The organism is Streptomyces sp. NPDC014870 (assembly GCF_043081505.1).
Lineage (GTDB): Bacteria > Actinomycetota > Actinomycetes > Streptomycetales > Streptomycetaceae > Streptomyces.
The window spans coordinates 1-111,167 of the sequence record NZ_JBIBWQ010000008.1 but is presented as its reverse complement, the minus strand read 5'-3'; the positions used below and the strand labels follow the sequence as shown (position 1 = coordinate 111,167).

Genomic DNA, 111,167 nt, shown 5'->3' with positions numbered 1-111,167 from the left:
TTGCGTTGTCTACCCGCCCCCCGGGCGCCGAGTGCCGCGCGGGGTGGGCTTTTTTCTCCCGGCCTCCCCCCCGGGGGGGGGGGGCGCCCCCCCCCCGCCCCCCCCGCCACCGGTTCATCCGCTTACGTTCTTCCCGCTGCGGGTCGCCGGACGGAGGCGGCCGCCGGGCAAGCGAGATCGGGGGTGTCCTCATGCGGATCGGACTGCTTACGGAGGGTGGCTACCCGTACGCCACGGGTGAGTCCAGGCTCTGGTGCGACCGGCTCGTGCGCGGGCTCACGCCGCACGAGTTCGACGTGTACGCCCTCAGCCGCAGCGCCCGCCAGGAGGAGGCCGGCTGGGTCGACCTGCCCCCGCAGGTCCGCTGCGTCCGCACCGCCCAGCTCTGGGCCCCCGAGGACGACGGCCACACCTACGGCCGCCGCGAACGGCGCCGCTTCGCCGAGCACTTCGGCGCGCTGGTGACCGGCGTCTGCGCCGAGGACGACACGACCGGCGCCGCCTCCTCCTTCGCCGAGGGGCTCTACGGCCTCGCCGAACTCGCCGCCGAGCGCGGCGGCCTCTACGCCGCCCTGCGCTCCGAACTCGCCGTCCGCACCCTGGAGTCCGCCTGCCGCACGCCCGGCGCACGCCGGGGCGTGGCCGCCGCCACCGTCCCCGACTACCTCGACGTCGTCGACCAGTTGGAGCGCGCGCTGCGCCCGCTGTCACTCGACTGGTACGGCGAGCACGCGCTCGGCGCGGCCGACCTCTGCCACGCGGCCTCCGGCGGCTCCGCGGCGCTGCCCGGGCTTCTGGCCAAACGCTTCTTCGGCACCCCCCTCCTGGTCACCGAGTACGGCGTACAGCTCCGCGCGCACTACCTCTCCACGGTTGAAGGGCCCCGCCCCGCCCCCGTGCGCGCGCTGCTCGCCGCCTTCCAGGGACGGCTCGCAGGCGAGGTCTACCGGCAGGCCGCGCTCCTCACCCCCGGCAACACGCACGCCAGGCGCTGGCAGGAGAAGTGCGGCGCCGACCGGGCCAAGCTGCGCACGGTCTACCCCGGCATGGCCTCCGAGCGGTTCACCGAGGTCGGCGAGGACGAGGAGAGCGGCGACCCGGCGACGCTCGTCTGGGTCGGCCGGGTGGAGCCCGCCAAGGACCTGATCGCGCTGCTCCACGCCTTCGCGGACGTCCGCAGGGCGCAGCCCGACGTACGGCTCAGGATCATCGCCGCGCCGGTGCGCGAGCCGGGCGCGGACGCGTACGTCGCGCACTGCCGGGCGCTCGCGGCCCAGCTCTTCCCCGACGAGGCGCCGGGGGCGCACGCCGTCGGCGAGAACCCGGTCTCCTTCGAGGAGATCGGCGGACCGGAGGCGCCGACGCTCGCCGAGGCGTACGCGGCGGGCGCCGTCGTCGTCCTCTCCAGCGTCGTGGAGGGCTTCCCGATCAGCCTGGTCGAGGCGATGTTCTGCGCACGGGCCACGGTCTCGACGGACGTCGGCGCGGTCGTCGAGGTCATCGGCGGCACCGGACTCGTCGTACCCCCGCGCAATCCGAGGGCGCTCGCGGACGCGTGCCTCGCGCTCCTGCGCGACCCCGAGCGCCGATACCGGCTGGGGGCGGCGGCGCGGGCGCGCGCGCTCGAACTGTTCACCGTCGAGCAGAACCTGGCCGCCTTCCGCGGCATCTACCTCGAACTTCTCTCCCGCTCCCCGGTGCGCCGCCGTGCCGCGGAGGGCGTCCCCTTCGCCCACCCGGCGGAGGCGTACGTCCCCGGCAGCTGGGCGGACCAGCCGGTGAGCGCCGCCGGCGGAACGGGAGCCCCCGATGCCTGAAGGAGGCACCCCCATGCGCGGCTCCGCCGCCCCGACGACCCCAGGCCCCTGGGCCTCCCACTCGGAGACGCTGCTCGAGAAGACGGCCCTGACGGTGGCCGTCACGGTCTCCGTGACGACGGACGGCCAGGCCACGGGACCGGTACCGCCCGTGCCCGCGCCTCACGCGCCGGCGCCTCACGCGCCGGCGCCTCACGCGCCCGTGCCCGCACCGGCGCCCGTGCCGGCTCGTCCCGCGCCCGTCTCCGCGCCGTTCGTGCCGGCTCCGTCGGCGCCCGTCTCCGCGCCGGTGTCCGATCTCGACCTCCGGGCACCTGACACCCCCGAGCCCGACGCCTCCGAGCCCGACGCCCCCGTGTCCGACCTCCCCGAGCCGGTGGCCCAGGCGGCGCCGGACGCGGACACCGACGCGGAGCCCGCGCCGAACCGGACCCCCGCCGCGGTGCCGATAGTGGGCGGGGGACGGCGGGGGCCCGCCGACCCCGTCAAGGCGCTCATGCACCGGCACCGCGAGCTGTGCGAGCGGGCCGTCGACCCCCTGGAGATCGCGGCCGGGCTCGAAGCGCACGGCGTCACCGACCGGACCGCCGCGCGCTTCCGGCACCGGGACGTGTTCTCGCTCGCCGAGGAGCTGTACGCGCGCGTGCCGCGCGGCAACGGAGCGCCTCCCGCGCGCCCCGCGCACGAGCCGGAGGCGCGCGCCGGGTGGGCCGGCTGGACCCTGGCCGCCCTGGCGCCCGCCGCCGTCACCGCCCTCGCCGTCACCGGACTCGCCCTCACCGAAGGGCCCGTGCGCCTCGCCGTCGGCGTGGCCGGGGCCCTCGGCCTGGCCGCCGCACTCGCCGTCGCCGTCCGGCGCGGCCCGCTGCGCGCCGCCGGCCGCACCGTCCCCGCCGCCCGCGTCTGGACCGTCTGGCTCCTCGCGTACGCGCTCGGCGGGGACGGTCTCCTCCACGCCACGCTCACCGGAGGCCCCGACGGGCCCTGGCCCGTCACCCCCGGGCCCCTCCTCGGGCTCGCGCTCGCCGTGGTCCCCGCCGCCTGGTGCGCCCGGCTCTTCGCCGGCCGGGCCCGCCGCAGGCTCGTCGCCAGCCGCGGCCTGGAGGACTTCGCGGCGGGCACCCGCCCCCTGCTCCTCGCCGCCGTCGCGCTCCATCTGGCCGCCCTCGCCGGCCTGCTGAGCCTGACCGGATTCGCCGCCGGGGCGCTCGCCCTCGGCGCCCTGCTCCTGGTCGCCCGGCTCCTGGCCGTGCACGGCTTCCCCGAGACCGCCGCCGCCGGCCTCGCCGCCGCCTGCGCGGGCGAGGCCCTCGCCCTCGCCTGCGTCCTCGCGGCCCGAGTCCCCGGCTGCGGCATCCTCGGCGCCCCGGTCCGCGCCCTGACCGACACCTGGGGTCCCGGAGCCGTACCCACCCTCGTCTGCGGCGTCGCGGCGCTCGCCCTGCTCGCCCAGGCCACCGCCACGCTCTCGCGGGCCTCGGCCCACGCCAAGCCCTAGGCACAAGCCCCCCTCGACCCGGCACACCCGCGGAGCCGACGCCGCGGGCGTGCCCGCCCCGCAGGACCCCCTTTCCAAGGAGACGAAAGAGACATGACCTCGCTACCCCCCGCCACGGCCGGTCGGCACGAAGGGGCCGCACGATGAGGGTGCTGCTGCTCGGAGCCAACGGATTCCTCGGACGTTTCGTCGCCGACCGGCTGCTCGCCGACCCGGCCGTGCACCTCACCGCGCTCGGACGGGGCGACGACGCCGACGTACGGTTCGACCTCGCCGGGGGCAGCCCCGGCGCGCTGACCCGCTTCCTGGACGCCGTCCACCCCGGAGTCGTCGTCAACTGCGCGGGCGCCACCCGCGGCGGCGCCCGCGACCTGACCCGGCACAACACCGTGGCCGTCGCCACCGTCTGCGAGGCCCTGAGGCGCAGCGGCTGCGGCGCCCGGCTCGTCCAGGTCGGCTGCGCCTCCGAGTACGGCCCCTCCCAGCCCGGCTCCTCCACCGCCGAGGACGCCGTGCCCCGCCCCGGCGGCCCGTACGGCGTCTCCAAGCTCGCCGCGACCGAACTCGTGCTCGGCTCCGGGCTCGACGCGGTCGTCCTGCGGGTCTTCTCGCCGGTCGGCCCCGGCACCCCGGCGGGTTCCCCGCTCGGCCGGCTCGCCGAGGCCATGCGCCGCGCCATGCAGGCGGGCGACGGCGAGCTCAAGCTCAGCGGCCTCGGCGTCCAGCGCGACTTCGTCGACGTACGGGACGTGGCCCGTGCCGTCCACGCCGCCTCGCTCTCCGCCGCCCAGGGCGTCGTCAACATCGGCACCGGACGCGCCGTCAAGCTCCGCGACGCCGCCGCCGTCCTGGCCAGGGTCGCCGGCTACGCGGGCACCCTGCACGAGCTCGACGGGCCGCCCCCGCGGCCGGTCATCGGTGCCCCGCGCACCGAGACCATCGCCGAACAGCTGGCCGCCGCGCCCTACCCGTACCCCGACGGCTGCGGCAGCTGGCAGCAGGCCGACGTGCGCACCGCGCGCGACCGGCTCGGCTGGCGCCCCCGGATCAACCTCGAGGAATCCCTCGCCGACATCTGGATGGAGGCGGCATGCCGCATCTGACCACGACCGCCGCGGAAGCCGTCCAGGAGATGGGCTTCGGCGTCCCCGGCTACGCCCATCCCCTGCTCGCCCCGGTGGAATGGGCCGAGCTGACCCGTCCCGGCACGCCGCTGCACTGGGCCGTGCTCGACGTCGCCCAGGGGCCGGGGGACCGGCCCGACCCGCACTGCCTGGAGGCGGCGGGCCGGCTCAAGAACGCGGGGGTCAGGGTGCTCGGGCACCTCGACCTCCGGCACGGTTCGCGCGACTTCGGCGAGATCGTCTCGGACGCCCACCGCTTCCTCGACTGGTACAAGGTCGAGGGCTTCTACCTGGACCGCTGTCCCACCGACCGGGCCGACCTGCCCGAGGTGCGGCGCGTCGCGGCCACCCTGGAGGCGGTCCTCGACGGCGAGGCCCACCTCGTCCTCGGCCAGGGCGCCCACCCGTACCCGGGCTACGCCGAGACGGCCGACCAGCTGGTCACCTTCTGCGGGCCGTGGACCGACTACCGCTGGTCGCAGGTGGCCGAGTGGACCGCCGAGTACCCGCCGGAGAAGTTCGTCCACCTCGTCCACGGGGTGCCGCGCAGCCACCTCGACGAGGCGATGCGGATCGCCCGCTGGCAGGGCGCGGGGACGATCTTCTTCACCGACCGGACGGGCCGACCGGACCACAACGGACGGATCGGTGCTTTCCAGGCGCTGCCCGGCTACTGGGACGAAATCGTCTCGCGCCTTGGACCGGGTGTCTCGGAATGAGAAGGGCCGTGGCAGTGTTACGGGGAGAACAACCGTACTGACATACCGACCAACGGAGCCCCCGTGTCGCTGCCACCCCTGGTCGAGCCGGCTGCCGAGCTCACCGTAGACGAGGTCCGCAGGTACTCCCGCCACCTGATCATCCCGGATGTGGGGATGGACGGGCAGAAGCGGCTGAAGAACGCCAAGGTGCTCTGTGTGGGCGCCGGTGGCCTCGGGTCGCCGGCCCTGATGTACCTGGCCGCGGCCGGTGTGGGCACGCTCGGCATCGTGGAGTTCGACGAGGTCGACGAGTCGAACCTGCAGCGCCAGATCATCCACAGCCAGGCGGACATCGGCCGCTCCAAGGCCGAGTCCGCCAAGGACTCGGTCCTCGGCATCAACCCGTACGTGAACGTGATCCTCCACGAAGAGCGGCTCGAGGCCGAGAACGTGATGGACATCTTCAGCCAGTACGACCTGATCGTCGACGGCACGGACAACTTCGCGACGCGCTACCTCGTCAACGACGCGTGCGTGCTGCTCAACAAGCCGTACGTGTGGGGTTCGATCTACCGCTTCGACGGCCAGGCCTCCGTCTTCTGGTCCGAGTACGGCCCCTGCTACCGCTGCCTCTACCCGGAGCCCCCGCCGCCGGGCATGGTCCCCTCCTGCGCCGAGGGCGGCGTCCTGGGCGTGCTCTGCGCGTCCATCGGCTCCATCCAGGTGACCGAGGCCATCAAGGTCCTCGCCGGTGTGGGCGACCCGCTGGTCGGCCGGCTGATGATCTACGACGCCCTGGAGATGCAGTACCGCCAGGTGAAGGTCCGCAAGGACCCGAACTGCGCTGTCTGCGGCGAGAACCCGACCGTCACCGAGCTCATCGACTACGAGGCCTTCTGCGGCGTCGTGTCCGAGGAGGCCCAGGAGGCGGCGCTCGGCTCGACGATCACTCCCAAGCAGCTCAAGGAGTGGATCGACGAGGGCGAGAACATCGACATCATCGACGTCCGCGAGATCAACGAGTACGAGATCGTCTCGATCCCCGGCGCGCGACTGATCCCGAAGAACGAGTTCCTGATGGGCACCGCCCTCCAGGACCTGCCGCAGGACAAGCGGATCGTCCTGCACTGCAAGACGGGTGTCCGCAGTGCGGAAGTCCTCGCCGTGCTCAAGTCCGCGGGCTTCGCGGACGCCGTGCACGTCGGCGGTGGCGTGATCGGCTGGGTCCACCAGATCGAGCCCGACAAGCCGGTCTACTAGAAGTAGCGCATACGAGAAGGGCCCGGACCTGCAGCAGGTCCGGGCCCTTCTCCGTCCGTCACGAGCAGCGCGTGCCGTACGCCGGGACCTTGCCGTCCAGGAAGTACGCGTCGACCGTCCGCGTCACGCACGCCGACGTGCCGTACGCGCCGTGCCCCTCGCCCTCGTTGCTCACCAGGACGCCCACGCCCGCGCCCAGTTCCTTCGCCATCCGCTCGGCGCCCTCGTACGGCGTCGCCGGGTCGCCGGTCGTGCCGACGACCAGGATCGGGGCCGCGCCGGGCGCGCTCGCCTCCGGGTCGGCCCGCAGCCCCTTCACCGGCCACTCGGCGCACCAGCCCGCGGTGTCCCAGGCCAGGAAGGCGCCGAAGACGGGCGAGGCCTTCTCGAACTCCGGCAGCACGGCCTTGACCTGCGCGGCCGTCGGGCGCGCGCTGGAGTCGGCGCAGGAGATCGCCCGCTGGGAGTGGGACTGGGTGCCGTAGTGGCCCGTCTCGTCGCGGTCGTTGTAGGCGTCGGCGAGCCGTAGCAGCCCCGAGCCGTCGCCGGACTCGGCCTTCCCGAGGGCGGAGGTCAGCAGGGGCCAGTTGTCCTTGGAGTAGAGCGTGATCGCGATGCCGGTGAGGGCGAGACCCTCGGTCAGCTTCCGGTCGCCGACCCGCAGAGGCTCCCGGTCGAGCCGCTCCAGGAGCCGCACGATCCGGGCGTTGCCCCGGGCGGGCGCCTCGCCGGTGCTCCTGAGGTAGTTGTCGAGGGCCCGCTGGAAGCCGATCGCCTGGTTGCGGGCGTGGCCGGTGGCGTCGGCCGTCGGGTCGACCACCGCGTCCAGGACGGCCCGGCCGACGCGGGTCGGGAAGAGATGCGCGTAGGTGCCGCCGAGTTCGGTGCCGTAGGAGATGCCGAGGTAGTTCAGCTTCGCGTCGCCGAGGACGTGCCGGATCAGGTCCAGGTCGCGTGCGGTGTTCTCGGTGGTGGTGTGCGGGATGACCGTGCCGGAGCGGCGGGCGCAACCGGCGCCGAACGCGGCGCCGTCGGCGAGGTACGTGGCCTCCTCGGCCGCCGTGTCCGGGGTGACGTCCGTGCCGGCCTCGGCTGCGGCCAGCTCCTTGTCGTCGCGGCAGACCACACCGGAGCTGCGGGAGACGCCGCGCGGGTCGAAGGAGACCAGGTCGTAGCGGTTGTTCAGGGCGGCGTACTCCTGGGCCGCGAGCGGGAGGTAGTCGACGCCCGAGGCGCCGGGGCCGCCGAAGTTGAAGAGCAGCGAGCCGATCCGGCGGTCCTTGTCGCGGGCCTCCTTGCGGATCAGCGCGATCGTGAGGGTCTCGCCGCCGGGCTTGGTGTGGTCGAGCGGGACGCGGACCCCGGCGCAGCGCCAGCCGGCGCTGGGCCGTTCACCGCCCTGGGGCGCGTCGCAGCGCTTCCAGTCGGGGCGCTGCCCGGTGAGCGAGGCGGGGAGCCCGGGGGCGCCGGGCCCCTTGGCGTCCGTGGAGGTGCCGCCGCCCGGAGTGGTGCCCGCGGGCGTCTCGGCGGTCGCGCAGCCTGCGACCAGCAGCCCGGTGACGGCCAGGGCCGCCACCCGTATCCGTATGGACAAAGCACAACCCCCGTGAGCCGGACCGGAAGCCGCCATCCTAGCCAGGCACTCGGTCCCTGCTACGTGGCAGAGCGCTACTTGCAGACGATGCCGGAGGCCGGGACCTTGCCGTCGAGGAAGTAGGCGTTGACGGTGTTCTGCACGCACGCGTTGCCGCTGTTGTACGCGCCGTGGCCCTCGCCCTCGTAGGTCAGCTCCACGCCGACGCCGTCGCCGAGGGCCTCCACCATCGCCCGCGTGCCCGCGTACGGCGTCGCCGGGTCGCCGGTCGTGCCCAGCACGAGGATCGGTGCGGAGCCGGGCGCCGAGACGTCCGGGTGCTCCCAGGTGCCGGGGACCGGCCACTGCGAGCAGCTCGACAGCGCCCACGCCATGTAGGGGCCGAAGACGGCGGAGGTCTGCTCGAACTCGGGGAGCCGCTCCTTGGCCTGGCCGAGGGTGTAGCGCTCCTTGTAGTCCACGCAGTTGATGGCCGCGTTGGCGGCCTGGATGTTGCTGTAACTGCCGTTCTGGTCGCGGCCGTTCATGGAGTCGGAGAGCGCGAGGAGGAGCCCGCCGTCGCCGCCGTCGGCCGCGTCGAGGCCCTGCTCCAGGTACTGCCAGAACTCCTGCGAGTACAGCGACTGCGCGATGCCGTTGAGGGCCTGTGTCTGGGTGAGCTTGCGGTCGCCGATGCCGGGGATCGGCTTCTTGTCGAGCTGGGCGAGCAGGTCGAGGATGTAGGCCTCGATCTCGGCGACCGTCGAGCCGGGCAGCGTGCACTCGTCGCCGCGCGCCACGCAGTCCTTGGCGAAGTTGTCCAGGGCGAGCTGGAAGCCCTTGGCCTGGCCGAGGGCTCCCTCCTCGGTGCCGGCGTTCGGGTCGACGACCGCGTCGAAGAGGGCGCGGCCGACGTTCTCCGGGAACATGTGGGCGTACACGCCGCCGAGTTCGGTGCCGTACGAGATGCCGAAGTAGTGGAGCTTGTCGTCGCCGAGGACCTGCCGCATCAGGTCCATGTCGCGGGCGGCGTTCTCGGTGCCGACGTGGGGGAGGACCTCACCGGACTCGTCCTCGCAGCCGGCGGCGTACTTCTTCTGCGCGTCGGAGAGGGTCCGTTCCTCGGCGGCGTCGTCCGGGGTGAAGTCCAGGGCGTAGTAGGCGTCCAGCTCCTTGTCGCCCAGGCAGTTGACGTCCGCGCTGCGGCCGACCCCGCGCGGGTCGAAGGAGACCAGGTCGTAGCGGGTGCGGAGCTTCTCGTAGTCGGGGGCGAAGGACGGCAGTCCGGTGACGCCGGAGCCCCCGGGGCCACCGAAGTTGTAGATCATCGAGCCGATCCGCCGCTGCTGGTCACTGGCCTTGGCTCGGATCAGGGCCAGCTCGATCGTCTCGCCGCCGGGATCGTCGTAGTCGAGCGGGGCGTCCATGAAGGAGCACTCCCAGGGCGTGCCGCCGGGGAGCGGGGAGGGCGCGGGGCCGCCGCCTTCGGCGGCGGACGGCGGTGGGCAGGGTGCCCACTCCAGCTGCTGCGCCGCGAGCCCGGCGAGGTCCGTGGGCCGGTCCGACGCCTCGTCGTTGTCTCCGCCGCCCGAGCATCCGGCGGCGAGCAGCACGGTGGTCGCGGTGAAGAGGGCGGCGCGCTGCGCGGCGGAGATCGGCATAGGGCCATGGTCCGCCGGACCCCCGTCCCCCGCGCGGGCGAGTGGGCCAGCCGGGGGAAGTTCGGGCGGGTGGTGCGAGGCGGGCGGCTACGCCGCGTGGACCAGCTGGATCAGGTTGCCGCAGGTGTCGTCGAAGACGGCCGTCGTGACGTTGCCCATGGCCAGCGGGTCCTGGGTGAACCGCACACCGCGCGCGGTCAGCCGGTCGAACTCCGCCTGCACGTCGTCGACGGCGAAGGAGGCGAGCGGAATGCCGTCGTTGAACAGCGCTTCGCGGTACGGCTGCACGGCGGGGTGTCCCTGGGAGGGCTCCAGGAGCAGCTCGGTCCCCTCCGGGTGCTCGGGGGAGACCACGGTCAGCCACAGGGCGGTGCCCAGGGGGATCTCGTGCTTCAGCTGGAAGCCGAGCACGTCGGTGTAGAAGGCCTGGGCCTTCTTCTGGTCGTCGACGTAGATCGGGGTGAGGTGGATCCTCATGGGGTGCTCTCCGGTGTCTCGGGGGTGCCCGGCCTGAGCCACCGGGTCACGATGCGCTCGAGGGGGCCGGTCTGGAGGTCGTGGAACTTGTAGCGGCCTTCGCGCCGCGTCAGCACCAGGCCCGCCGATTCAAGGACGGCCAGGTGCTGGCTGATCGCCTGACGGGACAGTCCCACGTCGTGCTTGGTCACCAGCCGGGTGCATATCTCGAAAAGGGTCTGGCCGTCCCGGTCCACCAGCTCGTCGAGGATGAGCCGGCGGGTGGGGTCGGCCAGCGCCTTGAAGACATCATCAGCCATGACCCCCACGATAGGCAAGTAGCGACTTGCCTATCAAGCGGAGGTCGGCCGCACCGGTCGGCCGCTCCTCCTACAGCGCTCCCCGCTTCGTCAGCCAGTTGAAGCAGAGCCAGCCCGGCAGCACCGGCAGCCACAGCGTCAGGAGCCGGTAGAGCAGCACCGCCGGCGTCGCGACCTCGATCGGGAGGCCGACCGCGACCAGACCGAGGGTCAGCGCGGTCTCGACCGCGCCGACACCGCCGGGGGTCGGCGCCGCCGAGCCGAGGGCGTTGCCCGCGAGGAAGACGACGGCCACGCTGGCGTAGCTCAGCCCCTGCGCGTCGTGGCCGAACGCGCGGATCGAGGCGTCCAGGCAGAGCACGAACACACCGGTCAGGAGCAGCATGCCGCCGATGCCCGTGAGCAGCTTCAGCGGACGCTGGAGCACGTCCAGCATGCGCGGCACGACGCCCGCGAACAGCGAGCGCAGCCGCGTCGAGACGAACTTCCGCATGAACGGGATCGCGGTCACGACGAGCACGAGCACCGCCACCGTCAACAGTCCCGCGATCACCGTCCGGGAGGGCGTGAACGACTGCGACTTCTCCGTACCCGTCAGATAGCCGAAGGCGAGCAGGAGCAGGATGTGCGCGCCGAGCCCGAAGAGCTGCGACGCGCCGACGCTCGCCACCGCGAGCCCCGGCCGCACCCCCGAGCGCTGGAGGAACCGGGTGTTCAGCGCGACACCGCCGACCGCCGCGGGGGCGACGATCTTCACGAACGACCCGGCCACCTGGGCCACCACCGTGCGCCAGAATCCGACCCGCTCCGGGACGAAACCGAGCAGGCTCATCGCGGCGGCGACATAGCTCAACGCCGAGAACAGCACCGCCGCAGCCACCCAGCGCCAGTCCGCCGAACTGATCGTCGACAGCGGCGTCCTGGCGATCTGCGAGAGCAGGAAGTAGGCGGCCACCGCGCCGGCGATGAGGCTGATGAGCGTACGCGGCTTGATCCGCTCCAGACGGACCGGCTCGACCGGTGCCTGCGGCCGGATCAACAGCACCTGACGGCGGATCTGCGCCAGCAGATCCTCCTCGCGGGCGTCGTCGAGCGCCTCGTCGAGGGCCCGCTTCTCGGCCTGCTTCTCCGCCTTCTCCAGCTTCCGGTCCGACTTGCGGTCGATCTTGGACTCGACCGTTCCGGTGGGGGTCTCGGCCGCGGCGGCCTCGACGCGGGCCCGCTTCGCCGCCTCCGAGGCCTCCAGGACGGCCTCGCGCTCCCGCTTGGACCGCTCGCGGGCCAGTCTCCTGAGCGTCGCGCGCGTGGAGCGGCTCAGCGCGATCGGCTGGAGCAGCGGCAGACAGTCGGCGATGGCGTCCGGGCCGAGTACGTCGACGGCCCCGGCCACCGCGCGCTCGGCGCCCACCCGCAGACCCAGGGTGGTGAGCAGCTGGGCGATGTCCATCCGCAGGATCAGGTCGCCCGCGGCGATCTCGCCGCCCCGCAGATCGGTCAGGATGACCTTGCCGGAACGATCCACCAGAATCGCGTCCCCCGCGAGCCTCCGGTGCGCGATCCGGCGCGACTGGAGCGCCCGCACCTGACGCCAGGCGCTGCGCACCAGCTCGTCGGTGATCTCCGCGTCGTCCAGCGAGTCCAGGCTCCGGCCGCCCAGGTGCTCATACACGAGCATCACGGCGTCCGGACCGAGCTCCGAGGTGGCGATCAGCTTGGGCGCGTTCGCCCCGGCGGCGATCGCCGCGTACGCGAGCAGCGCCTCCTGCTCCAGGGCCTGGCGCAGCGAGACGATCGAGCGGCGGGTGGTGATCGCCCGCAGGGTCAGCCTGCGCCACGCGCGGTAGAAGAAGCCGTGCGCCTGCTGCTCGCGGTCCACGACCGTGACATCGAGCGGAGGCCCCTCCTCCAGGGTGACGATGTACCGGCGGCCCCGGTCCCCGCTGTCGGCGGAGTCCGGCACGCCCGCGCCCTCCGCGCGCAGCGCCGTGACCGGCTTGAAGCCGACCCGGCGCAGACCGGCGAGCAGGGTCTGACCGGTGGGGCGGACGTTGGGGGAGCCGACCGCGTAGAGCGTGCCGTACGCGACGGTCCAGCCGATCAGCACGGTCAGGATGATCGAGAACGCGGTGGTGTACCCGGCGACCAGCATGGTGAACGCGTCGAGCAGCAGCACCGCCCACAGGCTCACCCGCCAGCGCGGCCGGCGGGCCATGCCGACGGCCGTCATGTACGCGATGACGGGCGCGAGGTAGTTGTGCACCGGGTCGGTGAGACCGCCCCCGGTCGCGGGCTGGGTCAGCGCGTCCTGGATCGTGCCGGGCGCCGCCTTGGCGACCCAGAGGTCGGTGGCGAGGGTGACGCCGTGGGCGAGGACGGCGGCGAGGACGCCGTCGGCGATCCGCAGGCCGTCGCGTTTGATCAGCCGTTCGATGGCGAAGGCGACCGGTACGAGCAGGACGGCGATGCTGGAGACGAGTCCGGCGATCTTGACGAAGACGTCGGGGGCACCGCCCGCGCCCTTGTTGATGTCCTCCTCGAGACCGGAGGTCGTGCCGTGGGCGAAGGCGGCGATGGCGATGACCAGGGCGATGGCGAGGACGCCGATGAGCAGCCGCATCAGGTCCGAGGGCCGGTGCACACGGGCGGCGAGCAGGGGCTCGTCCTGGGAGACCCGCTCGCTCGGCTCGCCCTCGGGGACCGAGTCCGGGACGAGCTCGGGGGAGGGGCCGTGACCGAGGCCGAGACCGTGCGCCCGACCGCCGTGGGCGGGCGGGCCGGGGGTCGCTGTGCCGGGGGCGGGCGTGCCGGGGCGCGCCTCCTCCTCAGGAGGCTGAGCGTCGTGCCCCATCACCATGTCCGTCTCTGCCTGTGTCGTACGCACCGCGTGTACCGACTGTTTGTCGTCCTGTTCGAATTGTTGTTCTTCTTGTTCGTCTTGTCGCTCTTGATCTCGTATCACCAGTCACCGCCCGCACGATGGTGGCATGAAGCGGGGCCCGACGGAGGCAACAGGGCGTTGTCGGTGGGGTGAGGCAGGATGGGGCGGATGAGCGTGGAGGAGCTTCCGGAGTACGCGGAACGGGTCCTTGAGGTCGCGGAGCTGATCCCGCCGGGCCGCGTGATGACGTACGGAGACGTGGCCGAGTGGCTCGGCGAGGGCGGCCCGCGTCAGGTCGGCCGGGTGATGGCCCTCTACGGCGGGGCGGTGCCGTGGTGGCGCGTGGTGCGCGCGGACGGCGCGCTGCTGCCGGGCCACGAGCTGCGCGCCCTCGGCCACTACCGCGACGAGGGCACGCCGCTGCGGCAGGCCGGGCGGTCCGCCGAGGGACATGTGCCGAAGCTCGACATGCGGCGGGCGCGCTGGGACGGGGAGGGCGGCGGGACCGGCGGCCCGGAGGGTGGCCCCGGAGGCGGCTCGGGCGGGCGTGCGGGAACTCACACGTGACAGCTTTGCCGATGGCCGGCCGGGCCGGACGGTCCGATGACGGTACGGAGGCCCGTACGGAGTACGACACGGGTGCCCTCCGTATCCCGTAACGTCGTCGTTCGCCCCGTACACGTCCCCACCTCTCCACCACTTCGCTCAGGACCGGTCGATCCACGTGAGTTCCTCCTCCACCACCCGGCGCACGCCGTACCAGGGGCGGACCACGGGCGCGTACCGACTGGTGCGCACCGCGCCGGCGCGAGTGGATCCCCCTGTCCTTGACGCAACGCAGCGCGAAGTGGTTGACCACACCGACGGACCGCTGCTCGTCCTCGCCGGACCGGGCACAGGGAAGACGACGACGCTGGTGGAGGCGGTCGCCGCCCGGATCGAGAAGGGCGCGGACCCGGAACGGATCCTCGTCCTCACCTTCAGCCGCAAGGCGGCCGTCGAACTGCGCGACCGGATGGCGGCCAGGCTCGGCGGGAGCAGGCCGCCGCAGGCGACCACGTTCCACTCGTACTGCTACGCCCTGATCCGCGCCCACCAGGACGCGGAGCTGTTCGCCGAGCCGCTGCGGCTGCTGTCGGGACCGGAGCAGGACCTTGCCGTACGGGAGCTGCTCGCCGGCCAGATCGACCTGGCGAAGGCGGGGCTCGCGCGGGTGCGGTGGCCCGACGAACTGAGGGCCTGTCTGACGACCAGGGGCTTCGCCGACGAGGTACGGGCCGTCCTCGCGCGCTCCCGCGAGCTGGGGCTCGGACCGAGGGCGCTCGCCGAGTTCGCCCAGCGGGTGGGGCGGCCGGACTGGAAGGCGGCGGCCGGCTTCCTCGCGGAGTACCTGGACGTCATGGACCTCCAGGGGGTCCTCGACTACACGGAGCTGGTGCACCGGGCGGTGCTGCTGGCCGAGCGGGTGACGCTGCCCGCGTACGACGCGGTCTTCGTGGACGAGTACCAGGACACCGACCCGGCGCAGGTCCGGCTGCTGCGGGCGCTGGTGGGGCAACCGGCAGGGGCCGCCCGCGGGCCGTCCGCGAGGGGCGGCGGTCGGGCGGCGGTCGGGCGCACGGTGGTCGCCTTCGGCGACCCGGACCAGTCGATCTACGCCTTCCGGGGCGCCGACGTGAACGGCATCCTCGACTTCCCCGACACCTTCGCGGGCCCCGACGGGCGCCCGGCACAGGTCCGGGTCCTGACCCGGTCCCGGCGCTCGGGCGCGGAGCTGCTGGCCGCCACCCGGGAGCTCACCCGGCGCATGCCGCTGCCCCGGCTGCCCGCCGACAAGGTCCGCGCCCACCGCGACCTGGCTCCGGTGCGCGACGGCGGCCGCGTCGAGGTCTTCACGTACCCGACGGCCTCCACGGAGGCCGACAACATCGCCGACCTCCTGCGCCGCGCCCACCTGGAGGACGGGGTTCCCTGGCACGACATGGCGGTCCTGGTCCGCGCGACCTCCACCGTCCCCGGCCTCCGCCGCGCCCTCACCGCCGCCGGGGTCCCCCTGGAGACCGACACCGCCGACACCCCCCTGCGCCACGAACCCGCGGTGGCCCCCCTGCTCCTGGCCCTGCGGGCGGCGGCGGGTGCGGGTACCGGGGCGAGCACGGAGAGCCCTGCCGACGCGGGGGCCGACGCGCCCGAGGGGGCCGACGGGACCGGCGCTGCGGAAGCCCCTGGGGAGGGCCCGCAGGCTGGCGGCGCTGCGGAGGTCCACGAGGACGGACCGGAGCCCGTCGGCGCTGCGGAAGCCTCCGGGGATGGCCCGCACGACGTTGGCGCTAGGGAAACCCCCGAGGACGGCCCGCACGACGTAGGGGCTGAGGAAACCCCCGAGGACGGACCGCACGCCGACGCGCCCGCGGTCGGGGCCGCCTGGCTCGACACCGAGACCGCGCTCTCGCTGCTCGCCTCGCCGCTCGCCGCCATGGACCCCGCCGACCTGCGGCGGCTCGGGCGGGCGCTCCGGGACGAGGAACGGGCCGGGGGCACCAAGGTGCCGCCGCCCTCCGACGTCCTGCTCGCCCGCGCGCTCGCCGAGCCCGAGCGGCTCGTCGCGCACGACCAGTCGTACGCCCGGGGCGCCAAGCGGCTCGGCGAGCTGCTTCGGCAGGCACGCAACCGCCTCGCCGCGGGCGGCACCGCCGAAGAGGCCCTCTGGCTGCTCTGGAACGGCACCCCCTGGCCGGGCCGCCTGGAGCGGGCCGCGCTGCGGGGCGGCCCGGCCGGCCGCAACGCCGACCGCGACCTCGACGCCGTCTGCGCGCTCTTCGAGACGGCCGCCCGTGCCGAGGACCGCGTCGGCGGCCGGGGCGCCCTGAACTTCCTGGAGGAGCTCGACGCCCAGGACATCGCCGCCGACACCCTCTCCCAGCGGCAGGCCCGCCCGGACGCCGTCCGCCTCATGACCGCCCACCGCTCCAAGGGCCTCGAATGGGGGCTCGTCGTCGTGGCCGGGGTCCAGGAAGGCCTCTGGCCCGACCTGCGTCGCCGCGGCTCCCTCCTGGAGGCCGACCGCATCGGCCGCGACGGCATCGCCGAACCCCTCACCCCCGGCGCCCTCCTCGCCGAGGAACGCAGGCTCTTCTACGTCGCCGCCACCCGCGCCCGCGACCGGCTCGTCGTCACCGCGGTCAAGACCCCGGCCGACGACGGCGACCAGCCCTCCCGCTTCCTCACCGAACTCGGCCCCGAACCCAAGGACGTCACCGGACGCCCCCGCCGCCCCCTCGCCGTCGCCGCGCTCGTCGCCGAACTGCGCGCCACCACGGTCGACCCGGCCGCCTCCGAAGCCCTCCGCGAGGCCGCCGCGCGGCGCCTCGCCCAGCTCGCCGCGCTCAGCGACGACGAGGGCCAGCCGCTCGTGCCGGCCGCGCACCCGGACCGCTGGTGGGGCCTGTTCGAGCCGACCCGCAGCCAGGTGCCGCTCCGTGACCGCGACCACCCGGTCGCCCTCTCCGGATCGGCCCTCGACCAGCTCGCGAACACCTGCGCCCTCCAGTGGTTCCTCGGCCGCGAGGTGAAGGCCGCCGCCCCCGCGACCGCCGCGCAGGGTTTCGGCAACGTCGTCCACGTCCTCGCCGACGAGGTCGCCTCCGGCCGCACCCCCGCCGACCTCGACGTCCTCATGGCCCGGCTCGACTCGGTCTGGGACGCGCTCGCCTTCGACGCCCCCTGGAAGTCCGCCCAGGAGAAGGCCCACGCGCGCGTGGCGCTGGAGCGCTTCCTGCGCTGGCACGTCATGGACCGGGGCGGCCGTATCGCCGCCGCCACCGAGCACGACTTCGACGTGACCCTCGAAGCGGGCGCGTACGAAGTACGGATCCGCGGCTCCATGGACCGCGTCGAGACCGACGAGCACGGCCGCGCGTACGTCGTCGACTTCAAGACCGGCAAGTCCGCGCCCACCAAGGACGAGGTCGCCCACCACCCCCAGCTCGCCGTCTACCAGCTCGCGGTGCGCGAGGGAGCCGTGGACGAGGTCTTCGACGGCCGCCGCCCCGACCCCGGCGGCGCCGAACTCGTCCAGCTGCGCCAGCCCGCCCCCAAGAAGGAGGGCGGGGACACCCTGCCGAAGGTCCAGGCGCAGGAGCCCCTCGCCGGCGAGTGGGTCGGGGACCTCCTCGCCACCGCCGCCGGCCGGGTCCTCGACGAGCGCTTCACCCCCAGCACGGGCCAGCACTGCACCCACTGCACCTTCCGCTCCGCGTGCAGCGCCCAGCCGGAGGGCCGCCACATCGTGGAGTGACGGCCGTCGTCGTACGCCCCCGGGCCGTACGCCCCCGAAGTCGCGGGCGCACGCCTCCGGGCTCACCCTGGTGGGTGAACGGGGAAACCCGAGGAGGCTCGCCATGGCGCCGTCGACCCAGCACAGGGCCCGTACCGCGGCGGCCGCCGTCTGCACGGCGGCGGCTGTCGCGACAGCCGGGTTCGCCGCGCCCGCCGCATGGGCGCAGCCTGTCCCCATGGCCGCCCGGGTGGTCGTCGCCGCCCCCACGCCCGACCCCTTCGCGGACCTCACCCCCGACGCCATCGCCGACCGTGCCGTCGACGCCACGCAGTCCGCGAGCTCGCTCCGGATGACCGGGCGGGTCGTGTCCGAGGGCCAGGCCCTCGACATCGACATCGCCCTCGACGACAAGAACAACTGCACCGGGGTGATGAAGGTCGACGGCGGCACCGCCGAGCTCCGCCAGGCCGACCGCATCACCTACCTGAAGGGCGACGAGAAGTTCTGGCGCGCCTCCATGACCTCCCAGGGCGTGCCCCCGCCGCAGATCGACGCCACCATCGAACTCGTCAAGGGACGCTGGCTGAAGATCACGCCGGGACAGGCCGGCAGCAGCGACCTGAGCGGAGTCTGCGACCTCGACGCGCTGCTCGCCGACATCGGCGACGACAAGGGCGAGCGCACGGGGCTGACCCGGGGCCCGGACGCCGAGGTCGAGGGGGCGCCCGTCGCGACCCTCGTGAAGAAGAAGCCGGGTGGCGAGACGAACACGGTCTCCGTGGCCCTCGAGGGCAAGCCGTACATCCTCAAGATGGTCAAGACCGGCGGCGAGGAGCCCGGCTCCGTCGAGCTCTCCGACTACGACAAGCCCGTCGAGGTCGTCGTACCACCGGCCGACGAGACCGTGGACCTGACCAAGCTGGACCCGGGCACGCGCGCGTGACGCGGTCCCGCCGCCGGCACGGACAGATCCCGCCGTCGGCTACGGACAGGTCCCGCCGTCGGCACGGACAGATCCCACCGTCGGTACGGACAGGTCCCGCCATGCGCGCGGGACCACTCTGTCGGTGGGGCCGGTTAGCCTCTCTGGGGTGACCGCACGCATCACCGACCCCGAGCAGCTCAAGGAGCTTCTCGGCATCCCGTTCACCCCGGAGCAGACGGCCTGCATCATCGCGCCGCCCGCCCCGCAGGTCATCGTGGCCGGAGCCGGTTCCGGCAAGACGACGGTGATGGCGGCCCGGGTGGTCTGGCTGGTCGGCACGGGCCAGGTCGCGCCGGAACAGGTCCTCGGCCTGACCTTCACCAACAAGGCCGCCGGCGAACTCGCCGAACGCGTCCGCACCGCCCTCGTACGGGCCGGGGTGACCGACCCCGACGTCATCGACCCCGAGAACCCTCCGGGCGAGCCCCGCATCTCCACGTACCACGCCTTCGCCGGCCAGCTGCTGACCGACCACGGGCTGCGCATCGGCCTGGAGCCCACCTCCCGCCTGCTCGCCGACGCCACCCGCTACCAGCTCGCCGCGCGCGTGCTGCGCGAGGCGCCCGGACCGTACCCCGCGCTCACCAAGTCCTTCCCGACCCTCGTCAGCGACCTCCTCGCCCTCGACGCCGAGCTGGCCGAACACCTCGTGCGGCCCGACGCCCTGAGGGCGTACGACACCGACCTCCTCGACACGCTCTCCCGGGCCAAGCTCACCAACGCCGACCTGCGGAAGGTCCCCGAGGCCGCCGCGGCCCGCCGCGAACTGCTCGACCTTGTCGTCCGCTACCGCGCCGCCAAGCGCTCCCGGGACCTGCTCGACTTCGGCGACCAGATCGCCCTCTCCGCCGAACTCGCCACCACGCGCGCGGAGGTCGGCGCGATCCTGCGCGACGAGTTCCGGGTGGTGCTCCTGGACGAGTACCAGGACACGTCCGTCGCCCAGCGGCTGCTGCTCTCCGGCCTGTTCGGCGGGGGTACGGGCCACGCCGTCACCGCCGTCGGCGACCCCTGCCAGGCGATCTACGGCTGGCGCGGCGCCTCCGTCGCCAACCTGGACGACTTCCCCGCCCACTTCCCGTACGCGGACGGCACCCCGGCCACCCGTCACGCGCTCTCCGAGAACCGGCGCAGCGGCGGCCGCCTCCTCGACCTCGCCAACGGGCTCGCCACGCCCCTGCGCGCCATGCACGCGGGCGTGGAGGCGCTGCGCCCCGCCCCGGGCGCGGAGCGCGACGGCTCGGTGCGGATCGCCCTGCTGCCGACGCACGCCGAGGAGATCGACTGGCTCGCCGACTCCCTCGCCCACCTGGTCCGCACGGGCAAGGAGCCCGGCGAGATCGCCGTCCTGTGCCGCACGGCGACCGACTTCCCCGCCATCCAGGCCGCGCTCGTCGCCCGTGACGTGCCCGTCGAGGTCGTCGGCCTCTCCGGGCTGCTCCACCTCCCGGAGATCGCCGACCTCGTCGCCGTCTGCGAGGTCCTCCAGGACCCCGGCGCCAACGCCTCCCTGGTCCGTCTCCTGACCGGCCCCCGCTGGCGCGTCGGCCCCCGCGACCTCGCGCTGCTCGGCCGCCGCGCCCGGCTCCTCGTCCACCGCGAGCGTGCCGGGGACGACGGCGCCGACGCCGACGAGCGGCTCGCGGCGGCGGTCGAGGGCGTCGACCCGGCCGAGGTCGTCTCGCTCGCCGACGCGCTCGACACCTTCCTCGACTCCGGTGGGGAGGACGACGGCCTGCCGTTCTCCGGCGAGGCCCGGGTCCGCTTCGCCCGTCTCGCCGCCGAGCTGCGCTCGTTGCGCTCCTCGCTCGCCGACCCCCTGATGGACGTCCTGCACCGGGTCCTCGCCACCACGGGCCTGGAGGTCGAACTCTCCGCCTCGCCGCACGCGCTCGCCGCCCGGCGCCGCGAGACCCTGTCGAACTTCCTCGACATAGCCGCCGGATTCGCCTCCCTCGACGGCGAGGCGACCCTGCTGGCCTTCCTCGGCTTCCTGCGCACGGCCGCGCAGTACGAGAAGGGCCTCGACAACGCGCTCCCGGGCGGCGAGAACACGGTCAAGGTCCTCACCGCGCACAAGTCCAAGGGCCTGGAGTGGGACGTCGTCGCGGTGCCAGGACTGGTCACCGCCCAGTTCCCGAGCACCAGGTCCCGCGAGTCGTGGACTTCCCAGCCGCAGGTCCTGCCGCACGCCCTGCGCGGCGACGCGGCGACGCTGCCGGGGGTCGAGACCTGGGACGCGGCCTCCCTGAAGACCTTCAAGGAGGAGATGCGCGACCACCAGCACACCGAGGAGCTCCGCCTCGGCTACGTGACCTTCACCCGCCCCCGCTCCCTCCTCCTCGCCTCCGCCCACTGGTGGGGCCCGTCCCAGAAGAGGTCCCGCGGCCCGTCGGCCTTCCTGCACGCCCTGTACGAGCACTGCGCGGCGGGCTTCGGCGAGATCGAGGCCTGGGCGGAGGAGCCGGAGAAGGACGCCGAGAACCCCACCCTCCAGGAGCACACCCAGGACGAGGCCTGGCCCCTCCCGCTGGACGACACGTCCCTCCGCCGCCGCCGCAAGGCCGCGGAACAGGTACGCGCGGCGCTGTGGGCCCTCGCTCCCCTCGCTCCGGGAGACGCGCTGCCCGCGCAGGGCCCCGTGCCCCAGGACCCCGTGCCCCAGGACCCCGAGGACCTCTGGCCCGACGAGGAGCCGCTCCGGGACGACGAGCCTCCGTGGGACGAGGACCCCTTCCGGGGCGCCGAGGCGTTCCGGGGCGCCGAGACCGACGCGATCCCGGCCCCTCGCGCCCCCGAACAGGCCCTGTCGCCGGAGGACCAGAAGGCGATCGCCTCCTGGGACCGCGACCTCACCTCCCTCACCACCGAGCTGCGCCGCACCCGCGCCACCACCCGCGACGTCCTGCTGCCCGCCTACCTCTCCGCCTCCCAGGTCCTCCGCCTCGCCGAGGACCCCGACGGCTTCGCCCAGGAGCTGGCCCGGCCCATGCCCCGGCCCCCGCAGCCCGCGGCCCGGCGAGGGACGCGGTTCCACGCCTGGGTGGAGTCCCGGTTCGACGAACTGCCGCTCCCTCTGCTCGGCCCGGACGAGCTGCCCGGCGGCGAGGAGTTCGCCGGAGAGCCGGAGATCGCGGACGAGCGTGACCTGGACGCCCTCAAGGAGGCCTTCGCCGCCACGGCGTACGCCCGGCGCACCCCGTACCGCGTCGAGGTCCCCGTGCACCTGTCCCTCGCGGGCCGGGTCGTCCGGGGCCGGATCGACGCCGTCTACCGCGACCCGGACACCGGCGCGTACGAGATCGTCGACTGGAAGACCAGCCACCTCCGCACCGCCGACCCCCTCCAGCTGGCGATCTACCGGCTCGCCTGGGCCGAGCAGCACGGCCTGGACCCCGACGAGGTCACCGCCGCCTTCGTGTACGTCCGTACGGGTGAGGTGGTCCGCCCCAGGGCGCTCCCCGGCCGGACGGAGCTGGAGGGGATCCTGCTGGGCCGGCGCACCTCCGACGCCGGATAGGCTCAGGAGCATGAGCGAGACCCCGGACAGCGCCGTCCAGACCGTACGCACCCAGGCCGTGCGCGCGTACATCGAGCAGCACCGCGCCGCCTTCCTCGACGACCTCGTCGCCTGGCTGCGCATCCCCTCCGTGTCGGCGCAGCCCGCCCACGCCGAGGACGTACGGCGCAGCGCGCGGTGGCTCGCGGACAAGCTGTCCGAGACGGGGTTCACGACGGTCGAGGTCTGGGAGACCGCGGGCGCGCCCGCCGTCTTCGCCGAGTGGCCCTCGGACGACCCGGACGCCCCGACCGTGCTCGTCTACGGGCACCACGACGTTCAGCCCGCCGCCCGCGCGGACGGCTGGCACACCGACCCGTTCGAGCCGCACGTCACCGACGGCCGGATGTACGCGCGCGGTGCCGCCGACGACAAGGGCCAGGTCTTCTTCCACACGCTCGGCGTCCGCGCCCACCTCGCCGCGACCGGGCGCACCGCGCCCGCCGTCAACCTGAAGCTGATCGTCGAGGGTGAGGAGGAGTCCGGTTCGCCGCACTTCCGCGCCCTCGTCGAGGACCGCGCGGACCGGCTGGCCGCCGACGCGGTGATCGTCTCCGACACCGGCATGTGGTCCGAGACCACTCCGACGGTCTGCACCGGCATGCGCGGCGTCGCGGACTGCGAGATCGAGCTCTACGGACCCGACCAGGACATCCACTCCGGTTCCTTCGGCGGCGCCGTGCCCAACCCGGCCACCGTCGCGGGCCGCCTGGTCGCCGCCCTGCACGACGAGGACGAGCGGGTCGCCATCCCCGGCTTCTACGAGGGCGTCACCGAGCTCTCCGACGCCGAGCGGGCCCTCGTCGCCGAGCTGCCCTTCGACGAGGCTGCCTGGCTGGCCACGGCGAAGTCCCACGGCACCCTCGGCGAGGCGGGCTTCTCCACCCTGGAGCGGGTCTGGGCCCGCCCCACCGCCGAGGTCAACGGCATCGGCGGCGGCTACCAGGGCCCCGGCGGCAAGACGATCGTCCCCGCCTCCGCCCAGCTGAAGCTCTCCTTCCGGCTGGTCGCGGGGCAGGACCCGGACAAGATCGAACTGGCCGTACGGGACTGGCTCGCCGCCCGCGTCCCCGCCGGCATCCGGTACGAGATCGTCTTCGGCGCGCCGACCCGGCCCTGCCTCACCCCGCTCGACCACCCGGCCCTCAAGGCCGTGGCGGGCGCGATGAGCCGGGCCTTCGACGGCGCCAAGGTCCGCTACACCCGCGAGGGCGGCTCGGGCCCCGCCGCCGACCTCCAGGACGTCCTGGGCGCGCCGGTGCTGTTCCTCGGCGTCTCGGTGCCGTCCGACGGCTGGCACGCGCCCAACGAGAAGATCGAACTGGACCTGCTCGTCAAGGGCGTCGAGACCGCCGCCCACCTGTGGGGCGACCTGCCCGCCGCCCTGCGGACCGCCGCGCGATGAACCCACACAACGATCCGGGGGAGTTGGAAGTACCTGTGTCCACCTTGAACAGCAGGTTCGCGGACCGGCCGATCTCGCTCACCGCCCCGAGCGGTATCGACCGCGCCGCCCACCACCGCCTCGACGAGGCCTGGCTCGCGGCGGCCTGGAGCCACCCCACGACCCGCGTCTTCGTGGTGTCGGGCGGTCAGGTGCTGATCGACGAACCCGCGGACAGCACGGACGGCCGCACCGAGCTCGTCATGACCCCGGCCTTCGAGGCCCCGGTCACCGAGACGCACCGCTACTTCCTGGGGACGGACGACGACGGCGTCTCGTACTTCGCCCTCCAGAAGGACGCCCTGCCCGGCCGCATGGACCAGTCCGCCCGTCCGGCGGGGCTGCGCGAGGCGGGCCTGCTGCTCTCGCCCCGGGACGCGGGCCTCATGGTGCACGCCGTGGCCCTGGAGAACTGGCAGCGGCTGCACCGCTTCTGCTCCCGCTGCGGTGAGCGCACGGTCATCGCGGCCGCCGGGCACATCCGCCGCTGCCAGGCCTGTGGCGCGGAGCACTACCCGCGGACCGACCCGGCCGTGATCATGGCGGTGACGGACGCGGAGGACCGGATCCTGCTCGGCCGCCAGGTGCACTGGCCGGAGGGTCGGTTCTCCACGCTCGCGGGCTTCGTCGAGCCCGGCGAGTCGATCGAGCAGGCCGTGGTGCGCGAGGTCTTCGAGGAGGCCGGTGTCACGGTCGGCGAGGTCGAGTACATCGCCAGCCAGCCGTGGCCGTTCCCGTCCAGCCTGATGCTGGGCTTCTTCGCGCGCGCCACGTCCTCGGAGATAGACGTGGACGGCGAGGAGATCGAGGAGGCCCGCTGGTTCTCCCGCGAGGAGCTGGCCGCCGCCTTCGAGTCGGGCGAGGTGATGCCCCCGTACGGCATCTCGATCGCCTCCCGGCTGATCGAGCTCTGGTACGGCAAGCCGCTGCCGAAGCCGGGCGACGTCGTCTGACCGCCCCTGGGCACCACTGCTACGGAAACAGCCCCCGTCCGGAACTCCGGACGGGGGCTGTTTTCAGCCAGGCGGGCTGGGTCGCGAAGAGGACAGTCCCCACAGTCTGTAAACTTCCCTCCTGCTTGTGGCGGCCAGGGAAAGCTGCCCCACGTTCGGGAGGGGGCGGCCGTGAGCGGGAAGCCCAGGGCTCTTGGCGTGGTCCGTCTGTCCGTAGGTAACGAGAACCAGACCGGCGAGGAAACGCAGCGGACCCGCATCAGCAAGCGGGCGGACGCAGAGGAAATGGAGCTGGTCGACTTCGCCGTCGACATCGACGTGTCGGCGTCCATCTCGCCGTGGGTTCGACCGTCCCTGGGGGACTGGCTCAACAACAAGAAGGACCAGTTCGACCACATCGTCATCTTGAAGATCGACCGCATCGCGCGGTCGGTCCGCCACCTTTCGGACATCATCGAGTGGTGTGAGGCGAACGGTAAGGGGCTGATCTCCTGCGAAGAGGGGTTCGACCTCTCGAAGCCGTGGGGCAAGACCATCGCCAAGATCCTGGCCGTGGTCGCAGAGGCCGAGCTGGACGCCATCAAGGCCCGCAACAAGGCTTCCCGGGAGACCATGCGGAAGACTGGCCGCTGGCCGGGTGGCCTTGTCCCGTTCGGACGCAGAGCGGTGAAGGGGGACGCAGGTTTCACTCTGGAACTCGACCCTGAGCACGGCCCGACGCTGCTTGAAATGATCCGGCGCTTCATCGAGAAGCCGAGTTTCTCGGCCGTCGCCGACTGGCTGAACGAGCAAGGCGTGCCCACGGCTCAGGACATCGCGCGTATCCGCGCGGCGTCGGGCGAGAGCACGACGCGGCTGGCGGACCCGAAGCCTCGGGGGGCCAGGTGGACGCCGACCACAGTGCAATCCGTACTGGTCAGCCGGTCTCTGCTCGGGGAGTACGTACGCGCCCATGGTGCTGTCGTCCGCAACGACGACGGCACTCCCGTCTTGCGGTCTGAGCCGGTGCTGAACGAGGAGGAGTGGGCGAAGCTGTCGGAAGCCGTCGCCTCGGTCAAGTACAGAAAGCAGAAGGGCTCTACATCGCCGACGGTGGGCGTGACGTTCTGCATGCTGTGCGGCAGCTCCCTGTACTTCGTGAAGGGCGACCCGGCCAAGGGCAAGCGCGAGCGGTACCGCTGCCACGGCAACAAGAGCAAGGGCATCCAGGCGTGCCCGAAGCAGAGGTTCTGGGCAGAGGACTTGTACCCCTGGCTGGAGTTGGCCCTGCTGGGCGAGATCGGGCACCTGGAACGGATGGAGTCGAGGACGACCATCGACGACAGCCGTGCTGCGAAGCTGGCCGTGATCGACGGCAAGATGAGCCGGCTGCTGAAGGAACTCCAGCAGGACGAGATCAGCGCCGTCGCGTATGCCTCGCAGGTCGCCGGCCTAGCACAGGACCGAGAGAAGGTCACCGACCAGGAGGGGCCGAAGCCGGTGACCGTGTGGACCGGTACGGGCGAGAGCTACGCGGAGTGGTGGGAGCGGTCGAGTGTCGACGAACGGCGTGAATGGCTGAAGAAGCACAAGGTCAAGGCCTACTTCGGGGATGACGTCCTGGCCGTCGATCCGGGCGACCTGATCGAGAACATCAAGCAACAGGGCGTCACGTACTGGGATCTGCCCGCCAAGTCTTCGCAGGTGCTCTCACCGATCACGCCGGTCTCGTTGCCGGGCAAGCCGTACGAGAAGCCGAAGTCGCTTACGGGGGCGGAGTGGGAGATCGTCAGCCGTTGGGAGGACATCGAAGCGGAGCGGGCGGCGCAGTCGGCAAAGGTCGAAGAGGAAGCCAAGGGAGCAGAGGCATATTGACCTTGTGACCATGGTCGACACCCTTCGAGAGAGGGGTATCGGGTTCTAGGCGCTCACGGGTGCGCTGGCCAACATCGGCCCCCGTACGGCCGAGGGCGGTCTCATGCATCAGGTGGTCGGAGTCATGGCGGAGTTTGAGCGCAGCCTCATCAGGGAGCGCACCCGCGCAGGACTGGACGCAGCCAAGGCGCTCGGGATCTCCCGTGCAACTCTGTACCGCCACCTCGGCGAGAGCACCTGAGGCGGGCGTACACGGGTGTATCCCGAATCGGGAAAGGCCGCGACGGCCCGCTGCCGGTGTCCGCTGATCGTGCTCTCTGAGGCTTTCGCGACCGCAGCCCAGCTCCGGAGTGCGGTGTCGCGAGCTGTGTCAGACCTGCATGCAACACTGCGGTCCATGCCTCTCGCTGATCTCACTCTCGACCAGTGGCGGTCCTTCGAACTGCCTGCCGCACGCCGCGTCGCCGAGGAGGCCGCTGGCTTGGTTGACGGCCGGGTGACCCTCATCGAGACCACTGAGCACCTCGGTGCCCCGCTGCATCGGGTCCGGATCGAGCGGGACGAGCAGGAATTCGCTCTGATACCCGGAGGGCCGGTGTCCCTCGGCTTCGACCTGGACAGCTGGCAACCGACTCCGCAACAGACTGCCGACTACGCCGAGAGCCTGGAACAGGGCTTCGGCTACGGACCCGACCTGCGGGCCCACCTCGCGCAGGTGCTCAGCCCTCGCCGGAGCGTCGTCTTGGCCACTGTTCTCATGGCTGTGGAGGACGAGAGCCTGGCCGAGTTGCCTGCTGACATGCCGGCTTTTCTCGCGGCTCGTGGCCTGCGAATGCCGAGCCCCGACGAGTGGGAGCACGCTTGTGGAGCTGGAGCAGAGACCCTGTTTCGGTGGGGGAACGACTGCCCCCTCGACCGCATCCCCTATGGGGACCGCACGGGCCCACAGAACCAGCTGAGCGCCTTCGGCCTCCGCATCGCCTACGACACCTACCGTACGGAGCTGACGAGCGACGCCACTGCGGTCCACGGCGGAGACGGTGGCGAGTCGGTGTGCGGCGGCTACGGCCACATGCTTGCGTGGCTGCCCCTGGCCACCGCCAATCGCAACCCATCCATGGTCGAGTTCGTGTATGGCCCGGACGGTGAAGACGTTTGCGAGGACTTCTCTACGCGGCCTGTGCTCACGCTCTGAACCTGCGGTTGCCGAGGGCGGGCCTTGTCCTGCCGTTGGGGTCCCCCGGGCGCACAAAACCCCCGATCAGCGTCAGGCTGGTCGGGGGTTGCGTCTCGCGAGGGTCAGGCGCTCAGCGCCTGCTTCACCTGGGCAAGGCTCGGGTTCGTCATGACGACCTCAACACCACCGTTGGAGGGAACCACCTGAACGGTCGGCACGGTCTGGTTGCCCCCGTTGGCCTTCTCGACGAACGCGGCGGACTCGGGGTCCTGCTCGATGTTGATCTCGGTGTACGCGATGCCCTCGCGGTCGAGCTGGCTCTTCAGCCGACGGCAGTAGCCGCACCACGTGGTGCTGTACATCGTCACAGTGCCCTGCATCTCCTGGCGCTCCTCTGTTCGCGGGGTGGGTGCCGAGGAAAAGAACGTACGCGGTGCGGCCCGCATTCCCGAATTCGTATGACCGGCGCCCCCGGCCTGTGGACAACCCGCCGCATCCACCCCCGGCGACCTGGCAGCATGGCGGAGTGACAGCAGCAACGCACTCCACTCTCTTCCCGCAGGTCCCCGAGTCGGCCGACGCGGTGCTCGACGGGCTCGACCCGGAGCAGCGCGAGGTCGCCCTCGCCCTGCACGGTCCGGTGTGCGTGCTGGCGGGAGCCGGCACGGGCAAGACCCGGGCGATCACGCACCGCATCGCCTACGGCGTGCGGGCGGGGATACTCCAGCCCGGCAGTGTGCTGGCCGTCACGTTCACCAACCGGGCCGCGGGGGAGATGCGCGGGCGGCTCCGGCAGCTCGGCGCGGGCGGCGTGCAGGCGCGCACCTTCCACTCCGCGGCCCTCCGCCAGCTCCAGTACTTCTGGCCGAAAGCAGTCGGTGGCGATCTTCCCCGGCTCCTGGAGCGCAAGGTCCAGCTCGTCGCCGAGGCCGCCGCGCGCTGCCGCGTCCGGCTCGACCGGAACGAGCTGCGGGACGTGACCGGCGAGATCGAGTGGGCCAAGGTCACCCAGACCGTCCCCGGCGACTACCCGGCCGCCGTCGCCAAGTCCGTCCGCGAGGCACCGCGCGACCCGGCCGAGATCGGCCAGATCTACGGGATGTACGAGCAGCTCAAGCGCGACCGCTCGGTGATCGACTTCGAGGACGTGCTGCTGCTCACGGTCGCCATCCTCCAGGACCGGCACGACATCGCCGACCAGATCCGCCGCCAGTACCACCACTTCGTCGTCGACGAGTACCAGGACGTCTCCCCGCTCCAGCAGCGCCTCCTCGACCTGTGGCTCGGTGACCGCGACAGTCTCTGCGTCGTCGGCGACGCCAGCCAGACGATCTACTCCTTCACCGGCGCCACCCCCGACCACCTGCTCAACTTCCGCACCCGGCACCCCGAGGCCACGGTGGTCAAGCTCGTCCGCGACTACCGCTCCACGCCCCAGGTGGTTCACCTCGCCAACGGGCTCCTGAGCCAGGCCCGCGGCCGGGCCGCCGAGCACCGCCTGGAGCTGATCTCCCAGCGCGAGCCGGGCCCCGAGCCCGCCTACACCGAGTACGCCGACGAGCCCGCGGAGGCCGAGGGCACCGCCCGGCGGATCCGCGACCTGATCGCGGCCGGCGTCCCGGCCGGCGAGATCGCCGTGCTCTACCGGATCAACGCCCAGTCGGAGGTCTACGAACAGGCCCTCGCCGACGCCGGCGTGCCCTACCAGCTGCGCGGCGCCGAGCGCTTCTTCGAGCGCCAGGAGGTGCGGGAGGCGGGCATCGCCCTGCGCGGCGCCGCCCGCGCCGGGGGGAACGACTCCCTGCTCGACGACGCCGAGGACCTGCCCGCCCAGGTCCGCGCGGTGCTCTCCACCAAGGGGTGGACCACCGAGCCGCCCGCCGGTTCCGGTGCCGTCCGCGACCGCTGGGAGTCCCTGGCCGCCCTGGTCCGGCTCGCCGAGGACTTCGCCCGCGCCAAGTCCGACGCCACCCTCTCCGACCTGGTCGCCGAGCTCGACGAGCGGGCCGCGGCCCAGCACGCCCCGACCGTCCAGGGCGTCACCCTCGCCTCGCTGCACGCGGCGAAGGGCCTGGAGTGGGACGCCGTCTTCCTGGTCGGCCTCACCGAGGGCATGATGCCGATCACGTACGCCAAGACCGACGAGCAGGTCGAGGAGGAGCGCCGCCTGCTGTACGTGGGCGTCACCCGCGCCCGGCTCCACCTCTCGCTCTCCTGGGCGCTCTCCCGCTCGCCGGGCGGCCGCGCCTCCCGCCGGGCCTCGCGCTTCCTGAAGGGGCTGCGCCCCGGCTCCGGCGGCCTCGGTGCGAGCGGCGGCTCCGCGGGGCGCGGCGGTGCGGTCGAGCGCCCCGCGGGCGGCGTCGGCGGCGTCGGCGGCGTCCGGCGCAAGCACCGGGGCCCGGTGCGCTGCCGCGTCTGCGGCGCGACGCTCACCGAGGCCGGTGAGATGAAGCTGATGCGCTGCGAGGACTGCCCGTCCGACATGGACGAGGGTCTCTACGAGCGGCTGCGCGACTGGCGCTCGGAGCAGGCCAAGGAGCTCGGCCAGCCGGCGTACTGCGTGTTCACCGACAAGACTCTGATGGCGATCGCCGAGCGGGTGCCGACCACCGACGGCGAACTCGTCGGAATCTCCGGCGTCGGCGCGCGCAAGCTCGGCCGGTACGGCGCCGACGTTCTCGCCCTCTGCGCGGGCGAAGTGCCAGGTGGGGCGGGTGGAGGAGTCGACGAGGAGAGCTGAGGAAAACTCGTCGGAAAAATAGTTTGCGCCTGCCCCGGCAAGCCCCATAGGTTCTTAACCACGGAAACAGCGGCTTCTTCGAAGCCCTGTCTTCGTGCTGTACTTGTCCAAGTAAACATGAGGGTCCGGCTCACACCGAGCCCTCCGAGACGCCGAGAGGAGGCGATTCCAGTGATCAGCAACATCAACAGCACCACCGTCAGCTTCGTCAGCACCGACAAAATGACCGATCGCTCGGTCGTCTCCGCCTGCTCGCTCGGCCTCTCCGCCTCTGCGTTCTTTGCCAACGGTCTGCGTGGCACCGGTCTGTCCGGCGCCATTTCGGCCCCCGCCGCTTCCCTGCGGCCGGCCGCCGACCTTGCGGGTCTTCCCGTCATGGAGCGCAGCGAGCGACCGACCGAGGCACTGGAAGCAGGAGTAGCGGCAGGCAAGGCCAAGGCCTATGCCTTCGCGGCGACCGGTGCCGGACACCAGACGAAGCAGACGCAGCAGCACCACACGATGTGGGCCTTCCGTGGGCTCGAACCCTGGAGTGATCCAGCCTGACCTGATCAGGCCGGCGCCTTCAGGGCCGCGGAACCCCACCAGGGATCCGCGGCCCTTCTGTTTGTCCCCGAACGGGGGCGACGGAACGAAGGGGCCTCGGAACCAGCACCACCGGTACCAGCCGACACACCGGCCAACAGGCCGGAACGACCAGACGAGGAAAAACCACCGTGCAACTCGAAGCGCACGCCCCGTCCGTACCGCCTTCCGAAACGATCATCCCGCCCGGCCTCACGAAGGACTCCACCTTGACCCCCCTCACCGCGCTCTCCGCGCTCGACGACGCCATCGAGAACCTCGGCGTACCCGTCCCCTGCCGTTCGTACGACCCGGAGGTCTTCTTCGCCGAGTCCCCGGCGGACGTCGAGTACGCCAAGTCCCTCTGCCGTACCTGCCCGCTGATGGAGGCCTGCCTCGCCGGTGCGCAGGAGCGGCGTGAGCCGTGGGGTGTCTGGGGCGGCGAGCTGTTCGTCCAGGGCGTGGTCGTCGCCCGCAAGCGGCCGCGTGGTCGCCCGCGCAAGAACCCGGTCGCGGCATGAACGTCAGCGGCACCATCGACCGACCCCTCACGCACGATCCCCAGAAGCAGGCCCCGATGACCTCTTCCACCAGCGAGCCCTCCGGCTCCGCGACCCCAGACGTCACCATCACCGGCGCGAACGCCTCGCGTCAGAACAGGACCCGAGAGATGCAACTCATCCCAGAAGCCTTGGCTCGTGCGCATATGCACGACCTCCGGCGGGAAGCCGACGCGGAACGCCAGGCCGCGCGCCTGGTCGCCGCTCGGCGCATGCAGCGGCGCGCGGAGCGCGTGTCGCTGCGCGCCCGCCGCGCGCTGGCCATGGCTGTCATGCACTGATCCGATAGATCCCCGCGGGGGCCGGTCCGAACGGACCGGCCCCCGCGGTGCGTTGCGGCGCGCACCGGCCCTTGTCGGACTATCGTCAGAGAGATGAACGACGCCCGGCATCCCGAGGAGCCCATCGTCTGCGCCCGCTGCGGCACGACCGCGGAGACGCTCCCGGTGACCTGGACCTGCTCGGTCGAGAACGGCAGCCGCCAGTACATCTGTGACCGCTGCGCCCGCGAGAACATCCGCTCCATCGAGGGCCGGCTCGACTCCACCTGGTGGTGACGGGCCGGCCTGTAGCTCACTCCGCTTCGAGCTCCGTTTCTGGCTCCGCCTCTGCCTCCGCCTCCGCTTCGACGAAGCCCGGCAGCCATTCCTCCAGCTCGTCCCGCAGCCGCACCGTCGCGTTCAGCTGACAGAGCACCCCGATCGTGCTCAGCGTCACACGGTGTATCAGCAGGTACGAGGGCGGCAGGTTCAACTGCCTGCCCAGCTGGTGCGCGGGGGAGCGGGGGTCGGCGATCCGGGCGGCCTGGGTCCGCATCCAGCCGCGCGTGAAACCGAACGCCGCGACCTCGGCCGGTTCGATGATCGGCAGCAGGTACTCGAGGACCGCGTCCGGGTCGAGGTCGATCGACTCCTTGACGAAGCCCTCCTCGCGCAGCAGCTCGTAGACCGTCTCGGCGTCGCCCTCCAGGGTCAGCCGCAAACACGTGCCGATCGTCTCCGGCAGCCCGCCCGGCAGCCGGTCCACCGTGCCGAAGTCGAGGACGCCGAGCCGCCAGCTCTCCGGACCGTCCTCCTCGTCACCGCCGACCGGAAGCAGCCGGAAGTTGCCCGGGTGCGGATCCGCGTGCAGGAGCCCGGTGCGGGCCGGACCGGAGAAGAGGAAGCGGGCCAGAAGCTGCCCGGCCCGGTCCCGCTGCTCCTCCGTGCCGTCCGCGATCACCTCCGAGAGCGGGATCCCGTCGATCCACTCGGTCACAAGCACCTGATCGCTCTGGTGCACCACACGCGGCACCACGACATCGGGATCGTCCGCGAACACGTCCGCGTGGCTCTGCTGGGCGTGCGCCTCCAGGGCGTAGTCCAGCTCCTCGGAGACCCGGTCGCGCATCTCCGTGATCAGCGGCTTGATGTCCATGCCCGGGATCAGCGGGCCGAGCAGCCGGGCGAACCGGCTGAGCTGTGTCAGGTCCGACAGCAGCGCCTCGCCCGCGCCGGGGTACTGGACCTTCACCGCGACCTCTCGGCCGTCGTGCCACACCGCCCGGTGCACCTGACCGATGGAGGCGGCTGCCGCCGGCTTGTCCTCGAACTCCAGGAACAGCTCCCGCCACTCCTCGCCGAGCCGTTCCTCGAGGACCGCGTGGACCGTGCGGGTCGGCATCGGGGGAGCCGCGTCCTGAAGCTTGGTCAGCGCCGCCCGGTAGGGCCCGGCGACCTCCTCGGGGAGCGCCGACTCGAAGACGGACAGCGCCTGCCCGAACTTCATCGCCCCGCCCTTGAGTTCCCCGAGCACCTTGAACAACTGCTCGGCCGTGCGCTGTTGCAGCTCGCGGGCGACCAGCTCCGCGGACTTGCCGCCGATCCGCTTGCCCAGGCCCCAGGTGGCGCGTCCGGCGAAGCCGAGGGGCAACGCGGCCAACCTGGCGGTCCGGGTGACCGCCTTCCGGGGAAGATCAGACATACGCCCCTCCAAATCCCAGACTGCCGTGCCACACAGGACCGTTACCCCGCCATTGTGTCCTGCGGCGTTCTGGCCCCCGAGGCATGCTCCCCCTCTCCGCGGCGTCCGGCGCCGCACGGACACGCCGGGTGCGGTCTCATCCGCTCCACGCGCCACTCCAGCAGCGGCAACGACACCTCCCAGCGGGCTCCCGTGCTCGACGGCAGCTCGCCGTCCAGGAAGGCCAGCGCATGGGCCGCGGCAAGCCCGGCGACCGTCGCCGCGAGACCCAGATCACAGGCAGGCACCTGCGCGGGCGGGCCCGAGCGCCACTGCGCGAGCATGCGGGGCCAGGCCGGCTCGCGGTCCGTCCGCTCCTCCTGGGCGCACCGGGCGCAGGCCGTCCCGCCGGGCAGTACCAACGGCCCGACCACGCCCGTGGCCTCCACCACACCCGCGTACAGGTGCGGGGTGCCCGTCGCGATCCAGCCCTCGGCGTGGACCGGGTCGGGGAGATAGGCGGCGAGGCCGTCCCGGGGGGTCACGACGACGAGGGAGAGTCCCGGCTCCCGGCCGAGCTCACCCGTGACCCGTCGAGGTGCCCGGGGCGGTCGCCCGCCGGGCGCCGAGCGCGCCACGAGCCGGTGCGCCGCCGCGGCCCTGCGCTCGCCCACCGCCTCGGCGGGCAGTCCGCCGGGCGCCACCTCCCAGGGTCGGACCGCGCCGGAGTCGAGCACGTCCACCCGGCCCACGCCCGAGGCCGAGAGCAGCGCGGCGACCATCGAGCCGACCCGTCCCGCGCCCCGGACCTGGATCCGTGCCGCCCGCCGCGCGGTCACCCGCCGCAACGCCCCGTCCGGCTCGGGATGGGCCACGGAGAGCGAGGCGAGGTCGGCGCGGAGCGGGTCGAGCGGGTTGCCCGGGTGGTCCGGGGAGGTGCCGGCGCCGGTCCTGCCCGGCCTGCCAGCCGAGGCGTCCGCGATGAGACCCGCCCGCGCGAGCCGGCCGAGCAGCTCCTCCAGCACGCCGTCCCGCAGCCCGAGGGCCCTGGCCTCGGCGCGCAGCAGCTCGACCCCACGGGTGCCGTCGAGGAGCCCGAGCAGACTGCCCGTGGTCGTGTCGATCGGCCCCACCACGACCGCGTGCGCGGACGTGGCCCCGAACTGCACGCTCCGCAGATCGCGCCAGGCCCTGCGCAGCGCGGGTTTCAGCATCGGATGCATTTCCGCCCCCGTGATCTTGATCGTCGATTCATTCGCCCGAGCGACAGATTGCCCGGGCGTCGAAGCGGACGCGGAAAGTTGTCCACAGGGGCGGGGAGTTAATCATTCAAATGGTGCAGGGTGTGACCGGATCGCCGCCGAACCGTCCCGGAGGCAGGACTTCCCCCGCTGACAGCGGGTAACGTCGGGGCCGTGCCCGCCGACCCACAGCGCAGCGTGACCAGCAAGCCGCCCCGCGGTTCGGGGACGAGTGCCGTCGAGGTCCGCAGAAGCTCCCGGCGGAGCAGAACCGTCTCCGCCTACCGCGAGGGCGACCGGACCATCGTGCTCATCCCGGCCCGGATGTCCGAGGCGGAGGAGCAACGCTGGGTGACGGTCATGCTGGACAAGCTCGCCGCGCAGGAGAGCAAGCGGCTCCTCGGGGACAGCGAGCTCACCGAACGCGCCGAGCGTCTGTCGGACCAGTATTTCGGCGGCCGGGCACGGCCGACGTCCGTGCGCTGGGTGACCAACCAGAACACCCGCTGGGGCTCCTGCACCCCCTCCGAGGGCAGCATCCGCCTCTCGCACCGGCTCCAGGGCATGCCCGAGTACGTCGTCGACTACGTCCTCGTCCACGAACTGGCCCACCTCCTGGTCCCCGGCCACGGCCCCCGGTTCTGGCGGCTCCTGGAGGCCTACCCGCGCACCGAGCGCGCCCGCGGCTACCTCGAAGGGGTCGTCGCCGCGGACCGCCTGCCCCACCTCCCGGCCGCACGCGGAGAGTAGCGGCGGACCCGCGCGGGTCCTGTACCGAATTCGTACCGGCTTGGCTCAATGTCGTTCACAGCCGATAGCCTGACGCGACGCAGCCACATTTCGGGATGGGGGACGGTCGTTACGCATGGCCAGGGAATTCCAACGCGGCCACAAGGCCAAGATCAGTGATCTGACACCGGGCACGGACCTGTACGTGGGCGTGCAGATCAACGCACCCGGACTGACCTTCGACATCAGCTGTTTCGGTCTCGACGCGAACGAGCAGCTCTCGGACGACCGGTACTTCATCTTCTTCAACCAGCCGAAGTCCCCGGAGGAGTCCATCCAGCTGCTCGGCGCCCAGTCGGGCGACACCGAGTCCTTCCGGGTCACGCTGGACCGGATCCCGGCGAACATCCACAAGCTGTCGTTCACCGCGACCATCGACGGCGCCGGCCAGATGTCCCAGGTCGGCCCCGGCTACATCCGGATCGTGGCCGGCGGCGAAGAGGTCGTCCGCTACCCGTTCACGGGCACGGAGTTCTCCACGGAGCGCGCCGTCATGCTCGGCGACTTCTACCTGAAGGACGTCTGGCGGTTCGCGGCGATCGGCCAGGGCTTCGACGGCGGCCTCGACGCTCTGCTGCGGAACTTCGGCGGCGAGGTCGCCGAGGAGCAGCCCGCCGCGCAGCCCCCGCAGGCCGCCCCCGGGTTCGCCCCGCCGGCGCAGGCCGCCGCGCCGCCCGCGTTCGGCGCGCCCGCCGCGCCCCAGGTGCCCCAGCCGGCCCCGCAGTTCGGCGCCCCGCCGGCCGCCCCGGCTCCGGCTCCGGCCCCGCACGCCCCGGTCCAGCCCATGCACGCGGCGCCGACCATGGCCGCCCCGATGGCCCCGCCCGCCCCGGCGCCGGCGCCCGCGCCGTACGGCCAGCCGCCCCAGGCCCCGCAGTTCGGGCAGGTCCCGGGCCAGGTACCCGGGCAGGTCCCGGGCCAGGCCCCGTACGGGCAGCCCCCGGCCCCGCAGTTCGGCCAGGCCCCCGGCCAGGCCCCGTACGGACAGCCGGCCGGCGCCCCGCAGGGCGTCCCCCAGGGTGTCCCGGCCACGGGTGCCGGGCTCGCCGCCGCGCTCCAGCCGTACAAGGAGACGCCGACCGGCTCCCGTTGGACCCCGCAGAACCAGCAGCTCATGCGGGTCGACCTGCAGATGGGCGGCAACCCCGTCCTCGCCCGCCAGGGCAGCATGGTCATGTACCAGGGCAAGGTCGACTTCAGCCACAAGGGCGCCGGGTTCACCGGCCGCATCGTCGGCAACGCCACCGGCCAGGAGATGCAGCTGATGCGCTGCAGCGGCCGCGGCCAGGTCTTCCTCGCCGAGGAGGGCGCCCACCTGCACCCGATCGAGCTCCAGGGCGACGGCATCTGCGTCTCCGCGGAGAACGTGCTCGCCTTCGACGAGTCACTCCAGTACGAAGTACGGAGGATCGAGGGCCACGGCATCCCCGGCGGCGCCCTGTTCACCATGCAGTTCCAGGGCACCGGCACCGTCGTCGTCAAGACGCACGGCGTCCCGGTCGTCCTGCCCGTCACGCCGACCACCTTCGCCGACTGCAACGCGGTCGTCGCCTGGTCGTCCGCGTCCCAGGTGATCCTCTCCAGCCAGGTCCGGCTCCGCCGCAACGCGTACCCGGGACACAGCGGAGAGACCGTCAACCTCCAGTTCCGGGGCGCTCCCGGCAACTTCATCGTCGTCCAGCCCTACGAGGTCTGAGGGAGCCCGAAGAATGAACCAGCAACTCGCGGGCTTCGCCCCGACCCCGATGGCGGCCAGGATGGAGAACCACGGCCGCGCCATGCTCAAGGTCGCCATGGCCTCCGGCCAGGACCTCTACGCGCGCACCGGCTCGATGGTCTCCTACGAGGGCTTCGTCACCTACGAGCCCAACCCGCCCGCCGCCCGCCAGGTCGCCCAGCAGTGGATGACCGGCGAGGGCGCGCCGATCATGAAGTGCTCCGGCGACGGACTGCTCTACCTCGCCGACTACGGCGCGGACGTGGTCGTGATCAACCTCCAGAACGACTCGATCTCGGTCAACGGCACCAACCTGCTCGCCTTCGACGCGCACCTCCAGTGGGGCGTCGAGAAGGTCAAGGGCCTCGCCAAGTTCGCCGGCCAGGGCCTGTTCAACGTCGAGATCGCCGGCACCGGCTGGGTCGCCCTGACCTCCCGCGGCACGCCGATCGTCGTCGACTGCGGCCGCGGCGAGGACGAGACGTACGTCGACCCCGACGCGCTCGTCGCCTGGTCGCCGGCGCTCAAGGTCAAGGGCAAGCGCAGCTTCAAGGCCTCCTCCCTGATCGGGCGGGGCAGCGGCGAGGCGTACCAGATGGCCTTCTCCGGCCAGGGCATCGTCGTCGTACAGCCGAGCGAGGACAGCACCGACCGCCTGCGGATCCGGGGCTGAGGGGGAGCGAGAACACACCATGCAGAGCCCGCTTTTCAACTACGCCGAGCAGCAGAGCCAGGAACGGTACGTCATCCAGAACCCGCAGATGCTGCGGGTCTCCCTCACGGGGTCGGACGACGTCCTCGCCCGCAAGGGCGCCATGGTCGCCTACCAGGGACTCCTCGACTTCGACGGGGAGTACAAGACGCCCAGCCAGCGCCGCGCCCAGGCCCGCACCGGTGAGGGCCTCGACCTCATGCGCTGCTCGGGACAGGGCACGGTCTACTTCGCCAACCTCGCCCAGTACATCCACGTCGTGGAGGTCGAGCAGGAGGGGCTGACCGTCGACAGCGCCTACGTCCTGGCGCTCGACTCGACCCTGCACACCGAGGTCATCGCCGTGGACAGCCAGTACGGCGTCTCCGGCACCGGCAAGTACCAGCTCAACATCTCCGGCCGCGGCAAGGTCGCCCTGATGACCTCCGGTCAGCCGCTGATGATGCACGTCACGCCCGACAAGTACGTCAACGTCGACGCGGACGCGATCGTCGCCTGGTCCACCGGGCTGCGGGTGCAGATGCAGTCCCAGACGACGAACTCCAGCATCCGCCGCCGGCGTGGCAACACCGGCGAGGGCTGGGAGCTCAACTTCCTCGGGCAGGGCTTCGCCCTGGTGCAGCCCAGCGAGGTCATGCCGCCGCAGAACGCCGCCATCGGGCAGGGCCTCGCCGCCCAGTTCGGCGCCGGCCAGCACGGCTCGCACGCCCAGAACCAGAACAACGCCTGGAACTGAGCGGACGCACAACGGCAGAAGTAAGGGGCGGTCGCCATGGGCGACCGCCCCTTACCTGCGTCCGGCGCTCAGCCGACTAGAGCCGCGCGCGGGTGGCCTCCATCAGCCGCACCACCGAGGTGTCGGCCACCGCCGCCACCTCGTCGTACGCGTACCAGCGCAGGTCGAGGGACTCCTCGCTGATCGCCTCCACCGCCCCGGCCGGTGCAAGCGCCGCGTACTGCACGTCCAGGTGCCAGTTGCACGGCGCCGGAATCGGATGGCGGTCGAGCCGCACCGGGCCGCCCGGCAGCAGTGTCAGACCCGGGATCCCGGACTCCTCCGCCGCCTCCCGCAGGGCCGCCTCCGTCAGCGTCGCGTCACCCGGCTCGCAGTGACCGCCCATCTGCAGCCACAGGCCCAGCTTCCTGTGCAGCGTCAGCAGCACCCGGCCGCGCTCCGGGTCCACGACCAGCGCGCTGGCCGTCAGATGACCGGCCTCGCACGCCTTCCACATGGCGTCCGGGTGCGCCGCCAGGTGGTCCAGATAGACCCCGCGCAGCTCCTCCTGGTCCTCGTACTCCTTCAGTACCAGGACCGCGTCGTCGTGCAGGCTCACTTCTCGCCGTCGCTCTCGTCGTCGCCCTCCGGCTTCGGGGTGCCCCCGGCCGCCTCGCCCAGCATCTTGTCGAGCTCCGAGAAGTCCAGCTGCTCGCGGTGGACGAAGCCGTCCGGGTCGTCCAGGTCGGACGCCGTCGGCAGCATGTCCGGGTGCTCCCACAGGTGGTCCCGGCCGTCGACACCCCGCGCGTCCGTGAGCGAGGCCCACAGCCGCGAGGCGTCCCGCAGCCGACGCGGACGCAGCTCGAGCCCGATCAGCGTGGCGAAGGTCTGCTCGGCGGGACCGCCGCTCGCCCGGCGTCGGCGCAGCGTCTCGCGCAGCGCGTCCGCCGAGGTCAGCCGGGACTTCGCGGCCTCGTGGACCACCGCGTCCACCCAGCCCTCGACCAGCGCGAGCGCCGTCTCCAGACGGGCGAGCGCGGCCTTCTGCGCCGGGGTGTCCTCGGGCTGGAACATGCCCTGCTGGAGCGCCTCCTGCAGCTGCTCCGGGTGCGTCGGGTCCAGCTGGCCGACGGCCTCCTCCAGCTTCGAGGTGTCGACCTTGATCCCGCGCGCGTACCCCTCGACCGCGCCGAAGAGGTGCGAGCGCAGCCACGGGACATGGGCGAAGAGCCGCTGGTGGGCAGCCTCCCGCAGGGCCAGATAGAGCCGCACCTCGTCCTTGGGGACGCCGAGGTCCTTGCCGAAGGTCTCGATGTTCAGCGGCAGCAGCGCCGCCTTGCCGGCCGGTCCCAGCGGCAGGCCGACGTCCGTGGAGCCGACGACCTCACCCGCGAGCGCGCCGATGGCCTGCCCGATCTGCTGGCCGAACATGGCGCCGCCCATCGACCGCATCATGCCGATCAGCGGGCCCGCCATGGCCTGCATCTCCTCGGGCAGCACATCGCCCATGGCCGTCCCGACCCGCTCGGCGACCGGGTCGACCAGCTGCTGCCAGGCCGGCTGCGTCGCCTCGACCCACTCCGCGCGGCTCCACGCCACGGCCGTGCTCGCCCCGGAGGGCAGCGAGGTCACGCCGTCCAGCCACACGTCCGCCAGCCGCACTGCCTCCTCGACGGCGGCCTTCTCCGCCGGGCCCACGCTGGCGTCCTTGACGCCGTCGGGCGTGCCCTGCGCGACGACCTGGCGGGCGATCTGCTTGGCCATGTCCCAGTTCACCGGACCGCCCTCGTACGAGAGCATCTGGCCGAGCTGCTGGAAGGCCGCGCCCAGGTCGTTGGGGTTCAGCGAGCCGAACATCGCGGCGAAGGGATTGTCCGCGCCGCCCGGTCCGCCCATGCCCGGCAGACCGCCGAAGCCGAACGGATTGGCCCCGAACGGGTTGCCGCCGCCCTGGCCACCGGACCCCTGGCCACCTTCGGCGGGGTCCTTCTTCTTGCCCTCGTCGCCGTTCTCCGGCTCCTCCGGCGGAAGGCCGAATCCGAATGGGGTGTCACTCACAGGTTTCCTCGGCTCGTAGGGCCGCCGGCTTCCTGCCGACGGCGGCTTTCCTGGCGCGGCTCGATACCCGACTCCACACCACCAGCGTAGACATCCGGGCCGGATCTGGGCTCGGTGCTCCGCCGGGCCGTGGCCTGCGGCAGGATGGACGCCACCTGGTACGTACGCGTCATTCGGGTACGTACTGAAGACAACCGCTGGAGACGCCCGGTGAGTTCCCCAGATCCTCAGGTTCGCGCACCGCGAAACAACTCGACCCGGTCCGCCGGGCGTGGCCCCGTGGTCGCGGTCACCGGCGCCGCCTCCGGGGTCGGTGACCTGCTGACCAGGCGCCTCGCCGCATCCGAGGAGATCAAGCAGGTCATCGCCATCGACGAGCGCCGCGGCGAGGTGTCCGAGGCGCAGTGGCACATCCTCGACGTCCGCGACCCGGCCATCGCCGAGAAGCTGCGCGGCGCCGACGTGGTCGTGCACCTCGCGCTCGACCTCGACCTGGAGTCGGACGCCGCCGCCCGAACGGCCTACAACGTGCGCGGCGCGCAGACCGTCCTGACCGCGGCCGCGGCGGCGGGCGTGCACCGGGTGGTGCTCTGCACCTCCGCGATGGTCTACGGCGCGCTGCCCGACAACGACATCCCGCTCTCCGAGGACGCCGAGCTGCGGGCGACCGCCGAGGCCACCGGCGTCGGCGACATGCTGGAGATCGAGCGCCTCGGCCGCCGCGCGCCCCGTGCCCACCCCGGTCTCCAGGTCACCGTCGTCCGGCCCGCCGTCCTGGTCGGCGGTACGGACACGGCCCTGACCCGCTACTTCGAGTCGCCCCGGCTGCTCGTGGTGGCCGGCTCCCGCCCCACCTGGCAGTTCTGTCACGTGGACGACCTGGTCAGCGCCCTGGAGTACGCGGCCCTCGAGAAGGTCGAGGGGGAGTTCGCGGTCGGTTGTGAGGGCTGGCTGGAGCAGGAGGAGGTCGAGGAGCTCTCCGGCATCCGGCGCATGGAGCTGCCCTCCGCCGTCGCCCTCGGCGCCGCGGCCCGGCTCCACCGGATCGGGCTCACGCCCTCCCCGGCCGGGGACCTCGCGTACACGATGCACCCCTGGGTGGTCAGCGTCGGACGGCTGCACGACGCCGGCTGGCGGCCGAAGTGGACCAACGAGGAGGTGCTCGCCGCGCTCCTGGAGGAGGTCGAGGGCCGGCACACGGTGGCCGGCCGCAGGCTCGGCCGCAAGGACGCCACGGCGGCAGGGGCGGCCGGTGCGACGGTGGCGCTGCTCGGCACGGCGGCCCTGGTCCGCCAGATGCGGAAGCGGCGCGGGATGTAGCACCGGAGCCCCCGAGGCCGGACGGTGGCCGGACTGTAGGACCCTCCTACGGAGGGTCGGGTCCACCGGTCGAAAGCGCTATTCCACGATGTCCGTGCCGTGCGGCACCATGGGCTCCATGGCACGCACCCACGACCACCCCGGCGAGCAGACGGCGGCCGACCCGATCAAGCTCCTCGCGATCCGCGACACCCCGCTCTCGCTCGACGAGGTCTTCCGGGCCGCCGGCGACGACGCGGCCGGCGGCACGACGCTCTTCGTGGGCACGGTGCGCAACCACGACGGCGGCGCGGACGTCGACGAGCTGGGGTACTCCTGCCACCCCTCGGCCCTGGACGAGCTGCGCAAGGTCGCCGAGAAGGTCGTCGCCGACTATCCGGTCCGCGCCCTGGCCGCCGTCCACCGCGTGGGCGATCTCCAGGTCGGCGACATCGCGGTGATCGTCGCCGTCTCCTGCCCCCACCGGGGCGAGGCCTTCGCGGCCAGCCGCAAGCTCATCGACGACCTCAAGCACCAGGTCCCCATCTGGAAGCACCAGCGGTTCTCCGACGGCACCGAGGAGTGGGTCGGCGCCTGCTAGCAAGGCGCCGCGCCGACGCGTTGTAGTCGAACGCCCGATTTGCGTAACCGGCCCCCTGGCAGCAGCGTTGATGCTGCAGATCGTTACTCTGCTGATCGGCCGGTTCCGGTCGGTTGCGGTCGCTCATTGGGGATGGGAGGTCGGGATGGCAGCGCTCGCGTGGTTGCTGATTCCGCTTTTCGCAGTCGTCGGCGCGGCGATATGGGGAAGCTGGGCCCAGAGGAACAAGACCATCGGAGACGTGGCCGAGCTCGCCGGCTACGCACGGTTCAGGGACGCCATGGAGCGCTCCCACGCAGGCATCGGTAGTGCCGCCCGCGAGCTGACCCCCGAGATCGAGATGGCCCCGGCCGCGTCCCCGCCCGCCGTGACGCAGTAGCCACGTCTCCGGCAGAGTTCCGCCCCCGCGGCCGCCTCGTACGGACCCGCCCCACGGGTGCACTCACAGACCGGTCCCGTACTGTCGTTCCATGCCACGCCGCACCGCGACGATGCTCGCCTCCACCCTGGTCCTGATCACCCTGCTCTGTGTGGGCGTCCTGGTCCCGGTTCCGTACGCGGAGATGAGCCCCGGTCCGACGGTCAACACCCTCGGGGACGCCCGCGGCGAGCCGGTGCTCCAGATCTCCGGTCACAAGACGTACCCCACCGACGGGCACCTCAACATGACGACCGTCCGCGTCACCAGCGCGGACTACCGGATGAACGCGGTCGAGGCGGTCTACGGCTGGCTCGCCCACGACAACGTGGTCGTCCCCAAGGAGACCCTCTACCCGGACGGGAAGACGGAGGAGGAGTCCAGCCAGGAGAACGCCGAGGAGTTCAGCCAGTCCCAGGAGAGCGCCAAGGTCGCCGCCCTCGGAGAGCTGGGCATCCCGGTGACCACCCGGGTCGTCGTCGCCTCCGTGGTCAAGGACAGCCCCGCCCAGGGCGCCCTGCACGCCGGGGACGTCATCAAGGCCGTGGACGGCGTCCCGGTCAAGGAGCCCGGCGACGTCGCCAAGCAGGTCACCACGCACAAGCCCGGTGAGAAGGTCGAGTTCACGATCGTCCCCACCAAGGAGGCGGCCGCGGCCGAGAAGGCCGGCAAGGAGCCCACCACCACCCGGAAGGTCACCGTCACGACCGTGAAGTCGCCGGAGGGCGACCGGGCGATCGTCGGCATCCAGGCGGGCACCGACCACGTCTTCCCGTTCACCATCGACATCAAGCTCGCCGACGTCGGCGGGCCCAGCGCCGGTCTGATGTTCGCGCTCGGCATCGTCGACAAGCTGACCCCGGAGAGCCTCACCGACGGCAAGTTCATTGCCGGTACCGGCACCATCGACGACAAGGGCAAGGTCGGCCCGATCGGCGGTATCCAGATGAAGCTCGTCGGTGCCCGCAACGCCGGCGCCGAGTACTTCCTCACCCCGGCCGACAACTGTGAGACCGCCGCCTCCGACATCCCCGCGGGCCTCACCCTCGTCAAGGTGGACACCATCGACGACGCGACGAAGTCGCTGGAGAAGATCCGCAAGGGCGACACGAAGAACCTGCCCAGCTGCTCGAAGAGCTGAGAAGGCCGACGAGAGGGGCGCCCCGGTCACCGGACCGGGGCGCCCCTCTCGCGTACGCGCAGGGGCGCGCCGCTCACGTCCGCAGGCGGCTCAGGACTCGAAGGTCGCCGCCAGGGCCTCCGCGAGGCCCGGGACCAGGTCCGCCCCCGTGAGGACCTCGTTCGGCGAGTCCTTCGCGCGGAGCCGGATCGCCGCCTCCCGCGCGCCGTTGCGGAGGACGGCCACCGTCATCCGGACCTCCTGGCGGTCGGGGTGCCTGGCCACCCACTTCGCCAGGGCGGCCTCGTTCAGGCCCTCCGGCACGGAGGCCTCGGCCGACGGCGGGAGCATCAGCCGCTCCACGGTCAGCGCGCAGCCGGCCACCGCGTCGGGCCAGGCGATGGTGCCGAGGAACTCGTCGAGGGGCTTCCCCTTCGGCAGTTCGTCCTGCTCGATGGGGGTGTAGGCGGCCGCCTCCTCGCCTTCGAGGCCGAGCTGGGAGGCGAGCCCCGGCTCCTGGGCGCGCAGTCGGGCGGTGTCGACGAGCGCGAAGAGCCGGGCAGGCCGGTCCCAGCCGAGACCGGAGGCGTACTCGTCGATCTCGAGCACCGCGCGGGTGAGGGGGCTCGCGGCCATGGGGGTGCCGGAGGGGGAAACGTTGGACATGGACAACATCCTGCCTCCTCCGCCCCCGAAGACGGGAACTAGGTAAAGCCTCAGTAAGTTGCATCAGTGGGCTCTACGATCGCGGGGCCTGCTTTATCGACGCATCAACCCGAGGGGCGCACGTTGGCTTTCCAGATGCCGGACCGCGGAGGCGGCGGAGGCCCGTCCGGGCCAAGGATCAGGGTCGGCCGGCCGTCCCGGCGCGCCCGCACCCTGCTCATGACCCTGGGCGTGCTCGCCGTGCTGGCCATGGTCTTCGTCATGTTCGCCGGGTTCTGGACCGACTGGCTCTGGTACCGCTCGGTCCAGTACTCGTCCGTGTTCACCACCACGCTGTGGACCAAGATCGGCCTCTTCGCCGTCTTCGGTCTGCTGATGGCGCTCGCCGTCGGGCTGAACATCTGGCTCGCGCACCGGCTGCGGCCGCCGCTGAGCGCGATGTCGCTGGAGCAGCAGAGCCTCGACCGGTACCGGATGGGCCTGGCGCCGTACAAGAAGTGGGTGCTCCTCGCGATCACCGCCCTGGTGGGCCTGATCGCCGGCGCCTCGGCCTCGGGCCAGTGGCGGACCTGGCTCATGTGGGTCAACGGCGTGTCGTTCGGCCAGAAGGACCCGCAGTTCGGGCTCGACGTCGCGTTCTACGCCTTCGACCTGCCCTGGTACCGCTTCCTGCTGGCCTTCGGCTTCGCCGCCACCATCCTGTCGCTGATCGCCGCCGCCCTCACGCACTACCTGTACGGCGGGCTGCGCGTCACGAGCCCCGGCGCCCGCGCCACCGCCGCCGCGACCGGGCACCTCTCGGTGCTCCTCGGCGTCTTCGTCTCCCTGAAGGCCGTCGCGTACTGGCTCGACCGGTACGGCCTCGCCGTGAAGTCCAGCGACTTCAAGGCGGCCGGGAACTGGACGGGTCTGCGGTACGTCGACGCCAACGCCTACCTTCCGGCGAAGACGATCCTCTTCTGCATCGCCGCGATCTGCGCCGTGCTGTTCTTCGCGACGCTCTGGCGCCGCACCTGGCAGCTGCCGGTGATCGGCTTCGGCCTGATGGTCCTCTCGGCGATCCTGATCGGCGGCCTGTACCCGGCCATCGTGCAGAAGTTCCAGGTCCAGCCGAACGAGCAGGCCAAGGAAGCGCCGTACATCCAGAAGAACATCGACGCGACCCGCAAGGCGTACGCCATCGACTCGACCAAGCCGGAGAACTACTCCGGCAAGTCGACGACGAAGAACAAGGACACGCTGCGCACCGACGCGGACACGGCGGCGAAGTACCGCCTGCTCGACCCGAACATCGTGTCGCCGACGTTCCAGCAGCTGGAGCAGAAGCGGAAGTACTACCAGTTCCCGACGACCCTCGACGTCGACCGCTACCAGGGCCAGGACACCGTCGTCGGCCTGCGTGAGCTCAACATCAAGGGCATCCCGAAGCGGAACTGGATCAACGACCACTTCACGTACACGCACGGCTACGGCGCGATCATGGCCACGGGTACGCAGACGGACGCCAACGGCTCGCCCATCTTCACCGAGGCCGGACTGCCGACCACGGGCCAGCTCGGCCCGTACGAGCAGCGGATCTACTACGGCGAGAAGACCGACCAGTACTCGATCGTCGGCGGCCCGCAGAAGGAGCTGGACTACGAGGACAACGGCGAGAAGACCACCAGCTACAAGGGCGACAGCGGGGTCAACCTCTCCAACACCTTCAACCGCGCCGCGTACGCGGTGGCGTTCAGCGAGCCGCAGATCCTCTACTCGGGGGCCATCGGCGAAGGCTCGCGGATCCTCTACAACCGCACGCCCAAGGAGCGCGTCGAGGCGGTCGCACCCTGGCTGACCATCGACGGCGACGCCTACCCGGCGGTCGTCGACGGCCGGATCCAGTGGATCGTCGACGCGTACACGACCACCAACGGGTACCCGTACGCCTCGCGCACCACGCTGGGGGAGACCACGGCCGACGCGCTGACGGTCGGCAACCAGCAGCGCGCGGTGGTCGCCCAGCAGAACCAGGTCAACTACATCCGCAACTCGGTGAAGGCCACCGTCGACGCCTACGACGGCACGGTGAAGCTCTACGAGTGGGACACCAATGACCCGGTCCTCAAGACCTGGATGAAGGCGTTCCCGGACACCGTGGAGCCGCGCGAGGCGATCAAGGACAGCCTCATGCAGCACCTGCGGTACCCGCAGGACATGTTCAAGGTCCAGCGTGAGCTGCTGACCCGGTACCACGTCACCAACCCGGCGCAGTTCTACAGCGGTTCGGACGCCTGGCAGGTGCCGGACGACCCGACCAACAAGGACGGCAACGCGGTTCCGCCGTACTACCTGAGCCTGAAGATGCCCGGCGACAGCCAGCAGCGGTTCTCGCTGACGACGACGTTCACCCCCAACGGGCGGCCCAACCTGGGCGGCTTCATGGCGGTCGACGCCGACGCCAAGAGCAAGGACTACGGGAAGATAGAGCTGCTGCGCGTGACCTCCGACGTCCCCGGTCCCGCGCAGGTGCAGAGCAAGCTCAACGGCCTCCCGGACGTGGCCCAGTTCGTCCGGGACATGAAGGGCGCAGACTCCGACATCCAGTACGGAAACCTGCTCACGGTCCCGCTCGACGGCGGTTTCCTCTACGTCGAGCCGGTCTACGCCCAGGGTCGCAACGCGCTCTACCCGCTGCTGAAGAAGGTCGCCGTCTCGTACGTCGACGCGGACCAGCCGGAAGGTGACACGACCAAGGACACCACCGTGTTCAAGGACAACCTCACCGACGCGTTGAACGCCGTCTTCGGGGTGGAGGGCACCACGCCTCCGCAGCCGGAGCAGCCGGGCACCAAGCCGCCGACGACGCCGGCGACGAACGACGCCGCGCTGAAGCAGGCCATCGCGGACGCGCAGAAGGCGATGGACGACGGTGAGGCGGCGCTGCAGAAGGGCGACTGGGCCGCCTACGGCAAGGCCCAGGAAGCCCTGCAGGAGGCGCTCCAGAAGGCGGCGGAAGCGGGTGCGAAGCTGACGCCGTCCGACCAGAAGCCGGGCGACGAGCAGAAGCCGGGCGGTGACGCGCCGAAGCCCGGGGCGACGCCGTCCACGAGCCCGCCGAGCGCGACCCCGTCCACGAGCCCGCCGAGCGGCTGACCGGCCCGTTCGGGCCCCACTCCGCGTCGTGATACCTTTACGGAACCGACGCGGGGTGGAGCAGCTCGGTAGCTCGCTGGGCTCATAACCCAGAGGTCGCAGGTTCAAATCCTGTCCCCGCTACTGCGAACAAGGGCCCGGATCCTTCAGGATCCGGGCCCTTGTCGTTGTGCCACGGGGTCGCGCGACGCCCCGAAGAGCGGTGGGGAGGGGGTGAGTTGGGGCGAGACGTGTTTGACTTGTCTCTCTGTGGGCATGTCGACAAAACGCTGAAGTGACCTCACTGGCTGCGGTATACCAGGTGTACGCGCGTTGCGGGTGGTGCGACGATGGTTTTTATGGGGGACAGGGCAACTCTGTTGGAGACAGGGCGGTTTGTGCAGCGGCACGCCCGACGGGCCGCGGACGACATCATCGAGGCCGCGGAGGTCGTCGATGCGGCCGTCGACACCACCACCGCCGAGAGCGAGACGGAGACCGAGACCGAGGCACGTCACCGGCGCGCCGCCGAGAACGGCGAGGCCGCCTCGATGAGCGTGCTCGGCGCGCTGCTGCTGCGCCGCGGTGACCTCGACGGCGCCGAGCCCTACCTGCGCGGCGCCACCGCCGAGGGCGACCGCGCCGCCGCCAACAACCTGGGCGTCCTGCTGCACCAGCGGGGGTACGCGGACGAGGCCGCCGGCTGGTGGCGGGTGGCCGCCGTCGCGGGCTCCGCGCCCGCCGCCCACGCGCTCGGCCGTCACCACCGCGAGCGCGGCGACGAGCCCGCCGCCGAGTACTGGCTGCGCCAGTCCGCCGAGCAGGGCCACGCCCTGGGCGCGTACGCCCTCGCCGACCTCCTGGAGCACCGCAGCGACGTGGGCGCGGAGCGCTGGCTGCGCGCCGCCGCCGAGCAGGGCCACCGTGAGGCCGCCTACCGGCTCGCGCTCGCCCTGGAGCGGCGCGCGACGCAGACGCCCGACGGGGAGCTCGACGAGGCCGAGCAGTGGTTCCGGCAGGCCGCCGCGCGCGGTCACCGGCGGGCCGCGCTGCACCTCGGCGCGATCCTGGAGAAGCGCGGCGAGCTCAAGGAGGCCGGCCGCTGGTACCTGAGCTCCGCCAAGGAGGGCGAGGCCAAGGCCGCCTGCGCGCTCGGCTTCCTGCTGCGCGACGCCGGCGACGAGGAGAGCGCCGCCGTGTGGTGGCTGCGGGCCGCCCAGGACGGCGACGGCAACGCCGCCAACGCGCTCGGCGCCCTGCACGCCGCCCGCGGCGAGCAGCAGACCGCCGAGCGCTGGTACCGCGCCGCCATGGACGCGGGCGACGTCAACGGCGCCTACAACCTCGGGCTGCTCTGCGCCGCCCAGGACCGCAACCAGCAGGCCGAGCAGTGGTACCGCCGCGCCGCCTACGCGGGGCACCGCGAGGCCGCCAACGCGCTCGCGGTCCTCCTGCTCCAGGCCGGCGACGCGAACGGCGCCGAGCCCTGGTTCTCCAAGGCGGCCGAGGCCGGCAGCGTGGATGCCGCCTTCAACCTCGGCATCCTCTACGCGGGTCGCGACGACGACCGCTCCGCGCTGACCTGGTACGAGCGCGCCGCGGCCGCCGGGCACACCGAGGCCGCCCTCCAGGTCGGCATCGCCAGCCTCCGGGACGGCGACGAGCGGGCCGCCGAGCGCCATCTGCGGTGCGCGGCGGGCGGCGGCAGCGCCGAGGCCGCGTTCCGCCTCGCGAGCGTCCTCGACGCGCGCCGGCCCGAGCCCGGTCCGCCGGCGCTCGGCGCCCCGCGGGAGGAGGAGAAGACCGAGTGTGAGGAGTGGTACGAGCGCGCCGCCCAGCAGGGGCACCGGCGCGCCCAGGTGCGGGTGGGCATGCTGGCCGCCGGGCGCGGTGACCTGGCGCAGGCGGCCCACTGGTACCGGGAGGCCGCGGAGGCCGGCAGCCGCAACGGTGCCTTCAACCTCGGGCTGCTCCTTGCCCGCGAGGGCAGCGAGCGCGAGGCCGCCCTGTGGTGGACCCGCGCCGCCCGCGCGGGGCACGGCCGCGCCGCGCTGCGCCTCGCGCTGCTCGCGGCCCGGCGCGGCGAGCTGACCGAGGGGCGGCGCTGGTGCGCGCGGGCCGTGGAGCTGGGCCCGGCGGAGGTGGCCGAGCGGGCGGCCCGGCTGAGCGAGGCACTGCACCAGGAGCTCACCGCTTAAGTGATTTGCGCTGGTCGTGGGCGTCCCGTAAGGTTGGGTTCACCGACGCGGGGTGGAGCAGCTCGGTAGCTCGCTGGGCTCATAACCCAGAGGTCGCAGGTTCAAATCCTGTCCCCGCTACTCAGTAGCAACGAAGGCCCGGATCCAGTCACTGGATCCGGGCCTTCGTCGTATCCCGATGCGCCGCGGACGCGAAGAAGCCCCCACCTCGGTGGGGGCTTCTTCGTACGCCGTCGGGTCAGGCCGAGGTCGCGCAGGTCGGGCAGATGCCCCGGTACGTGACCTCGACGCCGGAGATCGTGAAGCCGAAGCGCTCCGTGTCGGGGAGGTCCGCGAGCGGGTTCCCGGCCGGGTGGACGTCACGGATCGCGCCGCAGCGGGCGCAGACCAGGTGCTGGTGCGGGCGGTGCGCGTTCGGGTCGTACCGCTTGGCGCGGCCGTCCGTCGCGACCTCCATCACCTCACCGAGCGTGACCATCTCGCCCAGCGTGTTGTACACGGTCGCCCGGGAGATCTCGGGCAGTCGCTCCACCGCGCGGGCGTGGACCTCGTCCGCGGTCAGGTGCACATGGTCTCCGTCGAGCACCTCGGCCACGACGCGCCGCTGCGCGGTCATTCGCCAGCCGCGGCCGCGCAGTCGTTCCAAAAGGTCACTCATAAGGACCAGATTAACAGCGACGGGACCAAGGTCCCGAACGGGTGTGACTTTGGATAGGGCCTTGACTTAGACAATGTCTATTGTAGGGTCGAGTACGAGAACACAGGCCATGGACAGGGCTTGCGGCACGAGCAGGCAAGAGCAGGACAAGCAGCACAGGAGGCGCACGTGACGACGCAGGGACCGCTCACCACGGAGGCCGGCGCGCCGGTCGCCGACAACCAGAACAGCGAGACGGCCGGCGTCGGCGGACCGGTGCTCGTCCAGGACCAGCTGCTCCTGGAGAAGCTCGCCCACTTCAACCGCGAGCGCATCCCGGAGCGCGTGGTCCACGCGCGCGGTGCCGGCGCGTACGGCACCTTCACCGTGACCGCGGACGTCACCCGGTACACCCGCGCGGCGTTCCTCTCCGAGGTGGGCAAGGAGACCGAGACGTTCCTGCGCTTCTCCACGGTCGCCGGCAACCTCGGTGCGGCCGACGCGGTGCGCGACCCGCGCGGCTGGGCGCTGAAGTTCTACACCGAGGAGGGCAACTACGACCTCGTCGGCAACAACACCCCGGTGTTCTTCATCAAGGACGCCATCAAGTTCCCCGACTTCATCCACACCCAGAAGCGCGACCCGTACACGGGCTCCCAGGAGCCCGACAACGTGTGGGACTTCTGGGGGCTCAGCCCCGAGTCCACGCACCAGGTGACCTGGCTCTTCGGCGACCGCGGCATCCCCGCCTCGTACCGCCACATGAACGGCTACGGCTCGCACACCTTCCAGTGGAACAACGAGGCCGGCGAGGTCTTCTGGGTCAAGTACCACTTCAAGACCGACCAGGGGATCAGGAACCTCACCCAGGCCGAGGCCAACAGGCTGGCGGGCGAGGACCCCGACAGCCACCAGCGCGACCTGCGCGAGTCCATCGAGCGCGGCGACTTCCCGACCTGGACCGTGCAGGTCCAGATCATGCCGGCGGCCGACGCGGCGACCTACCGCTTCAACCCCTTCGACCTCACCAAGGTGTGGCCGCACGAGGACTACCCGCCGATCGAGATCGGCAGGCTGGAGCTCAACCGCAACCCGGAGAACGTCTTCGCCGAGGTCGAGCAGTCGATCTTCAGCCCGGCGCACTTCGTGCCCGGCATCGGTCCCTCCCCGGACAAGATGCTCCAGGGCCGCCTCTTCGCCTACGGCGACGCCCACCGCTACCGCGTCGGCATCAACGCCGACCACCTGCCGGTGAACCGCCCGCACGCCACCGAGGCGCGCACCCACTCCCGTGACGGCTTCCTCTACGACGGCCGCCACAAGGGCGCGAAGAACTACGAGCCGAACAGCTTCGGTGGCCCGTTCCAGACCGACCGCCCGCTGTGGCAGCCGAGCGCCGTCACCGGCGGCACGGGCAACCACGCGGCCCCCTCGTACGCCGAGGACGACGACTTCGTGCAGGCGGGCAACCTCTACCGGCTGATGGCGGAGGACGAGAAGGGCCGGCTGGTCGAGAACCTGGCGGGCTTCATCGCGAAGGTGTCGCGCGACGACATCGCCGAGCGGGCGATCGAGAACTTCCGCAAGGCGGACGGTGACTTCGGCAAGCGGCTCGACGCCGCGGTCCAGGCCCTGCGCGGCTGAGGGCGCTTGCCGTAGGGAAGGAGCGGGCCGGTCTCTCCGTACATCCGTACGGAGGGCCGGCCCGCTCCGGCGTTCAGCTCGCCATGGTCGTCGCGTGGCGGTGCGCGGGGGTCCAGCAGCGGATGATGTCCCGTACGGAGACGATGCCGACGGGCCCGTGCCCGTCGAGCACGACGAGATGGCGGAAACCGCCGTGCGTCATGGCCGCGGCCGCCTCCTCCAGGGTCCAGGTGGGGGCGGCGAAGACGACGTCGGTGGTGGTGTGGGAGCTCGCGGTCTCGAGGTCGGGGTTCTGATCGGCGCCGATGGAGTTGAGGATGTCGCGCTCGGTGAGGATGCCGAAGCCGCCGGCGTCGGTGTCGTGGACGACGGCCGCGCCGACGCGGCGCGCCGACATCAGCCGGGCGGCCTGGCGGAGGGTGTGGGCGGGGCCGATGGTGAGGACCACCGTGCTCATGGCGTCACGGACGAGCATGAAGGGAGCCACCTCCTTCGTGAACCGCTCCCGCCTTCAACGAGAACGAATTCACAAGTTCACAAGTGGGGGGACTCTCAGAGTGGCATCGGGGCGTGGGGTCGACAAGGGGGCGCGCGAGGCACACCCGGCGGGGTGCGCCTCGTGGGGCGCCCTCGCCCCTGTCCGGCTCAGCTCTCCTGGTTCAGGTAGCTCAGGAGTTCGCCGTGGAGCAGGCCGTTCGACGCCGCCGCGTTGCCGCTGTGCGGGCCGTGCCGGCCGTCGAGGCCGGTGAAGGTGCCGCCCGCCTCCTGGACGACGATCGCCGTCGCCGCCATGTCCCAGAGCGACAGTTCCGGCTCGGCGCAGAAGTCCACCGAGCCCTCGGCGACCATCATGTACGGCCAGAAGTCGCCGTACGCCCGCGTCCGCCAGCACGCGCGCGTGAGGTCGAGGAAGCCTTCGAGGCGGCCGCGCTCCTCCCAGCCGCTCAGCGAGGAGTACGCGAACGAGGCGTCGCCCAGGTCGGAGACCTTCGAGACCTGGATCCGGGTCGCCGACGACAGGCTGCGGCCGGTGAACGCGCCCGAGCCCTTCGCCGCCCACCAACGGCGGCCGAGGGCCGGCGCCGAGACGACGCCCACCACCGGCTGGAACCCGGTGTCACCCGCCTCCATCAGCGCGATCAGGGTCGCCCAGACCGGCACGCCCCGCACGTAGTTCTTCGTGCCGTCGATCGGGTCGATCACCCAGCGGCGCGGGCCCGTGCCCTCCACGCCGTACTCCTCGCCCAGGATCGCGTCGCGCGGCCGCGCCCGCTGCAGCTGGGCGCGGATCAGCTCCTCGGCGGCCTTGTCCGCCTCGCTCACCGGCGTCATGTCCGGCTTGGTCTCGACCTTCAGGTCGAGTGCCTTGAACCGGTCCATCGTGGCCGCGTCGGCGGCGTCCGCGAGGACATGGGCGAGTCGCAGATCATCGTGGTAATCGGCCATGGTCGAAACTCTATCCCTCGAAGGGGCGTGGCCCTACGGGAGGCCTTGACAGTGCGTGGCCGCCCGTCAACGCTGAGCGCAGAACCGTTCTGGCCGGGAGGCGACGATGCCGACTGCCCGTGAGGCCTTGCTGGACGCCGCCCACGCGGCCCTCGCGGGGCTGCCCTGGTCCGCCGTCCGGATGGTCGACGTGGCCGCCGCCGCGGGCGTCTCCCGGCAGACCCTCTACAACGAGTTCGGTTCCAAGGAGGGCATGGCCAGGGCGCTCGTACGGCGCGAGGCCGACGCCTACCTCCAGGGCGTCGACCGGGTCCTCGCCTCGCCCGCCCCACCCCGTCGGAACCTGGCAGCCGTCGCCGAATGGACCGTCTCCGAGGCCTTCACGCGACCCGTCCTGCGGGCGCTGCTCACCGGCTGCTGGGGCGAGCGGCTCCCCGTGCCCCGCCCCGCGCGGGCCGGAGCCCGTGCCTCCGCCGTCCCGGCCCAGCGCCGCGCCGACGCGGGCGTGCCGTCCCCCGCCGACCTGCTCGGCCTGGCCAGGGACCGGGCCGCGACGGCGCTGCGCGGTGACGGGGAGGGAGACGTACGGCGCTCCTGCGAGGTCGTCCTGCGGCTCGCGCTCTCGTACGTGGTCGCCCCGGCCCCCATCGTGGCGCCGAAGGGCGAGGGGAACGGTCAGTGGGAGGAGCCGGAGAGCTGGAGCCCGACGACCCCGACGATCACCAGCGTGATCGACACGATCTTCAGCGTGGACACGACGTCGCCGAGGAAGATCATTCCGTAGATCGCCGTCCCGGCCGCGCCGATGCCGGTCCACACCGCGTACGCGGGACCCACGTCCAGCTTCCGCAGCGCCAGCGTCAGGAGACCGAAGCTGCCGAGGGCGAAACAGGCGAAGGCGACCGTGGGCCACAGCCGGGTGAACCCGTGCGAGAGCTTGAGGCAGACCGCGAACCCCGTCTCCAGGAGTCCGGCGACCACCACCAGCAGCCACGCCATCGTCAGTGCCTCCCACGCCGTCGGTGACTGCTTCGTCGCACTTGGTGCGATTATGCACTTACCAGTACCTGTGGGCCGCAAACGTGCGCGACTCAGTCGCCTTCGCGTCGCTCCCGCGTCGCGAGCAGCCGCCGCAGCGAGAAGAGCCGGGCCGGATCGGCGTGCCCCTCCGCCACCCACGCGTCAAGCGCGCAGTCCGGCTCGTCGTGGCTGCAGGCCCGCGGACAGTTCTCCGTACCGGGGACGAGATCGGGGAAGGCGAGGATCACCCGCGACGGGTCGACGTGGTGGAGACCGAACGACCGCACGCCCGGCGTGTCGATCACCCAGCCGCCGGCCGCGTCGTTCAGCGGCAGCGCGAGCGCCGAGGTGGTGGTGTGCCGGCCGCGCCCGGTGACCGCGTTGACATGGCCCGTGGTGCGCCGCCTGTCCTCCGGGACCAGGGCGTTGACCAGCGTCGTCTTGCCGACACCGGAGTGCCCGACGAAGGCCGTCGTCCGCCCCTTGAGGTGCTCGTGCACCCGCTCGGCGGCGACCCCGTCGACGAACTCGTCGCGCGTGGTCACCACGTACGGCACACCGAGCGCGCCGTACAGCTCCAGGAGTTCGTCGGGCTTGGCCAGGTCCGACTTGGTCAGCACGAGGAGCGGGGAGAGCCCGCCGTCGTACGCGGCGACCAGGCAGCGGTCGATCAGCCGGGGACGGGGCTCGGGGTCGGCGAGCGCGGTGACGATCGCCAGCTGGTCGGCGTTGGCGACGACCACCCGCTCGAACGGATCGTCGTCGTCGGCCGTACGGCGGAGCACGGAGCTGCGGTCACCGATCCGCACGATCCGGGCCAGCGTGTCCTTCTCGCCGGAGAGATCGCCCACGAGGGAGACCCGGTCGCCGACGACCGCCGCCTTGCGGCCCAGCTCGCGCGCCTTCATCGCGAGGACCACCCGGTCCTCGACGAGGCAGGTGAGCCGGCCCCGGTCCACGGTCAGGACCATGCCCTCGACCGCGTCCTCGTGCTTGGGGCGGATGCTGGTGCGGGGACGGTTGCCCTTGCGGTTGGGCCGCTGGCGGATGTCGTCCTCGTCTGTGCGCTTCCCGTAGTGCCGCATGGATCAGACTCCGAGCATTTCGGTCCACATCCTGGGGAAGTCGGGCAATGTCTTGGCCGTCGTCGCCACGTTCTCGATCTCCACGCCCTCGACCGCGAGGCCGATGATCGCGCCCGCCGTCGCCATCCGGTGGTCGTGGTACGTGTGGAAGACCCCGCCGTGCAGCGGGCGCGGGCGGATGACGAGACCGTCCTCCGTCTCCGTGACGTCACCGCCCAGCTCGTTGATCTCCTTGGTCAGCGCGGCCAGCCGGTCCGTCTCGTGCAGCCGCAGATGCGCGACGCCACGCAGCGTGGACGGGGAGTCGGCCAGCGCCGCGACCGCCGCGATGCCCGGCGTCAGCTCGCCGACCTCGCTCAGGTCCACGTCGATGCCGTGGATCCGGCCGGTGCCGGTGAAGGTGAGACCGGCCTCGGTCAGCTCGCAGGAGCCACCCATCTCGGTGAAGATCTCCCGCAGCGCGTCACCGGGCTGGGTGGTCCTGGCCGGCCAGTCCGGGACCGTCACCCGGCCGCCGGTGACCAGGGCCGCGGCCAGGAACGGCTGGGCGTTCGACAGGTCGGGCTCGACGGTCAGGTCGCGTCCGAGCAGCGCGGACGGGGCGACCCGCCAGACGTTCGGCTCGCCGCCGGTCTCCGGCTCGTCGACCTGGGCGCCGACCTGGCGCAGCATGTCCACGGTCATCCGGATGTGCGGGAGCGAGGGGAGCTTCGCGCCCACGTGGCGTACCTCCACCCCCTGGTTGAAGCGGGGCGCGGAGAGCAGCAGCGCGCTGACGAACTGGGACGACGAGGAGGCGTCGATCTCCACCGGGCCGCCGTCGACCGCCCCGCCGCCGTGCACGGTCATCGGCAGCGCGCCGCGCCCGTCGTCGTCGATCCGGACGCCGAGCCCGCGCAGCGCGTCGATCACGCCGTGCAGCGGGCGCTCGTGGGAGCGGGCGTCGCCGTCGAAGCGCACCGGGCCGTCGGCGAGGGCCGCGACCGGGGGCAGGAAGCGCATGACCGTGCCGGCGTTGCCGACGTCCACGGTCGCCGGGCCGCGCAGCCCGGCCGGGATGATCCGCCAGGCCTCGCCCGTGCCGTCCGGACCCACGCCCTCCTCGATCCTGACGCCGAGGGTGCGCAGGGCCTCGGCCATCAGGAGGGTGTCGCGGGAGCGCAGCGGGCGGCGCAGCCAGCCCGGCTCCGCGGCGAGCGCGGCGAGGACCAGACCGCGGTTGGTGACCGACTTCGATCCGGGCACGGTGACGGTCGCGTCGACGGCTCCGCCGGCATACGGCGCGGGCCAGAGGTCGGTGTGCAGGTCGGCGTGCGAGGAGGTTTCGGTCATGCCCTCACTTTAGTGGGGCACGGGGCGGCTACAGCCCGAGCAGCCAGCGGCCTCCGCCGATCAGGGAACAGATCGAGACCGCGTGGAAGAAGAAGAGCCAGAGCGCCGGCGGGACATGGGTGAGCCGGGCGAGCTGGTCCGCGTCCGAGTCCGGCGCCCCGCCGTGCCGCCGCTTGCCCTGCAGCTCGAAGACCGGACGGACCCCGCCGACGAGCAGGAACCAGACGACGGCGTACGCGAAGGCGGCCTGCACGTCCGGGCCGGTCAGCCAGGAGATCAGCAGGAACACGGCGCCGGTGAGGAGCACGGTGAAGATCCCGTACAGGTTCCTGACCATCAGCAGCATCGCGAGGAGCAGCGCGGTCGCGAGCCACAGCAGGAGCGTGATCCGGTGGTCGGCGAGCAGCCAGGCACCGCCGAGGCCGAGCAGCGGGGCGGCGGTGTAGCCGGCGGCGGCGGTGAGGATCATGCCGAGACCGGTGGGGCGGCCGCGGGAGACGGTCAGGCCGCTGGTGTCCGAGTGGAGCCGGATGGACTGGAGCCGGCGGCCGGTGACGAGGGCGACGAGGCCGTGGCCGCCCTCGTGGGCGATGGTGATGGCGTTGCGGGACAGCCGCCATATCGCGCGGGGCACGGTGACGAGGAGCGCGGCGACGCCGGTGACGATCACCAGCCACTCTTCCGGGGCGGGCTGGGTGCCGAGGACTTCGGTCATGTTGTGGACTGTCTCCTCGGTCGGGTCGGTTCAGAGGGTACCGGTGCGAAGCACCGTCGTCGGGGGGTGGTGGTCGGGCGACGGGAGGGAGTGGCAGTGTGGCACGTATGTGCGGACGGTATGCAGCGAGTCGGGCGCCCCAGGACCTGGTGAGCGTCTTCGGAGTCGAGAAGTGGGAGCCCGAGGAGACCCTCGCCCCGGACTGGAACGTGGCCCCGACGAAGGAGGTCTACGCGGTTCTGGAGCGTCCTCTGAAAGACGCGGAATCGCGGCGGCCGGTTCGCCAGCTGCGGGCACTGAAGTGGGGCCTGGTCCCGTCCTGGTCGAAGAGCCCCGAGGGCGCGGCCCGGATGATCAACGCGCGGTCGGAGACGCTGGCGGAGAAGCCGTCCTTCAAGAAGGCGTTCGCCGCCCGCCGGTGCATCCTGCCGGCGGACGGCTACTACGAGTGGGTCACCGGGTCGGGGGAGCGGGACCTGGAGGTCGAGGGGAAGAAGAAGCGTCCCCGGAAGCAGCCGTACTTCGTGACACCCGCGGACGGCTCGGTCTTCGCGATGGCCGGGCTCTACGAGTTCTGGCGCGACCGGACCGTGCCGGACGGCGACCCCCTGGCGTGGTGGGTGACGTGCTCTGTCATCACGACCGAGGCGGAGACGGGCCCGCTGGGCGTGGCCCCGGCGGAGGGGCCCGGCTCGCTCGCGGAGATCCACCCCCGGATGCCCCTGATGCTGACCCCGGACCGCTGGGACGCGTGGCTGGACCCGCACCGCACGGACATCGACGAGCTCCAGGGCCTGCTGGCGGCGCCGCCGGAGGGGCTCATGCGGGCGTACCCGGTGGCGACGGCCGTCAGCAACGTCCGCAACAACGGTCCGGAGCTGCTGACGGAACTGGAGGGCCCGGAGGTCGGCACGCTCTTCTGACCCCGGGATCTCCCCCACCCCGCCCCTTCCCGAAAACCTGCCGGAGGCTGGTGGGGGCACCGGACCGGGACGCGGCGGCTGCGCGCCGCGGGGCGCAGGGGCGGTGTGCCGCGAGGCAGGCGGCGTCCGTGCGGGCGGCACCATGGGGGCATGAGTCGCACCGAGATCGTTTCGACCGACGCCGGGGAAGCCCGGATCACCTGGTACCCCGGCAAGAAGCCCTGGGCCGTGCTGGCCCTCGGCCACGGGGCCGGGGGAGGGATCGAGGCGCGGGACCTCCAGGCCATCGCCGCGGCGCTGCCCCCGCAGGGCGTGACCGTCGCCCTCGTGGAGCAGCCCTGGCGGGTCGCCGGGAAGAAGGTCGCGCCCGCGCCGAAGACCCTCGACGTCGGGTGGCACGGGATCTGGCCCGCCCTCGCCGAGCCCGGGCTGCCCGTGATCGCGGGAGGCCGCAGCGCCGGTGCGCGGGTCGCCTGCCGGACCGGGAAGGAACTCGGCGCCGAGGCCGTCCTCGCGCTGAGCTTCCCGCTGCACCCACCCGGCAGGCCCGAGAAGTCCCGGGCCGACGAACTGCTCGGGACCGGCCTGCCCACCCTCGTCGTCCAGGGCGGCAACGACTCCTTCGGGAAGCCCGAGGAGTTCCCCGAAGGGCCGTACGAGCTCGTGGCCGTGCCGTACGGCGACCACGGGTTCGCCGTCGCCAAGCGCGCGCCCGTCACGCCCGAGGAGACCCTCGATCTCATCGTCGCGAGCGTCGCCGCGTGGGTCACGTCACTCCGGTCCTGACGGCGGGAATGCCCGGCACCCGACTGAGGTTGTGACCCATGTCGGTGTGAGAGCAAGGAAGAGGGAGTCCGTCGCATGGGTTCGACCATCTGCCCCGAGCGCCCGCAGGCCGCTGACCTCGACTGGACGGTCCTGCCCGCGCCCAAGGCCGCCCCTATTCGGGCGGCGGGCGGAGCGGTTCCTCGTCTATCCTCCGAATCGAGCGGGTCCGCCTTCGGATTCGCCGCAGCGCTGGAGGAGGTGGGTCCGGTCACTGGGACCGACACAGGGACCGACGACGGCCCCGAGGAGACGACCGAGGAGCGCAACGCGCGCTTCGAGCGGGACGCCCTCGGCTTCCTCGACCAGATGTACTCCGCCGCCCTGCGCATGACGCGCAACCCGGCCGACGCCGAGGACCTGGTGCAGGAGACGTACGCGAAGGCGTACGGCTCGTTCCACCAGTTCCGCGAGGGTACGAATCTGAAGGCGTGGCTGTACCGCATCCTGACCAACACCTTCATCAACTCGTACCGCAAGAAGCAGCGCGAGCCCCAGCGCAGCGCCGCCGAGGAGATCGAGGACTGGCAGCTCGCGCGCGCCGAGTCGCACATGTCGACCGGGCTGCGCTCCGCCGAGTCGCAGGCCCTCGACCACCTGCCGGACTCGGACGTCAAGGAAGCGCTGCAGGCGATCCCCGAGGAATTCCGCATCGCCGTCTATCTCGCGGATGTAGAGGGCTTTGCGTACAAGGAGATCGCGGACATCATGGGGACACCCATCGGTACGGTGATGTCCCGACTGCACCGGGGCCGCCGCCAGCTGCGCGGCATGCTCGAGGACTACGCCCGCGACCGCGGGCTCGTGCCCGCGGGCGCCGGAGAGTCGTCGAACGATCGGAAAGGCTCGGGCTCATGAGCTGCGGAGAGCCGCATGAGACGGACTGCTCAGAGGTCCTGGACCATCTCTACGAGTTTCTCGACAGAGAGATGCCCGACAGTGACTGCACCAAGTTCGAGGTCCACTTCGAGGAGTGCTCCCCGTGCCTGGAGAAGTACGGCCTGGAACAGGCGGTGAAGAAGCTCGTCAAGCGCTGCTGCGGCAGTGACGACGTGCCCACCGACCTGCGGGCCAAGGTGATGGGCCGGATCGACCTGATCCGCTCGGGCGAGCTGGTGCCCGAGCAGGACATCACGGCCACCGCCCAGGAGTAGCAACCCCCCGTGCAGACGAGGGCCGCCGCGACACGTTCGCGGCGGCCCTCGCGCATACATCAGCTTGTATCACCCGATGGTGCGAATCGGCCGTGGCCCGCCCGCGCGCCGCGCCCAACTCGCTAGCGTGACAGGCGTGATGGGCGTGAAGGCGATTCCCCGAGCGGCACGTGTGTACATCGGCTGCGCCCTCCTCGCCGCCGCCGCGTGCGCGCTCCCGGCGCTGCGCCCCGGCGCGCGGACCGCGTGGACGTGCGTCGCGCTCCTCGCCGTCCTCTACGCGCTCTGCGAGCTCCCCGCCCGCTGCCGGCTCATCGGCCGGGCTCTCGGCGGCTCGGTGCCCATGGGCGCCGGCTCCTTCTTCCCCGTCCTGCTCGCCGCGGCCCTCCTGCTGCCGCCCTCCGCCGCCGCGCTCACCGCGCTGCCCGGCGCCCTGCTCGCCCGGGTGGAGCAGCGCCCCGCGGGCGTGCGCCGGGCCTGGCGGACGGCCCAGCTCCTGATCGCCGTCTGGGCCGCCGGGCTCGTCGCCGGGGCCCTGGGCAGCCGCGAGGCCCTGGGCAAGGGGCCGGACGCCCCGGACTTCCCGTACGCCCTGCTCCCCGCCGCCGCCTGCGCGCTCACCTTCTGCCTGGTCCTGACCGCGCTCGACGGCGGCGTCAGGATCGCCGCCGAACGCGTACCGGCGCGCACCGCCTGGCGGGGGCTCCTCGGCCGGACGCTCGCCCCGCACACCGTCCACGGTCTCGCCGGGCTGATGATGGCCGTGCTCTGGCGGAGCACGTACGGGCCGGTCGCCGCGCTCTTCGTCCTGCTGCCGATGTACATCTCCTGCTGGGTCTTCGCGCAGTACCACCGCGAACGCGCCGCGCACCGGGCGACGATCCGCGCGCTCGTGCAGGCCGTCGACATCAAGGACCGGTACACCCGGGGGCACAGCGAACGGGTGGGCCAGGCCTCTGCGTTGATCGCGCACGAGCTGGGCATCGCGGACGAGCGCCTGGAGATCCTCCGCTTCGCGGGGATCCTGCACGACGTGGGCAAGCTCGGCGTACCGACCCGGATCCTGCGCAAGGACGGACCGCTGACGCCCGAGGAGCGCCGGATCATCGAGCTGCACCCGGAGTACGGCCACGAGATGGTCAGGGGCATCGGCTTCCTCGGGGAGGCCAGGGCGGCGATCCTGCACCACCACGAGAAGCTGGACGGCACCGGCTACCCGTACGGGCTCCGCGGGGAGCAGATCCCCGAATTCGCCCGGGTGGTCGCGGTCGCCGACGCCTTCGACGCGATGACCTCGACCCGCTCCTACAGCCGGGCCCGGCCGGTCGCGACGGCCGTCGCGGAGCTGGAGCGGTGCGCGGGCACGCACTTCGACCCCCGGATGGTCGCCGCGCTCGTCCAGGCGCTCGACCGCCACGGCTGGCAGCCGGCGGTCACGGCGGACGAGCCGTGCCCACCGGCCGCGTCGGCGGCCCCGGGCAACCCTGGCGCTTCAGCCGTCCCGCCTCCCCAGGCCACCGTGGCTCCCCAGGCCACCCCGGCCAACCCTGGCGCTTCGCCCGCCCCGGGCGCCGTCCCGCCCGCGCGGGCCCCCGCCCCCGCCGACGCACCCGCCTCCACCCCCGCCGACGCACCCGCGCCCGCCCCGGCCCCCGCCTCCACCCCCGCCGACGCGCCCCCCGCGCACGTGCCGCCCGGTGGCCGGTCGTGAGGGCCGGGGCGCCGATCGTCGGGGTCGTCCACGGAGCCGCCCTCGCGCTCACCGTCGCCGGGTTCGGGGCCACGCTGTGGAGCGGGGTCTGCGAGCCGGGGAACGCGCTCGCGTTCGGCGTGCTCATCGCGCTCGGCGAGCTCGCCCGCTGGGGCGCCCTGCCGGGGGACCGGGAGCCCGCGCCGCTCGCGGCCGCCGGAGCCCTCGCGTACGCCCTGCTCGGCGAGCAGGCGGGGAGCAGCACCACCCACGGCGTCCTTCAGATCATCGCCGTCGTCGTCGCCGGCGGGCTCGTCGGGATCGTCCCGCACATCGCCCGGGGCGAGGGCCCCGACCTCGACCACCAGGCCCGCCGCATCCTCACCGTCGGCTTCGCCGCCCTCTGCTTCCAGCCGCTCTACAACTCCGGCGAGGTGAGCGAGCGCCTCGGCCACGGCCCCGCCTACGCCCTCTTCCTGCTGCTCCTGCTCGTCCTCACCGCCCTGTGCGACGCCGTCCTCGCCGCCCTGATGCTCCGCGCCCGTACGGGATACCCCTACGGCCCGCTCCTCCGCGACGAGCTGCGGGCCCTGATCGGCATCGGCTCGGCCGTCTGCGCCACCGGCGCCGTCATGGCCCTCGGCGTGGCCGCCGCCGGGCTCTGGGCGCTGCCCGTCTTCTGCGTGCCGCTGCTGCTCACCCAGGTCTCCTTCCGCCGCTACGCCGCCGTGCGCACCACCAACCGGCAGACCATCGCCTCGCTCGCCCGCGCCACCGAGATCGCCGGCTGCACCCCACCGGGGCATGCCCGCCGCGTCGCCGCGCTCAGCGCCGCCGTCGGCCGCGAGCTGGGCCTCTCCGGGTCCGATCTGACCGTCCTGGAGTACGCCGCCCTCATGCACGACATCGGGCAGCTCTCCCTCGTCGACCCCGTCCCCGAAGGCGCCACGGCGCTCCTGCCCGCCGAGGAACAGCGCCGGATCGCGCTCCTCGGCGGGGCCGTCGTCCGGCAGACCGGCGTCCCCGCCGCCGTGGCCGTCGTCGTGGAGCGGCAGGCCGATCCGTACCGCGACCAACCGCTGCCCGCCCGGATCGTCCGTACCGTCAACGCCTACGACGATCTCGCCGGCACCGGCGCGGGCGCCTGCGGGGCGCTGACCGCCCTCGAACGGCTCCGGCTCGCCACCGCCCGCGACCACCACACGGACGTGGTGGAATCCCTCGCGAGGGTCCTCGCGAGAGGCGGTGTGACCGGGGGCGTCACCCCTCTCCCTCCTGGGTAACCCATGGGTAATGAGCGCGCGTCCAACCGGGCATGGTTGGATGCGAACAAGAGGGTGAAGCGACCGGCAGGCGGGAATCGTGAGGATCTTCGGGAAGGTACGGCATCGGCCCTCCGCCTCGTGGCGGCAGGCCACCGACCGCGCGTTCACGCTGATCGGCGACGGCCGGTACGAGGACGCGGGCGCGCTGCTCACGCGCGCGGCGGATCTGGAGCCCTGGCTCTCGGAGTCCTGGTTCAACCTGGCGCTGCTGCACAAGTTCCGGCACGACTGGGAGCAGGCCAGGGCCGCCGGGCTGCGCGCCGTCGCGCTGCTCGACAAGGAGACCGGCGCTCCCGACTGGTGGAACGTGGGCATCGCCGCCACCGCGCTCCAGGACTGGCCGCTGGCCCGCCGCGCCTGGCAGGCGTACGGACTGCGGGTGCCCGGGGCCTCCGCGGGGACCGGTGAGCCCGCCGGAATGGAGCTGGGCAGCGCCGCCGTCCGGCTCTCGCCCGAGGGCGAGGCCGAGGTCGTGTGGGGCCGCAGGCTCGACCCCGCGCGGATCGAGGTGCTCTCCATCCCGCTGCCGTCCTCCGGCCGCCGCTGGGGCGAGGTCGTCCTGCACGACGGCGTGCCCAACGGTGAGCGCACGACGAGCGCCGGACCCTCCTACCCCGTCTTCGACGAGATCGAGCTGTGGGCGCCCTCGCCCGTCCCCACCTGGGTGGTCCTCCTGGAGGCCGCCACCGAGGCCGACCGGGACGCCCTGGAGCAGCTCGCCGCCGACGCCGGCTTCGCCGCCGAGGACTGGTCCTCGTCGGTCCGGCTGCTCTGCCGCGCCTGCTCCGAGTCGACCATGCCCAGCGCCGAGGGTGAGGGCGAGCACCTCGACCCGCACGACCACAGCGAGCCGGGCCACCCCGGGCCGCTCGGCCACCGCTCGCCCGGCGAGCTCTGGGTCCCCGAGCGCGAGTGCGGGATCGCCGCGCCCGTCGGCCTGGTCCGCGGCCTGCTCGACGGCTGGGTGGCGGACAGCCCCGACAGCCGTGAGTGGCGGGATCTCGAAGAGGTCTGCTGATCCTTCTGCCGATCCCGCCCGGATCCTGCCCTTAGGCTGTACGGGACATCGACTGGGGTTCCGAGGAAGGCGTGCGGCTCAATGGCGCAGCAGGAGACTGACGAGCAGATCAACGACGGTTACGTCGTGGACACGGAGGACTGCGAGGCGCGTGAGCTCGCGTACCGGGAGCGCGGGACGGCGCGTCCGATCACCGTCGTCGGCAACCCGGTGCTGCACCGGGAGTGCAAGGACGTCACCGAGTTCGACGACAAGCTCGCCGCGCTGATCGACGACATGTTCGCCAGCCAGAAGGCCGCCGAGGGCGTGGGCCTGGCCGCGAACCAGATCGGTGTCGACCTCAAGGTCTTCGTCTACGACTGCCCCGACGACGAGGGCGTCCGCCACACCGGCGTCGTCGTCAACCCGGTGCTCCAGGAGCTGCCGGCCGAGCAGCGCGTCCTGGACGAGTCCAACGAGGGCTGCCTCTCCGTCCCGACCGCGTACGCCTCGCTGGCCCGCCCGGACTTCGCCGAGGTGCACGGCCAGGACGCCCAGGGCAACCCGATCAAGGTCCGGGGCACCGGCTACTTCGCGCGCTGCCTCCAGCACGAGACGGACCACCTGTACGGCTTCCTGTACATCGACAAGCTCTCCAAGCGGGACCGCAAGGACGCCCTGCGCCAGATGGACGAGGGCACCCCGCGCTACGAGACCGTCCTGAACGACTGATCCCGTTCACGCGGATACGACGAAGGGCCCCCTCCCCCGGAGCGGGGCCCTTCGCCGTGATCGTCCCGGAACGCGGACTAGAAGTCCTCGTCCAGGTCCACCGAGCCCTCGACCGCCACCTGGTAGGCGGACGGACGGCGCTCGAAGAAGTTCGTCAGCTCCTGGACGCCCTGGAGCTCCATGAACGCGAACGGGTTCTCGGAGCCGTAGACCGGGGCGAAGCCGAGCCGCACCAGACGCTGGTCGGCGACGCACTGGAGGTACTCGCGCATCGACTCGGTGTTCATGCCCGGCAGGCCGTCGCCGCACAGGTCACGGCCGAACTGCAGCTCCGCCTCGACGGCCTCCTTCAGCATGTCGACGACCTGCTGCTGGAGCGCGTCGTCGAAGAGCTCCGGCTCCTCCTTGCGGACGGTGTCCACGACCTCGAAGGCGAAGTTCATGTGCATCGTCTCGTCGCGGAACACCCAGTTGGTGCCGGTCGCGAGACCGTGCAGCAGACCGCGGGACCGGAACCAGTACACGTAGGCGAAGGCACCGTAGAAGAACAGGCCCTCGATGCACGCCGCGAAGCAGATCAGGTTCAGCAGGAAGCGGCGGCGGTCGGCCTGGGTCTCCAGGCGCTCGATCTTCTCGACCGAGTCCATCCACTTGAAGCAGAACTGCGCCTTCTCGCGGATCGAGGGGATGTTCTCCACCGCGTCGAAGGCCGCCGCGCGGTCCTCCGGGTCGGGCAGGTAGGTGTCGAGCAGCGTCAGATAGAACTGGACGTGCACGGCCTCCTCGAACAGCTGGCGCGAGAGGTAGAGCCGCGCCTCGGGGGAGTTGATGTGCTTGTACAGCGTCAGCACGAGGTTGTTCGCGACGATCGAGTCACCGGTCGCGAAGAACGCGACCAGGCGGCCGATCATGTGCTGCTCGCCCGGCGACAGCTTGGCGAGGTCGGCGACGTCCGAGTGGAGGTCGACCTCCTCCACCGTCCAGGTGTTCTTGATCGCGTCCCGGTAGCGCTCGTAGAAGTCCGGGTAGCGCATCGGACGCAGGGTCAGTTCGAAGCCCGGGTCGAGCAGGTTCTTTTCGGTGGAGCTCATTACTGGCAGGCCTCGCAGGACTCGGGGTTCTCAAGGGAGCAGGCGACGGCGTCGGGGTCGGCGACCTGCTGGACGGGGATGGTGGCGGCGGGCGCCGCGGCCTGGGCCGCGCGGGCGATCCGCGTCGCCGGGCGGGAGCGCAGGTAGTACGTCGTCTTCAGGCCCTGCTTCCAGGCGTACGCGTACATCGACGACAGCTTGCCGATGGTCGGCGTCTCCAGGAACAGGTTCAGCGACTGCGACTGGTCCAGGAACGGCGTACGGGCCGCCGCCATGTCGATCAGACCGCGCTGCGGGATCTCCCACGCCGTCCGGTACAGCTCGCGCACCTCGGCCGGGACCCAGGTGAAGCCGGCCACCGAGCCGTTGGACTCGCGCAGCGCCTCACGGGTCTGCGCGTCCCACACGCCGAGCTGCTTCAGCTCCTGCACCAGGTACGAGTTGACCTGGAGGAACTCGCCCGAGAGCGTCTCGCGCTTGAACAGGTTGGAGACCTGCGGCTCGATGCACTCGTAGACGCCCGCGATGGAGGCGATCGTCGCCGTCGGCGCGATGGCGAGCAGCAGGCTGTTGCGCATGCCGACGGCGGCGATCCGCGCGCGCAGCGCGGCCCAGCGCTCCGGCCAGTTCAGCTCGACGTCGTAGTGGTCGGGGTGCAGGACACCGCGCGCGGCGCGGGTCTTGTCCCAGGCCGGCACCGGCCCGTTGCGCTCCGCGAGGTCGGCGGACGCCTCGTACGCGGCGAGCATGATCCGCTCGGCGATCTTCGTGGAGAGCGCCCGCGCCTCGGGGGAGTCGAACGGCAGCTTCAGCTGGAAGAAGACGTCCTGGAGGCCCATCGCGCCCAGGCCCACCGGGCGCCAGCGGGCGTTGGAGCGGCCGGCCTGCTCGGTCGGGTAGAAGTTGATGTCCACGACCCGGTCGAGGAAGGTGACGGCCGTACGGACGGTCGCGTCGAGCCGCTCCCAGTCGATGTCCGAACCGACGACGAACGCGCCGAGGTTGACGGAGCCGAGGTTGCAGACCGCGGTCTCGCCGTCGTCCGTGACCTCCAGGATCTCGGTGCACAGGTTCGAGGAGTGGACCGTGTGGCCCTTCTCCGCGGTCTGGTTGGCCGTCCGGTTCGAGGCGTCCTTGAAGGTCATCCAGCCGTTGCCGGTCTGCGCCAGGGTCCGCATCATCCGGCCGTACAGGTCACGGGCCGGCATGGTCTTGCGGGCCAGGCCCTTCGCCTCGGCGGCGCGGTAGGCGGCGTCGAACTCGTCGCCCCACAGGTCGACCAGCTCGGGCACGTCCGCCGGGGAGAACAGCGACCACTCGGCGTCCGCGTTGACGCGGCGCATGAACTCGTCCGGGATCCAGTGCGCGAGGTTCAGGTTGTGCGTACGCCGGGCGTCCTCACCGGTGTTGTCGCGCAGCTCGAGGAACTCCTCGATGTCCGCGTGCCAGGTCTCCAGGTAGACCGCGGCGGCGCCCTTGCGCCGGCCGCCCTGGTTCACGGCCGCCACGGAGGCGTCCAGGGTCTTCAGGAACGGCACGATGCCGTTGGAGTGCCCGTTGGTGCCGCGGATCAGCGAGCCGCGGGCGCGGATGCGGGAGTACGACAGGCCGATGCCGCCGGCGTGCTTCGAGAGGCGCGCGACCTGGTGGTAGCGGTCGTAGATGGAGTCCAGCTCGTCCTGCGGGGAGTCCAGGAGGTAGCAGGAGGACATCTGCGGGTGGCGGGTGCCGGAGTTGAAGAGCGTGGGGGAGGACGGCAGGTAGTCGAGCCGGCTCATGAGCCCGTAGAGCGCGGCGACCTCGTCCAGGGCGCGGGCGGAGTCGTCCTCGGCGAGACCGCAGGCGACGCGCAGCATGAAGTGCTGCGGGGTCTCGATCACCTTGCGGGTGATCGGGTGGCGCAGCAGGTAGCGGGAGTACAGGGTGCGCAGACCGAAGTAGCCGAAGCGGTCGTCCGCGGCGCCGTCGACGAGCGCGTCGAGCCGCTCGGCGTGCAGCGTGACGAACTCGGCGGTGCGGTCGGCGATGAGCCCCTCGCGGTGGCCGACGGCGACGGAGGCGGAGAAGGTGACCGAGCCCTGGGAGGCCGCCTCGTCCGCGATCGTGATGGTCAGCAGCCGGGCCGCGAGCCGGGAGTAGGCCGGGTCCTCGGCGATGAGACCCGCGGCCGCCTCGGTGGCCAGCTCACGCAGCTCCGCCTCGTCCGAGCCGGCGTTGCGGCCCCGGAGCGCGGCGGCGGCGACCTTGCCGGGGTCGGTGTCGGTGAGGTCGGCGGTGAGGTCGGTCAGGGTCCGCAGGAGCACGGTCCCGGGTCCGTCGCTCTCGTTGCCGTCGCTCTCGATCGCTGTGGCCGGATCGGCGGGCGCGATGGTCACGTGGGGGCTCTCCCTCGCTCGGCTCGGGGCCGGCGCGGGAGGCGTGCGGCGGCGCCGACCCCCGTACGCAGGGCCGCGCCGCGCCGCTGCCCACTCCGCGAGGCCCGGACGTCTGTGTCACCCGGAACGGACGGACCGGGCGCGCTGTCGGCAGGTCTTCGGACTGACCGGGCGGACGAAGCCGCCAAAAGCACACCGTTGCGGGACAGTTCCGGATTCGCACCGGATTCCCCTGCGACGACAGCGAGGATGAGCATACATGTGGGGGGCGCCGCTCTTGGCACCCCCCACATGTTGTGTCGCCTCCAAATTTGCCCACGCATCCGGGAATACCTGGGGATCACAGCTCCAAGGCGTACGTGAGCAGCGGGTCCATCTCCGGAATCGGCTTCCAGTCGCGTTCCGGAGTCCGGACGAACCCCATCCGCTCGTAGATCCGGTGCGCTTCGGCCATGCCGCGCTGGGTGGAGAGCCGGACGCGCACGCACCCCTCCAGGGCCCGCGCCCGGTCGACACAGGCCCGTACGAGCGCCTCGCCGACCCCTTGGCCTCGCGCCTCCTTCGCGACCGCGAGCATCCGGAATTCCGCCTCGCCGGCCCCCGCGATATCGGCCCACGTTCGCTCCCCAGGGGTGAACGTCACCCCGCCGAGGAGCCGCCCGGCGCGGTCCGCGGCGACCAGGACCTCGGCCTCGGCGTCGCGCCGGGCCACGTCGCGCAGGACGTGCAGATAGTCGTCGTCCTCGCCGAAGTCGAGGTGCCCGTCGTCGAGGAAGGCGCGCGCGGTGATTTCGCCGAGCGTCTCGTACTCCTCGGGCCGTACCGCCCGGATCGTGATGTCCATGGGCCGCAGTCTGCCCGAGGGGCACGGCGAAGGGCCCGGGGATTTCCGTCAGGAAACCCCGGACCCTTCGCGTGGCGCGGCCACGGCGTCAGTGCGAGCTCACGCCGACCTTCGGCAGCTCGGTCGAGACACCCTTGTCGCCCGCGTCCGCCGTGTAGTCCTCCGGCGAGGTCTCGTCGACGCCCTCCGGGGCCTTGACGGCCTTCAGGACGAAGGTGAGGACGACGGTGACGATGACGTTGATCACGAAGGCGGTGAGGCCGATGTAGCCGATCTCGCCGATGCCCGGGATCTCGGCGGACGAGCCGCCGAAGTGCTTCTGGGTCGGGCTGGCCACGCCGTACGCCGCCGCCGTGCCGTAGACCATGCCGACGGCCCAGCCGGCGAGCAGCGCCCAGCGGTGGAACCAGCGGGTGAACAGACCGCCGACCAGGGCCGGGAGGGTCTGCAGGATCCAGATGCCGCCGAGCAGCTGGAAGTTGATCGCGACCGTCTTGTCCATGGTGAGGACGAAGGCCAGCGCGCCGACCTTCACCAGGAGCGACACCAGCTTGGACACCTTGGTCTCCTGCTCCGGCGTGGCGTCCGGCTTCAGGAAGTCCTTGTAGATGTTGCGGGTGAAGAGGTTGGCGGCGGCGATCGACATGATCGCGGCCGGCACCAGCGCGCCGATGCCGATGGCGGCGAAGGCCACGCCCGCGAACCAGTCGGGGAACATGTTCTCGAACAGCTGCGGGATCGCCAGCTGGCCGTTGGAGACCTTGACCCCGGCGGCGATCGCCATGAAGCCGAGCAGCGCGAGCAGGCCCAGCATCAGCGAGTACAGCGGCAGGATCGTGGTGTTGCGGCGGATCACGTCACGGCTGCGCGAGGAGAGCGTCGCCGTGATCGAGTGCGGGTACATGAAGAGCGCGAGCGCCGAGCCGAGCGCCAGCGTCGCGTAGCCCCACTGGCCCATCTCGCCCGGCACAAGGGCGCCACGCGGCTTGTCGGTCGCCGGGTTGATCGTCGCGTACGCCTCACCGGCCTTGGCGAAGATCTCGTCGAAGCCGCCCAGCTTGATCGGGATGTAGATGATCGCCACCGCGATGACGATGTAGATCAGGGTGTCCTTGACGAAGGCGATGAGCGCGGGCGCGCGCAGCCCCGACGAGTAGGTGTACGCCGCGAGCACACCGAAGGCGATGAGCAGCGGCAGGTCCTTGATGAACCAGTGCGTGTTCTCGCCGCCGCCGACGCCCATCACGTCCAGGACGGCCTGGATGCCGACCAGCTGGAGCGCGATGTACGGCATGGTCGCGAGGATGCCGGTGAGGGCGACCGCGAGGGACAGGCCCTTGGAGCCGAAGCGGCCGCGGACGAAGTCCGAGGTGGTGACGTACCCGTGCTTGTGCGACACCGACCAGAGGCGGGGCAGGAAGGTGAAGATCAGCGGGTAGACCAGGATCGTGTACGGCACGGCGAAGAAGCCGGCCGCGCCCGCCGCGTAGATCGCCGCGGGGACCGCGACGAAGGTGTACGCGGTGTAGAGGTCGCCGCCGAGCAGGAACCAGGTGACCCAGGTGCCGAACGAGCGCCCGCCGAGGCCCCATTCGTCGAGGCTGTTCTCGTTCTCCGCCCTGCGCCAGCGCGAGGCGAGGAAGCCCATGACCGTGACGGCCAGGAAGAAGAAGATGAAGACGGCGAGTGCGACGCCGTTCACGCCGTCCTTCACTTGGAGGCACCTGCCTTCCGGGCGCGCTGGTCACGCTGCCAGAGCTGGTACGCGACCATCGTCAGCGCGGTCGAGATGACGACCCACGCCATCTGGTACCAGTAGAAGAAGGGGATGCCGATGAACGTCGGCTCGACCTTCGCGTACGAACTCACCCAGAGCATCGCCACGAACGGGGCGAACAGACAGAGCGCCACGACGACCCGTAGGGGTGTGACGGTTGGTTGTCTTCCCTGTGTCTCTTCGGACATACGGCGGACCGTCCCCTCGATGATCACCTGTTGTAATGCGCAGGAAATCTAGGGGACGGTTTCGCGGTATGGAACCCCTGTCCGGATAGCGGACGGTGGGTGTGCGGTCTTTTGTCAGCCGTTGGGGCGCTTGAGCCTGGCAACGAACTTGTATCGGTCGCCGCGGTACACCGAACGCACCCACTCGACGGGCTCGCCGTCGGCGTCCAGCGAGTGGCGGGAGAGCATCAGCATCGGCAGGCCCACGTCCGTGCCGAGCAGGCCGGCCTCGCGCGGGGTGGCGAGCGAGGTCTCGATGGTCTCCTCGGCCTCGGCGAGGTGCACGTCGTACACCTCGGCGAGCGCGGTGTAGAGGGACGTGTACTTCACCAGCGAGCGGCGCAGCGCGGGGAAGCGCTTGGCCGAAAGGTGCGTGGTCTCGATCGCCATCGGCTCGCCGCTCGCCAGCCGCAGCCGCTCGATCCGCAGGACCCGCCCGCCGGGGGAGATGTCGAGCAGCCCGGCGAGGGTGTCGTCGGCCGTGACGTACCCGATGTCGAGCAGCTGCGAGGTGGGCTCCAGGCCCTGGGCGCGCATGTCCTCGGTGTAGGAGGTCAGCTGGAGCGCCTGGGAGACCTTGGGCTTGGCGACGAACGTGCCCTTGCCCTGGATGCGTTCGAGCCGGCCCTCGACGACCAGTTCCTGGAGGGCCTGGCGCACGGTGGTGCGCGAGGTGTCGAACTCGGCCGCCAGGGTGCGCTCGGGCGGGACCGGGGTGCCCGGGGGCAGGGTTTCGGTCATGTCGAGCAAGTGGCGCTTGAGCCGGTAGTACTTGGGCACGCGCGCGGTGCGGGTGGCGACCCCGCCCTCTTTCTCCGTACTGCCCGCGTCCGTGGCCATGCCCTGCCTTCCCGACTGCTGTGCTGCTGCCGTCACCGGCTCCTCCGTCTGTCGCGGCTCACATGGTGGCACGGACCGGTCACGGGTCGTCGCCCTCCCTCAGGTGTCGGTCCGATAACGGACGCGACTGCCCTTCTTATACACCCTTGACACCCCTAAAGGTCTAGGCCAAGCTCCGGGTACTGGTCTAAACCATTAAAGACCAGGTCCCAGCCCCACGAGCACTACTCGACGTATGTCTTCGCGCGGTGGGGGGGTTGCAGGCATCCCTGAGGAGGGTGGCGTGAAGCGCAAGCTCATCGCGGCGATCGGCGTCGCGGGCATCATGGTCTCCATCGCGGCGTGCGGTGGCACCGACAAGAGCGGGGACAACGCCGGCGGCGACGCCAAGGAGCTCACCGTCTGGCTGACGGTCGACGCCCAGAACAACTGGCCCGAGCTGGTCAAGGCCGCCGACGACGCGGTGACGAAGAAGCACCCGGGCATCAAGATCAAGCACGAGTACTACGGCTGGCCGGACAAGAACACCAAGCTCGACGCGGTGCTCGCCACGGACAAGGCCCCGGACGTTGTCGAGATGGGCAACTCCGAGATGATCAGCTACATGGCCAAGGGTGCCTTCGCCGAGGTCGACCCGTCGAAGTTCGAGAACTCCGACAAGTGGCTCGACGCCCTCAAGGACTCGGTCACCTACAACGGCAAGACCTACGGTGTCCCCTACTACGCCGGTGGCCGCGTGGGCACCTGGCGCAAGGACATCGCCGCCGAGGCGGGCGTCAAGGCCGCCCCGAAGACCTGGGCCGAGCTGACCGCCGCGCTCGACGCCATCCAGAAGAAGAAGGGCGACAAGTTCAGCGCCTGGTACCAGCCGTCGCCGGACTGGTACGCCGCGATGTCCTTCGTCTACGAGGCCGGCGGCTCCATCGCCAAGCAGGAGGGCGAGAGCTGGAAGGCGAACCTGTCCTCGCCGGAGTCCGTCAAGGGCCTCACCGAGTACAAGAACATCGTCGACAAGTACATGCACGGCGACAAGACCAAGGACGAGGCCGACCGCCCGGTCGTCTTCGGCCAGGGCAACTCCGCCACGATCTTCGCCGCCGGCTGGGAGGGCGCCACCGCGGCCGACCCGAAGAGCGACAAGGTCGGTGGGCTGAAGGACAAGCTCGAGAACTTCGTGATGCCCGGCCCGTCCGGCAAGAACCTCCCGGTCTTCCTCGGCGGCTCCGACCTGGCCATCCCGGTCAAGTCCAAGGCGCAGGGCGTCGCGGCCGAGTGGATCGCCGCCTTCACCGGCGCCGAGGGCCAGAAGGGCCTCGTCGCCAAGGGCAACCTGCCCAACAACAAGGCGGACCTCGCCCCGCTGAAGGCCGACCCGGCCACCACGGTCCCGGCCACCGCCGCCGAGTCCAGCTGGTTCGTCCCGACCGCTCCGGGCTGGGGTCAGGTCGAGAAGGCCCAGATCCTCAAGACGATGCTCATCGAGATCGCCAACGGCAAGAAGTCGGTCGACGCCGCCGCGAAGGACGCGGACGCCGCGATCGACAAGGTCATCAACACCAAGTGACCTATGGGCAGGGCCCCGTCACCACGCTGACGGGGCCCTGCTTCCCGTACCACGAGAGGGATCGCTGAGGAGCACGGGATGAGTGCCGCAGACACAACCACCGCGAAGGTGCCGCCGGCGCGGCAATCGCCACCATCCGGCTCCGCAGCCGGTACCCCGAAGCCGGGGAAGAAGCCGAGTCTGGGCGGGGGTGGGATCCCATGGCTGCTGCTCGCGCCCTGCCTGCTCATCCTGCTCCTGGTGCTCGGCTACCCGCTCGTGCGCCTGGTCACCCTCTCCTTCCAGGTCTTCGGGCAGCCCCAGCTGTGGGGCTTCAAGGAGGCCGAGTGGGCCGGCCTCGACAACTTCACCAAGATCCTCGGTGACGGCGAGTTCTGGGCCGTCGTCCTGCGCACCGTGATCTTCGCGGGCGGCGCCGTGATCGCCACCATGGTCATCGGCATGCTGATCGCCCTGCTGCTCCAGCGGGTCTCCGGCTGGGTGAAGACGCTCATCAACATCGCGCTCGTGGCGAGCTGGGGCATGCCCATCATCGTCGCCACCGCCATCTTCAAGTGGCTCTTCGACGCCGACTACGGCGTCCTCAACTGGCTGCTCAGCAAGATCCCCGGCGTCGACATGATCGGCCACAACTGGTTCGCCAGCGGCCCCCAGGGCCTCGCCGTCATCATGCTGCTCGTCGTCTGGGGCGCCGTGCCCTTCGTCGTCATCACCCTGAGCGCCGGTCTGACCCAGGTCCCCAAGGAGCTGGAGGAGGCCGCCCGCCTCGACGGCGCCGGAGCCTGGGGCGTCTTCCGCTTCGTCACGCTGCCCATCCTCAAGCCGATCATCGTCATGCTGACGACGCTCTCGGTCATCTGGGACATGGGCGTCTTCCCGCAGGTCTACGTGATGCGCAACGGCCACCCCGAGGCGGAGTTCCAGCTGCTCACCACGTACTCCTTCGACAAGGCCTTCGTCGTCAACGACTACGGCACCGGCTCGGCGATCGCGCTCGTGACCGTCGTCCTGCTGCTCGGCGTGGTCGCTGTGTACATGCGCCAGATGCTCAAGATCGGAGAAGTCGAGTGAGCGCAGCGAACGCACCGGCTCCCGCCGCCACCCGCCGCCGCAAGAAGTCCAAGCTCGGCTGGAACCTGATCGGCCTCCTGGTCTTCGCCACGATCGGCTTCCCGGTCTACTGGATGGTCAACACGGCCTTCAAGCCGGCCAAGGACGCCATCGACCCCAACCCGCACTTCTTCCCCTCCGTGTTCACGCTGGAGAACTTCAAGCGTGCCCTGGAGATCGCGGACTTCTGGGGGCCGGTCGGCCGCAGCCTCATCGTCTCCTCGGTGGTCGTCGTCATCGGCATCATCGTCGGCATGCTGGCGGCGCTCGCCATCTCCCGGTTCGCCTTCCGCGGCCGCAAGATCGTCATCGTCGGCATCCTCGCCGTCCAGATGGTCCCGCTCGTCGCGATGATCATCCCGGTCTTCCTGATGCTCAACGACCTGGGCCAGTACGACAAGATCAGCGGCCTGATCATCACCTACCTGACCTTCATCCTGCCCTTCACGGTGTGGACGCTGCGCGGCTTCATCGTGAACATCCCCAAGGAGCTGGAGGAGGCCGCCCAGGTCGACGGCTGCACCCGCACCGGCGCGTTCATCCGGGTCGTCTTCCCGCTGCTCGCCCCCGGCATGGTCGCCACCTCCGTCTACGGCTTCATCCAGGCGTGGAACGAGTACCTCTACGCCCTGATGCTGATGAGCCAGCAGAACCAGACGGCCACCGTCTGGCTCGGCAACTTCATCACGAAGAACGGCACCGAGTACGCCCCGATGATGGCGGGCTCCACCATGATGGCCGTCCCCATCGTGATCCTCTTCCTCCTGGTCCAGCGCAAGATGGCCGCGGGCCTGACGGCCGGCGCGGTGAAGGGATAACGCCGCCCATGACCACACTCGTAAGCGCCTCGGACACCCTGACCCGTGACGCGCTCACGGTCCTCCAGCCCGGCTTCGTCGGCACCACCGCGCCCGACTGGCTGCTGCGCCGGATCGGCGAGGGCCTCTCCTCCGTCGGCCTGTTCGGCCGGAACATCGCCTCGCCCGAGCAGCTCGCCGCGCTCACCGCGCAGCTGCGGGCCGAGCGGGACGACGTCCTCGTCGCCATCGACGAGGAGGGCGGCGACGTCACCCGGCTGGAGGTCCGCAACGGCTCCTCCTTCCCCGGCAACTACGCCCTCGGCTCGGTCGACGACACCGACCTCACCCGGTCCGTCGCCGCCGAGCTCGGCCGCCGGCTCGCCGCCTGCGGGGTCGACCTCAACTGGGCGCCGTCGGCCGACGTGAACTCCAACGCCGACAACCCGGTCATCGGCGTCCGCTCCTTCGGCGCGAGCCCCGACCTGGTCGCCCGGCACACCGTGGCGTACGTCGAGGGCCTGCAGGCCGTCGGTGTCGCCGCGTGCACCAAGCACTTCCCCGGACACGGCGACACCAACGTCGACTCGCACCACGCGCTGCCCCGCATCGATGTGGACCTCGCCACACTGCACGCCCGTGAGCTGGTACCTTTCCGCGCGGCCATCGCCGCGGGTACCAAAGCGGTCATGAGCGCGCATATCCTGCTCTCCGCGCTCGACTCCGAGCGCCCGGCGACCCTGAGCCCGCAGATCCTGACCGGTCTGCTCCGTCAGGAGCTGGGCTTCGAGGGGCTGATCGTCACCGACGGCATGGAGATGCAGGCCATCGCGGGGACGTACGGCATCGAGCGCGGATCCGTCCTCGCGATCGCCGCGGGCGCCGACGCCATCTGCGTCGGCGGCGGGCTGGCCGACGAGGACACCGTACTGCGGCTGCGCGACGCGCTGGTCGAAGCGGTACGGACCGGTGAACTGCCCGAGGAGCGGCTGGCCGACGCCGCGGCGCGTGTACGCGCCCTGGCGGCCTGGACCCAGGCGCACCGGGTCAGGGGGGCTGGATCGGGGCCGGGCGCGGCAGTGCAGGAGGGGACCGCGCCCGGCACCGAGATCGGACTGGTCGCCGCCCGCAGGGCCGTGACCCTCACGCCGGGGGAGCTGCCCTACACGCGGGTGACCGAGGCTCCGTACGTCGCCGCCTTCACTCCGGTCGCCAACATCGCCGTGGGTGACGAGACGCCCTGGGGTGTCGCGGCGGAGCTGGAGCGGCTCCTTCCGGGCACCGAGACCGGCTCGTTCGACGAGCCGTCGGTGGACGCGGTGCTCGCCGCGGCGAAGGAGCGGCGGATCGTCGCGGTCGTCCGGGACGCCCACCGGCACCCGTGGATGACCGCGGCCCTCGACGCGCTGCTCGCGGCCCGCCCGGACACCGTCGTGGTGGAGATGGGCCTGAACCAGGCCGCACCCCGCGGCGCCCTGCACATCGCCACGCACGGTGCGGCCCGCGTCTGCGGCCGCGCGGCGGCGGAGGCGATCGCCGGGATCTGAGCCCGGCACGGGGGAGAACGCCAGTGGGGCCCGGCACCTGAACCAGGTGCCGGGCCCCACTGACGTTCCCCGGGGCGTCCGTACCGCCCCGGGGCCTGTCCTAGATGCCCTGCCAGGTGGGCTTGTTGGCGAAGGTGTGGCGGAAGTAGTCCGCGAGCTTCAGCTTGGACGCGGCGGCCTCGTCCACGACGACCGTGGCGTGCGGGTGCAGCTGGAGCGCGGAGGCCGGCACGATCGCGGCGACCGGGCCCTCGACGGTCGCGGCGACGGCGTCCGCCTTGCCCTCGCCGGTGGCCAGGAGCACCAGGTGCCGGGCCTCCAGGATGGTGCCGATGCCCTGGGTGATGACGTGGTGCGGCACCTGCTCGATGTCGTTGTCGAAGAAGCGCGCGTTGTCGACGCGGGTCTGCTCGGTGAGCGTCTTGATCCGCGTCCGGGAGGCGAGCGAGGAGCAGGGCTCGTTGAAGCCGATGTGCCCGTCGGTCCCGATGCCGAGGATCTGCAGGTCGACCCCGCCGGCCTCGCGCAGGGCCAGGTCGTAGGCCTCGCAGGCCGCCTGGACGTCCTCGGCCGAGCCGTCGGGGCCCATGAAGGCGCCCGCGGAGAGCCCGAGCGGCTCGACGACCTGACGCAGCACGGTGGAGCGGTACGACTCCGGGTGCCCGGTGGGCAGCCCGACGTACTCGTCCAGCTGAGCGATCCGGGCGCGCGAGGCGTCCACGGAACCGGCCTTGACCTGCGCGATCAGGGCCTCGTAGATGGGCAGCGGAGTCGAGCCGGTGGCAACGCCGAGCAGCGCGTCGGGCTTGCGGCGCAGGAGGCCGGCGATGCCGTCCGCGATGAGCTCTCCGCCTGCCGTGGCGTCCGGGACGATGACAACTTCCACGCTGTGCCTGCCGATCTGGTGAGGGGCTGGTGAGGGGCCTGGTGGTATAGACCAATCAAAGCTCAATCTAGCAGAGCGGAGACCGTCCGCTCAGGCCCTTCCAGCCGGCGGACGCGCCCCTCCCCATGGTCGAACGGCACACCCCCCGCAGCCACCGGAGCCCAGGCCCGCCCCACCCCAGGTCCCCGCCCCCGAGCCCCCGGGGTCCCGCCCCGAGGTCCGGCCCCGAGGTCCGGCTCCGGACCTCCCCGGGTCAGGCGATCGAACCCCCCGTCGCGTCGATCCACTGCCCGGTCACCCAGCGCCCGTCGTGCGAGGCCAGGAACGCCACCACGTCGGCTATGTCCGAGGGTTCCCCGACCCGCCCCAGCGTCGACAGGGCCGCCGAGCGCGCCCACGCCTCGTCGTCCCCGCGCAGCCACGCCGCGTTGATGTCCGTGTCCACGATCCCGGGCGCCACCGCGTTGACCGTGATGCCCCGCGCGCCCAGCACCTTGGACAGATAGCGCGTGAAGGTGTCCAGGGCGCTCTTGGACATCGCGTACGCGATCAGCTCGGGCATCAACGCGGCCTGGCTCAGGCCCGTGGAGACGTTGATGATCCGGCCTCCGTCGCGCAGCCGCTCCGCCCCCTGCTGCGCCAGGAAGAACGGCGCCTTCGTGTTGACCGCGAAGATCCGGTCGTACTCCGCCTCGTCGATCGCCGCGAAGGGCTGCGAGGCCGCGATCCCCGCGTTGTTGACGAGGATGTCGAGCCCGCCCGCGCCCGTCCGCTCGTCGAACCGCTCCCAGAGCGCCGCCGCGTCCCCGTCCGTCCCGAGCTCCTGGCCGATCGCGAAGGCCTCGCCGCCCGCCGCCTCGATCGCCGCGACGGTCTCCTTCGCCGCCGTCTCGTTGGTCCCGTAATGCACCGCGACCCGCGCGCCGTCCCGGCCGAGCCGCTCGGCGATGCCCCGCCCGATGCCCCGGCTGCCGCCCGTCACCAGTGCCGTCTTCCCTGCGAGCGCACCCATGGGACGCCCCCCTCACTTCCGTAGTGGTCGTTACAGAAATGACCGTAGCACCACTTCCGTAGTGCCCGCTATAGAATTGGCGTCATGACGACAGGACAGCGCGGCCGGCCCCGCTCCTTCGACCGCCTCACGGCGCTGGAGCAGGCCACGATGGCGTTCTGGGAGCACGGGTACGAAACGACCTCGGTCGCCGACCTGACCCGCGCCATGGGCATCAGTGCCCCCAGCCTCTACGCCGCCTTCGGGGACAAGAAGGCCCTGTTCGAGGAGGTCGTCGAGGCGTACGCGGTCAGCTACGGCGCGTACGGCGGCCGGGCCTTCGAGGAGGAGCCGACGGCGCGCGGCGCGCTCGGCCGGATGCTCAGGGAGGCGGCGGGCATCTTCACCGACCCGGCCCACCCGCGCGGCTGTCTGATGATCTCCGCCGCGACGAACTGCTCGAACCCCGAGGTGGAGCAGACGCTGCGCGAGCGCCGCGCGCGCAACCTGGCGTCGTTCGAGGCGCGGATCCGCCGTGGCGTCGACGCGGGCGAGCTGCCCGCCTGCACGGACACCGGCACCCTCGCCCGGCTCTACGGCGCGGTCCTCCAGGGCATGTCCCAGCAGGCGCGCGACGGCGCGACGAGGGCGGAGCTGGAGGCCGTCGCGGAGGCTGCGATGCGCTCCTGGCCGACGACCGAGAGCTGAAGTGGCCCTTCGGCTGTGCGCCGAAAGGGCCCCGGAAACACCCGCGGGCCGCGGCGCCCGACGGGACCCTCAACCCGTCCGGCACCGCAGCCCGGAGTTGCCCGGCCGAGGATGTGCGGTCCCGCGGCCGTATGGGAGGTCTCGACGCAGTCAGGGCAGAGAGCGTCGATCACCTCGTCCGCCCTCCTGTGCGGGGAGGGCGGAGGTCTTTCACAGGGTGCTGCCCCGCCATTGTGGACTAGACCATTCTTGTCTGTCCATCCATCGGCACGGCCGCGTTCCCGGTCCATCCTCCAACACGAACGCCGTGAGATCCAGGTTCATCGCGCGACGATTCCGCAGGTACGCTCGCCCCTGTGCCCTCCATGAACGAGCTCGTCCGCCAGCACACCGCTCTGAGTGAGTCCGACCTCGAGTGGCTCCACCTGCTGGTCTCGGAGTGGCAACTGCTCTCCGACCTGTCGTTCGCCGACCTCGTGCTCTGGGTCCCCACCCTGGACGGCACCCGGTATGTCTCCGTCGCCCAGATGCGGCCCAACACCGGACCGACCTCCTATCAGGACGACATGGTCGGCCATCTGGTTCCACGCGGCCGCCGCCCGTTGCTCGACGTCGCCCTCGACGAGGGCCGGATCGTGCGCGAGGGCGACCCCGAGTGGCGCGAGGAGGTCCCCGTACGGGTCGAGTCCATCCCCGTGCGCCGCGAGGGCCGGGTCCTCGGTGTGATCGCCCGCAACACCAACCTGCTCACCGTGCGGACCCCCTCCCGGCTGGAGCTGACCTACCTCCAGTCGGCCTCCGACCTGGCCCAGATGATCGCCGCCGGAACGTTCCCCTTCCCCGGCGAGGCCGTCGACATGGACTCCTCGCCGCGCGCCGGCGACGGACTCATCCGCCTCGACGCCGACGGCATCGTCCAGTACGCCTCGCCCAACGCCCTCTCCGCCTACCACCGGCTCGGTCTCGCCGCCGACCTGGTCGGCCAGCACCTCGGCCAGATCACCGCCGAACTCGCCCCCTCCCGGGGCCCGGTCGACGAGGCTCTGGTCAAGCTCGCCTCCGGGTACGCCCCGCGCGAGGCCGAGGTCGAGGGCAACGGCGGTGTGATCCAGCTCCGGGCGATCCCGCTCAAGCCCAAGGGAACCCGGATCGGTTCGCTCGTCCTGCTCCGTGACGTCACGGAACTGCGGCGCCGCGAGCGCGAGTTGATCACCAAGGACGCCACCATCCGGGAGATCCACCACCGGGTGAAGAACAACCTCCAGACCGTGGCCGCGCTGCTGCGGCTGCAGTCCCGCCGGATGGACTCCGACCAGGGCCGCGAGGCCCTCAACGAGGCGGTGCGCAGAGTCGGTTCGATCGCGATCGTGCACGAGACGCTCTCCCAGAACCTGGACGAGCGGGTGGAGTTCGACGAGATCGCCGACCGGGTGATCGCGATGGTCGCCGAGATCTCCCCGGGCAAGGTGACCTGCCGGCGCAACGGCCGCTTCGGCATCCTCGACGCCGAGGTCGCCACCCCGCTCTCGATGGTCCTCACCGAGATCCTGCAGAACGCCCTGGAGCACGCGTTCGCGCCGGGGGAGCGCGGCTCGGTCGAGGTCACCGCCGTCCGCGGCGAACCCCGCGCCGACGCACGGCTGTTGATCACGGTCCAGGACGACGGCCGCGGTCTGCCGGAGGGCTTCGACCCGCAGCGCGCGGGCAACCTCGGCCTGCAGATCGTACGGACGCTGGTGGAGGGGGAGTTGGGCGGCACCTTCGACATGCAGCCCGGCGCGGAGCACGGCACCAAGGTCGTCCTCGACATCCCCGTACAGCCCCAGAAGTAGCCCGCTACGGCAGGCGCCGTCGCACACAGCAGCGAGCCCCGGACCGATGAGAATCGGTCCGGGGCTCGAATGCTGTGGGTTACTGCTGCGCGCTGCGGCTCGGGGGCGGTGATTGCGTACGCGATGTACGCGCCGCTTGCCTCAGGCTTGTCAGGGTGTTCAGGCGCTGGCGTTGCGCGCCCGGTTGCGAGCGGCACGGCGCTTCATCGCGCGGCGCTCGTCCTCGCTGAGGCCACCCCAGACGCCGGAGTCCTGGCCGGACTCGAGCGCCCACTGCAGGCACTGCTCCATCACGGGGCAGCGACGGCAGACGGCCTTGGCTTCCTCGATCTGCAGCAGCGCAGGACCGGTGTTGCCGATGGGGAAGAACAGCTCGGGGTCTTCCTCACGACAAACGGCGTTGTGACGCCAGTCCATGGCTGCTACCTCTCTTGGTGTTACGTGCGGGTTGCTTGTGAATGTGAACGCTTTCACGAATCCCCCCGCAAGGGAAGGGCCGACTACCAGATGAACTGGATGCGTCCTTGGATTGAGGAGGGGTTCTGGCTCTCAGTGGAGGCCGGTCTTGCGGGCCGTCCCGATCGCCAAGAAGAGACTCCCAAACCCCAGCAGCGGATACAACCCTTTCTGGAAAGTTTTTTTTGATTCCTCGGTGTCGGCTAGGTCACAGCCGTACTTCTAAGGGGTGGATGGCAGTCTAAACGTTCGAGTGAAAGGACTTTCGGCCCTTCCGCTCACACAATCACACGCAGTGCACGGCGAACGCCTGTGAACGTCACGCTCGTACGCAGTCCGAGGTGGTCTCCGTCCATCTGCAGCGGGAGCGGAACCTTCGAATGCAAGGTGAAGTCCGTCAGATCGTGCAGAGACAGTGCGTGCTTGCCATGCGGGCCGCGCTCGGGGGTCGAAGTGAGCAGCTGGGTGGCGTAACGGGCCACCGCCGGGGTCGACAGACGGCTCAGTCCGAGGACGTCGAGCGCGGTGTCGAAGGAGGCCTCCGGGGACGCGTACACCGGGCGATTGCCCAGGTAGGTCCAGGGGGAGGTGTTGCAGATTATGGAGAGGACCAGCTCCTCGACCGGGTCGTGGCCGGGCCGCTCCAGGGTGATCGTGCCGTGCCGGCGGTGCGGCTCCCCGAGGAACTGGCGGACCACCTGGCGGAGGTAGAGCGCGTGCGTGGATCTCTTGCCGCGTTCCCGCTGCTGTTCGACTCGCCCGATGACACCGGCGTCGAACCCGAATCCGGCGCAGAACGTGAACCAGCGCGCCGGAACGGCCTCGTCCTCGGTCCCCGGTGTACCAGACGCGATCCCCAGGCTCACTGTGCGTGCACGGCGCTCACGGAGCGCGTCGAGCAGCGCGCCCGTCGCCTCGACGGCGTCGTTGGGCAGCCCCAGCGCGCGGGCGAAGACATTGGTGGAGCCGCCGGGCACGATCGCGAGACCCGGCAGCCGGTCCGGATCGGGGCCCTCGTGCAGGAGCCCGTTGACGACCTCGTTCACCGTCCCGTCGCCACCGAGGGCGACGACCAGCTCCACCTCCCCGGACTCCGTGGCCCGGCGGGCGACGTCGCGGGCGTGCCCGCGGTACTCGGTGGTGACCGTCTCCAGCTTCATCTCGCTCGCGAGGGCGTGGATGAGGACGTCACGGGTGCGGGCACTGGTGGTGGTGGCTGCCGGATTGACCACGAGAAGTGCGCGCATGGCCGCCAGCGTACCTACCCGGCGGTACTCATTCCCAGTCGTGGCCACCTGCCGGACAGCCCCGCGGGCCGTCCCGGCTACCCTGCCGGGTATGAGCAGTACGGAGCAGACCCCCCGCCCTGTCCGGCTGACCGCGGCGGCCGCGGTGGCCGGCGTCGAAGCACTCGCGCTGATGGTCGGAGGCGTCTACGTGCTCGTGACCGCGCTCACCGGAGACCCCGACGGCCTGACGCAGGCGGTCATGGGCGGCGCGACCCTGATCGCCCTCGGCCTCATCCCCGGCGCCGCGTCGCGCGGACTGCTGCTGCGCCGCAGCTGGAGCCGGGGGCCGGCGATCATCACGCAGATCCTGGCCCTGCCGGTCGCCTGGCAGCTCCTCCAGGCGAACAGCGCGCTGATCCCCGGCGGCATCGCCCTCGCCGTCCTCGCCGTCACCGGCCTCGTCCTCCTCGTGAACCCCGCGACGACCGAGGCCCTGGGCATCGGTCGTCGCGGCGAGGCGTAACGCTTCCTGTCGGCTGTCGGCGACTACTCCTCCACGAGGAGCTTCTCCCGCAGCTGCGCCAGCGTGCGCGCAAGGAGCCGGGAGACGTGCATCTGCGAGATGCCGACCTCCTGCGCGATCTGCGACTGGGTCATGTTGCCGAAGAAGCGAAGCAGCAGGATCCGCTTCTCCCGGGGCGGCAGGTCCTCCAGGAGAGGCTTGAGCGACTCCCGGTACTCGACCCCCTCCAGCGCCTCGTCCTCCGCGCCCAGCGTGTCCGCGACCGCGGGCGACTCGTCGTCCGTGTCGGGCACGTCCAGAGAGAGCGTCGAGTAGGCGTTCGCCGACTCCAGGCCCTCCAGGACCTCCTCCTCGGAGATCCCCAGCCGCTCCGCCAGCTCGTGCACGGTCGGGGAACGGCCGTGCAGCTGGGACAGCTCGGCCGTCGCCGTCGTCAGCGAAAGGCGCAGCTCCTGGAGCCGGCGCGGCACGCGCACCGCCCAGCCCTTGTCCCGGAAGTGCCGCTTGATCTCGCCGACGACCGTCGGTGTCGCGTACGTCGAGAACTCGACGCCACGCTCCGGGTCGAAGCGGTCCACCGACTTGATCAGACCGATCGTCGCGACCTGCGTCAGGTCGTCGAGCGGCTCGCCCCGGTTGCGGAACCGGCGGGCCAGGTGCTCGACCAGCGGCAGGTGCATCCGTACCAGCTGGTTGCGCAGCTCCGCCTTCTCCGCGGAGCCCTCCGGGAGCTTGCGCAGCTCGACGAAGAGGGCGCGCGCCCCGCTCCGGTCGTGCGGGTCCGGCGCCTCCTGGTGGGCGTGCGGAACCTCCGGAACGTCCGCGGCCTGCTGCGGCTCGGCGTCCTTCGGGACCTCGTTGTGCTGCTGGTGCTCGCTCATCTGGACCGCCTGCTCCGTAGCGACCTCGACCTCGACCTCCGGATGCGGCCTCGCCTGCTGCTCAGGGATGCCGGCCGTCGCGTCCCCGCTCCTCACGCCGGGCCTGGCCCCGCGCCGCGCTGTTTGTACAGGCTGATGGAGACCGTCTTGTCTTCGGCCACGGACGACTCGACCTTCCCGGCCAGCGCGGAGAGCACCGTCCAGGCGAACGTGTCCCGCTCGGGAGCCCGGCCGTCCGTGGTGGGGGCGGAGACGGTCACGTCGAGCGAGTCGTCGATCAGCCGGAAGACACAGCTGAGGACGGAGCCCGGCACGGCCTGCTGGAGCAGGATGGCGCACGCCTCGTCGACCGCGATCCGCAAGTCCTCGATCTCGTCGAGGGTGAAGTCCAAGCGTGCCGCGAGACCGGCCGTGGCCGTACGCAGCACGGACAGGTAGGCACCCGCAGCGGGCAGCCGGACTTCCACGAAGTCCTGGGACCCGGGCTCGCCTGCGATCTGGGACACCCTCACCTCCAAGGTGGCACAAGCTCATTCGGGGCCCGGGGGAGAAAGCCCCCCGAACCGGGCGGTGCGCAGTCGGTTGCGCAATCCGCGGTGACGCTATCGCGATCCATGCTGCCGTGTCGCCGTGGGCCCCGGGCGGGCCCCGCCCCCGTCTGTCACTCATGGTAAGTCCATGAGTACGGACAGTGGCTAGGGGTCTGCGGAAGCCAATTCCGATCGACCGACAGCAGATTGCCGGGGTGTCGTACCCAGCCCTCAGACGATCGAACCGTCCACGAAACACCACCGCCAGCGCTCGTTCGGCTCGAAGGTGCGCATCACCGGGTGGCCGGTGGTCGAGAAGTGCCCCGTCGCGTGCCGTCCCGACGAGGAGTCGCAGCAGCCCACGTGCCCACAGGTGAGGCAGATCCGCAGCTGGACGGGGTGCGTCCCGTCGCTCAGACACTCGGGACAGGTGTCGGTCAGCGGCGCGGGTTCGGGGCGCGGCATTTCGGCAACGTGCGGGCACTCGCTCATGATGGCCAGGTTACGTGCTGGAACGGACAGGGGACGGGGCCGACGATGGACGCACTGCAGCTGGTGGGGCTGGTCGCGGCGAGCGCCGCGGTCGCGGGCCTGGCCCGCAGGACACCGGTACCCGCGCCGCTGCTCCTGGTCGCCGCCGGCCTCGCCGCCTCGTACCTGCCCGGCGTCCCGGACTACACCCTCGACCCGCACATCATCCTGCCGCTCATCCTGCCCCCGCTCCTCTACACGGCGGCGATGGACTCCTCGTACCTCGACCTGCGGGCCAACATCAGACCCGTCGCCCTGCTCTCGGTCGGGTACGTCCTCTTCGCCACCGTCGCCGTCGGCTGGCTCGCGTACGTCCTCGTCCCCGACCTGCCGCTCACGGCGGCGCTCGTGCTCGGCGCGGTCGTCGCGCCGCCGGACGCGGTCGCGGCGACGGCGATCGCCCGCAAGCTGGGCCTGCCGAACCGGATCACCACGATCCTCCAGGGTGAGTCCCTGGTGAACGACGCCACCGCCATCACCGCCTACAAGGTGGCCCTCGCCGCCGCCGTCGGCGAGGGCATCAGCTGGGCGGGCGGTCTCGGCGAGTTCGCGCTCGCGGCGGTCGGCGGGATCGGCGTCGGCCTCGTCCTGATGGTCCCCATCCACTGGCTCCGCCGCCACCTCGGCGAGGCCCTGCTGCAGAACACCCTCTCCCTCCTGATCCCCTTCGTCGCCTACGCGGCGGCCGAGCAGGTCGGCGCCTCCGGGGTCCTCGCGGTGGTCGTCGTCGGCCTCTTCCTGGGGCACCGGAACTGGCAGGTGGACTTCGCGACCCGCCTCCAGGAGGCGGCCGTGTGGAAGATGGTCGCCTTCATCCTGGAGTCCAGCGTCTTCGCCCTGATCGGCCTGCAGCTGCCGTACATCGTCGGGGAGCTAGGGCAGTACGGGATCGGCGAGGCGGCCTGGTACGCCCTCGCGGTCTTCGTGGCCGTGGTCGTCGTCCGCTTCGTCTGGGTCTACCCGTCCACCTTCCTGCCCCGGCGGCTGTCGAAGCGGATCAGGGAGCGCGAGCCCGGGGTGGACTGGCGGGCGCCGCTGATCGTCGGCTGGGCCGGCATGCGCGGTGTGGTCTCCCTCGCCATCGCCTTCTCCATCCCGGAGATGACCGACGGGGTGGAGTTCCCCGCCCGGAACCTGGTCCTCTTCCTCACCTTCACCACCGTCATCGGGACGCTGGTCGTCCAGGGGCTCACCCTGCCCCCGCTGATCCGGCTCCTGAAGCTTCCGCCCCGCGACACGTACCAGGAGACCCTCGCCGAGGCGCAGGCCCAGAGCGAGGCGTCGCGGGCGGCGGAGGAGCGCCTGGAGGCCCTGCTGGCCGACGAGCGCAACGCCCTGCCGCAGCCGCTGGCCGACCGGCTCCGCGCGGTCATGGAGCGGCGCCGCAACGCCGTGTGGGAGCGCCTCGGTTCGGTGAACGAGGTCACGGGCGAGACCGTCGACGACACCTACCGGCGGCTCTCCGGCGAGATGATCGAGGCCGAGCGCGAGGTCTTCGTCCAGCTGCGGGACGAGCGCCGCATCGACGACGAGATGCTGCGCACGCTGCTGCGCCGGCTCGACCTGGAGGAGGCGGCGGCCTACCGCGAGGAGGCCTGAGGGGCGGGCGTGACTGGGCCGGGGCCCGGGAAGGGCCGTCCGGCGGGCCTCACGAAGGCGCGCCCGTCACCACCGCCGCGATGCTCGTCCCCCGTTCGAACGCGCCCTCCTCGGCGAGGACGACAAGTCCGTAGAGCATTTTGGCGACATACAGCCGCTCGATGGCGAGTCCATGCCGCGCCTCGAAGTCCTCGGCGAACGCGTCGAGCGCCGGATTCGTCCGGGCGTAACCGCCGCCGTGGAAGCGCTCGTCGAGGCTCCAGTCGCCCCTGGGGCCGCCGAACGCGGCGCGCTGCAGGGCGCGTACCTCCCCGCCCAGGAAACCGCCCCTGAGGACCGGGAAGCCCAGCGCCCGCTGTCCGGGGCCCAGACCGGCCGCCAGGCCCGCGAGCGTGCCGCCGGTGCCGCAGGCGACGGCGACCACGTCCGCGGCCCCGCGCAGCTCCTCGCCGAGCTCCACGCACCCCTCCACGGCGAGGGCGTTGCTGCCCCCCTCGGGCACGACGTAGGTCCCCGAAGGGGACCGGTCGAGCAGCCCGGCCAGCACCTCAGGGTCGGCCTTCGCCCGGTACGTGGCCCGGTCCACGAACACCAGCCGCATCCCGTCCGCCGCGCACCGGGCGAGGGAGGGGTTCAGGGGCCGGACGGCCAGCTCCTGGCCCCGGACGACACCGATCGTGTCGAAGCCGAGCAGCCGGCCGGCGGCGGCCGTCGCGCGCAGGTGGTTGGAGTACGCGCCGCCGAAGGTCAGCACCGGTCGGCCGTCCGCCGCGCGCAGGTTGAGCGCGAGCTTGCGCCACTTGTTGCCGGGCAGGTCCGGATGGATCAGGTCGTCGCGCTTGAGCAGCAGCCGCAGGCCGCGCCGGGTGAAGCGCTCGTCCTCGACCGGCTCCAGGGGGGACGGGAGCCGGGGTCCGAGGCGGGCGAGGTCGAACGCGTTCACCCGGCCATTGTCCACCGGCTACCGGAGGCGTTCGGCGATCCGCCCCCGCATCGAGGCCATCGTGAAGCCGCGCGGATCGACCTTGCCCGGCTGCCACTCCAGGTGGCCGATCACCGAGCGCTGGGTCCAGCCGTGCGCTCGGCAGACCGCCGCCGCGGCCCTCTCGATGGCCTCCAGCTGGACCTTGGGCCAGGGGTCGACCCCGTCCCCGAGGTTCTCGCACTCGAAGCCGTAGAAATGCCGGTTGCCGTCCACCGTGGCCTCGTTGTCCGGTGGCAGCCGGTGCTCGGCGATGACCGCCCGCAGCACCTCGTCGTCACCGGCCCCCGCGTGGTTGGCCCGGCCGTAGCCGACCAGATGGACCGTGCCGTCCTTGGCGATCACGCCGTGGCAGAGCGGCCCGGGCAGGGTGCTGTGGCCGTCCCGGCAGAGCCGGACGGTGTTGGCGGTGCCTCGGGTGACCGTGTGGTGGATCATCACGCCGTGGACGGGCCCCCAGGGGCCCTTGTGATTGCGGTTGTGGGTGCGCCAGTCGCCGACCTCGACGACCGTCAGGCCCTCGTCGCGCAGGGCGTCGAGGAACCTGCTCGCGGACATGGGTGGGGCCATGGCCGACTCCTTCGGGATAGCAGCGGGTTCGAGAGGGGGGCGAAGTGCCCCGCGTACCGGAGTCCGGAGTACCGGAGTCCGGAGTACCGAGTACCGGCGTACCGGAGTGTCCGCCTCCGGGCCACCTGTTCGGGAGCTGTGCGAGCCGATCCGGACACCGGGTCACGAGGCGTGCGGGGCTGGGCTGTTCGAGTGGAATCGAGTGACATGCCCAGTCGTAAGCCGATCACTCCCACTCATTTGTGTAATGGCGCGCGCACGCTCCGTGCTGAAAGGCTTCCTCTCGCAGGTCATTCACATCGAGAGGGAGTTCCATGTCCGTTGGTTCGGTTGGCGACGAGGTACGCGCGGATCAGGCGACGCCGCAGCAGAGTCTCGGCACCGCCGCCGCACGGAACCTGGCGACCACCACCAAGTCGGCGCCGCAGATGCAGGAGATCACCTCCCGGTGGCTGCTGCGGATGCTGCCGTGGGTACAGGTCCAGGGCGGTACCTACCGGGTGAACCGGAGGCTCAGCTACTCCGTGGGAGACGGTCGCGTCACCTTCGTCCAGACCGGAGAGCGCGTCGCGGTCATCCCCGCCGAGCTCGGTGAACTCCCGGCGCTGCGCGGATACGAGGACGAGGAGGCGCTCACCGAACTCGCCTCCCGGTGCCGTCAGCGCGAGTACGCGCCCGGAGAGATCATCGCCGCCGCCGGCGAACCCACCGACCGCGTCCACCTCCTGGCGCACGGCAAGGTCGAGCAGATCGGCGAGGGGCCGTACGGCGACGAGGCGGTCCTCGGGGTCCTCGCCGACGGCGCGCACTTCGGCGACAGCGCGCTGACCCACGCGGACGCCACCTGGGAGTGGACCGCCCGCGCGGCCACCGCCTGCACCGTCCTCGAACTGACCCGCGATGACGTGCGCAACCTGGCCGAGCGGGCCACCTCGCTCGCCGACCACCTCGCGAGCGTCGCCGCGCTGCCCGCTCAGCGCAGCAACCAGTTCGGCGAGGCCGCGATCGACCTCTCCGCCGGTCACGTCGGCGAGGCGGTCGTTCCGCACACGTACGTGGACTACGACGCCTCGCCGCGCGAGTACGAACTGTCGGTCGCCCAGACGGTCCTGAAGGTCCACAGCCGCGTCGCCGACCTCTACAACCAGCCGATGAACCAGACCGAGCAGCAGTTGCGGCTCACGGTCGAGGCGTTGCGCGAGCGCCAGGAGCACGAGCTGATCAACAACCGCGAGTTCGGCCTGCTCTCCAACTGCGACTACGGGCAGCGCCTCCAGCCGCACGACGGCGTGCCCAGCCCCGACGACATGGACGAGCTCCTCTCCCGGCGCCGGGGCTCCAAGATGTTCCTCGCCCACCCGCGCGCGATCGCCGCCTTCGGCCGCGAGTGCAACCGGCGGGGCCTGGTCCCCGAGTCCATCGAGATCAACGGCAACCGGATCCCGACCTGGCGCGGCGTCCCGATCTTCCCGAGCAACAAGATCCCGGTCTCCGACGCCCGGACCACGTCCATCATCTGCATGCGTACCGGCGAGGCCGACCAGGGCGTGATCGGTCTGCACCAGACGGGCCTCCCGGACGAGATCGAGCCCAGCCTCTCGGTGCGCTTCATGGGCATCGACGAGCAGGCGATCATCTCCTACCTGGTCACGGCCTACTACTCGGCCGCGGTCCTCGTCCCCGACGCGCTCGGAGTCCTGGAGAACGTGGAGGTCAGCCGCTGGCGTTGACGCGCCGGCCCCGGTGACCGTGGCGGGGGGTCCGTGCCGACCGGCCCTCCGCCACGACCCCACACGCCAAGCGACCCACGGACTCAACGTAGAGGGGGAAGTGTGACCATGACCCGGGCGGACGCCGTGGGTGGCTCCCAGGGCGCCGTGGCGCTCCTCGACCAGACGAGGAACGTCGTCGATCCTCAACTGCGTTCGACCATCGAGTCGTTGCCGGGTTCGATACGGCGCGTCGCGATGTACCACTTCGGCTGGGAGCAGGCCGACGGCTCCCCGGCCGCCGCGCAGACGGGCAAGGCGATCCGGCCCGCGCTCGTGCTCGCCGCCACCCGCGCGCTCGGCGGTGACCCGGCGCCCGCCGTGCGGGCCGCCGCAGCGGTGGAACTCGCGCACAACTTCTCGCTGCTGCACGACGACATCGTGGACGAGGACCCGACCCGACGGCACCGGCCCACGGCCTGGACGGTGTTCGGCATCCCCGACGCGCTGATCGCGGGCGACGCCATGCTCGCCCTGGCGTTACGGCTGCTCGCCGAGGACGGCCACCCGGCCTCCGCGGCCGCCTCGGCGCGGCTCGCCGCCTGCGTGATCGAGCTCTGCGCCGGCCAGCAGGCGGACTGCGCCTTCGAGCATCGCGGCGCCCGTGAGGTGAGCCTGGACGAGTGCCTCGCCATGGCCACCGCCAAGACCGGCGCCCTGCTCGGCTGCGCCTGCGCCCTCGGCGCCCTGTACGCGGGCGCGGGTGAGGAGGAGGTCGCGGCGATGGACGCCTTCGGCCGGGAGGCCGGGCTCGCCTTCCAGCTGATCGACGACCTGATCGGCATCTGGGGCGACCCGGAGAGCACCGGCAAGCCGGCGGGCGCGGATCTCGTCGCGCACAAGAAGTCGCTGCCGGTGGTCGCGGCGCTCGCCTCGGGCACGGCGGCGGGCGAGGAGCTGGCCGAGCTGTACACCCGTACGGAACTCGACGCCGCCGGGGTACGGGCGGCGGCGGACGCGGTCGAGCGGGCCGGAGGCCGGGACTGGGCGCAGGCCCAGGCGGCCGACCTGATGGGGCGCGCGGTACAGCAGCTCTCCCGGGCGGTGCCGGATCTGGCCGCCGCGGGCGACCTGCTCGCCCTGGCCGAGTTCGTCACGCGCCGGACCCGGTGACCGGCCGGAGGCGGTGGCAGGTCGGACGAGGTGACAGGCTGGACCCGGTGACGGTCGCCGCAGCCGTGCTTCAGGCCTCCGGCACGATCCGGTTGACCACGGTCTCGATGAGCTCGTCCAGTTCGTGGTCGCTGTGGAGGCCGGGGACCGTGAAGTGGTCGAAGAGCAGCCCGGTGAGGGCGAAGTAGAGCAGCCGGACCGTGTCCGCGTCGCCCGGCATGCCGGACTCGATGTGCGTACGGATGTTGAAGTCCAGGTCGGAGCGCAGCACCTTGGTGAGCTGCGTGCGCAGCTCCGGGCGGCGCGTCGCCTCGAGCCGGAGCTCGAAGAGCCCCAGATAGCAGGTGCGTTCGGCGGCCATCCGGCGGGCCAGCCAGCGCATCAGCTCCAGGACCAGCGGCCGGCTGGGCTTCGGCCGGAAGGCCGCGACGAGGGAGTCCGGCTCCGGGGTCATCCGGACGAAGATGCGGTCCGCGACCTGGGAGAGCAGCTGGTCCCGGTCGGAGAAGTAGTTGGACGAGGTGCCCGTGGGGACGCCTGCCCTGGCGTCGACCGCCCGGAAGGTGAGCCCACGGGCGCCCTCGTCCCCGAGTACCTCGATCGCCGCGTCGAGCAGGGCCGTACGGCGTTCTTGGTTCCTGGCCACCGGACCTCCTGATTCCACTTCTCGTCTGATCTCTTCGGAAGATAGCTCTTGCATAACCACTACAGGTGAAGCACTATAACTGTCGTGGTTGCGACCGCAGCTCACGTCGTGAAGAAGAAAAGGACCGGTTTGCGCAAGCTCACCTACTTCATCGCCTGCTCCATCGACGGCTTCATCGGTGACCCCGACGGAGACGCCACGTCCATGTACCAGTTCGTGGACGCGCCGTTCCTGGAGTACCTGACGGGCGAGTACCCGGAGACCATCTCCGCGCAGGGGCGTGAGGCCCTCGGGGTCGACGCCGAGAACAAGCGGTTCGACACCGTCATCCAGGGCCTGAACTCGTACAGGCTCGCCCTGGACGTCGGTCTCACCAGCCCCTACGGCCACCTGCGCGAGATCGTCGCGACCCGCTCGCTCGCCGAGTCGCCCGACCCGAACGTCGAGCTGATCGCCGACGACCTGGTCGGCCGGGTGCGGGAACTGAAGGCCGAGGACAGCCCGCTCGGGATCTGGGTCTGCGGCGGCTCCCAGATCGCCGGCGCGCTCATCGAGGAGATCGACGAGCTGGTCATCAAGACGTACCCGCAGGTCTACGGCTCCGGCATGCCGATGTTCGGCGCCGGCTTCGAGCCCCGCGACTTCGAGCTCGGCGAGGTGCGCACCTTCGACAACGGTGTGCTCGTCCGGACGTACACCAGGAAGCGGTGACGGGTGGCGCGCCCTACCCTGAGGGGTATGGGCAGCGAGACCCCGCGCACGCTACGGGACCCGCAGGCCACGCCCACGTGTCCGGCCTGCGGCGACCCCGTCGGTATCGTCGCGAAGCGGCACAAGGTCATGGGAGCCTGGGTGCCGGAGTGGGAAGTGCAGCCGTGCCGGAACGCGCGATGCGCGCGGCACGAAGGCCATGAGGGCGCGGACCGACGGGCCGCCCCGGCGCCCGGTCCCGAGGGCGGCGCGGAAGGCGCGCCCGGGGGCGGACCGGCGAGCGGCGCGGAACCTGCCACGGGCGCGTGACGGAAGCCGCTACCACGCACGTGACCGGCAAGAACGGTGAGATCGGGAGAAGTCCGGCCACAGGGTGACCGGGTCGCGCGAAGGAGCCGTTCCGCCCGCTACAGTCCGGCGCATGTCATCGGAGTCGACGGAAGTCTGGACCGGCTGGTACCGGGACCGCAGCGGCGCGGAAGCGATCGCGATCACGGTGGACGGACAGCAGGTGTCCGCCCGCATCAGGGGTGTCGCGTACACGGGCGCGACCTTCGCCGCGTTGAGCGCGGCGGAGAAGGGCGGCGAGGCCCTCACCGGGTGCGTACTGGAATGGGACCTGCCGCTTCCCGTCGTCATGGACGGCGTCGGCCAGCAGGCCACCCTCAGCTGCCTGCTGACGCTCGGCGAGCGGGCGGACCTGAGCCTGACCCTGCACTACGGCGGGACGGCCTACGAATCGGGCATCGCCGGCGGCGACTTCGAGGACGCGCTCGACCGGGTGCGGCGCCAGCTCCCGGCCGGCGCGACGTTCGGCCGCCGCCTGCTTCAGACCGCCTGAGGGGCCCTCCGCGCGCCTGTCCGGCAGCGGTGCGGCGAACACGGTCAGGCCAGGCCGTCCCAGCCCCAGCGCGGAGTGGGGCCCGGATCGCCGAGATCCGTGCCCGGTGCCGAGGCCGAGACGTCCTTGGCGATCCGCGTACCCCAGTCGAAGTACTCCACCACCCGGCGGCGCAACAGGGCGTCGTCCGGCAGCTCCTTCTCCACCGCCGCCGTCATCAGCTCCATCCAGCGCAGCCGCTGCTCCTCGGTGATGCCGAGCCCGAGGTGAGCCCGGAGCAGGGCCTGATGCCCGCCCAGTTCCGCCGTGAACTCGGCGGGCCCGGCGAACACCTCCGCCAGCCAGACGGCGACATGCTCGACATGGGCGGGGGTGAAGTCGACGAAGACCGGCGCGAGGAGGGGGTCGGCGAGGACCGCCTCGTAGAAGGTGTCGGAGAGCCGGCGCAGCGCGTCGGCGCCACCCACCGCCTCATACAGGGTGTTCGTGCGACGCTCGGCGGTCACGGGACGCCTCCGGGTTCGGTCCGTGCGGGATCTGTCCGCTCGGGGTCGGTCCGCACAGCATCCACTCAACACGGCCTGGATCCAAGGATGTTCGCCCTCGGCACGCGCGGCCGGTCGCGACACGCCCGACACGCGCGGCGGGGCGGACGGCCGCGGTGGCCGCCCGCCCCGCCGGGTGGGGGAGGGGATGGGGAGTGGGATCAGAACGCCTTGACGGCCGAGGTGAGGCCGTTGCGCCACAGCTGGTCGACCCGCGCCCGCTCCTGGGAGTTGGGCTGGGCGTTCTGACAGGAGGTGCCCGGGCCGCCGCCGGACATCAGCTCGCTGCACGGGCCGGAGTAGTGGTCGGGGAGGCCGAGGACATGCCCGGTCTCATGGGCGGTGACGCGGGTGGAGTTGTACTGCTGGTTCTGCCGGTAGTCGAGGAAGATGTAGCCGCGGCCGTGGCCGTCGGTGCTGGCGTACGAGCCGCGCGAGTCATTGCCCTCGTAGTAGCGGAAGTCCGGGTTGCTGCCCTCCACCAGCCGCACGTTGACGACCGAGCTGTTCCATATCTGGGTGCTCCGGGCGATCTGGGTGCGGAAGCTCGGGGCGTTCGCGGCGCTGTAGACGACGGTGACGGCGGCGGCGCCGGGGTTGGCGGCCCGCTTCTGTGCCACGGACTTCATGACGGCCTCGTGGAAGGCCTTGGTCGCCTTGGCGTCCTCGGCGGATCCGGCGTAGGCCGCGTACCCGGCGGTCGCCGAGGACGGGGCGGCGGGGGCCGCCGCCACGGCCACCGGCGCGGCGCCGAGCGCGGCGGCCAGGCCGAGGCCGAGGGTGGCGGCGAGGGAGGCGGTGAGGACCTTGGGGTGTCGCATGGGGGGCTCCTCCTGGGTCGGTTGGAGAGAGTGTCGGGGGAGCCGGGGCGCGTACGGATGATGGCAGCAGGCGATAGCACGAACGCATCACCCGCGCTCGTGCGGACTCGTTCAGTCTGTCTGAACTTCCTTGGAATCAAAGCGAATTGCTGCGACTTGGGTGTCTGGTGCGGCCCCCTGTGCCGTCCTACTCTCGGGGCATGGAGCTGGAGGTGAGGCATCTGCGCGCGCTCTGCGCCATCGCGGAGACGGGCAGTCTGCACAAGGCGGCGCGGCAACTGGGCATGAGCCAGCCCTCGTTGACGACACAGCTGCGCCGGATCGAGAACGCGCTGGGGGCGGAGCTGTTCTCGCGCGGCCGCACCGGCTGCCGGCCCACACCGCTCGGCCGCTCGGTGCTCAGCCGGGCCCGCCCGCTGGTGGACCAGATGGCGTTGCTGATCACCGAGACCAGGGCCGAGGCGGCACGGACCGACGGGCCCCGGCTGCGGGTCGGTTCGACCGCGAGCAGGGCCCTGGCGGGCTGGCTGCGGCGGCTGCGTCAGGGGCTGCCCGGGACGGACATCGCGCTTCACATGGACGTCTCCGCCAACGCGCTGGTGCGGTCGGTCGCGGCGGGCCAGCTGGACGTGGCCTTCGTCCACGAGGTCGAGGGGTGCCCGCTGCGGGTGCCGGAGGGGCTCCAGGAGCGGGTCCTGGTGGAACGGGAGCCGCAGTTCGTCTCGCTGGCCCCCGACCACCCGGCGGCGCGGTACCCGGTGGTGGCGCTGACCGACCTCGCCGAGGACCGCTGGATGGTCGACCCGACGGTGGACGGCGAGTGGGACGGGCTGCGCCGCGTCCTGCACGAGGCCGGCATCGACCCGCCGCTGCTGCACGGCGACTACCACACGGCGGCGTCCCTGATCGTCTCCGGCGAGGCGGTCGCGCCGTGCCAGCCGACATCGTTGCCGCGGGAAGATCTGGCGATCCGCCCCTTACGGGACGACCCCTTGGCGGTACGGCTGTTGCTCTACGCGCGCGAGGGGACCGCGCTCGACCCGCTGTACGACGAGCTGGCGGCGGCCTACTGGGAGGCGGCGCTGCGGGCGGCGCCGTACGGGCAGTGGCTCGGCCGGAACGGGATGTCGGTGGGGGCGGGCATGATGACGGTATGACGGATCGTACGGACGGCGGCGCGGCACTCGTGGACGAGAAGGCGCTGCTGGCGCTGGCGGAGGGGCATCACGCCCGGACCGCGCGGGCCTGGGGCGCGCGGGAGGCCGGCGGGCAGCTCGTGAAGGTGTACGCGATCGAGGCCCCCGGCCGCACGGTCGGCGAGGCCGAGCTCGCGCCGGCCCTGAGGATCGCGGCGGACCAACTGGCGCTGGGGCGGCGCTCGGGCGCGCTGGGCCTCGCGGTGCTGATCCTGCACGCCGGCGGCGACGGGGACTACGTCCTGGTCCACAGCTGGATCGAGGGTCACATGTCCGAGCTGGCGATCTGGACGGGCCCGGCGGGACGCCCGGAGGAGCTGCGTCCGGGGCGGGCGGGCCTCGCGCCGTGCGTCTGGGAGGCGGCGGTGCTCGCGCACGAGCGGGAGGCGTTCGTGCGGCAGGTCCTGGACGGCTCGGGGACGAGGGCCTGTCCGGCGGATCATGACCGGGGCCGCGACGCCTGGCACGGCGCCTCGCCGCGTTGCCGAAACGCCCCGATAGCTCCGCTATCGAGACGCTCCGGCGCCTTGCGATGCACCGCACCAGACGCCGCGTCCTATCCGGCCCTGATCCGCCGGACAGGCCCTAGCGCGGAGCGCGTCGCGGCGTGGGCGGCGGACGTCGTCGAGGGGGACGTGAGATGAGCGCGAAGGAGCCGCGTACGGCGCGCCCGGCAGCCCGCGTCCGGCACGCGCGCCGGGAAGACCTGGACCGCGTGGCCGAACTGGCCGCCGAACACGCGGCGTACGAGAAGGCGGCGCCCCCGGCACCGGGGCTCGCGGCCCGCCTGGAGGCCCTTCTCTTCGACGCGCCGCAGCGCCCCCGACTGCGCTGCCTGGTGGCCGAGCTCCCGGACGGCCGCCTGGTCGGTTACGCCACGTGCGCCCCGGAGCTCTCCACCTGGGACGGCGCCGAGTACCTGCACATGGACTGCCTCTACCTCTCGGCGACGGAACGAGGGCTCGGCCTGGGCCCCCTCTTCATCGCGGCCCTTCGCGAGGAGGCCCGGGCCCTGGGCCTGACGGAGATCCAGTGGCAGACGCCCACGTGGAACGAGGGCGCGATCCGCTTCTACGACCGCCTGGGTGCCACGTCGAAGCAGAAGCTGCGCTACTCCCTCGCGGTGGAGGAATAACCTGCGGTCGAACCGCCCGCGCGCACCGGCTGAGGCAGCCAAGGCCCGGGGCGCGGGCGCGGAACCGCTACGGTGACCTGCCATGACCAGCTCAACTCCCGCGAACCCCACGTCGATTCGCGTGATCGACCCCTCCGACGCCGCCCCGCTCGCCGACCTGCTCGCGCAGGACAGACAGGCGTACGCGCGCTGGATGCCCGCGAAGCCCGCGGAGTTCTACACGCCCGACGGCCAGGCCGCCACCATCGAAACCCTGCTGACCTCCTACGACCTGGGGCTCGTGTGGCCCGGCGTCGTGCTGTCCGGCGAGACCGTGATCGGCCGGATCACGATCAGCTCGATCCTGCGCGACCCGTTCCAGAAGGGCTTTCTCGGCTACTGGGTCTCCTCGACCCACCAGGGCCTCGGCCACACGAGCCGCGCCGTGGGCCTCACCCTGCGGATCGCCGAGGACGAGCTGAACCTGCACCGCCTGGAGGCCCACACCCAACTGGACAACCTCGCCTCCCAGGCGATCCTCCGCAAACACGGCTTCACCACCTGGGGCATCGCCCACGAGCATTTCTACGCCGAAGGCACCTGGCGAGACGAGGTCTTCTGGGAACGCCGCCTCGCGGGCACCGGCACCTCCTGATCACTCCTCGACGGCCACCAGCCGGACCAGTCCGACCCAGTTCTCCTCATCGGCCTCGGTATGGACGGCACGGACCCTCCACCGGCCGGGAGGCAGCGAGACCGCAGCCTGCTCCGGCATCCCTTCCGGCTGCTCCACGTCCAGCTCGGCGCCCGCCTCGGCGGAGTCCATGAGCACGGCGGGGCCGTCCGTGACCCACACCCCGCACTCCTCCCACGCGGTTCGGGGATCAGCGAGGACGGCTTCCGCCGCGGCCCTGAGCCCCGTCTCGGACTCGGCGGCGAGCCGGCGCAGGAAGGCCAGGTGCTCGGGCAGGAAGCACGTGGTGGCCGGCTCGTCCCCCAACACCAGCGCCTGCGCCCCGCCCCCACCGACCGCGACCACTCCGGCCAGGTCGTCCACCGCGCAGGCCCTGTCGTAGTCGTCCGGCTCGGCCCCGCCCCCACGACCCTCCCGCCCTCCGTGCACCCGCGCCACGCGCCGAGCGCGGAGACGGGAACGACAACCAGGGGGCCGCCCAGGGAGGCTACCCACGCGAAGGGCGCGGGGGACGGCCCGGCTGCGACGGACGGCGAGGATGTCATGACGTCAGTGTGCCGCCGGGCACTGACAACGCCGCGTGGCGTCCGTGCTCGGTACCGCACGCCGAAGGGCCCGGCCGGGGTTGCCGGGCGGGCCCTTCGGGTGGAGCTGAGGGAACGGGAAGGTCAGGCCTTCTTCGTCTCCCAGAAGATGCGGTCGACCTCGGCGATGAGCTCCAGCGCCTTCTCGCCCGTCTTCGGGTCCGTCGACGCCTTCGCGGCCGAGAGGGCCTTCAGGGTGTCGTTGATGAGCGTGTGCAGCTCCGGGAACTTCTCGAAGTGCGGGGGCTTGAAGTAGTCGCTCCACAGCACCGAGATGTGGTGCTTGGCGAGCTCCGCGCGCTGTTCCTTGATGACAGTGGCACGCGCGCGGAAGTGGGCGTCCTCGTTGGCCTGGTACTTCTCCTGGACGGCCTTGACCGACTCGGCCTCGATGCGGGCCTGGGCCGGGTCGTAGACACCGCAGGGGAGGTCGCAGTGGGCGCTGACCTTCACCTTGGGGGCAAACAGGCGGGAGAGCATGCAGCTGTCCTTCCTCGTGATCGTCTTCTCAGGTGGGAGATTACTCCCCGAGAAGGCGGTTTTCGCGAGCGCCCCCAGGGGCTTAGGACAAAAGTCCAGGGGCACCATGGGACTCGCGTACGAGTGAACGAGTGCGCGCGTGGGCGTATGGACGGGATGAGTGGGCCGGTGGGCGAGCGGAACAGAGGCGGCGCATGAGTGGCGCGGGGCGGGAGCCGGGGTCCGGAGCGCGGCCTTTGTTCGGGATCGCCGAGGTGACGGGGATTTCCATGGTGCCCACGCTGCTCCACGGCGATCAGCTGCTCGTGCACTACGGAGGGCGGCTGCGGGCGGGGGACGTCGCCGTGATGCGGCATCCGCTCCAGCAGGACCTGCTCATCGTCAAGCGGCTGATCGAGCGGCGGGGCGGCGGCTGGTGGGTGCTCGGGGACAACCCGGACGCCGAGGGGGACAGCCGGGTCTTCGGGGCCGTGCCGCCCGAGCTGGTGCTCGGGCGGGTGCGAGCGCGGTACCGGCCCGTCACGCCCGGGCGTCAGCGGTCGGCCGGTGCGCTGCTCTCCTGGCTGTTCTCGGCCGTCAGGCCCGTCGTGTCGGGCCGCTCGGCCTCCAGCCGCTTGCGGGCCCGGTAGGCGGCCACGTTGGCGCGGGTCGCGCAGCGGTCCGAGCAGTAGCGGCGGGAGCGGTTGGTCGAGGTGTCGAGGTAGGCGTTGCGGCAGGGCGGCGCCTGGCAGAGCCCGAGCCGGTCGGCGCCGAACTCCGTGAGGTGGAAGGCGAGGCCCATCGCGGCGATCGCGGCGTATCCCGCCGTCGCGTTCGAGGGGTGGTCGGCGAGATGCATGTGCCAGCGCGGATGCCCCTCGTCGTCCAGGTAGTCGTGGCCCGAGATCTGCGGGCTGACGGGGAACTCCAGGAGCAGTGAGTTCAGCAGGTCCACCGCCTGCGTGTGGTCGCCCTCGTCCGCCGCGGTGAAGACCGCCCGCAGCCGGGTGCGTACCGAACGGAAGCGCGTCACGTCGGTGTCCGTCGCCCGCCGGGCCATCTGCGAGGCCTCGCCGAAGAGCTCCCGGACCGCCTCGACCGACGTCAGGGAGTCCTTGTTGCGGGCCGGCTCCTCGGTGTTGACCAGACGCACGGCGTAGTCCGAGTAATAGGCCAGTTCCACTTGTAGTCCTTACGGCGGAGGGCTAGGGTCGGGTGCGGAAGGGGTAATGGACGTTACCCCTTCGAGGGTATTACGGATGGGGTGGAGGGGTGTCATGACGGACGCTGCTGTGACCGGAACCGACTGGGCGGCCTGGCAGGAGAGCTGGGACCGTCAGCAGGAGTGGTACATGCCGGACCGCGAGGAGCGGTTCCGCGTCATGCTCGACATGGTCGAGGCCGCCGTGGGGCCGGAGCCCCGCGTCCTCGACCTGGCGTGCGGTACTGGGAGTATCACGGATCGGCTCCTCAAGAGGTTCCCGGAGGCGACCAGCGTCGGCGTCGACCTCGATCCCGCCCTGCTCGCCATCGCGCGGGGGTACTTCGACGGCGACGAGCGGGTCTCCTTCGTCACCGCCGATCTCAAGGACCCGCGCTGGGTCGACGGCCTGCCGCACGACTCGTACGACGCCGTGCTCACCGGGAGCGCCCGCAAAACGCACATGCGTGCGGAAGCGGAGTTCGCGCAGTATGGATCGCATGATCACGACGGAGTACGACGGGTGCGGTAAGTGCCTGGTGGGGGTTCGTCGCCTCTCCCGCAAGTCCGACTCGACCAACAGCCCGGAAAAGCAGCTCGGCCAGGTGCTCAGCGCCGTGGAGGCTGTCGGCGGGCACGTCATCGCGTGGGCGGACGACTGGGAGGTGTCGGGTGCGACCGACCCTGTGACCCGTCCAAAGCTGGGGCCGTGGCTCCGTGACGAGATGGGACCGTACGACGGCATCGCCGGCTCTGCGGTCGACCGGATCGGCCGAAACCAGCGGGATGTACTGAACACGGCGTACATGGTCCACGAGTCGGGCCGCCTGTTGATCACCTACGGCCACGACGGGCCGTGGAACCTGGAAGACCCGGCCGACGAGATGCGGCTCTCCATGGAGTCCTTCGGCGCGCAGATGGAGCTACGCGCGATCCAGAAGCGCAACCGGGACGAGACGAAGCGGGCGCGCAGCGCCGGACAGCCGAAGCAGAAGAACCGGTACGGGTACCAGTTCGTACGGCTCATCCCGACGGGCAACGTCGACCGGGTGGAGCTTGACCCCGTGGCCTCTCTCATCCTCCGCGACGTCGCGGAACGCATCCTCGCCGACGAGACCGGAACGGTGACCGTCCACACGGAAGCCGCGCGTCTGAACCGTGCGGGTGTGCTGTCGCCTGCCGACCACCGCGCCGTGATGTACGGACGCAAGCCCAAGGGCACCCTGTGGAACGCCAAGGCTCTCAAGCGGATGCTTACCAGCGAAGCGTCTTTGGGCTACCTCATGCACGACGAGCGCCCCGTGATCGGCCCGGACGGGCACGCGGTGCGCATCGCCGATCCGCTGTGGGACCACGCCACCCGTGACGCGCTGATCAAGAAAACCGCTCCGAAGTGGACCGGGACCCGCGCGCCGAAGGGGGTACGTCTGCTCTCGGGGATCGCGTTCTGCGGCGGGTGCGGCCAACGGCTCTACATGGTGGCCCGGACGGGGCAGAACCCTTCGTATGGCTGCACGGCGCGCACACGCGGCATTCCGTCGTCCGTCGGCTGCAAGCCCGCCCCCACCATGTCTGTCCCCATGCTGGACGAGCACGTGTCGACGTGGTTCCTGGCCGAGTACGGGGAGCACCAGGTGATGCGTAAGGAGTTCGACCCGGGCACCGGCTACGCCGCTCGAATCGCCGAGATCGAAGCGGACCGTACGCGGCTCCGTGGAGACCGTCAGGCGGGTCTGTACGAGTCGGAGAGCGACACGGAGTGGTACCGCACCGAGTACGCCCGGATGACGCGGGAGATCGAAGCTCTCAAGCGGCTCCCCGAGCGGCCGGCGGGAATGCGGCGGATGCCCCTGGGGCGGACCATCGCTGACGACTGGAAGACCGCCCCGGACGATGTCGCCCGCAGGGAGATCCTGAACGAGTACGACGTACGGGTGACGCTGCACCCGCGTGGCACCAAACACCGGGTGCGTGTGACCGGACTCGACCCGGAGCAGAGGGCGGCAGAGCAGAGCGCGGCGCGAGACCACGTGGAGGCGGCAACGTTGGCCGAGCTGGAGGACGCTCCGGAAGCCCTCTGATCTCTGTCGTTCCCACCTGACGAAGCCCCGGTAGTCCCTCACGGACCGCCGGGGCTTTGCTGTGCCCGCAGCGGGGCCGACCAGCGGGCGGAGCCATGACGGTATGACGGTTCAGACTGTTTTTTCGTATGCACAAGAAAAAATAAGGAGAAAACCAAACCGTCCGTCGAAACGCCATCCCGTCATGGGGCGCGGGAATCTGTCCGTCCCTACTACGTCCGGAACGGGCCCGAGTGGCACGGCTCGCGGCGGACAGACGGCGCGGGAAACCTCTGGTCCCCACAACACAGTGAGGAACCGCACGGAGCTACCGAGCACGCCGTACGGCGGATGCCGAGAATTCGTTGCTCCTTACTGCACAGAGAAGGCGCGTGGTGGCTCCTGTATGCCGAAGGGGGCTGCGGGAATCCTCTGCTCCCTATAACTGATTAGCACCGCCAAGCACGCCGGTTCGACGGCAGTAGGGCCGACGGCGATAGAGAACAGGAGAGGTATCCCATGGGCGCCATTTTGAGTGGAGCGGGATTTCTGGACGGGCCGAGGAATAAAGGGAAGATGCAGGCGGATGCATGGAAGTGGGACGAGCGGATGGAGGAACTGGCCGCCCTCAAGGTGTCGAACCCCGAGACGTTCGACCGTCTGAACCCGACCGTGCGGATGAGTCTCGGCTACTACGAACAGGACAAGAAGGTGGCCGCCGAGCACGGCCGCGATGTGACCGACGGGGGTAAGTGAACATGGCTGACGAGATCGAGAAGGCTGCCGAGCGGGTGGCGAAGCTGCGCGCACAGGCGGAGAAGCTGTCCGGCCCGCTTGCTGACGCGCAGGCTCAGTTGGCCGCTGCGCGGGAAGTGGAAGCGGTGCGCCGGACCGAGCGAGAGGCAACGTACAACCGCAACGTCGTCGCCACATGGCGCGACCGCGCAGACGAAGCCGCACACTCCGGCGATGACGCCCACGCGCGGTTCGTGAAGGCTCTTTCCGCGGAACCGTGGTTCGCGGCGTACGTCGAGTACCGGTCTGCCCGCTACAAGCGTGGGCACGTCCTCACCGAGGCGCAGCGCGCCCAGACAGCGCTAGGGGAGGTCGTAACGGTGCCTGAGCAGCGTTGGTATGACGCTGCAATTTTGGATGAGATCCAGCGGGCCGTAGAGAGTCAGGCGGCAGCGCTGGGGGCCAGGTTCTCAGAGGATCTGGACGCGCAGCGCGAAGCTTTCGTTGCGGAACGGGAGTGACGATGGCTGTTGACGCGCTGGACCCCGGCCCGGACGGGGACTACCCGTACTTCCCTCGTGATGCGCAGGGACGGCCACTCTGGTCCGACACGGGCCCGGTGCCGGAAGGAGGAACCGTGATGCCGCGCGGCGTTCAGGCAATGCACGATCCTGCGAACCCTGGAGGCGTCGTGATCGTGGACGTCACACCACGTCTGTCGGACGGCTCACCCATCGATCCACCGACAATCCCGACGAAGGGAACGACCCCCGCGTAGCGCAGGGGTCGTGTGGCAGAGCGCGGGGGACTGCACCGCCCATGAGTAACCGGCTCGTCCGCGAGTCGCCGAAAGGGGTCGTAAGCGCGTGCGGTCCCCCACCGTGTCCGGACCGGCCCCGCCAGCGTGGCTACTACGGCTTGCAGACCGGGATCGGCACCGTCGACGTGGGCATCGGCATGTTGTGCCCCATGTAGTGCTGCTGGCACGTCGGCCGGTGATTCCACGTGTCGAAGAGGGGGACGGTAGAGGTGGGGAGCGGCATGTGTGTCGCGGACCCGAGGTCCGAGGGCGTGGGGAACGGGTCTGCGGCAAGCGCAGGCGTGGAAGCGGAGAAGGCAACAACGATGGTGGCGGCCGCAAGGGCACGCGTCATGATCTTCACGCTCCACTAACGATCTTTCGCGGCGCTGGTTTCGTGGTCCCTGCCGGTACACCCGGACCGGCCGCGCCGGCGAGGACGACCAAGCCCACCTGACCCAACAGAGCAGAGGTGCGCGGTACCGGCCCCGGCTCGGGGATATCGGCCGCAGAGTTCCGGGTTCGAGTCCCGGGGTGGGCACGCAGCACCACCAGCCCGCCTAGCCCAATCGGCAGAGGCACGCGGCCTAGACCCGCGGTGTTCCCGGTTCGAGTCCGGGGGCGGGCACCGACTGCCGGAAGATTTCTAGTCGTCCTCGGGCGTGACTGCGCCAGCGTGTTCGGGCCAGTCGCACACGAGAAGAGTCGGGTTGAAGTGCAGGTTTGCCGGACATTCCTTCGCGTAGGCGTACCCGTTGGAGCAGTGATAGAAGCCGCGCGGGTTCTCGGGGTTCGGGAAAAGCCCGCTTGGGGTCGGGCATTTGAAGTCGGCAGCCTGTGCGGGAACCGGGGCGCCGAAAGCGACAGCCGCGAGCACAAGGGCAGCGGCAGTAACGATCTTCTTCATGCTCTGAGAACGATCCGAGTGGACTGGGGAAACGGCCCGTCCGCTCTTACGACCAGGCCGACGACAAGGGGGCGCCATGCGCTGTATCGACTGCACGGAGCCGGCGACACATCGGGGCCGCTGCAAGACCCACCACGGGGCGTACGAGAGCCGCCCGACCGTCCGCACACGACGAGCACGGAGCCGACGACGAGCGGCCCGGAACGACGCTGCTGCACGACTTCGGAGCCGTATCGACGGACGGGGCTCGGCGTGGTGCGACTGGTGCCTAGACGACTTCCCCGCGGCGGACGTGGACGTGGACCACGTGCGGCCCCTCTCGATGGGAGGGACCGACACGGACGGCAACGTTCAAGTGCTCTGCCGGGGGTGCCACCAGCTCAAGACGAGCACGGAGTTCGGGCGCGCTGCCCCAGGAATCTAAGGCGACTTCTCTTCCGCGCCGTCCGACTCTTCGACTTCATCTCCAATCACAGCCTTACGGGGTTTGGAAGAAAGAATGTCGTCGCGTTCATCCGCAGTCCAATCGGAGAACTGGTTCACCCCCGGCTGGAATGTTGATCTGCTGGATTCGGAGTCGCTTTCCTTCTGTCCCATTACTTCCTCCTGTAGGGATGGAGTGTTCCCATTCTAGTCATCTCGGATTCTTGCAGCACCTCGAATGCAACATTTGGAGTATTAGTTGCCCCGAAGACCCCGCCCCCCTTGCTCGGTACCCGGGTGCCCCGAACTGACTGCCCGTGGCGGGCGCTGTGCCGCACACGAGCGTGAAGCGAACTCACAACGGGAGACACCGGGGACGAGCGCCTACGGGCGACGGTGGCCGAACATCCGGCGCCGCTACCTCTACGCCCACCCGTGGTGCGTGCTGTGCACGAAGCCGGCGACGGTGGCTGACCACTTCCCGGAGTCGCGTCGCGCGCTGCTGTCTCGTGGTGTGTCCGATCCGGATGCGTGGTCGCGGCTTCGTCCGCTGTGCACGTCGTGCCACTCGCGAGAGACCGCGAAGCACCAGCCCGGTGGATTCGCTGCCGAGCGTCGCTCTCAGCGTGAGGCGGAGCGTCCGCCGTACTGACCAGGGGGTGACCCCCCTCCCCTCCCGCGACTGCACGGCAGGGAGGCAAAAAACTCGCATGGCTCATTTGAGCGTTTCGGTGGAGGTGAATTACTTCCACCGGTGAACTTTCCCGCACTCGCTGCACCTGACTGGTGTCGCGAGTGCGGGCTATTTCTGTTTATCCGACCAGTAGTCGCGCTGGGGTTACAGGGCGAGCCCGCTCGAAAAGCTCTCGGGCTGCGTGATTCTTCATGAACGGTCGAATCCGGCTGTGCATCGTTCGAATTCGCTCATCGGCTCGCCCGGACTGGAGGCTGGGGTAGTCGTCCAAAGCGAGAGTCCAGGTTTGGCACGCGGCTTCAAGGTGCCCTAGCTCTAGCTGCCTCTCGGCGAGGACGCAGCGATGCCGGACCCTTGCGCGGCGATAGACGCTCTGGCGGAGGCGGTCTGACTGTTCCATAGCCTCAATCGATCCGGCGACGTCGCCGAGCTCGTATCGGACCTGGCTCGTGTGGTACAGGAGCGATGACGGGTCGTATGAGCCGAAAGCCTTCGACTGTGACTCGGCTTTCTCCATGGCCACTTCGGCTTCCCGAAGGTAGCGCTGTGCCTTGGCGCGGGCTCCCGTCTGCGCTGCCGCATGGGCTTGCTGCCCCACGAGAAACGCGCGCATTCGCGGGCCCGCCTGCGGCGAGGCTGCTGCCGCCGCGTCCGCGAGGCGCATTGCTTCCGCGCCGTGCCCCAAGTCGACTGCCTGAACGCTCATCCCTCGCAGGGTGGTGCAGAAGGTCAGGTGATCCTCCGATGCTCCGGCAAGTTCAAGTGCCTTGAGGTAATACCTCTGTGCTAGGCCGTGCAGTCCTTCGTCAACCGCCATGTAGCCCGTGAGGTAACAGAGATCCGAGACCGCCCCCATCATGGCTTTACGGACAGATTCCGGAGCTTCCATCCGCAAGTAGGGGGTTGCCGTATTCACCAGGAAGGCGGCGGCCATAGGTCGGGCGGTGCGGCCACCGAACTGGTCGTCCAGTTCCGAGATGCGCTCGGTCATCGCGGCAACGGTCTGAACGTCAGCCATCCCTATCCGCTGAACGTCGCCCTTCTGGACGGCTTCCATCCTGCCGACGACGTCGGGCCAATTCGGGATGGTCAACGCGACGGAGAAGAGGCCGACACCGAGGATGCTGCGGCGGGACGGGTCCATGTCTTGCCTCCCCAGGTCTAACAACCCCTCCACCGTACTGGGGTGGCCGGGCCGTTGATCGGTGGGAGCCGTGGGGAACCCTGCCTCGCTGCGGGTCACCGGGCGCTGTAGCCGGCGGGCAAGGGCTTCCAGGATCAGCGGTCGCACGTCCTCCTTCGGTACGTGGCCCTTGAGCCACTGGTGCACCGAGGGTTCTCGGTATCGCAGGGGCCTACCGCGCTCGGTCCCCAAGCGGTTGATCTCCTGCGCGAACTGCCGCAGCGTCCACCCGGTTTCCCGGTACAGCCGCTCAAGCCCCGCGTTCGGTTCCGGATTGCCCACCGGTCCTCAACTCCCCGTGCTTTAAAGCCGCTTAAAGCTCTTAAGTCCTGCCCCTGTTGCAACGGTACCGCCGGGCGTAGTCACGCGGTTGCCTAGTGCGAGCAGAGATCACCGCAAGGGACGACGCCACAGCGAAGGACCCCGGACATGGATCACAAGCCCGCCCGCGAGACCGAAGACGTGGACGAGTTGGCCGCCCTGATACAGGCGGGCGGGTTCTGGCGACTCGCGCCGGAGTGGGTGCCCCGTAGCGGCTACGCGCCACCGACGCGGCCCGTGTTGCTCCGGCTGCGTGACGGACTGGAGCGGAGGGGGCGCCGTGAACCCTCCTGAGAGCCCGCGTGAACACCCGCGGGTGTGGGAGCCGGGAGAAATCGTCCACGACACGAGAACGGGCCGCGTGGGGCGCGTAATGGGCCACGTGGGCCCGCGCTACCAGCTTCGCCCGCTGAATGGGGGTAGGGAATGGGAAGCCGACCCGGAAGAGATGACCCCGGCGCGGCAGTCGGACGCGCTTACGGAGCGCGTGGCCGAGGCGAACCGGCGCAGCCGGGAGTACGAACCCCGGGCGTGGTGAACCACAGGCCTCGACCGCATGGCAACACCGGTCATTTCGTCGGGCTCAAGGTCTATGAGTCCTCGCACGACATGGTCGGGATCGTCGCCGGCTTCAACCCGGGGGGGAGTCGTTCGCCTCGTGCGGCCTACGGGCTACGAGTGGGCCGCTCTTTGGACCCGCGTACGACCGGCCGACGAACGGGAACGGCGACAGCTTGCCGCCCTCGCGAAGCTCCACCGAACGCGCTGCGCGGGGCTCGCCGCTTAGGTGCCGACCCGCAGCGCGAAATGAACTCCGCTCTCCTCCCGTGAACTCACAACGGAGGCTCCCCCGTCATCCGTCCGGGAGGGGAGCGGGCACCACTCCCGTCCGTCGAGAGACGGCAAGGACGGGCGGGTTGCAAGTGCAGTACTCCACACCCAACAGGAGGAAACAGCCATGACGGCTACCGCCAATGACCTTCGTACCGGCCGTGCGCTGGTCGACCCGGAGCTGTTCGACAGCGTCGCCGAGTTCACCGTGATCCACTTCGGCTACGACCAGGCGAAGGCCGAGCGCGCCACGGATCAGGCGCTCGCGTTCCTCGCCACGGTCGGCACGGCCACGGTCAAGATGGTCCCGAGCGATGACGTGGACGGAGCGCTTCACGCGTTCATCCTGCACACCGCCGACTACCGCGAGTTCTGCCGTAAGCACGCGGGCCGCTTCCTGGAGCACAACCCGCGCCCCGGCGGTGGGGGTCGGGTCCTGGAGGAGGTCCAGGCGACGGCCCACGCTGTCAAGGCCAACGGGTTCATGGTCATGGACGACCTGTGGACCGTGAACGGCGAGAACGCCGCGCAGTGCGACTCGGACTGCGGACGCGACTACCGGGCCGTCTGACCGTCGGTACTCTCCGACCTTGACGTGAGCGAAGCCGACTCCCGGACCTTCGGGGGTCGGCTCCGCCATGGAGGTGAACACATATGGGTCCCGAAGGGCCGTACGAGCCGCCCGAGGGTGCGCTACTGCTGCTGAACCCTGGTGACAAGCGGCTGATTCTGAACCGGCGCGGGTCCACCGTCTGGGAGGTCACGACGGAGCACGGCCCTTACGCCGTGAAGGTGGGCTACCCCACCAAGACTCACGCGTGGACCGCCCTTGCACCCGCGCGCGAAGCGGCGATTCTTCGGCAGCTCACTCACGAGCGGGTCTTGAGCGGGGAATGGGAGCGCGGCACGTGGAGTGCTCAACCGTGGCGGCGGGGTGACAGTCTCTACGACCTGTGGGAGCCGCACCGCGTCGGAGCGGACTCACCCGCGCCGAATCTTGGTGAGGCACTGTCCTGCGCCGTTGCCCTCGCTGCCCTGCACGAGAAGGGATGGGTGCACGGCGATGTCCAGCCGGCGCACTTCATCATCGGGCGGACGGGCGGAACGTTCCTGATCGATCTCGCTCTCGCGCAGGGCGGCAGGGTTCCCCGCGGCTGTGACTTCCCCTACCGAGGGTGTCTCGTCCACTACGAAGCACCGGAGATCTCGGCGAGCGTTCTGGGAACCGGCATGGCGACACCGACGCGGGAAGCTGATGTGTACGCGCTCGGGGCGGCTCTCTTCATCAGCGCGACCGGATGGCGTCACGTCGACTATCCGGACGACGCGTCCCGCGAAGTCCAGCGGCAAGCCATCGTGACGGGCCCGCACAGACCGGTGAACGTCCCGGGCGTGCTGGGGTCGCTCATCCCTCACATGCTCAGCCGTTCGCCTGCTGACCGGCCCACCAGCACAGAGGTGTGCGACACCCTCAGCAACGCGTTGTAAGGCCCTCTACGCCCCGTCCAAGCGGTCTCCCTGAGCCGCATGGGCGGGGTTTCCCTGTGCCCGGACGCACCCTCTGGCTAGAGTGTGTGTTTAGAGGGTGTTCCTGACCGCCACGGCGCTGCACTGGCTCCACACCGAGCCGCTCACCGCGCTCTACGGGCAGCTCGCCGGTCTCGTCCGGGACGGCGGCGTCTTCATGAACGCCGACCACATGATCGACGAGACCACACCCCGTATCAACGCCGCCGAGCGCGCCCACCGGCACGCCGTCATGGACCGCGCCAAGGACGCCGGCGCGCTCGACTGGGCCGCCTGGTGGGCTGTGGCCGCCGAGGACCCGGTCCTCGCCGAGCCGACCGCCCGCCGCTTCGAGATCTACGGCGAGCACGCCGACGGCGACATGCCCTCCGCGCGCCGGCACGCCGAGATCCTCCGCGCCGCGGGCTTCGACGAGGCCCGCGCCGTCTGGGCCTCGCCCTCCGACACCTTGCTGCTCGCCCTCAAGTAGGAGGGTGTGCACGCCAGGAAGGGGCGGTACGGAGTTTTCTCCGTACCGCCCCTTCCTGCGTGGTGCGGGGGTTTACAGCACCTTGGAGAGGAATGCCTTGGTGCGGTCGTGTTG

Annotated in this window: 105 protein-coding genes, 3 tRNA genes, 2 pseudogenes and 1 riboswitch; of the genes and pseudogenes, 68 read left to right on the top strand and 42 right to left on the bottom strand. The window is 71.3% G+C overall.

What is annotated here, in order from left to right:
* Nucleotides 1-191: 191 nt before the first annotated feature.
* From ACF09C_RS23155 to moeZ, 5 genes are all read left to right on the top strand, one after another.
* Nucleotides 192-1,817 (top strand): DUF3492 domain-containing protein, encoded by a 1,626-nt coding sequence (locus tag ACF09C_RS23155; protein ID WP_392093865.1) that lies wholly within the window; start codon nt 192-194, stop codon nt 1,815-1,817.
* 13 nt (nt 1,818-1,830) lie between these two features.
* Nucleotides 1,831-3,315 carry a hypothetical protein gene (locus ACF09C_RS23150; RefSeq protein WP_392093863.1) on the top strand — a complete coding sequence of 495 codons (1,485 nt, stop codon included), beginning with the start codon at nt 1,831-1,833 and terminating at the stop codon, nt 3,313-3,315.
* Nucleotides 3,316-3,458: 143 nt separating this feature from the next.
* Nucleotides 3,459-4,418, top strand: a complete 960-nt coding sequence (locus ACF09C_RS23145) for an NAD-dependent epimerase/dehydratase family protein (RefSeq protein WP_392093861.1) — start codon at nt 3,459-3,461, stop codon at nt 4,416-4,418.
* The gene (locus ACF09C_RS23140; RefSeq protein ID WP_392093860.1) at nt 4,406-5,158 is read left to right on the top strand and encodes a spherulation-specific family 4 protein; all 753 of its coding nucleotides are present in this window, start codon (nt 4,406-4,408) and stop codon (nt 5,156-5,158) included. Before ACF09C_RS23145 ends, ACF09C_RS23140 begins: the two co-directional genes overlap by 13 nt.
* Nucleotides 5,159-5,221: 63 nt before the next feature.
* The gene (gene moeZ, locus ACF09C_RS23135) at nt 5,222-6,400 is read left to right on the top strand and encodes an adenylyltransferase/sulfurtransferase MoeZ (RefSeq protein WP_392093858.1); all 1,179 of its coding nucleotides are present in this window, start codon (nt 5,222-5,224) and stop codon (nt 6,398-6,400) included.
* A gap of 58 nt (nt 6,401-6,458) precedes the next feature.
* Here moeZ and ACF09C_RS23130 read toward each other — a convergent pair whose 3' ends face one another.
* From ACF09C_RS23130 to ACF09C_RS23110, 5 genes are all read right to left on the bottom strand, one after another.
* Complete coding sequence (locus tag ACF09C_RS23130) at nt 6,459-8,030, bottom strand: alpha/beta hydrolase (RefSeq protein ID WP_392093856.1); 1,572 nt, start codon at nt 8,028-8,030, stop codon at nt 6,459-6,461.
* A 38-nt stretch (nt 8,031-8,068) separates the two neighbouring features.
* Nucleotides 8,069-9,634: an alpha/beta hydrolase gene (locus ACF09C_RS23125; protein WP_392093854.1), complete on the bottom strand. Its 1,566-nt coding sequence runs from the start codon at nt 9,632-9,634 to the stop codon at nt 8,069-8,071.
* A gap of 87 nt (nt 9,635-9,721) precedes the next feature.
* Complete coding sequence (locus ACF09C_RS23120) at nt 9,722-10,111, bottom strand: VOC family protein (protein ID WP_362425106.1); 390 nt, start codon at nt 10,109-10,111, stop codon at nt 9,722-9,724.
* Nucleotides 10,108-10,410 carry a metalloregulator ArsR/SmtB family transcription factor gene (locus ACF09C_RS23115; RefSeq protein ID WP_362425103.1) on the bottom strand — a complete coding sequence of 101 codons (303 nt, stop codon included), beginning with the start codon at nt 10,408-10,410 and terminating at the stop codon, nt 10,108-10,110. Before ACF09C_RS23115 ends, ACF09C_RS23120 begins: the two co-directional genes overlap by 4 nt.
* Nucleotides 10,411-10,480: 70 nt before the next feature.
* Complete coding sequence (locus ACF09C_RS23110) at nt 10,481-13,258, bottom strand: lysylphosphatidylglycerol synthase domain-containing protein (protein WP_392093852.1); 2,778 nt, start codon at nt 13,256-13,258, stop codon at nt 10,481-10,483.
* 189 nt (nt 13,259-13,447) lie between these two features.
* On the opposite strand from ACF09C_RS23110, the gene ACF09C_RS23105 reads away from it, so the two are divergent.
* The 9 genes from ACF09C_RS23105 (at nt 13,448) to ACF09C_RS23065 (ending at nt 27,557) form a co-directional block, all read left to right on the top strand.
* Nucleotides 13,448-13,855, top strand: coding sequence for an MGMT family protein (locus ACF09C_RS23105; RefSeq protein ID WP_392093850.1), 408 nt, complete (start codon nt 13,448-13,450; stop codon nt 13,853-13,855).
* Between the two features lie 157 nt (nt 13,856-14,012).
* Complete coding sequence (locus ACF09C_RS23100) at nt 14,013-17,585, top strand: UvrD-helicase domain-containing protein (protein ID WP_392093848.1); 3,573 nt, start codon at nt 14,013-14,015, stop codon at nt 17,583-17,585.
* Between the two features lie 103 nt (nt 17,586-17,688).
* A complete protein-coding gene (locus tag ACF09C_RS23095) occupies nt 17,689-18,510 on the top strand; it encodes a hypothetical protein (RefSeq protein WP_392093847.1) in 822 nt (273 codons plus the stop codon).
* Between the two features lie 148 nt (nt 18,511-18,658).
* Complete coding sequence (locus ACF09C_RS23090) at nt 18,659-22,072, top strand: UvrD-helicase domain-containing protein (protein WP_392093845.1); 3,414 nt, start codon at nt 18,659-18,661, stop codon at nt 22,070-22,072.
* A 10-nt stretch (nt 22,073-22,082) separates the two neighbouring features.
* Nucleotides 22,083-23,516: a dipeptidase gene (locus tag ACF09C_RS23085; RefSeq protein WP_392093844.1), complete on the top strand. Its 1,434-nt coding sequence runs from the start codon at nt 22,083-22,085 to the stop codon at nt 23,514-23,516.
* A 35-nt stretch (nt 23,517-23,551) separates the two neighbouring features.
* On the top strand, nt 23,552-24,508 hold the full coding sequence (gene nudC, locus ACF09C_RS23080; protein ID WP_362425085.1) for an NAD(+) diphosphatase: 957 nt from the start codon (nt 23,552-23,554) through the stop codon (nt 24,506-24,508).
* 171 nt (nt 24,509-24,679) lie between these two features.
* Complete coding sequence (locus tag ACF09C_RS23075; protein ID WP_392093842.1) at nt 24,680-26,362, top strand: recombinase family protein; 1,683 nt, start codon at nt 24,680-24,682, stop codon at nt 26,360-26,362.
* 64 nt (nt 26,363-26,426) lie between these two features.
* On the top strand, nt 26,427-26,603 hold the full coding sequence (locus ACF09C_RS23070; protein ID WP_392094346.1) for a recombinase family protein: 177 nt from the start codon (nt 26,427-26,429) through the stop codon (nt 26,601-26,603).
* Nucleotides 26,604-26,759: 156 nt separating this feature from the next.
* Complete coding sequence (locus ACF09C_RS23065) at nt 26,760-27,557, top strand: hypothetical protein (RefSeq protein ID WP_392093840.1); 798 nt, start codon at nt 26,760-26,762, stop codon at nt 27,555-27,557.
* A gap of 104 nt (nt 27,558-27,661) precedes the next feature.
* Here ACF09C_RS23065 and ACF09C_RS23060 read toward each other — a convergent pair whose 3' ends face one another.
* Nucleotides 27,662-27,919, bottom strand: coding sequence for a mycoredoxin (locus ACF09C_RS23060; protein WP_392093838.1), 258 nt, complete (start codon nt 27,917-27,919; stop codon nt 27,662-27,664).
* 146 nt (nt 27,920-28,065) lie between these two features.
* Between ACF09C_RS23060 and ACF09C_RS23055 the strand changes: the two genes are divergently transcribed.
* The 5 genes from ACF09C_RS23055 (at nt 28,066) to ACF09C_RS23035 (ending at nt 31,960) form a co-directional block, all read left to right on the top strand.
* On the top strand, nt 28,066-30,279 hold the full coding sequence (locus tag ACF09C_RS23055) for an ATP-dependent DNA helicase UvrD2 (protein WP_392093836.1): 2,214 nt from the start codon (nt 28,066-28,068) through the stop codon (nt 30,277-30,279).
* 183 nt (nt 30,280-30,462) lie between these two features.
* Complete coding sequence (locus tag ACF09C_RS23050; RefSeq protein WP_392094344.1) at nt 30,463-30,825, top strand: hypothetical protein; 363 nt, start codon at nt 30,463-30,465, stop codon at nt 30,823-30,825.
* Nucleotides 30,826-30,995: 170 nt separating this feature from the next.
* Nucleotides 30,996-31,364: a WhiB family transcriptional regulator gene (locus tag ACF09C_RS23045; protein WP_392093834.1), complete on the top strand. Its 369-nt coding sequence runs from the start codon at nt 30,996-30,998 to the stop codon at nt 31,362-31,364.
* Complete coding sequence (locus tag ACF09C_RS23040) at nt 31,361-31,684, top strand: hypothetical protein (RefSeq protein ID WP_392093832.1); 324 nt, start codon at nt 31,361-31,363, stop codon at nt 31,682-31,684. Before ACF09C_RS23045 ends, ACF09C_RS23040 begins: the two co-directional genes overlap by 4 nt.
* Nucleotides 31,685-31,777: 93 nt before the next feature.
* Entirely contained in the window at nt 31,778-31,960 is a 183-nt protein-coding gene (locus ACF09C_RS23035) for a hypothetical protein (RefSeq protein ID WP_361964164.1), read from the top strand.
* A gap of 16 nt (nt 31,961-31,976) precedes the next feature.
* Here ACF09C_RS23035 and ACF09C_RS23030 read toward each other — a convergent pair whose 3' ends face one another.
* Nucleotides 31,977-33,365 (bottom strand): ABC1 kinase family protein, encoded by a 1,389-nt coding sequence (locus ACF09C_RS23030; RefSeq protein ID WP_392093830.1) that lies wholly within the window; start codon nt 33,363-33,365, stop codon nt 31,977-31,979.
* A 41-nt stretch (nt 33,366-33,406) separates the two neighbouring features.
* A complete protein-coding gene (locus ACF09C_RS23025) occupies nt 33,407-34,567 on the bottom strand; it encodes a TOMM precursor leader peptide-binding protein (protein WP_392093828.1) in 1,161 nt (386 codons plus the stop codon).
* A 192-nt stretch (nt 34,568-34,759) separates the two neighbouring features.
* On the opposite strand from ACF09C_RS23025, the gene ACF09C_RS23020 reads away from it, so the two are divergent.
* The 4 genes from ACF09C_RS23020 (at nt 34,760) to ACF09C_RS23005 (ending at nt 38,539) form a co-directional block, all read left to right on the top strand.
* Nucleotides 34,760-35,335 (top strand): M48 family metallopeptidase, encoded by a 576-nt coding sequence (locus ACF09C_RS23020; RefSeq protein ID WP_392093826.1) that lies wholly within the window; start codon nt 34,760-34,762, stop codon nt 35,333-35,335.
* Nucleotides 35,336-35,450: 115 nt separating this feature from the next.
* Nucleotides 35,451-37,070 (top strand): TerD family protein, encoded by a 1,620-nt coding sequence (locus ACF09C_RS23015; RefSeq protein WP_392093824.1) that lies wholly within the window; start codon nt 35,451-35,453, stop codon nt 37,068-37,070.
* A 13-nt stretch (nt 37,071-37,083) separates the two neighbouring features.
* A complete protein-coding gene (locus ACF09C_RS23010) occupies nt 37,084-37,764 on the top strand; it encodes an AIM24 family protein (protein ID WP_392093822.1) in 681 nt (226 codons plus the stop codon).
* Between the two features lie 19 nt (nt 37,765-37,783).
* Nucleotides 37,784-38,539 carry an AIM24 family protein gene (locus ACF09C_RS23005; protein WP_392093820.1) on the top strand — a complete coding sequence of 252 codons (756 nt, stop codon included), beginning with the start codon at nt 37,784-37,786 and terminating at the stop codon, nt 38,537-38,539.
* 76 nt (nt 38,540-38,615) lie between these two features.
* Here the strand turns inward: ACF09C_RS23005 and ACF09C_RS23000 are convergent, their stop codons facing one another.
* Nucleotides 38,616-39,137 (bottom strand): NUDIX hydrolase, encoded by a 522-nt coding sequence (locus ACF09C_RS23000; RefSeq protein WP_392093818.1) that lies wholly within the window; start codon nt 39,135-39,137, stop codon nt 38,616-38,618.
* The gene (locus ACF09C_RS22995) at nt 39,134-40,579 is read right to left on the bottom strand and encodes a zinc-dependent metalloprotease (protein ID WP_392093816.1); all 1,446 of its coding nucleotides are present in this window, start codon (nt 40,577-40,579) and stop codon (nt 39,134-39,136) included. Before ACF09C_RS22995 ends, ACF09C_RS23000 begins: the two co-directional genes overlap by 4 nt.
* Nucleotides 40,580-40,789: 210 nt before the next feature.
* Between ACF09C_RS22995 and ACF09C_RS22990 the strand changes: the two genes are divergently transcribed.
* The 4 genes from ACF09C_RS22990 (at nt 40,790) to ACF09C_RS22975 (ending at nt 44,038) form a co-directional block, all read left to right on the top strand.
* The gene (locus ACF09C_RS22990) at nt 40,790-41,899 is read left to right on the top strand and encodes an SDR family oxidoreductase (RefSeq protein WP_392093814.1); all 1,110 of its coding nucleotides are present in this window, start codon (nt 40,790-40,792) and stop codon (nt 41,897-41,899) included.
* Between the two features lie 118 nt (nt 41,900-42,017).
* Nucleotides 42,018-42,479, top strand: coding sequence for a molybdenum cofactor biosynthesis protein MoaE (locus ACF09C_RS22985; protein ID WP_392093812.1), 462 nt, complete (start codon nt 42,018-42,020; stop codon nt 42,477-42,479).
* A 145-nt stretch (nt 42,480-42,624) separates the two neighbouring features.
* On the top strand, nt 42,625-42,858 hold the full coding sequence (locus ACF09C_RS22980; RefSeq protein WP_392094343.1) for a hypothetical protein: 234 nt from the start codon (nt 42,625-42,627) through the stop codon (nt 42,856-42,858).
* A 91-nt stretch (nt 42,859-42,949) separates the two neighbouring features.
* Nucleotides 42,950-44,038, top strand: a complete 1,089-nt coding sequence (locus ACF09C_RS22975) for a PDZ domain-containing protein (RefSeq protein WP_392093810.1) — start codon at nt 42,950-42,952, stop codon at nt 44,036-44,038.
* A gap of 90 nt (nt 44,039-44,128) precedes the next feature.
* On the opposite strand, the gene ACF09C_RS22970 is transcribed toward ACF09C_RS22975, so the two are convergent.
* Nucleotides 44,129-44,683, bottom strand: a complete 555-nt coding sequence (locus tag ACF09C_RS22970) for a PPA1309 family protein (RefSeq protein ID WP_392093808.1) — start codon at nt 44,681-44,683, stop codon at nt 44,129-44,131.
* Between the two features lie 135 nt (nt 44,684-44,818).
* Between ACF09C_RS22970 and ACF09C_RS22965 the strand changes: the two genes are divergently transcribed.
* From ACF09C_RS22965 to ACF09C_RS22950, 4 genes are all read left to right on the top strand, one after another.
* Complete coding sequence (locus ACF09C_RS22965; RefSeq protein ID WP_392093806.1) at nt 44,819-47,818, top strand: UPF0182 family protein; 3,000 nt, start codon at nt 44,819-44,821, stop codon at nt 47,816-47,818.
* A 49-nt stretch (nt 47,819-47,867) separates the two neighbouring features.
* A tRNA-Met gene (locus ACF09C_RS22960) sits at nt 47,868-47,941 on the top strand.
* Nucleotides 47,942-48,147: 206 nt separating this feature from the next.
* Nucleotides 48,148-49,995, top strand: coding sequence for a tetratricopeptide repeat protein (locus ACF09C_RS22955; RefSeq protein ID WP_392093805.1), 1,848 nt, complete (start codon nt 48,148-48,150; stop codon nt 49,993-49,995).
* A 46-nt stretch (nt 49,996-50,041) separates the two neighbouring features.
* A tRNA-Met gene (locus ACF09C_RS22950) sits at nt 50,042-50,115 on the top strand.
* 118 nt (nt 50,116-50,233) lie between these two features.
* Here the strand turns inward: ACF09C_RS22950 and ACF09C_RS22945 are convergent.
* Nucleotides 50,234-50,653 (bottom strand): Fur family transcriptional regulator, encoded by a 420-nt coding sequence (locus ACF09C_RS22945; RefSeq protein ID WP_392093803.1) that lies wholly within the window; start codon nt 50,651-50,653, stop codon nt 50,234-50,236.
* 168 nt (nt 50,654-50,821) lie between these two features.
* Between ACF09C_RS22945 and ACF09C_RS22940 the strand changes: the two genes are divergently transcribed.
* Nucleotides 50,822-52,276, top strand: a complete 1,455-nt coding sequence (locus ACF09C_RS22940; RefSeq protein WP_392093801.1) for a catalase — start codon at nt 50,822-50,824, stop codon at nt 52,274-52,276.
* A 73-nt stretch (nt 52,277-52,349) separates the two neighbouring features.
* Here ACF09C_RS22940 and ACF09C_RS22935 read toward each other — a convergent pair whose 3' ends face one another.
* Together ACF09C_RS22935 and hisN are read right to left on the bottom strand one after the other, a co-directional pair.
* Nucleotides 52,350-52,751, bottom strand: coding sequence for a cyclic nucleotide-binding/CBS domain-containing protein (locus tag ACF09C_RS22935; protein WP_392093799.1), 402 nt, complete (start codon nt 52,749-52,751; stop codon nt 52,350-52,352).
* 170 nt (nt 52,752-52,921) lie between these two features.
* On the bottom strand, nt 52,922-53,722 hold the full coding sequence (gene hisN / locus ACF09C_RS22930; RefSeq protein WP_392093797.1) for a histidinol-phosphatase: 801 nt from the start codon (nt 53,720-53,722) through the stop codon (nt 52,922-52,924).
* A gap of 106 nt (nt 53,723-53,828) precedes the next feature.
* On the opposite strand from hisN, the gene ACF09C_RS22925 reads away from it, so the two are divergent.
* A complete protein-coding gene (locus ACF09C_RS22925) occupies nt 53,829-54,506 on the top strand; it encodes a TetR/AcrR family transcriptional regulator (RefSeq protein ID WP_392093795.1) in 678 nt (225 codons plus the stop codon).
* On the opposite strand, the gene ACF09C_RS22920 is transcribed toward ACF09C_RS22925, so the two are convergent.
* The 4 genes from ACF09C_RS22920 to ACF09C_RS22905 all read right to left on the bottom strand — a co-directional run bounded on the left by ACF09C_RS22920 (nt 54,398) and on the right by ACF09C_RS22905 (nt 57,874).
* Nucleotides 54,398-54,721 (bottom strand): DMT family transporter, encoded by a 324-nt coding sequence (locus ACF09C_RS22920; protein WP_392093793.1) that lies wholly within the window; start codon nt 54,719-54,721, stop codon nt 54,398-54,400. The genes ACF09C_RS22925 and ACF09C_RS22920 overlap by 109 nt on opposite strands.
* A gap of 92 nt (nt 54,722-54,813) precedes the next feature.
* Nucleotides 54,814-55,827 (bottom strand): ribosome small subunit-dependent GTPase A, encoded by a 1,014-nt coding sequence (gene rsgA / locus ACF09C_RS22915; RefSeq protein WP_392093791.1) that lies wholly within the window; start codon nt 55,825-55,827, stop codon nt 54,814-54,816.
* Nucleotides 55,828-55,830: 3 nt separating this feature from the next.
* A complete protein-coding gene (gene aroA, locus ACF09C_RS22910; RefSeq protein ID WP_392093788.1) occupies nt 55,831-57,159 on the bottom strand; it encodes a 3-phosphoshikimate 1-carboxyvinyltransferase in 1,329 nt (442 codons plus the stop codon).
* A 28-nt stretch (nt 57,160-57,187) separates the two neighbouring features.
* A complete protein-coding gene (locus ACF09C_RS22905; protein WP_392093787.1) occupies nt 57,188-57,874 on the bottom strand; it encodes a M50 family metallopeptidase in 687 nt (228 codons plus the stop codon).
* 107 nt (nt 57,875-57,981) lie between these two features.
* Between ACF09C_RS22905 and ACF09C_RS22900 the strand changes: the two genes are divergently transcribed.
* The 8 genes from ACF09C_RS22900 to def all read left to right on the top strand — a co-directional run bounded on the left by ACF09C_RS22900 (nt 57,982) and on the right by def (nt 65,520).
* On the top strand, nt 57,982-58,797 hold the full coding sequence (locus ACF09C_RS22900) for an SOS response-associated peptidase (RefSeq protein WP_392093785.1): 816 nt from the start codon (nt 57,982-57,984) through the stop codon (nt 58,795-58,797).
* A gap of 150 nt (nt 58,798-58,947) precedes the next feature.
* Nucleotides 58,948-59,583: an alpha/beta family hydrolase gene (locus ACF09C_RS22895; protein ID WP_392093783.1), complete on the top strand. Its 636-nt coding sequence runs from the start codon at nt 58,948-58,950 to the stop codon at nt 59,581-59,583.
* Between the two features lie 240 nt (nt 59,584-59,823).
* A complete protein-coding gene (locus ACF09C_RS22890) occupies nt 59,824-60,480 on the top strand; it encodes a sigma-70 family RNA polymerase sigma factor (protein WP_318109737.1) in 657 nt (218 codons plus the stop codon).
* Entirely contained in the window at nt 60,477-60,776 is a 300-nt protein-coding gene (gene rsrA, locus ACF09C_RS22885) for a mycothiol system anti-sigma-R factor (RefSeq protein WP_362429149.1), read from the top strand. Before ACF09C_RS22890 ends, rsrA begins: the two co-directional genes overlap by 4 nt.
* Nucleotides 60,777-60,921: 145 nt before the next feature.
* Nucleotides 60,922-62,487, top strand: coding sequence for an HD-GYP domain-containing protein (locus ACF09C_RS22880; protein WP_392094340.1), 1,566 nt, complete (start codon nt 60,922-60,924; stop codon nt 62,485-62,487).
* Nucleotides 62,484-63,749 carry an HD domain-containing protein gene (locus ACF09C_RS22875; RefSeq protein WP_392093780.1) on the top strand — a complete coding sequence of 422 codons (1,266 nt, stop codon included), beginning with the start codon at nt 62,484-62,486 and terminating at the stop codon, nt 63,747-63,749. The genes ACF09C_RS22880 and ACF09C_RS22875 overlap by 4 nt, the downstream gene beginning before the upstream one ends.
* A 79-nt stretch (nt 63,750-63,828) precedes the next feature.
* Complete coding sequence (locus ACF09C_RS22870; protein WP_362426549.1) at nt 63,829-64,809, top strand: hypothetical protein; 981 nt, start codon at nt 63,829-63,831, stop codon at nt 64,807-64,809.
* A gap of 81 nt (nt 64,810-64,890) precedes the next feature.
* Nucleotides 64,891-65,520 (top strand): peptide deformylase, encoded by a 630-nt coding sequence (gene def / locus ACF09C_RS22865; protein WP_392093778.1) that lies wholly within the window; start codon nt 64,891-64,893, stop codon nt 65,518-65,520.
* A 77-nt stretch (nt 65,521-65,597) separates the two neighbouring features.
* On the opposite strand, the gene ACF09C_RS22860 is transcribed toward def, so the two are convergent.
* The 6 genes from ACF09C_RS22860 to ACF09C_RS22835 form a co-directional block, all read right to left on the bottom strand.
* Complete coding sequence (locus tag ACF09C_RS22860; RefSeq protein ID WP_392093776.1) at nt 65,598-66,611, bottom strand: ribonucleotide-diphosphate reductase subunit beta; 1,014 nt, start codon at nt 66,609-66,611, stop codon at nt 65,598-65,600.
* Nucleotides 66,611-68,986, bottom strand: coding sequence for a ribonucleoside-diphosphate reductase subunit alpha (locus ACF09C_RS22855; RefSeq protein WP_392093774.1), 2,376 nt, complete (start codon nt 68,984-68,986; stop codon nt 66,611-66,613). Before ACF09C_RS22855 ends, ACF09C_RS22860 begins: the two co-directional genes overlap by 1 nt.
* 153 nt (nt 68,987-69,139) lie before the next feature.
* Nucleotides 69,140-69,218: riboswitch (cobalamin riboswitch) on the bottom strand.
* A gap of 108 nt (nt 69,219-69,326) precedes the next feature.
* Nucleotides 69,327-69,830, bottom strand: coding sequence for a GNAT family N-acetyltransferase (locus tag ACF09C_RS22850; protein WP_392093772.1), 504 nt, complete (start codon nt 69,828-69,830; stop codon nt 69,327-69,329).
* Nucleotides 69,831-69,918: 88 nt separating this feature from the next.
* Complete coding sequence (gene mctP, locus ACF09C_RS22845; RefSeq protein WP_392093770.1) at nt 69,919-71,544, bottom strand: monocarboxylate uptake permease MctP; 1,626 nt, start codon at nt 71,542-71,544, stop codon at nt 69,919-69,921.
* Nucleotides 71,541-71,795, bottom strand: a complete 255-nt coding sequence (locus tag ACF09C_RS22840) for a DUF3311 domain-containing protein (protein WP_392093768.1) — start codon at nt 71,793-71,795, stop codon at nt 71,541-71,543. Before ACF09C_RS22840 ends, mctP begins: the two co-directional genes overlap by 4 nt.
* Before the next feature lie 114 nt (nt 71,796-71,909).
* Complete coding sequence (locus ACF09C_RS22835) at nt 71,910-72,674, bottom strand: GntR family transcriptional regulator (protein WP_362426634.1); 765 nt, start codon at nt 72,672-72,674, stop codon at nt 71,910-71,912.
* 283 nt (nt 72,675-72,957) lie between these two features.
* Here ACF09C_RS22835 and ACF09C_RS22830 point away from each other — a divergent pair, with 283 nt between their 5' ends.
* From ACF09C_RS22830 to ACF09C_RS22815, 4 genes are all read left to right on the top strand, one after another.
* Complete coding sequence (locus ACF09C_RS22830) at nt 72,958-74,238, top strand: extracellular solute-binding protein (protein WP_392093766.1); 1,281 nt, start codon at nt 72,958-72,960, stop codon at nt 74,236-74,238.
* Nucleotides 74,239-74,316: 78 nt separating this feature from the next.
* Nucleotides 74,317-75,309 (top strand): carbohydrate ABC transporter permease, encoded by a 993-nt coding sequence (locus ACF09C_RS22825; RefSeq protein ID WP_392093765.1) that lies wholly within the window; start codon nt 74,317-74,319, stop codon nt 75,307-75,309.
* Nucleotides 75,306-76,166 carry a carbohydrate ABC transporter permease gene (locus tag ACF09C_RS22820; RefSeq protein ID WP_392093764.1) on the top strand — a complete coding sequence of 287 codons (861 nt, stop codon included), beginning with the start codon at nt 75,306-75,308 and terminating at the stop codon, nt 76,164-76,166. The genes ACF09C_RS22825 and ACF09C_RS22820 overlap by 4 nt, the downstream gene beginning before the upstream one ends.
* Before the next feature lie 8 nt (nt 76,167-76,174).
* Nucleotides 76,175-77,692 carry a glycoside hydrolase family 3 protein gene (locus ACF09C_RS22815; RefSeq protein WP_392093762.1) on the top strand — a complete coding sequence of 506 codons (1,518 nt, stop codon included), beginning with the start codon at nt 76,175-76,177 and terminating at the stop codon, nt 77,690-77,692.
* A 100-nt stretch (nt 77,693-77,792) separates the two neighbouring features.
* Here ACF09C_RS22815 and nagB read toward each other — a convergent pair whose 3' ends face one another.
* A complete protein-coding gene (gene nagB / locus ACF09C_RS22810; RefSeq protein ID WP_392093760.1) occupies nt 77,793-78,578 on the bottom strand; it encodes a glucosamine-6-phosphate deaminase in 786 nt (261 codons plus the stop codon).
* A 253-nt stretch (nt 78,579-78,831) separates the two neighbouring features.
* Entirely contained in the window at nt 78,832-79,590 is a 759-nt protein-coding gene (locus ACF09C_RS22805) for an SDR family oxidoreductase (protein WP_392093758.1), read from the bottom strand.
* 84 nt (nt 79,591-79,674) lie between these two features.
* Between ACF09C_RS22805 and ACF09C_RS22800 the strand changes: the two genes are divergently transcribed.
* Nucleotides 79,675-80,277 (top strand): TetR/AcrR family transcriptional regulator, encoded by a 603-nt coding sequence (locus ACF09C_RS22800; protein ID WP_392093756.1) that lies wholly within the window; start codon nt 79,675-79,677, stop codon nt 80,275-80,277.
* A 365-nt stretch (nt 80,278-80,642) separates the two neighbouring features.
* A complete protein-coding gene (locus tag ACF09C_RS22795; RefSeq protein ID WP_392094338.1) occupies nt 80,643-82,109 on the top strand; it encodes a sensor histidine kinase in 1,467 nt (488 codons plus the stop codon).
* 159 nt (nt 82,110-82,268) lie between these two features.
* Here ACF09C_RS22795 and ACF09C_RS22790 read toward each other — a convergent pair whose 3' ends face one another.
* Both ACF09C_RS22790 and ACF09C_RS22785 read right to left on the bottom strand, forming a co-directional pair.
* Nucleotides 82,269-82,526, bottom strand: coding sequence for a WhiB family transcriptional regulator (locus ACF09C_RS22790; RefSeq protein WP_003953983.1), 258 nt, complete (start codon nt 82,524-82,526; stop codon nt 82,269-82,271).
* Between the two features lie 317 nt (nt 82,527-82,843).
* Complete coding sequence (locus ACF09C_RS22785; protein ID WP_392093754.1) at nt 82,844-83,812, bottom strand: diacylglycerol/lipid kinase family protein; 969 nt, start codon at nt 83,810-83,812, stop codon at nt 82,844-82,846.
* Nucleotides 83,813-83,903: 91 nt separating this feature from the next.
* Between ACF09C_RS22785 and ACF09C_RS22780 the strand changes: the two genes are divergently transcribed.
* Nucleotides 83,904-84,317 (top strand): hypothetical protein, encoded by a 414-nt coding sequence (locus ACF09C_RS22780; protein ID WP_392093753.1) that lies wholly within the window; start codon nt 83,904-83,906, stop codon nt 84,315-84,317.
* A 23-nt stretch (nt 84,318-84,340) separates the two neighbouring features.
* Here ACF09C_RS22780 and ACF09C_RS22775 read toward each other — a convergent pair whose 3' ends face one another.
* From ACF09C_RS22775 to ACF09C_RS22765, 3 genes are all read right to left on the bottom strand, one after another.
* On the bottom strand, nt 84,341-85,294 hold the full coding sequence (locus ACF09C_RS22775) for an RNA polymerase sigma factor SigF (RefSeq protein WP_392093752.1): 954 nt from the start codon (nt 85,292-85,294) through the stop codon (nt 84,341-84,343).
* Nucleotides 85,291-85,704: an anti-sigma regulatory factor gene (locus ACF09C_RS22770; protein ID WP_392093750.1), complete on the bottom strand. Its 414-nt coding sequence runs from the start codon at nt 85,702-85,704 to the stop codon at nt 85,291-85,293. The genes ACF09C_RS22775 and ACF09C_RS22770 overlap by 4 nt, the downstream gene beginning before the upstream one ends.
* A 255-nt stretch (nt 85,705-85,959) precedes the next feature.
* Nucleotides 85,960-86,220, bottom strand: coding sequence for a UBP-type zinc finger domain-containing protein (locus tag ACF09C_RS22765; RefSeq protein WP_362426602.1), 261 nt, complete (start codon nt 86,218-86,220; stop codon nt 85,960-85,962).
* Nucleotides 86,221-86,265: 45 nt separating this feature from the next.
* Between ACF09C_RS22765 and ACF09C_RS22760 the strand changes: the two genes are divergently transcribed.
* Nucleotides 86,266-87,858 (top strand): Na+/H+ antiporter, encoded by a 1,593-nt coding sequence (locus tag ACF09C_RS22760; RefSeq protein ID WP_392093748.1) that lies wholly within the window; start codon nt 86,266-86,268, stop codon nt 87,856-87,858.
* Nucleotides 87,859-87,907: 49 nt separating this feature from the next.
* Here ACF09C_RS22760 and ACF09C_RS22755 read toward each other — a convergent pair whose 3' ends face one another.
* Nucleotides 87,908-88,801: a 1-aminocyclopropane-1-carboxylate deaminase/D-cysteine desulfhydrase gene (locus tag ACF09C_RS22755; protein ID WP_392093746.1), complete on the bottom strand. Its 894-nt coding sequence runs from the start codon at nt 88,799-88,801 to the stop codon at nt 87,908-87,910.
* 18 nt (nt 88,802-88,819) lie between these two features.
* Nucleotides 88,820-89,410 carry an N-acetylmuramoyl-L-alanine amidase gene (locus tag ACF09C_RS22750; RefSeq protein WP_392093744.1) on the bottom strand — a complete coding sequence of 197 codons (591 nt, stop codon included), beginning with the start codon at nt 89,408-89,410 and terminating at the stop codon, nt 88,820-88,822.
* 314 nt (nt 89,411-89,724) lie between these two features.
* Here ACF09C_RS22750 and ACF09C_RS22745 point away from each other — a divergent pair, with 314 nt between their 5' ends.
* Nucleotides 89,725-91,140 carry a family 2B encapsulin nanocompartment shell protein gene (locus tag ACF09C_RS22745; RefSeq protein ID WP_392093742.1) on the top strand — a complete coding sequence of 472 codons (1,416 nt, stop codon included), beginning with the start codon at nt 89,725-89,727 and terminating at the stop codon, nt 91,138-91,140.
* A 108-nt stretch (nt 91,141-91,248) separates the two neighbouring features.
* Entirely contained in the window at nt 91,249-92,292 is a 1,044-nt protein-coding gene (locus ACF09C_RS22740; RefSeq protein ID WP_392094336.1) for a family 2 encapsulin nanocompartment cargo protein polyprenyl transferase, read from the top strand.
* A gap of 70 nt (nt 92,293-92,362) precedes the next feature.
* Here ACF09C_RS22740 and ACF09C_RS22735 read toward each other — a convergent pair whose 3' ends face one another.
* Nucleotides 92,363-92,938: a TetR/AcrR family transcriptional regulator gene (locus tag ACF09C_RS22735; protein WP_392093740.1), complete on the bottom strand. Its 576-nt coding sequence runs from the start codon at nt 92,936-92,938 to the stop codon at nt 92,363-92,365.
* Nucleotides 92,939-93,067: 129 nt separating this feature from the next.
* Between ACF09C_RS22735 and ACF09C_RS22730 the strand changes: the two genes are divergently transcribed.
* Nucleotides 93,068-93,649, top strand: coding sequence for a dihydrofolate reductase family protein (locus tag ACF09C_RS22730; protein WP_392093739.1), 582 nt, complete (start codon nt 93,068-93,070; stop codon nt 93,647-93,649).
* Nucleotides 93,650-94,070: 421 nt separating this feature from the next.
* On the top strand, nt 94,071-94,490 hold the full coding sequence (locus ACF09C_RS22725) for a DUF6304 family protein (RefSeq protein ID WP_392093737.1): 420 nt from the start codon (nt 94,071-94,073) through the stop codon (nt 94,488-94,490).
* A 44-nt stretch (nt 94,491-94,534) separates the two neighbouring features.
* Here the strand turns inward: ACF09C_RS22725 and ACF09C_RS22720 are convergent, their stop codons facing one another.
* Complete coding sequence (locus tag ACF09C_RS22720) at nt 94,535-94,996, bottom strand: group II truncated hemoglobin (RefSeq protein ID WP_392093735.1); 462 nt, start codon at nt 94,994-94,996, stop codon at nt 94,535-94,537.
* Nucleotides 94,997-95,196: 200 nt separating this feature from the next.
* Complete coding sequence (gene snpA, locus ACF09C_RS22715) at nt 95,197-95,856, bottom strand: snapalysin (protein WP_362427478.1); 660 nt, start codon at nt 95,854-95,856, stop codon at nt 95,197-95,199.
* Nucleotides 95,857-96,056: 200 nt separating this feature from the next.
* Between snpA and ACF09C_RS22710 the strand changes: the two genes are divergently transcribed.
* From ACF09C_RS22710 to ACF09C_RS22695, 4 genes are all read left to right on the top strand, one after another.
* Nucleotides 96,057-97,013 (top strand): LysR family transcriptional regulator, encoded by a 957-nt coding sequence (locus ACF09C_RS22710; RefSeq protein ID WP_392093733.1) that lies wholly within the window; start codon nt 96,057-96,059, stop codon nt 97,011-97,013.
* Nucleotides 97,010-97,696 carry a hypothetical protein gene (locus ACF09C_RS22705; RefSeq protein ID WP_392093732.1) on the top strand — a complete coding sequence of 229 codons (687 nt, stop codon included), beginning with the start codon at nt 97,010-97,012 and terminating at the stop codon, nt 97,694-97,696. Before ACF09C_RS22710 ends, ACF09C_RS22705 begins: the two co-directional genes overlap by 4 nt.
* Nucleotides 97,693-98,187, top strand: coding sequence for a GNAT family N-acetyltransferase (locus tag ACF09C_RS22700; RefSeq protein ID WP_392093730.1), 495 nt, complete (start codon nt 97,693-97,695; stop codon nt 98,185-98,187). Before ACF09C_RS22705 ends, ACF09C_RS22700 begins: the two co-directional genes overlap by 4 nt.
* An 82-nt stretch (nt 98,188-98,269) precedes the next feature.
* The gene (locus tag ACF09C_RS22695; RefSeq protein ID WP_392093728.1) at nt 98,270-98,821 is read left to right on the top strand and encodes a GNAT family N-acetyltransferase; all 552 of its coding nucleotides are present in this window, start codon (nt 98,270-98,272) and stop codon (nt 98,819-98,821) included.
* On the opposite strand, the gene ACF09C_RS22690 is transcribed toward ACF09C_RS22695, so the two are convergent.
* Both ACF09C_RS22690 and sodN read right to left on the bottom strand, forming a co-directional pair.
* The gene (locus ACF09C_RS22690) at nt 98,822-99,298 is read right to left on the bottom strand and encodes an Imm21 family immunity protein (RefSeq protein ID WP_392093726.1); all 477 of its coding nucleotides are present in this window, start codon (nt 99,296-99,298) and stop codon (nt 98,822-98,824) included. It lies immediately after the preceding gene.
* Nucleotides 99,299-99,528: 230 nt separating this feature from the next.
* Nucleotides 99,529-99,924, bottom strand: a complete 396-nt coding sequence (gene sodN, locus ACF09C_RS22685; protein WP_362427407.1) for a superoxide dismutase, Ni — start codon at nt 99,922-99,924, stop codon at nt 99,529-99,531.
* Between the two features lie 194 nt (nt 99,925-100,118).
* Between sodN and sodX the strand changes: the two genes are divergently transcribed.
* The gene (gene sodX / locus ACF09C_RS22680) at nt 100,119-100,553 is read left to right on the top strand and encodes a nickel-type superoxide dismutase maturation protease (RefSeq protein WP_392093724.1); all 435 of its coding nucleotides are present in this window, start codon (nt 100,119-100,121) and stop codon (nt 100,551-100,553) included.
* On the opposite strand, the gene ACF09C_RS22675 is transcribed toward sodX, so the two are convergent.
* Nucleotides 100,457-101,086, bottom strand: coding sequence for a CGNR zinc finger domain-containing protein (locus ACF09C_RS22675; RefSeq protein WP_392093723.1), 630 nt, complete (start codon nt 101,084-101,086; stop codon nt 100,457-100,459). The genes sodX and ACF09C_RS22675 overlap by 97 nt on opposite strands.
* 94 nt (nt 101,087-101,180) lie before the next feature.
* Here ACF09C_RS22675 and ACF09C_RS22670 point away from each other — a divergent pair.
* The 5 genes and pseudogenes from ACF09C_RS22670 to ACF09C_RS22650 form a co-directional block, all read left to right on the top strand.
* Nucleotides 101,181-102,027 (top strand): annotated as a pseudogene (locus ACF09C_RS22670) (methyltransferase domain-containing protein); the annotation flags it as partial.
* Nucleotides 102,001-103,185, top strand: a complete 1,185-nt coding sequence (locus ACF09C_RS22665; RefSeq protein ID WP_392094335.1) for a recombinase zinc beta ribbon domain-containing protein — start codon at nt 102,001-102,003, stop codon at nt 103,183-103,185. The pseudogene ACF09C_RS22670 and the gene ACF09C_RS22665, both read left to right, overlap by 27 nt.
* A 555-nt stretch (nt 103,186-103,740) precedes the next feature.
* Nucleotides 103,741-103,920: a hypothetical protein gene (locus ACF09C_RS22660; RefSeq protein ID WP_392093722.1), complete on the top strand. Its 180-nt coding sequence runs from the start codon at nt 103,741-103,743 to the stop codon at nt 103,918-103,920.
* 2 nt (nt 103,921-103,922) lie between these two features.
* Nucleotides 103,923-104,420 carry a hypothetical protein gene (locus tag ACF09C_RS22655; protein WP_392093720.1) on the top strand — a complete coding sequence of 166 codons (498 nt, stop codon included), beginning with the start codon at nt 103,923-103,925 and terminating at the stop codon, nt 104,418-104,420.
* Between the two features lie 832 nt (nt 104,421-105,252).
* Nucleotides 105,253-105,326: transfer RNA gene (locus tag ACF09C_RS22650), tRNA-Leu, on the top strand.
* Between the two features lie 18 nt (nt 105,327-105,344).
* On the opposite strand, the gene ACF09C_RS22645 is transcribed toward ACF09C_RS22650, so the two are convergent.
* The gene (locus ACF09C_RS22645; protein WP_392093719.1) at nt 105,345-105,605 is read right to left on the bottom strand and encodes a carbohydrate-binding module family 14 protein; all 261 of its coding nucleotides are present in this window, start codon (nt 105,603-105,605) and stop codon (nt 105,345-105,347) included.
* A 76-nt stretch (nt 105,606-105,681) separates the two neighbouring features.
* Here ACF09C_RS22645 and ACF09C_RS22640 point away from each other — a divergent pair, with 76 nt between their 5' ends.
* Nucleotides 105,682-106,029: an HNH endonuclease gene (locus ACF09C_RS22640; RefSeq protein ID WP_392093717.1), complete on the top strand. Its 348-nt coding sequence runs from the start codon at nt 105,682-105,684 to the stop codon at nt 106,027-106,029.
* On the opposite strand, the gene ACF09C_RS22635 is transcribed toward ACF09C_RS22640, so the two are convergent.
* Together ACF09C_RS22635 and ACF09C_RS22630 are read right to left on the bottom strand one after the other, a co-directional pair.
* The gene (locus tag ACF09C_RS22635) at nt 106,026-106,202 is read right to left on the bottom strand and encodes a hypothetical protein (protein WP_392093715.1); all 177 of its coding nucleotides are present in this window, start codon (nt 106,200-106,202) and stop codon (nt 106,026-106,028) included. The genes ACF09C_RS22640 and ACF09C_RS22635 overlap by 4 nt on opposite strands.
* Before the next feature lie 638 nt (nt 106,203-106,840).
* Nucleotides 106,841-108,187, bottom strand: coding sequence for a tetratricopeptide repeat protein (locus ACF09C_RS22630; protein WP_392093713.1), 1,347 nt, complete (start codon nt 108,185-108,187; stop codon nt 106,841-106,843).
* 147 nt (nt 108,188-108,334) lie between these two features.
* Between ACF09C_RS22630 and ACF09C_RS22625 the strand changes: the two genes are divergently transcribed.
* The 4 genes and pseudogenes from ACF09C_RS22625 to ACF09C_RS22610 form a co-directional block, all read left to right on the top strand.
* The gene (locus ACF09C_RS22625; RefSeq protein WP_392093711.1) at nt 108,335-108,520 is read left to right on the top strand and encodes a hypothetical protein; all 186 of its coding nucleotides are present in this window, start codon (nt 108,335-108,337) and stop codon (nt 108,518-108,520) included.
* 664 nt (nt 108,521-109,184) lie between these two features.
* Entirely contained in the window at nt 109,185-109,628 is a 444-nt protein-coding gene (locus ACF09C_RS22620) for a hypothetical protein (protein WP_392093709.1), read from the top strand.
* Between the two features lie 83 nt (nt 109,629-109,711).
* The gene (locus ACF09C_RS22615) at nt 109,712-110,545 is read left to right on the top strand and encodes a protein kinase (RefSeq protein WP_392093707.1); all 834 of its coding nucleotides are present in this window, start codon (nt 109,712-109,714) and stop codon (nt 110,543-110,545) included.
* A 103-nt stretch (nt 110,546-110,648) separates the two neighbouring features.
* A pseudogene (locus ACF09C_RS22610) lies at nt 110,649-111,053 on the top strand (SAM-dependent methyltransferase); the annotation flags it as partial.
* Nucleotides 111,054-111,167: the final 114 nt, after the last annotated feature.

Coding starts and splice junctions, on each gene's coding strand:
- ACF09C_RS23010 (WP_392093822.1), top strand. CDS start 37,084: ATGAACCAGCAACTCGCGGGCTTCGCCCCGACCCCGATGGCGGCCAGG.
- ACF09C_RS22705 (WP_392093732.1), top strand. CDS start 97,010: ATGACGGATCGTACGGACGGCGGCGCGGCACTCGTGGACGAGAAGGCG.
- ACF09C_RS22905 (WP_392093787.1), bottom strand. CDS start 57,874: ATGACCGAAGTCCTCGGCACCCAGCCCGCCCCGGAAGAGTGGCTGGTG.
- ACF09C_RS22815 (WP_392093762.1), top strand. CDS start 76,175: ATGACCACACTCGTAAGCGCCTCGGACACCCTGACCCGTGACGCGCTC.
- ACF09C_RS22805 (WP_392093758.1), bottom strand. CDS start 79,590: ATGGGTGCGCTCGCAGGGAAGACGGCACTGGTGACGGGCGGCAGCCGG.
- ACF09C_RS22785 (WP_392093754.1), bottom strand. CDS start 83,812: ATGCGCGCACTTCTCGTGGTCAATCCGGCAGCCACCACCACCAGTGCC.
- ACF09C_RS22620 (WP_392093709.1), top strand. CDS start 109,185: ATGACGGCTACCGCCAATGACCTTCGTACCGGCCGTGCGCTGGTCGAC.
- ACF09C_RS22660 (WP_392093722.1), top strand. CDS start 103,741: ATGCAGGCGGATGCATGGAAGTGGGACGAGCGGATGGAGGAACTGGCC.
- ACF09C_RS23105 (WP_392093850.1), top strand. CDS start 13,448: ATGGGGCGGATGAGCGTGGAGGAGCTTCCGGAGTACGCGGAACGGGTC.
- ACF09C_RS23140 (WP_392093860.1), top strand. CDS start 4,406: ATGCCGCATCTGACCACGACCGCCGCGGAAGCCGTCCAGGAGATGGGC.
- ACF09C_RS23025 (WP_392093828.1), bottom strand. CDS start 34,567: ATGCATCCGATGCTGAAACCCGCGCTGCGCAGGGCCTGGCGCGATCTG.
- ACF09C_RS22740 (WP_392094336.1), top strand. CDS start 91,249: ATGACCCGGGCGGACGCCGTGGGTGGCTCCCAGGGCGCCGTGGCGCTC.
- ACF09C_RS23040 (WP_392093832.1), top strand. CDS start 31,361: ATGAACGTCAGCGGCACCATCGACCGACCCCTCACGCACGATCCCCAG.
- ACF09C_RS22795 (WP_392094338.1), top strand. CDS start 80,643: ATGAACGAGCTCGTCCGCCAGCACACCGCTCTGAGTGAGTCCGACCTC.
- ACF09C_RS22935 (WP_392093799.1), bottom strand. CDS start 52,751: ATGCTCGTCCGTGACGCCATGAGCACGGTGGTCCTCACCATCGGCCCC.
- rsrA (WP_362429149.1), top strand. CDS start 60,477: ATGAGCTGCGGAGAGCCGCATGAGACGGACTGCTCAGAGGTCCTGGAC.
- ACF09C_RS22745 (WP_392093742.1), top strand. CDS start 89,725: ATGTCCGTTGGTTCGGTTGGCGACGAGGTACGCGCGGATCAGGCGACG.
- ACF09C_RS22635 (WP_392093715.1), bottom strand. CDS start 106,202: ATGGGACAGAAGGAAAGCGACTCCGAATCCAGCAGATCAACATTCCAG.
- ACF09C_RS23035 (WP_361964164.1), top strand. CDS start 31,778: ATGAACGACGCCCGGCATCCCGAGGAGCCCATCGTCTGCGCCCGCTGC.
- ACF09C_RS22760 (WP_392093748.1), top strand. CDS start 86,266: ATGGACGCACTGCAGCTGGTGGGGCTGGTCGCGGCGAGCGCCGCGGTC.
- ACF09C_RS22700 (WP_392093730.1), top strand. CDS start 97,693: ATGAGCGCGAAGGAGCCGCGTACGGCGCGCCCGGCAGCCCGCGTCCGG.
- ACF09C_RS23110 (WP_392093852.1), bottom strand. CDS start 13,258: ATGGGGCACGACGCTCAGCCTCCTGAGGAGGAGGCGCGCCCCGGCACG.
- ACF09C_RS22840 (WP_392093768.1), bottom strand. CDS start 71,795: ATGTCCGAAGAGACACAGGGAAGACAACCAACCGTCACACCCCTACGG.
- ACF09C_RS22955 (WP_392093805.1), top strand. CDS start 48,148: ATGGTTTTTATGGGGGACAGGGCAACTCTGTTGGAGACAGGGCGGTTT.
- ACF09C_RS22975 (WP_392093810.1), top strand. CDS start 42,950: ATGCCACGCCGCACCGCGACGATGCTCGCCTCCACCCTGGTCCTGATC.
- ACF09C_RS23145 (WP_392093861.1), top strand. CDS start 3,459: ATGAGGGTGCTGCTGCTCGGAGCCAACGGATTCCTCGGACGTTTCGTC.
- ACF09C_RS22895 (WP_392093783.1), top strand. CDS start 58,948: ATGAGTCGCACCGAGATCGTTTCGACCGACGCCGGGGAAGCCCGGATC.
- ACF09C_RS23085 (WP_392093844.1), top strand. CDS start 22,083: ATGAGCGAGACCCCGGACAGCGCCGTCCAGACCGTACGCACCCAGGCC.
- ACF09C_RS22790 (WP_003953983.1), bottom strand. CDS start 82,526: ATGGACTGGCGTCACAACGCCGTTTGTCGTGAGGAAGACCCCGAGCTG.
- ACF09C_RS22710 (WP_392093733.1), top strand. CDS start 96,057: ATGGAGCTGGAGGTGAGGCATCTGCGCGCGCTCTGCGCCATCGCGGAG.
- ACF09C_RS23030 (WP_392093830.1), bottom strand. CDS start 33,365: ATGTCTGATCTTCCCCGGAAGGCGGTCACCCGGACCGCCAGGTTGGCC.
- ACF09C_RS23125 (WP_392093854.1), bottom strand. CDS start 9,634: ATGCCGATCTCCGCCGCGCAGCGCGCCGCCCTCTTCACCGCGACCACC.
- ACF09C_RS22985 (WP_392093812.1), top strand. CDS start 42,018: ATGGCACGCACCCACGACCACCCCGGCGAGCAGACGGCGGCCGACCCG.
- hisN (WP_392093797.1), bottom strand. CDS start 53,722: ATGGCCGATTACCACGATGATCTGCGACTCGCCCATGTCCTCGCGGAC.
- ACF09C_RS22665 (WP_392094335.1), top strand. CDS start 102,001: ATGGAGTCCTTCGGCGCGCAGATGGAGCTACGCGCGATCCAGAAGCGC.
- ACF09C_RS22920 (WP_392093793.1), bottom strand. CDS start 54,721: ATGGCGTGGCTGCTGGTGGTGGTCGCCGGACTCCTGGAGACGGGGTTC.
- ACF09C_RS22860 (WP_392093776.1), bottom strand. CDS start 66,611: ATGAGCTCCACCGAAAAGAACCTGCTCGACCCGGGCTTCGAACTGACC.
- ACF09C_RS23060 (WP_392093838.1), bottom strand. CDS start 27,919: ATGCAGGGCACTGTGACGATGTACAGCACCACGTGGTGCGGCTACTGC.
- ACF09C_RS22835 (WP_362426634.1), bottom strand. CDS start 72,674: ATGGCCACGGACGCGGGCAGTACGGAGAAAGAGGGCGGGGTCGCCACC.
- ACF09C_RS22970 (WP_392093808.1), bottom strand. CDS start 44,683: ATGTCCAACGTTTCCCCCTCCGGCACCCCCATGGCCGCGAGCCCCCTC.
- ACF09C_RS23130 (WP_392093856.1), bottom strand. CDS start 8,030: ATGGCGGCTTCCGGTCCGGCTCACGGGGGTTGTGCTTTGTCCATACGG.
- ACF09C_RS22750 (WP_392093744.1), bottom strand. CDS start 89,410: ATGGCCCCACCCATGTCCGCGAGCAGGTTCCTCGACGCCCTGCGCGAC.
- ACF09C_RS22800 (WP_392093756.1), top strand. CDS start 79,675: ATGACGACAGGACAGCGCGGCCGGCCCCGCTCCTTCGACCGCCTCACG.
- ACF09C_RS22825 (WP_392093765.1), top strand. CDS start 74,317: ATGAGTGCCGCAGACACAACCACCGCGAAGGTGCCGCCGGCGCGGCAA.
- aroA (WP_392093788.1), bottom strand. CDS start 57,159: ATGACCGAAACCTCCTCGCACGCCGACCTGCACACCGACCTCTGGCCC.
- ACF09C_RS22645 (WP_392093719.1), bottom strand. CDS start 105,605: ATGAAGAAGATCGTTACTGCCGCTGCCCTTGTGCTCGCGGCTGTCGCT.
- snpA (WP_362427478.1), bottom strand. CDS start 95,856: ATGCGACACCCCAAGGTCCTCACCGCCTCCCTCGCCGCCACCCTCGGC.
- ACF09C_RS22625 (WP_392093711.1), top strand. CDS start 108,335: ATGGATCACAAGCCCGCCCGCGAGACCGAAGACGTGGACGAGTTGGCC.
- ACF09C_RS22945 (WP_392093803.1), bottom strand. CDS start 50,653: ATGAGTGACCTTTTGGAACGACTGCGCGGCCGCGGCTGGCGAATGACC.
- ACF09C_RS22655 (WP_392093720.1), top strand. CDS start 103,923: ATGGCTGACGAGATCGAGAAGGCTGCCGAGCGGGTGGCGAAGCTGCGC.
- def (WP_392093778.1), top strand. CDS start 64,891: ATGGCGCAGCAGGAGACTGACGAGCAGATCAACGACGGTTACGTCGTG.
- rsgA (WP_392093791.1), bottom strand. CDS start 55,827: ATGCGGCACTACGGGAAGCGCACAGACGAGGACGACATCCGCCAGCGG.
- ACF09C_RS22925 (WP_392093795.1), top strand. CDS start 53,829: ATGCCGACTGCCCGTGAGGCCTTGCTGGACGCCGCCCACGCGGCCCTC.
- sodX (WP_392093724.1), top strand. CDS start 100,119: ATGAGTGGCGCGGGGCGGGAGCCGGGGTCCGGAGCGCGGCCTTTGTTC.
- ACF09C_RS23065 (WP_392093840.1), top strand. CDS start 26,760: ATGCCTCTCGCTGATCTCACTCTCGACCAGTGGCGGTCCTTCGAACTG.
- ACF09C_RS22980 (WP_392094343.1), top strand. CDS start 42,625: ATGGCAGCGCTCGCGTGGTTGCTGATTCCGCTTTTCGCAGTCGTCGGC.
- ACF09C_RS22965 (WP_392093806.1), top strand. CDS start 44,819: ATGCCGGACCGCGGAGGCGGCGGAGGCCCGTCCGGGCCAAGGATCAGG.
- sodN (WP_362427407.1), bottom strand. CDS start 99,924: ATGCTCTCCCGCCTGTTTGCCCCCAAGGTGAAGGTCAGCGCCCACTGC.
- ACF09C_RS22725 (WP_392093737.1), top strand. CDS start 94,071: ATGTCATCGGAGTCGACGGAAGTCTGGACCGGCTGGTACCGGGACCGC.
- ACF09C_RS22695 (WP_392093728.1), top strand. CDS start 98,270: ATGACCAGCTCAACTCCCGCGAACCCCACGTCGATTCGCGTGATCGAC.
- ACF09C_RS22780 (WP_392093753.1), top strand. CDS start 83,904: ATGAGCAGTACGGAGCAGACCCCCCGCCCTGTCCGGCTGACCGCGGCG.
- ACF09C_RS23095 (WP_392093847.1), top strand. CDS start 17,689: ATGGCGCCGTCGACCCAGCACAGGGCCCGTACCGCGGCGGCCGCCGTC.
- ACF09C_RS22850 (WP_392093772.1), bottom strand. CDS start 69,830: ATGGACATCACGATCCGGGCGGTACGGCCCGAGGAGTACGAGACGCTC.
- ACF09C_RS22900 (WP_392093785.1), top strand. CDS start 57,982: ATGTGCGGACGGTATGCAGCGAGTCGGGCGCCCCAGGACCTGGTGAGC.
- ACF09C_RS23015 (WP_392093824.1), top strand. CDS start 35,451: ATGGCCAGGGAATTCCAACGCGGCCACAAGGCCAAGATCAGTGATCTG.
- ACF09C_RS23005 (WP_392093820.1), top strand. CDS start 37,784: ATGCAGAGCCCGCTTTTCAACTACGCCGAGCAGCAGAGCCAGGAACGG.
- ACF09C_RS22640 (WP_392093717.1), top strand. CDS start 105,682: ATGCGCTGTATCGACTGCACGGAGCCGGCGACACATCGGGGCCGCTGC.
- ACF09C_RS23155 (WP_392093865.1), top strand. CDS start 192: ATGCGGATCGGACTGCTTACGGAGGGTGGCTACCCGTACGCCACGGGT.
- ACF09C_RS23150 (WP_392093863.1), top strand. CDS start 1,831: ATGCGCGGCTCCGCCGCCCCGACGACCCCAGGCCCCTGGGCCTCCCAC.
- ACF09C_RS22765 (WP_362426602.1), bottom strand. CDS start 86,220: ATGAGCGAGTGCCCGCACGTTGCCGAAATGCCGCGCCCCGAACCCGCG.
- ACF09C_RS23120 (WP_362425106.1), bottom strand. CDS start 10,111: ATGAGGATCCACCTCACCCCGATCTACGTCGACGACCAGAAGAAGGCC.
- ACF09C_RS23115 (WP_362425103.1), bottom strand. CDS start 10,410: ATGGCTGATGATGTCTTCAAGGCGCTGGCCGACCCCACCCGCCGGCTC.
- ACF09C_RS22615 (WP_392093707.1), top strand. CDS start 109,712: ATGGGTCCCGAAGGGCCGTACGAGCCGCCCGAGGGTGCGCTACTGCTG.